The sequence below is a fragment of the Xanthobacter sp. YC-JY1 genome (genome assembly GCF_021730305.1).
Lineage (GTDB): Bacteria > Pseudomonadota > Alphaproteobacteria > Rhizobiales > Xanthobacteraceae > Xanthobacter > Xanthobacter flavus.
In genome coordinates, this window is the sequence record NZ_CP032674.1 from 2,526,951 (window position 1) to 2,641,175 (window position 114,225).

Annotated in this window: 97 protein-coding genes, 5 tRNA genes and 1 riboswitch (2 of these 103 running past the window's edge); of the genes, 46 read left to right on the plus strand and 56 right to left on the minus strand. The window is 68.0% G+C overall.

Annotated features, from left to right (window positions below):
- The 5 genes in view from D7006_RS11790 to D7006_RS11810 are tightly spaced (at most 1 nt apart) and all read right to left on the minus strand, a layout consistent with a single transcriptional unit that may run on beyond the window.
- Window positions 1-268, minus strand: the 5' portion of a protein-coding gene (locus tag D7006_RS11790; RefSeq protein ID WP_237356737.1) for a DUF6867 family protein. 191 nt of this gene lie to the left of the window's left edge; only the first 268 of its 459 coding nucleotides appear in the window; its start codon is at window positions 266-268; its stop codon lies off the left edge, out of view.
- Window position 269: 1 nt separating this feature from the next.
- Complete coding sequence (locus D7006_RS11795; protein ID WP_169120512.1) at window positions 270-1,043, minus strand: ABC transporter ATP-binding protein; 774 nt, start codon at window positions 1,041-1,043, stop codon at window positions 270-272.
- The gene (locus D7006_RS11800; RefSeq protein ID WP_229644030.1) at window positions 1,040-1,984 is read right to left on the minus strand and encodes an ABC transporter ATP-binding protein; all 945 of its coding nucleotides are present in this window, start codon (window positions 1,982-1,984) and stop codon (window positions 1,040-1,042) included. Before D7006_RS11800 ends, D7006_RS11795 begins: the two co-directional genes overlap by 4 nt.
- Entirely contained in the window at window positions 1,984-3,471 is a 1,488-nt protein-coding gene (gene livM / locus D7006_RS11805) for a high-affinity branched-chain amino acid ABC transporter permease LivM (protein ID WP_237356738.1), read from the minus strand. Before livM ends, D7006_RS11800 begins: the two co-directional genes overlap by 1 nt.
- Complete coding sequence (locus tag D7006_RS11810) at window positions 3,471-4,388, minus strand: branched-chain amino acid ABC transporter permease (RefSeq protein ID WP_169120498.1); 918 nt, start codon at window positions 4,386-4,388, stop codon at window positions 3,471-3,473. The genes livM and D7006_RS11810 overlap by 1 nt, the downstream gene beginning before the upstream one ends.
- A gap of 364 nt (window positions 4,389-4,752) precedes the next feature.
- Between D7006_RS11810 and D7006_RS11815 the strand changes: the two genes are divergently transcribed.
- The 4 genes from D7006_RS11815 (at window position 4,753) to D7006_RS11830 (ending at window position 9,762) form a co-directional block, all read left to right on the plus strand.
- Complete coding sequence (locus D7006_RS11815; RefSeq protein ID WP_237356739.1) at window positions 4,753-5,817, plus strand: bile acid:sodium symporter family protein; 1,065 nt, start codon at window positions 4,753-4,755, stop codon at window positions 5,815-5,817.
- 161 nt (window positions 5,818-5,978) lie between these two features.
- Window positions 5,979-6,497, plus strand: coding sequence for a (2Fe-2S)-binding protein (locus tag D7006_RS11820; RefSeq protein ID WP_169120494.1), 519 nt, complete (start codon window positions 5,979-5,981; stop codon window positions 6,495-6,497).
- 76 nt (window positions 6,498-6,573) lie between these two features.
- Complete coding sequence (locus D7006_RS11825) at window positions 6,574-8,952, plus strand: xanthine dehydrogenase family protein molybdopterin-binding subunit (RefSeq protein ID WP_237356740.1); 2,379 nt, start codon at window positions 6,574-6,576, stop codon at window positions 8,950-8,952.
- A 9-nt stretch (window positions 8,953-8,961) separates the two neighbouring features.
- Window positions 8,962-9,762: a xanthine dehydrogenase family protein subunit M gene (locus D7006_RS11830; RefSeq protein WP_237356741.1), complete on the plus strand. Its 801-nt coding sequence runs from the start codon at window positions 8,962-8,964 to the stop codon at window positions 9,760-9,762.
- 12 nt (window positions 9,763-9,774) lie between these two features.
- Here D7006_RS11830 and D7006_RS11835 read toward each other — a convergent pair whose 3' ends face one another.
- Window positions 9,775-11,292: an EAL domain-containing protein gene (locus D7006_RS11835; protein ID WP_237356742.1), complete on the minus strand. Its 1,518-nt coding sequence runs from the start codon at window positions 11,290-11,292 to the stop codon at window positions 9,775-9,777.
- Window positions 11,293-11,573: 281 nt separating this feature from the next.
- On the opposite strand from D7006_RS11835, the gene D7006_RS11840 reads away from it, so the two are divergent.
- Window positions 11,574-12,275 (plus strand): TMEM175 family protein, encoded by a 702-nt coding sequence (locus D7006_RS11840; RefSeq protein WP_237356743.1) that lies wholly within the window; start codon window positions 11,574-11,576, stop codon window positions 12,273-12,275.
- Here the strand turns inward: D7006_RS11840 and D7006_RS11845 are convergent.
- The 5 genes from D7006_RS11845 to D7006_RS11865 all read right to left on the minus strand — a co-directional run bounded on the left by D7006_RS11845 (window position 12,259) and on the right by D7006_RS11865 (window position 16,985).
- Window positions 12,259-12,600, minus strand: coding sequence for a hypothetical protein (locus D7006_RS11845; RefSeq protein WP_197023024.1), 342 nt, complete (start codon window positions 12,598-12,600; stop codon window positions 12,259-12,261). The two genes, D7006_RS11840 and D7006_RS11845, sit on opposite strands and share 17 nt — an antisense overlap.
- Window positions 12,601-12,767: 167 nt before the next feature.
- Window positions 12,768-13,940: an isovaleryl-CoA dehydrogenase gene (locus tag D7006_RS11850; protein WP_237356744.1), complete on the minus strand. Its 1,173-nt coding sequence runs from the start codon at window positions 13,938-13,940 to the stop codon at window positions 12,768-12,770.
- A gap of 129 nt (window positions 13,941-14,069) precedes the next feature.
- Complete coding sequence (locus D7006_RS11855) at window positions 14,070-15,173, minus strand: serine/threonine protein kinase (protein WP_237356745.1); 1,104 nt, start codon at window positions 15,171-15,173, stop codon at window positions 14,070-14,072.
- A 9-nt stretch (window positions 15,174-15,182) separates the two neighbouring features.
- Window positions 15,183-16,628, minus strand: a complete 1,446-nt coding sequence (gene trmFO / locus D7006_RS11860) for a methylenetetrahydrofolate--tRNA-(uracil(54)-C(5))-methyltransferase (FADH(2)-oxidizing) TrmFO (protein ID WP_237356746.1) — start codon at window positions 16,626-16,628, stop codon at window positions 15,183-15,185.
- Window positions 16,629-16,823: 195 nt separating this feature from the next.
- On the minus strand, window positions 16,824-16,985 hold the full coding sequence (locus D7006_RS11865) for a DUF1127 domain-containing protein (RefSeq protein ID WP_169120482.1): 162 nt from the start codon (window positions 16,983-16,985) through the stop codon (window positions 16,824-16,826).
- Between the two features lie 316 nt (window positions 16,986-17,301).
- Here D7006_RS11865 and D7006_RS11870 point away from each other — a divergent pair, with 316 nt between their 5' ends.
- On the plus strand, window positions 17,302-18,018 hold the full coding sequence (locus D7006_RS11870; protein ID WP_237356747.1) for an FkbM family methyltransferase: 717 nt from the start codon (window positions 17,302-17,304) through the stop codon (window positions 18,016-18,018).
- Between the two features lie 30 nt (window positions 18,019-18,048).
- On the opposite strand, the gene uvrA is transcribed toward D7006_RS11870, so the two are convergent.
- On the minus strand, window positions 18,049-21,186 hold the full coding sequence (uvrA, locus tag D7006_RS11875; protein WP_237356748.1) for an excinuclease ABC subunit UvrA: 3,138 nt from the start codon (window positions 21,184-21,186) through the stop codon (window positions 18,049-18,051).
- A 451-nt stretch (window positions 21,187-21,637) separates the two neighbouring features.
- Between uvrA and ssb the strand changes: the two genes are divergently transcribed.
- The 4 genes from ssb to recQ all read left to right on the plus strand — a co-directional run bounded on the left by ssb (window position 21,638) and on the right by recQ (window position 27,818).
- On the plus strand, window positions 21,638-22,198 hold the full coding sequence (gene ssb, locus D7006_RS11880; protein WP_237356749.1) for a single-stranded DNA-binding protein: 561 nt from the start codon (window positions 21,638-21,640) through the stop codon (window positions 22,196-22,198).
- Between the two features lie 336 nt (window positions 22,199-22,534).
- Window positions 22,535-25,294, plus strand: a complete 2,760-nt coding sequence (gene gyrA / locus D7006_RS11885) for a DNA gyrase subunit A (RefSeq protein ID WP_237356750.1) — start codon at window positions 22,535-22,537, stop codon at window positions 25,292-25,294.
- 38 nt (window positions 25,295-25,332) lie between these two features.
- Window positions 25,333-25,944, plus strand: a complete 612-nt coding sequence (locus D7006_RS11890; RefSeq protein ID WP_237356751.1) for a LysE family translocator — start codon at window positions 25,333-25,335, stop codon at window positions 25,942-25,944.
- Between the two features lie 56 nt (window positions 25,945-26,000).
- Complete coding sequence (recQ, locus tag D7006_RS11895; protein ID WP_237356752.1) at window positions 26,001-27,818, plus strand: DNA helicase RecQ; 1,818 nt, start codon at window positions 26,001-26,003, stop codon at window positions 27,816-27,818.
- 71 nt (window positions 27,819-27,889) lie between these two features.
- On the opposite strand, the gene D7006_RS11900 is transcribed toward recQ, so the two are convergent.
- Window positions 27,890-28,774: an ATP-binding protein gene (locus D7006_RS11900; RefSeq protein WP_229644544.1), complete on the minus strand. Its 885-nt coding sequence runs from the start codon at window positions 28,772-28,774 to the stop codon at window positions 27,890-27,892.
- Between the two features lie 233 nt (window positions 28,775-29,007).
- On the opposite strand from D7006_RS11900, the gene D7006_RS11905 reads away from it, so the two are divergent.
- On the plus strand, window positions 29,008-29,661 hold the full coding sequence (locus D7006_RS11905; RefSeq protein ID WP_237356753.1) for a hypothetical protein: 654 nt from the start codon (window positions 29,008-29,010) through the stop codon (window positions 29,659-29,661).
- A gap of 9 nt (window positions 29,662-29,670) precedes the next feature.
- On the opposite strand, the gene D7006_RS11910 is transcribed toward D7006_RS11905, so the two are convergent.
- Window positions 29,671-30,507 (minus strand): sulfite exporter TauE/SafE family protein, encoded by an 837-nt coding sequence (locus D7006_RS11910; RefSeq protein ID WP_169120467.1) that lies wholly within the window; start codon window positions 30,505-30,507, stop codon window positions 29,671-29,673.
- A gap of 134 nt (window positions 30,508-30,641) precedes the next feature.
- Window positions 30,642-31,595 (minus strand): tRNA dihydrouridine(20/20a) synthase DusA, encoded by a 954-nt coding sequence (gene dusA, locus D7006_RS11915; RefSeq protein ID WP_237356754.1) that lies wholly within the window; start codon window positions 31,593-31,595, stop codon window positions 30,642-30,644.
- A 420-nt stretch (window positions 31,596-32,015) separates the two neighbouring features.
- Here dusA and D7006_RS11920 point away from each other — a divergent pair, with 420 nt between their 5' ends.
- The 4 genes from D7006_RS11920 (at window position 32,016) to D7006_RS11935 (ending at window position 44,243) form a co-directional block, all read left to right on the plus strand.
- Window positions 32,016-42,080, plus strand: a complete 10,065-nt coding sequence (locus tag D7006_RS11920) for an autotransporter outer membrane beta-barrel domain-containing protein (RefSeq protein ID WP_237356755.1) — start codon at window positions 32,016-32,018, stop codon at window positions 42,078-42,080.
- Window positions 42,081-42,095: 15 nt separating this feature from the next.
- Entirely contained in the window at window positions 42,096-42,545 is a 450-nt protein-coding gene (locus D7006_RS11925; protein ID WP_237356756.1) for a hypothetical protein, read from the plus strand.
- A gap of 152 nt (window positions 42,546-42,697) precedes the next feature.
- Window positions 42,698-43,189, plus strand: a complete 492-nt coding sequence (locus tag D7006_RS11930; protein ID WP_229644564.1) for a copper chaperone PCu(A)C — start codon at window positions 42,698-42,700, stop codon at window positions 43,187-43,189.
- Between the two features lie 91 nt (window positions 43,190-43,280).
- A riboswitch (cobalamin riboswitch) is annotated at window positions 43,281-43,523 on the plus strand.
- A gap of 36 nt (window positions 43,524-43,559) precedes the next feature.
- Window positions 43,560-44,243, plus strand: coding sequence for an energy-coupling factor ABC transporter permease (locus D7006_RS11935; protein WP_237356757.1), 684 nt, complete (start codon window positions 43,560-43,562; stop codon window positions 44,241-44,243).
- A gap of 60 nt (window positions 44,244-44,303) precedes the next feature.
- Here the strand turns inward: D7006_RS11935 and D7006_RS11940 are convergent, their stop codons facing one another.
- Window positions 44,304-44,873 (minus strand): DUF983 domain-containing protein, encoded by a 570-nt coding sequence (locus D7006_RS11940; RefSeq protein WP_237356758.1) that lies wholly within the window; start codon window positions 44,871-44,873, stop codon window positions 44,304-44,306.
- Window positions 44,874-44,950: 77 nt separating this feature from the next.
- Window positions 44,951-45,328: a hypothetical protein gene (locus D7006_RS11945; RefSeq protein ID WP_237356759.1), complete on the minus strand. Its 378-nt coding sequence runs from the start codon at window positions 45,326-45,328 to the stop codon at window positions 44,951-44,953.
- A gap of 147 nt (window positions 45,329-45,475) precedes the next feature.
- Here D7006_RS11945 and D7006_RS11950 point away from each other — a divergent pair, with 147 nt between their 5' ends.
- Window positions 45,476-46,312: an aldo/keto reductase gene (locus D7006_RS11950; RefSeq protein WP_237356760.1), complete on the plus strand. Its 837-nt coding sequence runs from the start codon at window positions 45,476-45,478 to the stop codon at window positions 46,310-46,312.
- On the opposite strand, the gene D7006_RS11955 is transcribed toward D7006_RS11950, so the two are convergent.
- The 5 genes from D7006_RS11955 to D7006_RS11975 all read right to left on the minus strand — a co-directional run bounded on the left by D7006_RS11955 (window position 46,309) and on the right by D7006_RS11975 (window position 49,653).
- Window positions 46,309-47,220: a cation diffusion facilitator family transporter gene (locus D7006_RS11955; protein ID WP_237356761.1), complete on the minus strand. Its 912-nt coding sequence runs from the start codon at window positions 47,218-47,220 to the stop codon at window positions 46,309-46,311. The genes D7006_RS11950 and D7006_RS11955 overlap by 4 nt on opposite strands.
- A gap of 70 nt (window positions 47,221-47,290) precedes the next feature.
- Window positions 47,291-48,007, minus strand: a complete 717-nt coding sequence (locus tag D7006_RS11960) for a TIGR02281 family clan AA aspartic protease (protein ID WP_237356762.1) — start codon at window positions 48,005-48,007, stop codon at window positions 47,291-47,293.
- A 6-nt stretch (window positions 48,008-48,013) separates the two neighbouring features.
- On the minus strand, window positions 48,014-48,250 hold the full coding sequence (locus D7006_RS11965; protein WP_210257526.1) for a DUF1289 domain-containing protein: 237 nt from the start codon (window positions 48,248-48,250) through the stop codon (window positions 48,014-48,016).
- Window positions 48,251-48,308: 58 nt separating this feature from the next.
- Window positions 48,309-49,097: an adenosylcobinamide-GDP ribazoletransferase gene (gene cobS, locus D7006_RS11970; RefSeq protein WP_237356763.1), complete on the minus strand. Its 789-nt coding sequence runs from the start codon at window positions 49,095-49,097 to the stop codon at window positions 48,309-48,311.
- A gap of 136 nt (window positions 49,098-49,233) precedes the next feature.
- Window positions 49,234-49,653: an outer membrane protein assembly factor BamE gene (locus tag D7006_RS11975; RefSeq protein ID WP_210257525.1), complete on the minus strand. Its 420-nt coding sequence runs from the start codon at window positions 49,651-49,653 to the stop codon at window positions 49,234-49,236.
- Window positions 49,654-49,889: 236 nt separating this feature from the next.
- Between D7006_RS11975 and D7006_RS11980 the strand changes: the two genes are divergently transcribed.
- The 6 genes from D7006_RS11980 (at window position 49,890) to D7006_RS25395 (ending at window position 56,423) form a co-directional block, all read left to right on the plus strand.
- Window positions 49,890-50,453: a ubiquinol-cytochrome C chaperone family protein gene (locus tag D7006_RS11980; RefSeq protein WP_229644572.1), complete on the plus strand. Its 564-nt coding sequence runs from the start codon at window positions 49,890-49,892 to the stop codon at window positions 50,451-50,453.
- On the plus strand, window positions 50,450-50,956 hold the full coding sequence (locus D7006_RS11985; protein WP_229644573.1) for a DUF177 domain-containing protein: 507 nt from the start codon (window positions 50,450-50,452) through the stop codon (window positions 50,954-50,956). The genes D7006_RS11980 and D7006_RS11985 overlap by 4 nt, the downstream gene beginning before the upstream one ends.
- Window positions 50,957-51,130: 174 nt before the next feature.
- A complete protein-coding gene (gene plsX, locus D7006_RS11990; RefSeq protein WP_237356764.1) occupies window positions 51,131-52,201 on the plus strand; it encodes a phosphate acyltransferase PlsX in 1,071 nt (356 codons plus the stop codon).
- Entirely contained in the window at window positions 52,198-53,172 is a 975-nt protein-coding gene (locus D7006_RS11995; protein WP_169120417.1) for a beta-ketoacyl-ACP synthase III, read from the plus strand. The genes plsX and D7006_RS11995 overlap by 4 nt, the downstream gene beginning before the upstream one ends.
- A gap of 208 nt (window positions 53,173-53,380) precedes the next feature.
- The gene (locus tag D7006_RS12000; RefSeq protein WP_168457829.1) at window positions 53,381-53,698 is read left to right on the plus strand and encodes an integration host factor subunit alpha; all 318 of its coding nucleotides are present in this window, start codon (window positions 53,381-53,383) and stop codon (window positions 53,696-53,698) included.
- Between the two features lie 160 nt (window positions 53,699-53,858).
- Window positions 53,859-56,423, plus strand: coding sequence for a MerR family transcriptional regulator (locus tag D7006_RS25395; protein ID WP_371745093.1), 2,565 nt, complete (start codon window positions 53,859-53,861; stop codon window positions 56,421-56,423).
- An 86-nt stretch (window positions 56,424-56,509) separates the two neighbouring features.
- On the opposite strand, the gene D7006_RS12010 is transcribed toward D7006_RS25395, so the two are convergent.
- The gene (locus D7006_RS12010) at window positions 56,510-56,869 is read right to left on the minus strand and encodes a septal ring lytic transglycosylase RlpA family protein (RefSeq protein WP_237356765.1); all 360 of its coding nucleotides are present in this window, start codon (window positions 56,867-56,869) and stop codon (window positions 56,510-56,512) included.
- A gap of 262 nt (window positions 56,870-57,131) precedes the next feature.
- Between D7006_RS12010 and D7006_RS12015 the strand changes: the two genes are divergently transcribed.
- Window positions 57,132-57,209 (plus strand) — tRNA-Pro (locus D7006_RS12015).
- Between the two features lie 422 nt (window positions 57,210-57,631).
- Entirely contained in the window at window positions 57,632-58,495 is an 864-nt protein-coding gene (locus D7006_RS12020; protein ID WP_237356766.1) for an MBL fold metallo-hydrolase, read from the plus strand.
- Window positions 58,496-58,681: 186 nt separating this feature from the next.
- Here D7006_RS12020 and D7006_RS12025 read toward each other — a convergent pair whose 3' ends face one another.
- A complete protein-coding gene (locus D7006_RS12025) occupies window positions 58,682-59,146 on the minus strand; it encodes an SAM-dependent methyltransferase (protein WP_237356767.1) in 465 nt (154 codons plus the stop codon).
- 126 nt (window positions 59,147-59,272) lie between these two features.
- Between D7006_RS12025 and mazG the strand changes: the two genes are divergently transcribed.
- Complete coding sequence (mazG, locus tag D7006_RS12030; protein ID WP_237356768.1) at window positions 59,273-60,121, plus strand: nucleoside triphosphate pyrophosphohydrolase; 849 nt, start codon at window positions 59,273-59,275, stop codon at window positions 60,119-60,121.
- A gap of 15 nt (window positions 60,122-60,136) precedes the next feature.
- Here the strand turns inward: mazG and hflX are convergent, their stop codons facing one another.
- The 11 genes from hflX to dusB form a co-directional block, all read right to left on the minus strand.
- Entirely contained in the window at window positions 60,137-61,489 is a 1,353-nt protein-coding gene (gene hflX, locus D7006_RS12035; protein ID WP_237356899.1) for a GTPase HflX, read from the minus strand.
- Window positions 61,490-61,671: 182 nt separating this feature from the next.
- On the minus strand, window positions 61,672-61,926 hold the full coding sequence (gene hfq, locus D7006_RS12040) for an RNA chaperone Hfq (protein WP_024279016.1): 255 nt from the start codon (window positions 61,924-61,926) through the stop codon (window positions 61,672-61,674).
- A gap of 149 nt (window positions 61,927-62,075) precedes the next feature.
- Window positions 62,076-62,933 (minus strand): D-amino-acid transaminase, encoded by an 858-nt coding sequence (locus D7006_RS12045; RefSeq protein WP_237356769.1) that lies wholly within the window; start codon window positions 62,931-62,933, stop codon window positions 62,076-62,078.
- Between the two features lie 14 nt (window positions 62,934-62,947).
- On the minus strand, window positions 62,948-64,360 hold the full coding sequence (locus D7006_RS12050; protein ID WP_237356770.1) for a hypothetical protein: 1,413 nt from the start codon (window positions 64,358-64,360) through the stop codon (window positions 62,948-62,950).
- Between the two features lie 23 nt (window positions 64,361-64,383).
- The gene (gene trkA / locus D7006_RS12055; RefSeq protein ID WP_237356771.1) at window positions 64,384-65,760 is read right to left on the minus strand and encodes a Trk system potassium transporter TrkA; all 1,377 of its coding nucleotides are present in this window, start codon (window positions 65,758-65,760) and stop codon (window positions 64,384-64,386) included.
- 108 nt (window positions 65,761-65,868) lie between these two features.
- A complete protein-coding gene (locus tag D7006_RS12060) occupies window positions 65,869-67,236 on the minus strand; it encodes a sigma-54 dependent transcriptional regulator (RefSeq protein ID WP_169120401.1) in 1,368 nt (455 codons plus the stop codon).
- Between the two features lie 3 nt (window positions 67,237-67,239).
- Window positions 67,240-69,471, minus strand: a complete 2,232-nt coding sequence (locus tag D7006_RS12065) for a PAS domain-containing sensor histidine kinase (RefSeq protein ID WP_237356772.1) — start codon at window positions 69,469-69,471, stop codon at window positions 67,240-67,242.
- Between the two features lie 241 nt (window positions 69,472-69,712).
- Window positions 69,713-70,528, minus strand: coding sequence for a substrate-binding domain-containing protein (locus tag D7006_RS12070; RefSeq protein ID WP_237356773.1), 816 nt, complete (start codon window positions 70,526-70,528; stop codon window positions 69,713-69,715).
- 119 nt (window positions 70,529-70,647) lie between these two features.
- Window positions 70,648-72,090, minus strand: coding sequence for a nitrogen regulation protein NR(I) (ntrC, locus tag D7006_RS12075; protein WP_169120395.1), 1,443 nt, complete (start codon window positions 72,088-72,090; stop codon window positions 70,648-70,650).
- A 7-nt stretch (window positions 72,091-72,097) separates the two neighbouring features.
- Window positions 72,098-73,183, minus strand: coding sequence for a nitrogen regulation protein NR(II) (locus D7006_RS12080; protein WP_169121451.1), 1,086 nt, complete (start codon window positions 73,181-73,183; stop codon window positions 72,098-72,100).
- Between the two features lie 167 nt (window positions 73,184-73,350).
- Complete coding sequence (gene dusB / locus D7006_RS12085; protein ID WP_237356774.1) at window positions 73,351-74,370, minus strand: tRNA dihydrouridine synthase DusB; 1,020 nt, start codon at window positions 74,368-74,370, stop codon at window positions 73,351-73,353.
- A 169-nt stretch (window positions 74,371-74,539) separates the two neighbouring features.
- On the opposite strand from dusB, the gene D7006_RS12090 reads away from it, so the two are divergent.
- Window positions 74,540-75,739, plus strand: a complete 1,200-nt coding sequence (locus D7006_RS12090) for a bifunctional 2-C-methyl-D-erythritol 4-phosphate cytidylyltransferase/2-C-methyl-D-erythritol 2,4-cyclodiphosphate synthase (RefSeq protein ID WP_237356775.1) — start codon at window positions 74,540-74,542, stop codon at window positions 75,737-75,739.
- A 2-nt stretch (window positions 75,740-75,741) separates the two neighbouring features.
- Entirely contained in the window at window positions 75,742-76,230 is a 489-nt protein-coding gene (locus D7006_RS12095; protein WP_237356776.1) for a CinA family protein, read from the plus strand.
- Window positions 76,231-76,285: 55 nt separating this feature from the next.
- Here the strand turns inward: D7006_RS12095 and D7006_RS12100 are convergent, their stop codons facing one another.
- The 3 genes from D7006_RS12100 to D7006_RS12110 all read right to left on the minus strand — a co-directional run bounded on the left by D7006_RS12100 (window position 76,286) and on the right by D7006_RS12110 (window position 81,307).
- On the minus strand, window positions 76,286-78,046 hold the full coding sequence (locus tag D7006_RS12100) for an SPOR domain-containing protein (protein WP_237356777.1): 1,761 nt from the start codon (window positions 78,044-78,046) through the stop codon (window positions 76,286-76,288).
- Between the two features lie 258 nt (window positions 78,047-78,304).
- The gene (argS, locus tag D7006_RS12105) at window positions 78,305-80,065 is read right to left on the minus strand and encodes an arginine--tRNA ligase (protein ID WP_237356778.1); all 1,761 of its coding nucleotides are present in this window, start codon (window positions 80,063-80,065) and stop codon (window positions 78,305-78,307) included.
- Window positions 80,066-80,101: 36 nt separating this feature from the next.
- Window positions 80,102-81,307, minus strand: a complete 1,206-nt coding sequence (locus D7006_RS12110; protein WP_237356779.1) for a deoxyguanosinetriphosphate triphosphohydrolase — start codon at window positions 81,305-81,307, stop codon at window positions 80,102-80,104.
- Window positions 81,308-81,452: 145 nt separating this feature from the next.
- On the opposite strand from D7006_RS12110, the gene erpA reads away from it, so the two are divergent.
- The gene (erpA, locus tag D7006_RS12115) at window positions 81,453-81,830 is read left to right on the plus strand and encodes an iron-sulfur cluster insertion protein ErpA (RefSeq protein WP_081837719.1); all 378 of its coding nucleotides are present in this window, start codon (window positions 81,453-81,455) and stop codon (window positions 81,828-81,830) included.
- A gap of 75 nt (window positions 81,831-81,905) precedes the next feature.
- Here the strand turns inward: erpA and D7006_RS12120 are convergent, their stop codons facing one another.
- Both D7006_RS12120 and D7006_RS12125 read right to left on the minus strand, forming a co-directional pair.
- On the minus strand, window positions 81,906-83,072 hold the full coding sequence (locus tag D7006_RS12120; protein ID WP_237356780.1) for a hypothetical protein: 1,167 nt from the start codon (window positions 83,070-83,072) through the stop codon (window positions 81,906-81,908).
- 10 nt (window positions 83,073-83,082) lie between these two features.
- Window positions 83,083-84,489 carry an MBOAT family protein gene (locus D7006_RS12125; protein WP_237356781.1) on the minus strand — a complete coding sequence of 469 codons (1,407 nt, stop codon included), beginning with the start codon at window positions 84,487-84,489 and terminating at the stop codon, window positions 83,083-83,085.
- A gap of 164 nt (window positions 84,490-84,653) precedes the next feature.
- Here D7006_RS12125 and xth point away from each other — a divergent pair, with 164 nt between their 5' ends.
- Both xth and D7006_RS12135 read left to right on the plus strand, forming a co-directional pair.
- A complete protein-coding gene (gene xth / locus D7006_RS12130) occupies window positions 84,654-85,442 on the plus strand; it encodes an exodeoxyribonuclease III (protein ID WP_237356782.1) in 789 nt (262 codons plus the stop codon).
- Between the two features lie 5 nt (window positions 85,443-85,447).
- Window positions 85,448-85,864, plus strand: coding sequence for a GFA family protein (locus tag D7006_RS12135; RefSeq protein ID WP_237356783.1), 417 nt, complete (start codon window positions 85,448-85,450; stop codon window positions 85,862-85,864).
- A gap of 3 nt (window positions 85,865-85,867) precedes the next feature.
- Here D7006_RS12135 and D7006_RS12140 read toward each other — a convergent pair whose 3' ends face one another.
- The 5 genes from D7006_RS12140 to D7006_RS12165 form a co-directional block, all read right to left on the minus strand.
- Complete coding sequence (locus D7006_RS12140) at window positions 85,868-86,749, minus strand: tetratricopeptide repeat protein (RefSeq protein ID WP_169120364.1); 882 nt, start codon at window positions 86,747-86,749, stop codon at window positions 85,868-85,870.
- 515 nt (window positions 86,750-87,264) lie between these two features.
- Window positions 87,265-90,054, minus strand: a complete 2,790-nt coding sequence (locus tag D7006_RS12145; RefSeq protein ID WP_237356784.1) for a valine--tRNA ligase — start codon at window positions 90,052-90,054, stop codon at window positions 87,265-87,267.
- A gap of 172 nt (window positions 90,055-90,226) precedes the next feature.
- Window positions 90,227-91,078 (minus strand): PopZ family protein, encoded by an 852-nt coding sequence (locus D7006_RS25340; RefSeq protein ID WP_305852720.1) that lies wholly within the window; start codon window positions 91,076-91,078, stop codon window positions 90,227-90,229.
- Window positions 91,079-91,227: 149 nt separating this feature from the next.
- Window positions 91,228-92,502, minus strand: a complete 1,275-nt coding sequence (locus tag D7006_RS12160) for a TolC family outer membrane protein (RefSeq protein ID WP_371745094.1) — start codon at window positions 92,500-92,502, stop codon at window positions 91,228-91,230.
- Window positions 92,503-92,782: 280 nt separating this feature from the next.
- The gene (locus D7006_RS12165) at window positions 92,783-93,445 is read right to left on the minus strand and encodes a protein-L-isoaspartate O-methyltransferase (RefSeq protein ID WP_237356785.1); all 663 of its coding nucleotides are present in this window, start codon (window positions 93,443-93,445) and stop codon (window positions 92,783-92,785) included.
- Window positions 93,446-93,688: 243 nt separating this feature from the next.
- Here D7006_RS12165 and D7006_RS12170 point away from each other — a divergent pair, with 243 nt between their 5' ends.
- Window positions 93,689-94,138 carry a group III truncated hemoglobin gene (locus D7006_RS12170; protein WP_237356786.1) on the plus strand — a complete coding sequence of 150 codons (450 nt, stop codon included), beginning with the start codon at window positions 93,689-93,691 and terminating at the stop codon, window positions 94,136-94,138.
- A 55-nt stretch (window positions 94,139-94,193) separates the two neighbouring features.
- Here D7006_RS12170 and D7006_RS12175 read toward each other — a convergent pair whose 3' ends face one another.
- On the minus strand, window positions 94,194-95,879 hold the full coding sequence (locus D7006_RS12175; RefSeq protein ID WP_229644444.1) for a fibronectin type III domain-containing protein: 1,686 nt from the start codon (window positions 95,877-95,879) through the stop codon (window positions 94,194-94,196).
- Between the two features lie 416 nt (window positions 95,880-96,295).
- On the opposite strand from D7006_RS12175, the gene D7006_RS12180 reads away from it, so the two are divergent.
- The 5 genes from D7006_RS12180 (at window position 96,296) to D7006_RS12200 (ending at window position 99,938) form a co-directional block, all read left to right on the plus strand.
- Entirely contained in the window at window positions 96,296-97,276 is a 981-nt protein-coding gene (locus D7006_RS12180) for a glycosyltransferase family A protein (RefSeq protein WP_169120343.1), read from the plus strand.
- An 84-nt stretch (window positions 97,277-97,360) separates the two neighbouring features.
- Window positions 97,361-97,434: transfer RNA gene (locus D7006_RS12185), tRNA-Cys, on the plus strand.
- A gap of 155 nt (window positions 97,435-97,589) precedes the next feature.
- Window positions 97,590-99,440 (plus strand): ABC transporter ATP-binding protein, encoded by a 1,851-nt coding sequence (locus D7006_RS12190; RefSeq protein ID WP_237356787.1) that lies wholly within the window; start codon window positions 97,590-97,592, stop codon window positions 99,438-99,440.
- A gap of 123 nt (window positions 99,441-99,563) precedes the next feature.
- A tRNA-Asn gene (locus tag D7006_RS12195) sits at window positions 99,564-99,639 on the plus strand.
- 222 nt (window positions 99,640-99,861) lie between these two features.
- Window positions 99,862-99,938 (plus strand) — tRNA-Pro (locus D7006_RS12200).
- 29 nt (window positions 99,939-99,967) lie between these two features.
- On the opposite strand, the gene D7006_RS12205 is transcribed toward D7006_RS12200, so the two are convergent.
- Complete coding sequence (locus D7006_RS12205; protein WP_169120339.1) at window positions 99,968-100,114, minus strand: hypothetical protein; 147 nt, start codon at window positions 100,112-100,114, stop codon at window positions 99,968-99,970.
- A 212-nt stretch (window positions 100,115-100,326) separates the two neighbouring features.
- Here D7006_RS12205 and D7006_RS12210 point away from each other — a divergent pair, with 212 nt between their 5' ends.
- The gene (locus D7006_RS12210) at window positions 100,327-100,611 is read left to right on the plus strand and encodes a hypothetical protein (RefSeq protein WP_169120337.1); all 285 of its coding nucleotides are present in this window, start codon (window positions 100,327-100,329) and stop codon (window positions 100,609-100,611) included.
- A 190-nt stretch (window positions 100,612-100,801) separates the two neighbouring features.
- Here D7006_RS12210 and D7006_RS12215 read toward each other — a convergent pair whose 3' ends face one another.
- Complete coding sequence (locus tag D7006_RS12215; RefSeq protein WP_169120335.1) at window positions 100,802-101,656, minus strand: transporter; 855 nt, start codon at window positions 101,654-101,656, stop codon at window positions 100,802-100,804.
- Window positions 101,657-102,212: 556 nt separating this feature from the next.
- Here D7006_RS12215 and D7006_RS12220 point away from each other — a divergent pair.
- From D7006_RS12220 to D7006_RS12230, 3 genes are read left to right on the plus strand one after another with little or no spacing between them, the layout of a single operon-like run.
- A complete protein-coding gene (locus D7006_RS12220) occupies window positions 102,213-103,049 on the plus strand; it encodes a hypothetical protein (protein ID WP_237356788.1) in 837 nt (278 codons plus the stop codon).
- A 54-nt stretch (window positions 103,050-103,103) separates the two neighbouring features.
- Window positions 103,104-103,721: a chromate transporter gene (locus tag D7006_RS12225; protein WP_237356789.1), complete on the plus strand. Its 618-nt coding sequence runs from the start codon at window positions 103,104-103,106 to the stop codon at window positions 103,719-103,721.
- A complete protein-coding gene (locus D7006_RS12230; RefSeq protein ID WP_169120329.1) occupies window positions 103,718-104,266 on the plus strand; it encodes a chromate transporter in 549 nt (182 codons plus the stop codon). Before D7006_RS12225 ends, D7006_RS12230 begins: the two co-directional genes overlap by 4 nt.
- A gap of 10 nt (window positions 104,267-104,276) precedes the next feature.
- Here the strand turns inward: D7006_RS12230 and D7006_RS12235 are convergent, their stop codons facing one another.
- The 3 genes from D7006_RS12235 to D7006_RS12245 form a co-directional block, all read right to left on the minus strand.
- Window positions 104,277-104,792: a DUF192 domain-containing protein gene (locus tag D7006_RS12235; protein ID WP_169120327.1), complete on the minus strand. Its 516-nt coding sequence runs from the start codon at window positions 104,790-104,792 to the stop codon at window positions 104,277-104,279.
- Window positions 104,792-105,364: a cold-shock protein gene (locus tag D7006_RS12240; RefSeq protein ID WP_229644439.1), complete on the minus strand. Its 573-nt coding sequence runs from the start codon at window positions 105,362-105,364 to the stop codon at window positions 104,792-104,794. The genes D7006_RS12235 and D7006_RS12240 overlap by 1 nt, the downstream gene beginning before the upstream one ends.
- A 99-nt stretch (window positions 105,365-105,463) precedes the next feature.
- Window positions 105,464-106,234 (minus strand): Sir2 family NAD-dependent protein deacetylase, encoded by a 771-nt coding sequence (locus tag D7006_RS12245; protein WP_237356790.1) that lies wholly within the window; start codon window positions 106,232-106,234, stop codon window positions 105,464-105,466.
- A gap of 65 nt (window positions 106,235-106,299) precedes the next feature.
- Here D7006_RS12245 and D7006_RS12250 point away from each other — a divergent pair, with 65 nt between their 5' ends.
- The 4 genes from D7006_RS12250 to D7006_RS12265 all read left to right on the plus strand — a co-directional run bounded on the left by D7006_RS12250 (window position 106,300) and on the right by D7006_RS12265 (window position 108,741).
- Entirely contained in the window at window positions 106,300-106,722 is a 423-nt protein-coding gene (locus D7006_RS12250) for a VOC family protein (RefSeq protein WP_024278979.1), read from the plus strand.
- Window positions 106,723-106,907: 185 nt separating this feature from the next.
- A tRNA-Glu gene (locus tag D7006_RS12255) sits at window positions 106,908-106,982 on the plus strand.
- 290 nt (window positions 106,983-107,272) lie between these two features.
- Window positions 107,273-108,391: a trypsin-like serine protease gene (locus D7006_RS12260; protein ID WP_237356791.1), complete on the plus strand. Its 1,119-nt coding sequence runs from the start codon at window positions 107,273-107,275 to the stop codon at window positions 108,389-108,391.
- A 23-nt stretch (window positions 108,392-108,414) separates the two neighbouring features.
- Window positions 108,415-108,741, plus strand: a complete 327-nt coding sequence (locus D7006_RS12265) for a hypothetical protein (RefSeq protein ID WP_169120321.1) — start codon at window positions 108,415-108,417, stop codon at window positions 108,739-108,741.
- 48 nt (window positions 108,742-108,789) lie between these two features.
- Here D7006_RS12265 and D7006_RS12270 read toward each other — a convergent pair whose 3' ends face one another.
- From D7006_RS12270 to D7006_RS12280, 3 genes are all read right to left on the minus strand, one after another.
- Window positions 108,790-109,563 (minus strand): queuosine precursor transporter, encoded by a 774-nt coding sequence (locus D7006_RS12270; RefSeq protein ID WP_237356792.1) that lies wholly within the window; start codon window positions 109,561-109,563, stop codon window positions 108,790-108,792.
- Window positions 109,564-109,649: 86 nt separating this feature from the next.
- Complete coding sequence (locus D7006_RS12275; protein WP_371745114.1) at window positions 109,650-110,846, minus strand: class I SAM-dependent RNA methyltransferase; 1,197 nt, start codon at window positions 110,844-110,846, stop codon at window positions 109,650-109,652.
- A 20-nt stretch (window positions 110,847-110,866) separates the two neighbouring features.
- Window positions 110,867-111,586: a TlyA family RNA methyltransferase gene (locus tag D7006_RS12280; protein WP_237356794.1), complete on the minus strand. Its 720-nt coding sequence runs from the start codon at window positions 111,584-111,586 to the stop codon at window positions 110,867-110,869.
- 301 nt (window positions 111,587-111,887) lie between these two features.
- Between D7006_RS12280 and D7006_RS12285 the strand changes: the two genes are divergently transcribed.
- Together D7006_RS12285 and D7006_RS12290 are read left to right on the plus strand one after the other, a co-directional pair.
- Window positions 111,888-112,382, plus strand: coding sequence for a hypothetical protein (locus D7006_RS12285; RefSeq protein ID WP_237356795.1), 495 nt, complete (start codon window positions 111,888-111,890; stop codon window positions 112,380-112,382).
- Between the two features lie 73 nt (window positions 112,383-112,455).
- Window positions 112,456-112,947 carry a hypothetical protein gene (locus D7006_RS12290; RefSeq protein WP_169120313.1) on the plus strand — a complete coding sequence of 164 codons (492 nt, stop codon included), beginning with the start codon at window positions 112,456-112,458 and terminating at the stop codon, window positions 112,945-112,947.
- 37 nt (window positions 112,948-112,984) lie between these two features.
- Here D7006_RS12290 and ureG read toward each other — a convergent pair whose 3' ends face one another.
- Together ureG and D7006_RS12300 are read right to left on the minus strand one after the other, a co-directional pair.
- Window positions 112,985-113,608: an urease accessory protein UreG gene (ureG, locus tag D7006_RS12295; RefSeq protein WP_237356796.1), complete on the minus strand. Its 624-nt coding sequence runs from the start codon at window positions 113,606-113,608 to the stop codon at window positions 112,985-112,987.
- Window positions 113,605-114,225, minus strand: the 3' portion of a protein-coding gene (locus D7006_RS12300; RefSeq protein WP_237356797.1) for an urease accessory protein UreF. 102 nt of this gene lie beyond the right edge of the window; 621 of the gene's 723 nt are visible here — the last part of the coding sequence; its start codon lies beyond the right edge, outside the window; the stop codon is at window positions 113,605-113,607. Before D7006_RS12300 ends, ureG begins: the two co-directional genes overlap by 4 nt.

Sequence of the window (114,225 nt, forward strand, 5' to 3'; positions counted from 1 at the left end):
AGAAGCGCACCGCGCAGGCGAGCAACCCACAATAAACCAGAAGATGGAGGTAGGGGTCCCACGATCGGGCCACCGCCTTGCCGGTGAGCCAAGCCGCGCCGCCGCCGAGGAACAGCGTCACCAGCAGGAAGTCGGCAAGCGAAGCGCCGATCAGCTCCTCCGGCCACACGAAGAGCGTCGCAACCAGCACCACCAGCGCAATGGCGGGGCCGAGGAGCATGGGGGAGGTGATGCGGCCGGGATCGCGCGCGGGATGGATTGCGGTCACGTCAGCGCCCTCCTTCCAGATAGGCGGCGCGCACTTCTGGCCGGGCGAGCAGTTCCGCGCCGGTGCCGGACATGGTGACGAGGCCGTTCACCATCACATAGCCGCGGTGGGCGAGCTTCAGCGCATGGAAGGCGTTCTGCTCCACCAGGAACACGGTGAGCCCCTCGGTGCGGTTGAGCATGCGGATGGCGTCGAAGATCTGCCGAACGACCAAGGGCGCGAGGCCGAGGGAGGGTTCGTCCAGCAGCAGCAGGCGCGGGCGGCTCATGAGGGCGCGCGCGATGGCCAGCATCTGCTGCTCGCCGCCGGAGAGCGTGCCGCCGCGCTGGGCGATGCGCTCCTTCAGCCGCGGGAACAAGGTGAACATGCGCTCCAGATCCTCGGCGAAATGGGCGTTGCCGTCGATGGCGGCGCCCATCTGCAGATTCTCGTAGACCGTCATGCGCGGGAAGATGCGCCGGCCTTCCGGAGACTGCGCGATCCTGAGGCGCATGATCTCGTGGGTGGGCAGGGCCGTGATGTCCCGTCCGGCATAGATGATGCGGCCGTCGCGGGCGCGGGGGCTGCCGCAGATGGTCATCATCAAGGTGGACTTGCCGGCGCCGTTGGCGCCGATGAGGGTGACGATCTCGCCCTCATTCACCTCGATGTCCACGCCCTTGAGCGCGATGATGTTGCCGTAATAGGCGGTGACGCCCGAGACGGAGAGCAGCGGCGCCTTGCGCGCGGCGGGAGCGGGAGAGGTCACGGCCTTGGTGTCCGGCTGGATGCTCATGCCCCCGCCTCCACCACCGCGACGGCCTCTTCCTCGTCCTCGACGCCGAGATAGGAGGCGATGACGCGCGGGTCGTTGCGCACCTCGTCGGGTGTGCCGTCGGCGATCTTGGAGCCGTATTCCAGCACGACCACGTGGTCCGAGATTTCCATCACCACCGACATGTCGTGCTCGATGAGCAGGATGGAGGCCTGATGCTCGCGCCGGATGGACAGCAGCAGCTCGTTCAGCGCCGCGGATTCGCGCGGGTTGAGGCCGGCGGCGGGCTCGTCCAGGCAGAGCAGAACCGGGTCCGTGCACATGGCACGGGCGATCTCGAGCCGGCGCTGGTCGCCATAGGGCAGGTCGCCCGCCGGATCGTCGGCGCGGTCCACGAGGCCGATCTTGTTGAGCCAGTAGAGCGCGCGGTCCACGGCGCCCTTCTGCTTCCGCTGCCAGGACGGCAAATTGAGGATCGCGGCGGGGTTGAGCAGGCCCGAAGTGGTCAGCGACATGTGCTGCGCCACAAGCAGGTTTTCCAGGATGGTCATTCCCGAGAACAGGCGGATGTTCTGGAAGGTCCGTGCCACCCGCGCCCAGGAGGCGACCTTGTGGTCGGGCAGGCGCTCCAGCAGATAGAGCGCGCCGGCCTCCGACTTGCCCCAAGCGAGGCCCGAGGCGGTGACGCCGTCCACTTCCGCGTCCGTCGCCGGGCCGCCGTGGAACAGGGCGAGGCGGCCGGTGCTGGGCTTGTAGAATCCGGTGATGCAGTTGAAGACCGTGGTCTTGCCCGCGCCGTTCGGCCCGATCACCGCCGTCACCTCGCCTCGCCCCGCGACGAAGGACACGTCATTGACGGCAACGAGGCCGCCGAAGCGCATGGAGAGGTGATCGACCTTCAGGATCGGATTGCGGTCCCAGGCCCGGCTCTCGCGGGCGGGGCTTGCGCTCTCGCCCGCCATCAGCCGTGCCCTTCCTTCACCAACGACCCGGACACCGCCTTGCGCTCCTTCAGGAAGATGGTGGGCATGCGGCTGGAGACGAGGCCGCGCGGGCGCCACACCATCACCGCCACCATGGCGAAGCCGAAGATGAGCATGCGGTAGAGGGAGGGGTCGAAGTCCGAGCCGAACAGGAAATCGGCCTTCAGGAAGGAGAGGTTGCGCAGCAGCTCCATGCCGCCAATGAGCAGAATCGCCGCGCCCGCGACGCCCATCTGCGAGCCCATGCCGCCGAGCACGACGATGGCGAGGATCACCGCCGATTCCATGAAGGTGAAGCTCTCGGGCGAGACGAAGCGGATGCGCACGGCGAAGAAGGCGCCGGCAAAGCCGCCGAACATGGCGCCCGTGGCGAAGGCCGTGAGCTTGGTCAGCGTGGTGTTGATGCCCAGCGACCGGCAGGCGATCTCATCCTCGCGCAGCGCTTCCCACGCCCGGCCCACCGGCATCTTCCTCAGGCGGATGGTGACGACAGCGGTGAGCGCCGCGAGGCCCAGGATGACGAAATAGAGAAAGAACATGCGGTGCATGGAGTTGAACTCCAGCCCGAAGATGCTGGCGAAGCCGGTTTCGGAGGAATCGAACGGCACGCCGAAGAAGGTGATGGGCGGGATGGAGGAGATGCCCGCGCCGCCATTGGTCAGCGACACCCAGTTGATGAGCACGAGGCGGATGATCTCGCCGAAGGCCAGGGTGACGATGGCGAGATAGTCGCCGCGCAGCCGCAGCACCGGGAAGCCGAGAATGACGCCCCACATGGCGGCGAGGATGCCGGAGAGCGGCAGGCAGATCCAGAACGCCCAGGCCGTCCAGAAGTCGTCGCCCAGCGTGCCGGCGAAGAAGTCGTTGATGGGCACGCTGGTGGAGAGCAAAGCGAAAGTGTAGGCGCCCACCGCGTAGAAGGCGACGTAGCCCAGATCCAGCAGGCCCGCGAGGCCCACCACGATGTTGAGGCCCCATCCCAGCATCACATAGGTGAGCACGTAGATGCCGAGGTCCACCCAGTAGCGGCTCGGGCTCAGCCCGCCGGCGAGCAGGATGGACAGGAACGGGTAGAGGATGGCGAAGCTGAAGAACACCGGCTTCACCGCCGGCGAGGCCAGCGCGCCGAGACGGGCCATGACGCCGGGCGTGGTCGAGACGCGGCGGGGCGGCCGGTTCGGGTTCCACACCGTGACCATGAGCAGGAAACGGCCCACCATCACGATGCCGGCGAAGATGGCGACCAGCCCGAAGCGATAGGTGAGCACCAGCGAGCCGGTGCTCGATTCGCTGGCGCGGAAGCCGACGAGGGGCAGGAAGAGCAGGGCGGTCAGCAGGCCGCTGACAAGGGCGTCCTTGAAGGCCCCCGCCACGGCGGAGGTCCGCTCCGGCCCACGGGGCTTTTCCGCCGGAACCGGGGAGGGGTCGGGCACATCGGCGAGATCGGAACCGGAGACCGGAGCCATCACACCTTCTCCACTTCCGGCCGGCCGAGCAGGCCCTGCGGCAGGAAGATGAGCGTGACCACAAGGATGGAGAACGCCGCCACATCCTTGTATTCAATGGAGAAATAGGCCGACCAGAAGGTCTCGATGAGACCGATGAGGATGCCCCCCAGCACCGCGCCCGGCAGCGAGCCGATGCCGCCCAGCACGGCCGCGGTGAAGGCCTTCACGCCGGGCACGAAGCCGTCGGCGAAGTTCACGACGCCGTAATACATCAGGTACATGACGCCCGCGACGGCAGCGAGGGCGGCGCCGATGACGAAGGTGAGGGCGATGGTCTGGTCCACGTTCACGCCCAAGAGCGCCGCCATCTTGCGGTCCTGCTCGCACGCCCGCTGGGCGCGGCCGAGGGGCGTCTTCTTGACGAGATACCAGAAGCCCGCGAGCAGCACCGCCGTCACCACCATGATGATGATCTGCTTGTAGGCGAGCGTCACCTCGTAGCCGTTGGTCTCGCGGATGACGATCACCTCCGTCACCATGGGCGGCAGCGGCTTGTTGCGCGGGCCCTGCGCCACCTGCACGAAGTTCGAAAGCAGGATGGACATGCCGATGGCGGAAATCATCGGCGCCAGGCGGAAGGAGCCGCGCAGGGGCCGGTAGGCCACGCGCTCGATGGTCCAGCTCACGAGGCCCGTGAACAGCATCGCCACCACCAGCGTGATGGCGAGGATGAGGAAGATGGAGCTGAGGCCGACCACCGTCGTCAGCAGCAGCACGCATATGAGCGCGATGAAGGCGCTGACCATGAACACGTCGCCGTGGGCGAAGTTCACCATTCCGATGATGCCGAAGACCATCGTGTAGCCGATGGCGATCAGTCCGTAGATCGACCCGAGGGTCAATCCGTTGATGAGCTGCTGGAGGAAGACATCCATCCGCCGCTTGAACCCCTCTGTTCGGGCGCCTCTTATCTCATCGTGCCCGATGATTGTGCGCTGCCGTATTTGAGAGTCATAACCCGGCCCTTCGGCCGACACAATTGCGTCGCGAACCCCGTCAACGGGAGCTTTCGGCCAAGCTTCGACTGCCTTTATTTCGGCCTTGCAGGGGGCGGGCGCAGGTGGATACCTTCCTGGTATATTGTCGACACCAAGATCGGCGCAGCCGTGGCCGGGCATCTCAGATGCCGGGTGGCGGAAGAAGCGGAGCCTTTCCGCGCCTCAGGCGCAGCGGGCTTCGATGGGGACGGGAAGCGGCCGCGGGGAGGGGACATCATCCCCACGCCTCGTCACACGGCTCATGTTGTCACGACTGAAGCTCGATCCCTTTCTCGTCGCCCTCGCCACCACCGTCGTCCTTGCCCTCGCCTGGCCAAAGCCCGGCGTCACCGGCGGCATCCTCCACGCCGACAAGGCGGCGACGTGGGGCGTGGCGGTCATCTTCCTGCTCTACGGCGTCTCGCTGTCTCCACGGCGGCTGATCGAGAGCGCCGCGCGCTGGGATCTGCACCTCGTGGTGCAGGCTACAACCTTCCTCGTCTTCCCGGCGGTGGTCGTGGGTGCGCTGGCGCTCGCCGGCGGACTGTTCCCGGAGCCGCTCGCCATCGGCTTCTTCTTCCTCGCGGCGCTGCCCTCCACCGTGTCTTCCTCGGTGGCGATGACCTCGCTGGCGCGGGGCAACGTGCCCGTCGCCATCTTCAACGCCTCCATCTCCAGCCTCATCGGCGTGTTCGCCACCCCGGCTTTGATGGCGTGGTATCTCCACGCGGTGGGCGGCGGGATGGATCTCGGCGCGGTCATCCTGAAGCTGGTGACGCTGGTGGTGCTGCCGCTGGCCCTCGGCCAGGCGCTGCGGCCGCTGCTGCTCAAGACCGTGGAGCGGCACCGCGCATTCGTGAAGGCGGCGGACCGCGTGGTGATCCTCGCCATCGTCTACAATTCGTTCTGCGACAGCGTGGTTTCCGGCGTGTGGAAGGGCCTGAGCCCGCTGCTGCTCGCCGAAGTGATCGTCGCCGTCGTCGGCCTGTTCGCGGTGGTCTACGCGCTGACGCGCGGCGTGTGCCGGCTGATGGGTTTTTCCGCGCCGGACACGGTGGCGGTGGCCTTCTGCGGCTCCAAGAAGTCGCTGGCGACGGGTCTGCCCATGGCCCACGTGATGTTCGGCGCGGCACCGGCCCTGTCGCTCATCATCACGCCCATCATGCTCTACCACTTCCTCCAACTGGTCATCGTGGGCGTCATCGCCAACCGCTTCGCCTCCCGGGCCGATGCACTGGCGATGATCGATGCGGAGGAGACCGAGCCCTCGCTGATCGCCGAGGACGACGCCTTGCCCTTGCCGGAGCCCGCGCGCACGAGAGCGTGACGGGTTCCCCATCGGGGCACCCCCGTCTTGACCGCGTCACCGGCGCCGTCCCACATTGGAGGAATGAAAAACGGCCGGCCGCCGTGAGTGCCGGACGCGGGGACGAACCCCGCGCCGGAAGACTGCCCGGGCAACCGGGGGCCGGCTCAGGGAGGTGAGGCATGTCCGAGGCGACGACCATCGTTCGCGTCCCCGTCCGTCTGACCGTGAACGGCAAGTCCGTCTCAGCCGAGATCGATCCGCGCACTCTCCTGGTGCAGTTCCTGCGCGAGACGCTGGACCTGACCGGAACGCATGTGGGCTGCGACACCAGCCAATGCGGGGCCTGCGTCGTCCATCTCGACGGGGTGGCCGTGAAGTCCTGCACGGTTCTCGCCGCGCAGGCGGACGGCGCGTCCGTCACCACCATCGAGGGGCTGGCGACCGGCGGCAAGCTGCACCCGATGCAGGAAGCCTTCCGCGAGAACCACGGCCTGCAGTGCGGCTTCTGCACGCCGGGCATGATCATGAGCGCGGTGGATCTCGTGGCCCGCTTCGGCCCCGACCTCGACGAGGCGACCATCCGCGAGAACCTCGACGGCAATATCTGCCGCTGCACGGGCTATCACAACATCGTCAAGTCGGTGGCTGCGGGCGCCGCCGCCATGGGCTCCGCCGAGGCGCCGCGCGCCGCCGAATAGGCGGCTGCCGCACCCCGTCCGTCACGCATCTCGCAGACATAGCCCGCCCGCAAAGGGCGGCGCCGGGAGGATCCCGATGAACGCCAGCGTTTCCAGCTCCGTCACGCCCATCGGCGCCGCGGTCCGGCGCAAGGAAGACCACCGCTTCATCACCGGCAAGGGCCGCTACACGGACGATCTCGACCGTCCCGGGCAGACCTACGCCTATTTCGTCCGCTCGCCCTATGCCCACGCCCGCATCCGCCACATCGACCCCACCGCGGCCAAGGCCATGCCGGGCGTGGTGGACGTGCTCACCGGCGCGGACATCGCCGCCGACGGCTTGGGCGACCTCATCTGCGGCTGGATGATCCATTCCAAGGACGGCAGCCCCATGAAGATGGGCTCCCATCCGGCGCTGGCGAAGGAGAAGGTGCGCTATGTGGGCGACCACGTGGCCGTCGTCATCGCCGAGACGCTGAACGAGGCGAAGGACGCCGCGCTGGCGGTGGAGGTGGAATACGAGCTGCTCCCCGCCGTCGCGGACCTCGCCACGGCGACGGACGGCGAGCAGATCCACGACTGCGCCCCTCGCAACACCGCCTTCGAGTGGGAGCTGGGCGACAAGGCCGCCACCGAGGCCGCGTTCGCCCGCGCGGCGAAGGTGACGAGCATCGACATCGTCAACAACCGCCTCGCCCCCAACGCCATCGAGCCCCGTGCGGCCATCGGCGAATATGATTCCGGCGACGAGGCCTTCACCCTCTGGACCACCAGCCAGAACCCGCACGTCGCCCGCCTCGTGCTCTCCGCCTTCGTCGGCATCGCGCCGGAGAACAAGCTGCGCGTCATCGCCCCGGACGTGGGCGGCGGCTTCGGCTCCAAGATCTTCATCTATGCGGAGGAGACGGTCTGCGCCTGGGCCTCCAAGAAGGTGGGGCGGCCGGTGAAGTGGACGGCGGACCGCTCGGAGGCCTTCCTGTCCGACGCCCACGGCCGCGACCACATCACCCATGCCGAGCTGGCCATGGACGAGGCCGGCCACATCATCGGCTTCCGGATCAAGACGCGCGCCAACATGGGCGCCTATCTCTCCACCTTCGCCTCCTCCATCCCGACCTATCTCTACGCGACGCTGCTGTCGGGCCAGTACGCCATCCCCGCCATCTATTGCGAGGTGGATGCCATCTACACCACCACCGCCCCGGTGGACGCCTATCGCGGCGCCGGCCGGCCGGAGGCGACGTTCCTGCTGGAGCGCATCGTGGAGAAGGCGGCGCGCGAGCGCGGCGAGGACCCGGCGGAGTTCCGCCGGCGCAACTTCATCAAGTCCTTCCCGCACCAGACGCCCGTCATCATGTGCTACGACGCGGGCGATTACGTCGCCTCCCTCGACAAGGCGCTGGAGGTGGCGGACTACAAGGGCTTCCCGGCCCGCCGCGCGGAATCCGAGCGCAACGGCAAGCTCAGGGGCATCGGCCTCTCCGCCTATATCGAGGCCTGCGGCATCGCCCCCTCGGCGGCGGTGGGCTCGCTTGGCGCCGGCGTGGGCCTGTGGGAAAGCGCGGAGGTGCGCGTCAATCCCACCGGCAATGTGGAGGTGCTCACCGGCTCCCACAGCCACGGGCAGGGACACGAGACCACCTTCGCCCAGCTCGTCTCCGCCCGCCTCGGCATCCCCATCGATCAGGTGAGCGTGGTTCACGGCGACACCGACAAGGTGCAGTTCGGCATGGGCACCTACGGCTCGCGCTCCGGCGCCGTCGGCATGTCGGCCATCGTGAAGGCGCTCGACAAGGTGGAGGCCAAGGCGAAGAAGATCGCCGCCCACATGCTGGAAGCCTCGGAAGGGGACATCGAGTTCAAGGACGGCAGGTTCACGGTCGCCGGCACCGACCGCTCGCTCGCCTTTGCCGAGGTGGCGCTCAACGCCTATGTGGCGCACAAATTCCCCACCTCCGAGATCGAGCCGGGGCTGAAGGAGGGGGCGTTCTACGACCCCACCAACTTCACCTTCCCCGCCGGCTGCCACATCTGCGAGCTGGAGGTGGACCCGGAGACCGGCGTCGTCGAGATCAAGTCCTTCGTCGCCATCGACGATTTCGGCGAGATCATCAATCCGATGATCGTGGAAGGGCAGGTGCACGGCGGCATCGGGCAGGGCATCGGCCAGGCGCTGATGGAAGGCGTCACCTATGACGAGGACGGCCAGCTCGTGACCGGCTCCTACATGGACTACACCATGCCCCGCGCCGGCGACCTGCCCTCCTTCACCGTGGGCATGACGCAGACCCGCTGCCCCTCGAACCCGCTCGGCATCAAGGGCTGCGGCGAGGCCGGGGCCATCGGCGCGCCGCCCGCCGTCATCAACGCGCTCACCAACGCCCTCGGCACCGAGGACGTGCCCATGCCCGCCACGCCCTCCAGGGTGTGGGCCATCGCGCAGGCGCGCGCTTCCCGTCTTGCTGCGGAATAGGAGGACGCCATGTACGCCTTCGACTATCAGCGTCCCGACGCCATCGCCGCCGCTGCCGCGATCCTCTCCGCCGATCCGGAGGCCAAGGCGCTGGCCGGCGGGCAGACCCTGCTGCCGACCCTGAAGCAGCGCCTCGCCCAGCCGACCGCGCTGGTGGACCTCTCCCGCATCCCGGAACTCTCCGGCATCTGCGCCACGACGGAAGGCGTCTCCATCGGCGCCATGACGCGCCATGCGGAGGTGGCCGCCTCGGATGTGGTTCGCGCCGCCATCCCGGCCCTCTCCGATCTCGCCGGCATGATCGGCGACGTGGCGGTGCGCAACCGGGGCACCATCGGCGGGTCGCTGGCCAATGACGACCCGACCGCCGACTATCCCGCCGCGGTGCTCGCCTTGAACGCGAGCGTGGTCACCGACCGCCGCTCCATCGGCGCGTCCGACTACTTCCGCGGCCTGTTCGAGACGGCGCTGGAGGAGGGGGAGATCATCACCCGCGTGGACTTCCCCAAGGTGGAGAAGGCCGGCTACGCCAAGTTCCGCAATCCGGCCTCGCGCTATGCCATGGCTGGCGTGTTCGTGGCGAAGACGGCAGCCGAGGTGCGGGTGGCGGTGACGGGGGCAGGGCAGTCCGGCGTGTTCCTGTGGACCGAGGCGGGGGACATCCTCTCCTCCGATTTCACGGTCCAGGCCATCTCCGGCCTCGCGCTCGATCCCTCCAACCTCATGAGCGACCTGCACGGCAGTGCCGAATACCGGGCGCAGCTGGCGAAGGTGATGCTGAAGCGGGCGCTCGCCTCGATCACGGGGTGAGAGCGGCCGGCCCTATCGGCGTCTGGCTGTCCAGAAGACGAGGAATGCCGAGGCCGGAAGGGCCTTCGAGTAAAGCCAGCCCTGGGCGAAGCTCACGCCCTGGGTGCGCAGATATTCGGCCTGGTTCTCGGTTTCCACACCCTCGGCGATGATCTGCAGTTTCAGCTCGTGTCCCATGGCGATGATGTAGGGGGTCACGTCGCGCGTGGGCGCCTCCGTATTGACGGCGGCGATGAAAGACCGGTCGATCTTCAGAAGATCGATGGGCAGGTTCTGGATGTAGTTGAGGCCCGAATATCCCGTACCGAAATCGTCGATGGCGGTCCTGTGGCCGCGGCGGCGCAGTTCGAGGAGCGTGGCGCGCGCCCCGTCCACATCGATGAAGCTGCGCTCCGTCGCTTCGAGCCATATCTGCCGTGGCTGGATGCCGGAGCCGTCCAGCACACGCTCCAGCACCGGCAGGATGCGCCCGGTGGTGATGTCGACGGCGCTGAGGTTGATGCTGACATGCGCGTGCGGGTCATCGCGCAGCAGGTCTCCGAGATCGTCGATGACGGCGGACAGCATCTGGTCGGTCAGGCGCCCGATCAGGCCGGTTTCCTCGGCGAGGGGGATGAACATATCAGGCGGAGTCTGGCTGCCGTCCGCACGCGGCCAGCGCACGAGCGCCTCGGCGCCGATGCAGCGCCCCGTGGCCAGCTCGATGATCGGCTGGTAGTGCGCGACCAGTTCGCCCTTCTTCAGCGCCTTCGCCAGTTCGGTGCGGGGCGAGCTTTGCCGGCGCAGCACCAGCAGCCCCGACGCGGCCGACAGCAGCGCGATCGCGGCCGAAAGGGGCAGGAGGACCGCCCGATTGGCCTGCAGATGCTCCTTGAATGTGATGCGCGGCTGACGGACGGTCACGGCCCAGTTGCGCGAGACCTTCTCGACGCGCGCATCCTCTGCGTCCGGCGTCGCGTGTCGGTCCCGGTCAAGATAGCTCGCATAGATGGGCAGGCCGCCGCGGGTGCGGACTTCCGAGATCGTGAATGGGTTGGAGGTCTCCCACTCATTGAAGAACTGTCTCTGGTCGACGAGGACGCTGTACTCGCGCAGGCGCAGGATGAGGATCGCCCGGTCAGTGCCGAAATTGGTCGGCCGCCAGTTCAGGATGAGGCCGATGCCATCCGGCTGCTCGATCTGGACCGGGGCTCGCACCAGCCTGTAGTTCAGCATGCCCCACGAATTGCACTCGACCACGTCCCCCGCGCCATAGCCGATGTTGACAACAGACAACGCCTCTTCGGTGATCTGCAACATCGCGCGAATATGCTGTGGCGAGCAGGGCGGAAAGGGCATCGCTGCAATGGTGCGCAGCGCCGACACCGCATCGGCGTAGACCGCGTCGGTATGATCAAGAACTCGCAATGCATAGGCATTGAGTTGTTCTTGCTGCGTGGAAAGAGCAAACCGCCATGACACATAAAGGGTCGGCGCCAGCGGCACCATCGTGCCGATAACGGTTGCAAGAACGACCAATGCCCAGGTCAATCCCCGGCTCATGTCGGATGCCCAAAAGGTGCAGCAATCATGTCCGACAGAGAATGTCGGCCGGTATTGTGCTACACGCTCGCATGATCTATACGCTAATTATCTTGCTTCAGTGGGTCATGATTATTTCATTAATGGCAAAAAGCCATTGGCGCAAATGAAGGTGACGTGCGCAGTTCGAGACCGTCGAGGGGCGTTGCGACGGGCGAGACGCCCGATTGCGACTGTCCAGCCCGGCCGGGCTGCCGCATGCGTCGTGCCGGCGGCACGGAGCGCGTAGGATGCAATCCAGCGGCAGGAGCCTCTTTCCCAAGGCGCGTGTGGACGCCCTGAGCGACGGTATTTTCGCCTTCGCGATGACGCTGCTGGTGCTGGACATCCGCTTGCCCGACGACCTTCCGCTCACCTCGGCAGCGGAACTGACGGCGCATCTGGTCTCGCTGTCGCACCAGATGCTGACCTATGTAATTTCCTTCTTCGTGCTGGGTGCCTTCTGGCGCAGCGGCATCGAGATCCGGCCCACCAGCGAGAGGGTGGACCGGCACACGGTGCGCCTTGCGTTGCTATTCCTGTTCTTCGTCACCACCGTGCCGTTCTCGTCGGGGCTGGTGGGGCGTTATGGCGGGCTGGCGCCGGCGGTGGTGGTCTATGCCGGCAACATGACCATGCTGGCCGTGCTGACCATCGCCATCAGATATCTGGATGTGGAGCCTAAGCATCGGTCGCTGCGCGGCGCGGCCGGCGGCGTGCTGCCCCTGTTCATCGCGACCGCGATCCCTCTCGGTGCTCATCAGCGCCGTCGCGCCGCGACAGGCCATGTACGCCTACCTGCTGACCGGGCTGGCGCGCCTGCCCTTCTGGCCGCGCGGCGGCTACGGCGCAGCGGACTGACCAAAAGGAAAGGCCGGCGCAGGGGTGCCCCGCGCCGGCCTTTCACTCAATCACGTGGCGATCACTTCCGCCCGATCACTTCACGCCGATGACGCCGCCCACGGCACCACCGACCGCGCCGACCGCGCCACCGACCACCGCGCCCACGGGGCCAGCGGCCTTCTCGCCTTCCTTGGCGCCCTTCTCGGCGCCGGTGCCGGTGCCCTTGACGCCGCCGGCGACACCGCCCGCGACCGCACCGCCCACACCGCCGACCGTGCCGCCGACGCCAGCGCCGACCGGGCCGGCCGCCTTGTCACCGGCCGAAGCGCCGGCATTGGCGCCCTGCTCGGCACCCTTCACCACGCCCTGCGCGAACGCGGCGGCGGGGGCCAGAGCCAAAGAGAGAGCGGTAGCGGCCAGAATGATCTTCTTCATGGCATTCCATCCTTCGGTTCGTCACTTCGACAGGCGACGGGAGCCGTTGCTTCCGCCGCCGAGCGCGCGACCGTGGGGCGTCGTGGTGCGCAGACCCGCCCCTACGATAATCCGCCGGTCGACCTCCCGCCAGACACGCTGACGGGAGCTTCGCCGCAGCGGTGGTATCAGGCGGTCTTGTCGAAAAGCTGGCGGCCGATGAGCATCCGCCGGATTTCGCTGGTGCCGGCGCCGATCTCATAGAGCTTGGCGTCGCGCAGCAGGCGGCCGGTAGGATAATCGTTGATGTAGCCGTTACCGCCGAGGGTCTGGATGGCTTCGAGCGCCATCCAGGTGGCCTTTTCCGCCGCATAGAGAATGGCGCCGGCCGCGTCCTCGCGGGTGGTGGCACCGCGATCGCAGGCCTTGGCCACGGCATAGACGTAGGCCTTGGTGGCGTTCATGGTCACGTACATGTCGGCGATCTTGCCCTGCATCAGCTGGAAGGTGCCGATGGGCTGGCCGAACTGCTTGCGCTCGTGGACATAGGGCATCACCACATCCATGCACGCCTGCATGATGCCGGTGGGGCCGCCTGCCAGCACCGCACGCTCATAGTCGAGCCCGCTCATGAGCACGTTGACGCCCTTGCCCACGGCGCCCAGCACGTTCTCCTCCGGCACCTCGCAATCCTCGAACACCAGTTCGCCGGTGTCGGAGCCGCGCATGCCGAGCTTGTCGAGCTTTTGGGCGGTGGAGAAGCCCTTGAAGCCCTTCTCCACGAGGAAGGCCGTCATGCCCTTGGGGCCGGCGGTGGGGTCGGTCTTGGCATAGACCACCAGCGTCTCGGCGATGGGGCCGTTGGTGATCCACATCTTGGAGCCGTTGAGGACGTAGCGGTCGCCCTTCTTCTCCGCGCGCGTGCGCATGGAGACCACATCCGAGCCCGCGCCCGGCTCCGACATGGCGAGCGCGCCCACATGCTCGCCCGAAATGAGCTTGGGCAGGTACTTCGCCTTCTGCTCCGGCGTGCCGTTGCGGCTGATCTGGTTGACGCAGAGGTTCGAATGCGCGCCATAGGAGAGGCCCACCGAGGCGGAGGCGCGGGAAATCTCCTCCATGGCGATGACGTGCTCGAGATAGCCGAGGCCGGAGCCGCCATATTCCTCCTCCGCCGTCACGCCGAGCAGGCCCAGCGCGCCGAGCTTGGGCCACAGGTCGCGGGGGAACTGGTTGGTCTTGTCGATCTCGGCGGCGCGCGGGGCGATCTCGGCCTGGGAGAAATCGCGCACGGTGTCGCGCAGCATGTCGGCGGTTTCGCCGAGGTCGAAATCGAAACCCCCGGGGGCGTTCGGCAGCATGGTCACATCCTCCCTCGCTCCCCGGATTCTCATGCGCGGTCGTGGCCGCCGCCAGGAAGCGGGGCCTAGAATAAAACGGTTGTCCGTTTAATCAATGGGCCGTGCACGGCCCGCGCCGCACAACTTTCGTCAGGCGGCGGGGCGGGTGATGCGATCGGTGAGGTTGAGCCGGCCACGGGCGATCTCCGCCACCTGAAGCCGCACGGCCTCCGAGCCGGCGAGCTGGTCCAGCATCTCGATCTGGTTGCGGGCAATGAGCAGCAGCAGATCATCGCGCACCGCGCCGTCAGGCCCCTTGGGCAGGGCGGCGACGATCTGGAGGTGATCGAGGTGCGGCCGGTCGGGCAGGGCGGCCGCGAGATGGGCGCGCAGGGCATCCGCCGTCACCGGCGCGGACGGCGCGACGAAGGCATAGAGGCCCACCTTGCCGCCCAGCGTCTGGAAATCCGACATATGCACTTCCGCCACGGCGGGATGGCTGGCAAGGGCGGCGGCGATGCGCGGCCCCACCTGTGTCACCCGCGGGCCGCGGCCCTCGGTGTCGGAATAGGACATCAGCCGCCGCGTGACGAAGCGGTAGACCTTCTTGCCCGTGGCCATCCACACGCGGGTGGGCAGGCTCTTGGTGGCCAGCACCTTCTTCTCGCGCGGCGTCAGCCGGTCCGGGCAATAGGTGCGCTTGTGCTTTAGGAGGTGGCGCAGATCCTCATAGGCCAGCACGCGGCCGAGCTTGGACCGCCGGCTGAAGGGCAGAGCGAGCTGGAAGTCCATCAGCCACGCCTCGCCATCCGCCCCGCGCAGCCAGTTCTGCTGCTTGGCGAGGTCGTTATGGACGTAGCCGGCGCGGTGCAGCGTCAGCAGCGCGGCGCGGGCGGAGTGGAAGAAGTGCATGTCCCCGGCCGGCCGGGCGATCTGCAGCGGCGCGCCGTCGATCCAGCCGCGAACGAGGAAGCGCTTGCCGACGGCGAGGAGCGGCGTGGTCACGCCGGTGCGCGTCACCTTCTCCAGCGCATGGATCTCGTGGGCCGCGAGCTGGTAGGCGATGGGCGCGAACCAGAGCGAGACGTCGTTCCAGCGCCGACGCACGGCGGGCCATTCCCGGCCGTGGCGGTCGGTCCAGGTGCCGCGCTCCACGGTGGAGAAGACATCGCGCTTCAGCACCGTATCCACGGCGAAGCGGGCCGGGTCGGCATCATATTCCAAAGGCGGCGGCGTGACGGACTGGCGCGGCATCCGGGCCTCTTAAGCCGCCTGTTGCGGGCTGTCGAGCCAGGTGAGGATGTCCGCCAGGGCCCGCGCGGCGAGCGCCTTCTTCTTGGCGAGCGTCTTCTCGGCGCCGCGCAGGCGCTTGCCGCCCTCGCCCTTGGGAGCCTCGGCGAGCGGGGGAAACAGACCGAAATTCACGTTCATGGGCTGGAAGGAGCGGGGGCCGCCTTCCGCTTCCGCTTCGATATGCCCGCCGGTGATGTGGGCGAGCAGCGCGCCGTGCGCCGTGGTGAGCGGTGGCAGCGGCACGTCCAGCCCAAGCCGCTCGGCTGCGGCGAAGCGCCCGGCCATGAGGCCGACCGCCGCGCTCTCCACATAGCCCTCGCAGCCGGTGATCTGGCCGGCGAAGCGCAGGCGGGGATCGGCCTTCAGGCGCAGGGTGCCGTCGAGAAGGCGCGGGGAATTGAGATAGGTGTTGCGGTGGAGGCCGCCGAGCCGGGCGAACTCGGCATTTTCCAGCCCCGGTATGGTGCGGAACACGCGGGCCTGCTCGCCATGGCGCAGCTTCGTCTGGAAGCCGACCATGTTGTAGAGCGTGCCCAGCTTGTTGTCCTGCCGCAGCTGGACGATGGCATAGGCCTTCACGTCCGGCGCGTGGGGATTGGTGAGGCCCACCGGCTTCATGGGGCCGAAGCGCAGCGTCTCGCGGCCCCGCTCGGCCATCACCTCGATGGGCAGGCAGCCGTCGAAATAGGGGGTCTTGGCCTCGAAGTCGCGGACCGGCGCCTTGTCGCCGGAGATCAGCGCATCGACGAAGGCGTTGTACTGCGCCTCGTCCATGGGGCAGTTGATGTAGTCCGCGCCCGTGCCGCCCGGCCCCGCTTTGTCATAGCGCGACTGAAACCAGGCCTTGCCCATGTCGATGCTGTCGAAATGCACGATGGGCGCGATGGCATCGAAGAAGGCGAGGGCACTTTCGCCGGTGAGGCCCAGGATCGCCTCGGCCAGCGCCGGGGAGGTGAGGGGGCCGGTAGCGAGGATCACGTTATCCCACTCGGCCGGGGGCAGGCCGGTGATCTCCTCGCGACGGATCTCGATGAGCGGGTGCGCCTCCAGCGCTGCGGTGACGGCGCGGGAGAAGCCCTCCCGGTCCACCGCCAGCGCGCCGCCGGCCGGCACCTGATTGGCATCCGCCGCCTTGAGGATCAGCGAGCCGGCGCGGCGCATCTCCGCATGGAGCACGCCCACGGCATTGCCCTGCGGATCGTCGGAGCGGAAGGAATTGGAGCAGACGAGTTCGGCGAGACCGTCGGTGAGGTGGGCTTCGGTGCCGCGCACGGGCCGCATCTCGTGAAGCACCACGGGAATGCCCCGCGTGGCCAGCTGCCAACTTGCCTCCGAGCCCGCGAGCCCTCCGCCGACCACATGGACGGGTGCGACATTATCGCCATTCGGACGGTCGGGCCAAAAAGTGTCAGGCATCGCGGCTCCAGTGTGCCGCCGGCAATCGGGGGCACCCGGCGGGACAAGCGGTGTGCCACACGCGCCGCTGGGACTTCAACCCTCAGAGCCTTTGGGAGCCATGGAGGGGGCCCAAAAACGAAAATGGTCCCCTCAGGGGACCATTCTCCGGTGCCGGCCCGAAGGCCGGCTCAGCCATGGCGGCGTCGCGTGAAATCAGGCGACGGCCGAAGCGTGGCGGGCCACGGCCCGGATTTCGCTGCGCGACACGTTGATGTCGGCGAGGGAGCGATCATCAAGGCTGGACAGCTCCGCAACCGTGCGATTGTAGACCTGCCACCGGCGGAACTGGCGAGCCAGGAAACCCCAGAGCAACATGTTACTTCTCCTCTTGTGGACCGCCTCGCGGCGATTCCACTTGCTGAGGGCAAACATATGCCCACATGCTGCATCGCCATAGGACCGCTGACGCATTGCAGCAATGCAACGCGTGCATGATGGGGCGCCATAGGTCGTTAACCTGTCGGAATATTGCAATGTTGCATTGCATCCCGCTGATGGAGGACATCTCTAGGGCGGTATTTTTATGCCTCCCTGGTGATATACAGAATTTGAGTGGGCGGGGGCCCTCTCGACACGCCATCGCCATGGTGGATGGCGTGACGCAAATGCGTAAGCCGCATGGGGGCATGTGATGAATGTGGCGAGCGCCACCGGTCTTGCCGGGGCCGCGGTCTATACGGCTCAGGAAGAACGTGGACTGACGTCCCGCTTCCTTGGTCCGTCAGGGATTTTCGTGGAGGTGGGGGCCTACGATCCGGTTTTCCAGAGCCAGACGCTGCATCTCGAGCTGACCGGCTGGAGAGGGCTTTTGATCGAGCCGGTGCCGGAATTCGCAGATAATCTGCGGCGCGCGCGGCAGGCTCAGGTGGTCCAGTGCGCCTGTGTCGCGCCCGAAGCTGCGACGGCGGGTCGCGTCGCCCTGCTGGAGCGTCGCGGCAGCAGCACCATCATCTTCAATCCGCGCAAGGTGCGGCCGGAGGACATGGTGATCGAGGTGCCGGCTGCGACCCTGGACTCCGTTCTTGAGGGCGCCGGCGTCTCGACCATCGACTTCCTCTCGGTGGATGTGGAAGGCGCCGAGCCCGACGTCCTGAAGGGGGTGACGCTCAGCCGTTTCCAGCCGAAGCTGGTGGTGGTGGACGACCGCGAGCGGTTCAGCGAGACCTGTGCCGTGCTCCGCAGCGGCAACTACCATCTCGTCCGGCGCACGGGCCACAATGCGTGGTTCGTGCCGCAGGACACCGCCCGGCACCTGAGCCTGCGGGCGCGCGCCCAGCTCATGTGGACCTACGGGCCCGGCCGCCTGCTCCGCCGCCGCATGCGCATCGGCAACGCCCGCATGGCCTGAGCCTGCGGGCGCAAGACACGGGAGGCCGCCTTACTCGGCGGCCTGTCGACGCCGGCGGCCGCGCGCCACACGCGGCGCTTCGGGGGCCTCCGTCGAGGCGGCCTCTTCCGACACGACGGCAGCAGCCTCCACCCCAGGGGCGGGCGCGCCAGCCTCGACATCTTCCGCGACCGGACGCCGCGCGGCCTTGCCGCGACCGGCTGCCGCCGGCTTGGCGTCCGTCCCAGCGCCCGCCTTCCGGTCGTCCGCGAACGGCCGGCGGGCCAGCACGTCGGCGAGGAAGCGGCCGGTGTGGGAGCGCTTGCTGGCCGCCACCGTCTCCGGCGTGCCGGCCACCACGATCTCGCCGCCGCCGTCGCCGCCCTCCGGGCCGAGATCGAGGATCCAGTCGGCGGTCTTGATGACCTCCAGATTGTGCTCGATCACCACCACCGAATTGCCCTGCTCCACGAGTTCGTGCAGCACCTCCAGCAGCTTCTTCACATCATGGAAGTGCAGGCCGGTGGTTGGCTCGTCGAGGATGTAGAGGGTGCGTCCGGTGGCGCGGCGCGACAGCTCCTTGGAGAGCTTCACCCGCTGCGCCTCGCCGCCCGAGAGCGTTGTCGCCTGCTGGCCGACCTTGACGTAATCGAGGCCGACGCGGTGCAGCGTCTCCAGCTTCTCGCGCACCGAGGGCACGGCCTTGAAGAACTGGGCGCCCTCTTCCACCGTCATGTCCAGCACGTCGGCGATGGACTTGTTCTTGAAGGTGACTTCCAGCGTCTCGCGATTGTAGCGCTTGCCCTTGCAGACGTCGCAGGTCACGTACACGTCCGGCAGGAAGTGCATCTCGATCTTGATGACGCCGTCGCCCTGGCAAGCCTCGCAGCGCCCACCCTTCACGTTGAACGAGAAGCGCCCGGCCCCGTAGCCCCGCGCCTTGGCTTCCGGCAGGCCGGCAAACCATTCGCGGATGGGCGTGAAGGCGCCGGTATAGGTCGCCGGATTGGACCGCGGGGTGCGACCGATAGGCGACTGGTCGATGTCGATCACCTTGTCGAGGTGCTCCAGCCCCTCGAGCTTGTCGAACGGGGCTGGGGCCTCGGAGGCGCCGTTCAGCCGGCGGGCCACCGCCTTGTAGAGCGTGTCGATGAGCAGCGTGGACTTGCCGCCGCCTGACACGCCGGTGATGCAGGTGAACAGGCCGAGCGGGATTTCCGCCGTGACATTCTTCAGGTTGTTGCCGCGCGCGCCTGAGAGCTTGAGCATGCGCTTGGGGTTCGGCTTGCGCCGCGCCGGCACGCCGACGCTCAATTCGCCGGTGAGATAACGGCCGGTGAGGGAGGCCGGATTGGCGAGGATTTCCGCCGGCGTGCCCTGCGCCACGATCTCCCCGCCGTGAATGCCCGCGCCCGGGCCCACGTCCACCACATGGTCGGCGGCGAGGATGGCGTCCTCGTCGTGCTCCACCACGATCACTGTGTTGCCGAGGTCGCGCAGGTGCTTCAGCGTGCCGAGCAGCCGCTCGTTGTCGCGCTGGTGCAGGCCGATGGACGGCTCGTCCAGCACGTAGAGCACGCCGGTGAGGCCGGAGCCGATCTGCGATGCCAAGCGGATGCGCTGGCTCTCGCCGCCCGAGAGCGTGCCCGAGGAGCGGGCCAGCGTGAGGTATTCCAGCCCCACGTCCAGCAGGAAGCGCAGCCGCTCGCGGATCTCCTTCAGGATGCGCCCGGCGATCTCGTTCTGCTTGTCGGTGAGCTGGGCGGGCAGGCTCTCAAACCATCCGGCCGCAGCGCGCACCGAGAGCTCGCCGATCTCGCCGATGTGCCGCCCGGCGATCTTCACCGCCAGCGCCTCGGGCTTCAGCCGGTAGCCGTTGCAGACCTTGCAGGGGACGGTGGAGAAGTATTTGGAAATCTCCTCCCGCGCCCAGTCGCTGTCGGTCTCCTTCCAGCGCCGGTCGAGGTTGCGCACCACGCCCTCGAAGGTCTTCGAGGTCTCGTAGGCGCGCATGCCGTCGTCATAGTGGAAGGTGATCTTCTCGCTGCCCGAGCCGAAGAGCAGCACCTCGCGCGCCTGCTCCGGCAGATCGGCGAAGGGCACGTTCAGCTTGAAGTGGTAGTGCTTCGCCAGCGCATCCAGCGTCTGCCCGTAATAAGGCGAGGTGGACTTGGCCCAGGGGGCGATGGCGCCCTGCTTCAGCGAGCGCGCCTTGTCCGGCACCACCAGGTCCGGGTCGATGGTCTGCTCCACGCCGAGGCCGTCGCAGGCCGGGCAGGCGCCGAAGGGATTGTTGAAGGAGAACAGCCGCGGCTCGATCTCCGGAATGGTGAAGCCGGAGACGGGGCAGGCGAACTTCTCCGAGAAGATGATGCGGCGGGGCGCGCCGGCCTCATCCTTCTCGTCGGCGAACTCGGCCACTGCGATGCCGTCCGCGAGGCCGAGGGCGGTCTCGAAGCTGTCGGCAAGCCGCTGGGCAAGGTCCGCGCGGACCACGATGCGGTCCACCACCACGTCGATGTCGTGCTTGAACTTCTTGTCGAGGGTCGGCGCTTCGGCGATCTCGTGGAAGGCGCCGTTGACCTTGACCCGCTGGAAGCCCTTCTTCATCCAGTCGGCCAGCTCCTTGCGGTACTCGCCCTTGCGCCCGCGCACCACCGGCGCGAGCAGATAGAGCCGCGTGCCCTCGGGCAAGGCGAGGGTGCGGTCCACCATCTGCGAGACGGTCTGGCTCTCGATGGGCAGGCCCGTGGCGGGCGAATAGGGCACGCCGGTGCGCGCCCACAGAAGGCGCATGTAGTCGTAGATCTCGGTGACGGTGCCGACCGTGGAGCGCGGATTCTTCGAGGTGGTCTTCTGCTCGATGGAGATGGCCGGCGAGAGACCGTCGATCTGGTCCACGTCCGGCTTCTGCATCATCTCCAGAAACTGGCGGGCATAGGCCGAGAGGCTTTCCACATAGCGCCGCTGGCCTTCCGCATAGATGGTGTCAAAGGCGAGCGAGCTTTTGCCCGAGCCGGACAGGCCGGTGAACACCACCAGGCTGTCGCGGGGGATTTCGAGGTCCACGTTCTTGAGGTTGTGCTCGCGCGCGCCGCGCACCGAAAGCGTGCGGGCATCGCGGCGGGGCACCTCGCGAACGGGGGCTTCGGCCGGGTTGGAACGCGGGGAGGCTGCGCGATCAGACATGGACATCCGCTGGCGCCTGCGGCGCAAAAAGGGGTCGGGGCCTGAGGAACGATCGTGCCGCCCTTGCAGCGGCGGGCTCGCCAGCGGCCGGAAAGCCGCGCAGCGCGCCGGGGAACGTGCTCATGAACTCTCGGAAATGTAGTGAACCTTGTGCAATGCGGAAGAGAACATAATCAGAACTCCGGAGGGCACCACCCAAAAAGAGCCGACGACTCGCATCGGGCGCGCTCGATGCCCTTGCCAGTCTGGGGGAAGTCGGTTAGGAACACAACGTGAACATTGAGATCCTGAGCTGTTACGTGCGGCAGCGCGCGTCGGTTCATCGGTTCATCATGGGGATAAAACCGCGCCGGGGGTCGCATGGCCCGGCGGGGACGGTAGGGTGCGGGATTCGCGGCGCGTCACAACGGCGGCCTGCGGTACGGTGGAACACGGCACGAGGGAGAGCGGGATGGCCGGCAGCGTCAACAAGGTGATCCTGGTCGGCAATCTGGGCCGCGACCCGGAGGTCAAGTCGTTCCAGAACGGCGGCCGCGTCTGCAACCTGTCCATCGCCACGTCCGAAAACTGGCGGGACAAGGCCTCGGGCGAACGCCGCGAGCGCACCGAGTGGCACCGCGTGGTGATCTTCAACGAGAACCTGGTGGGCGTTGCCGAGCGCTTCCTGAAGAAGGGCTCCAAGGTCTACATCGAGGGCCAGCTCGAGACCCGCAAGTATGAGAAGGACGGCCGCGAGACCTACACCACCGAGGTGGTGCTGCGTCCCTATCGCGGCGAGCTGACCCTGCTCGACGGCCGCGAGGGTGGCGGCGCTGGCGCCGACGAGTTCGGCGGCGGCTCCGACTTCGGCTCTGCCAGCCCCATGGGCGGCGGAGGCGGCAGCTTCGGCGGCTATAGCGGCGGCGGCGCCTCGGGCGGCGGGCGCCGTCCGGCCCCGGCTGGCGGCGGAATGGGCGGCGGTTCGAGTGGTGGTCGCCCCGCAGCCGATCTCGACGACGAAATCCCGTTCTGAGGCGCGCCTTCGACTTTGAGGGCGGGGCAAGGCGGGCAGCTTCGGTACTGACCGGCCCCGCTTTGTGCTGATCGGCTCACTGAAAGTCGGCGCCCGCGCCTGCCGGGGGCGGGCTTTTGCCGTGCCGTCGCAGCCCCCTTTTCCGGCCGCTTCGGACGGCGTTCGCGGGCCCATCTGACGCAAAACGGACAAATTGTCCGGCGACCGGTGAGGTGGCCCGTATAACCCATTGATTTATATGGTGTAAATTTACGTCCGCCAGAGGGGTTTTGCTGGCGTCGGAGGGGTGAATCGGCTAGAAGGAAGCACCTCACCAATCCATGCGAGTATTGACTTTTGGCCGATTCCGAAACGCCGAAGACAGGTGGCGAGCCGCCGTCCGACATCCGGCCCGTTTCCATCACGGAGGAGCTGTCCCGCTCCTATCTCGACTATGCCATGAGCGTCATCGTCGCCCGGGCCCTGCCCGACGTGCGCGACGGCCTCAAGCCCGTGCATCGGCGCATCCTGTTCTCCATGCACGAGAACGGGTACGAGTGGAACAAGCAGTACCGCAAGTCGGCCCGCGTGGTCGGCGACGTGATCGGTAAATACCATCCCCACGGTGATCAGTCGGTCTATGACGCGCTGGTGCGCATGGCCCAGACCTTCGCCATGCGGGTACCGCTGGTGGACGGCCAGGGCAATTTCGGCTCGGTGGACGGTGATGCCCCGGCGGCCATGCGCTACACCGAGGTCCGTCTGGAGAAGGTGACGAACACCCTCCTCGACGACCTGGACAAGGAAACCGTCGACTTCCAGGACAATTACGACAATTCGGAACATGAGCCGACCGTCCTGCCGGCCAAGTTCCCGAACCTGCTCGTCAATGGCGCCGGCGGCATCGCGGTGGGCATGGCCACCAACATCCCGCCGCACAATCTCGGCGAGATCATCGACGTCACCGTCGCGCTGCTGGACGACCCGCTGCTGGAGCCCGAGGCGCTACTCGACCTGCTGCCCGGCCCGGATTTCCCCACCGGCGCGCTGATCCTTGGCCGCACCGGCATCCGCCAGGCCTATCTCACCGGTCGCGGCTCCATCCTGATGCGCGCGAAGGTCGCCATCGAGCATATCCGCAAGGACCGCGAGGCCCTCATCGTCACCGAGATTCCCTATCAGGTGAACAAGGCGACTATGATCGAGAAGATCGCCGAGCTGGTGCGCGACAAGCGGGTGGAGGGCATCTCCGAGATCCGCGATGAGAGCGATCGCGACGGCATGCGCGTGGTCATCGAGATCAAGCGCGACGCCCAGGCCGACGTGGTGCTGAACAACCTCTACCGGCTCACGCTGCTTCAGACCTCGTTCGGCGTGAACATGGTGGCGCTCTCCGGCGGCAAGCCGGGCATCCTTACGCTGCACGACGTGCTGACCGCCTTCATCGCCTTCCGCGAGGAGGTCATCAGCCGGCGCACCAAATTCCTGCTGCGCAAGGCGCGCGACCGCGCCCACGTGTTGGTGGGCCTCGCCATCGCCGTCGCCAACATCGACGAGGTGATCCGCCTCATCCGCACCGCGCCGGACCCGGCGACTGCGCGTGAGTCGCTGATGGGCCGCGACTGGCCGGCCAAGGACATGGCGCCGCTGATCGCCCTCATCGCCGATCCGCGCCACAAGCTGAAGGAAGACGGCACCTATCGCCTCTCCGAGGTGCAGGCCCGGGCCATCCTCGACCTGCGGCTCCAGCGGCTCACCGCCCTTGGCCGCGACGAGATCGCCGAGGAGTTGGACAAGCTCGCCGCCGAGATCGCCGATTATCTCGAAATCCTCGCCAGCCGGCCGCGCATGCGGGCGATCATCCGGGACGAGCTTCTCGCCATCAAGGCGGAGTTCGGCACGCCGCGGCGGACCGAGATCGTCGAAGGCTTCGGTGATCTGGAAGACGAGGATCTCATCCAGCGCGAGGAGATGGTCGTCACCGTCTCCCACGCCGGCTACATCAAGCGCGTGCCGCTCTCCACCTATCGGGCGCAGCGGCGCGGCGGCAAGGGCCGCTCGGCCATGCAGACGCGGGACGAGGATTTCGTCACCCGCCTGTTCGTCGCCTCGACCCACGCGCCAGTTCTGTTCTTCTCCTCCAAGGGGCAGGTCTACAAGATGAAGGTGTGGCGCCTGCCGCTGGCGGCGCCGCAGGCCCGTGGCAAGGCCCTCATCAACATCCTGCCGCTGGAGCAGGACGAGCGCATCACCTCCGTCGTGCTGCTGCCTGAGGACGAGGGCGAGAACCAGCGCCTGCAGATCATGTTCGCCACCACCGGCGGCACCGTGCGGCGCAATGCGCTCACCGATTTCCAGCAGGTGAACCGCAACGGCAAGATTGCCATGAAGCTCGCCGAGGGCGAGGCCATTGCGGATGTCGGCCTGTGCACGGAGGACGACGACGTGCTCCTCACCACGGCGGCCGGCGCCTGCATCCGCTTCCCGGTCACCGAGGTGCGCCTGTTCAAGGGCCGCGACAGCGTGGGCGTGCGCGGCATCCGGCTGGAGGAGAGCGACAGCGTCATCTCCATGGCCATCATCCGCCATGTGGATGCCGACGCCGAGCAGCGGCTCGCTTACATCAAGATGCGCCGTGCTTTGCGCGGCGAGGCGGGCGAGAGCGCCGAGGTGGAGCAGGAGGAGGGCGCGAGCGGCTCCGGCCAGCTCAGCCAGGAGCGCTACGCCGAGATGGGCGCAAAGGAGCAGTTCATCCTCACCGTGTCCGAAAACGGCTACGGCAAGCGCACCTCGTCCTACGAATATCGCGTCACCGGCCGTGGCGGTAAGGGCATCGTCGCCATGGCGGTGAACGAGCGCAACGGGCGCCTCGTCGCCTCCTTCCCGGTGGAGGATGCGGACCAGATCATGCTCGTCACCGACGGCGGCCAGCTCATCCGCTGCCCCGTGGATGGCATCCGCATCGTCGGTCGCGCCAGCCAGGGCGTCATCGTGTTCGACACGGCGGAAGGTGAGCGCGTGGTCTCGGTGGAGCACATCAGCGAGGACACCGGTGCCGAGGGTGAGGCGGGCGAAGGCGGCGTGGACGCCGCCGGAGACGACACGCCGGAGGCCTGATCCGCGAGCGGGGGCCTTCGGTCGGAGGAGCGCAAGTGATGATGTCGGCTGAAAGCCTCGCCTTGTTCGTGCTCGCCTGCATCGCGTTGGGAGCAACGCCGGGGCCGAACGTGGCGCTCATCGTGGGCACCAGCCTCAAGCACGGGCGGCAGGCGGGCATTCTCACCGCCATGGGCGTCAATGTGGGCCTCATCGCCCAGTTGGCGCTGGTGGCGGGAGGCCTTGCCTATGTGGTGGAGGCCTTCTCCCGCCACTTCGATCTCGTGCGTTATGCCGGCGCGGCCTACCTCGTGTGGCTCGCCGTGATGCAGTGGCGCAGCGCCGGCAAGGCGATCGAGGCGCCCGCGCCCTCCGCCCATGCCGCCTTCGGGCGGGGGCTCGCTGTGGCGTTCGCCAATCCGAAGACCCTGCTGTTCCACGCGGCCTTCCTGCCGCAATTCGTCACCAACACCGCCGATCCGGTGCCGCAGATCGCGCTTCTGGCCGCGATCTTCGCGGTCATCGCGCTGGTGGGCGACATGCTGTGGGCGGTGGTAGCGGACAAGGCGCGCGCCGCGCTGAAGGGCCGCTTCACGCTCGTGGCGGACCGCGTCTCCGCGGGCATCCTCGTCGGCGGCGCGGCCCTGCTGCTGGCGGCAGGACGGCGATAGGCCGTCCGCGGCGCCACCCCGCATTGCCCCGCGGGGGGAGGGGGCTATAAGGCCCCATGTCTGCCCTTCTGGATGATTCCGCCCCGCTCGAGGTCCTGCGCCACGTCTTCGGCTACGAGGCGTTCCGCGGGCGGCAGCGGGAGATCGTGGAGCATGTGGTCGCCGGGGGCGATGCCCTCGTGCTCATGCCCACCGGCGGGGGAAAATCCCTGTGCTATCAGGTGCCTGCGCTGGTGCGGCCGGGCACGGGCATCGTGGTCTCGCCGCTGATCGCACTGATGCACGATCAGGTTCAGGCGCTGCGCCAGCTCGGCGTGAAGGCGGCCATGCTCAATTCCTCCCTCGCCCCCGGCGAGGGGCGGCAGGTGGAGCGAGCGCTCGCCATGGGCGACCTCGATCTCCTTTATGTGGCGCCCGAGCGGCTGCTGACCGACGGCTTCCTGAACCTGCTGGACGGCGCGCGCATCTCGCTGTTCGCCATCGACGAAGCCCATTGCGTCTCCCAATGGGGGCATGATTTCCGGCCCGAATATCGCCAGCTCACCATCCTGCATGAACGCTATCCCGGCGTGCCGCGCATGGCACTCACCGCCACCGCGGACGGACCGACGCGCCGGGAGATCGTGGAGCGGCTCAATCTGGAGGAGGGGCAGGTCTTCCTGTCCTCCTTCGACCGGCCGAACATCCGCTACCGCATCGCGCCGAAGGCCAATCCCCGCGTGCAGCTGAAGGCCTTCCTCGACGCCCATGACGGCGAGGCAGGCATCATCTATTGCATGAGCCGGGCGAAGGTGGAGGCGACCGCCGAGATGCTCTCCACCGAGGGGCGCACGGCGCTGCCCTACCACGCCGGCCTCGACGCCGACACCCGCGCCCGCCATCAGGACCGCTTCCTGAAGGAGGAGGGCGTGGTGATGGTGGCGACCATCGCCTTCGGCATGGGCATCGACAAGCCGGACGTGCGCTTCGTTGTCCATCTCGATCTGCCCAAGAGCATCGAGGCCTATTATCAGGAAACCGGCCGCGCCGGGCGTGACGGCCTGCCCTCCGAGACGCTGCTGCTCTACGGCGTGGAGGATGTGGCCAAGCTCATCCAGTTCGTGGACGGCTCGGATGCCCCGGAGGCGCGCAAGCGCGTGGAGCGCAGCAAGCTCGATGCGCTGCTGGGGCTTGCCGAGACCGCCTCCTGCCGGCGGCAGGTGCTGCTGAAATATTTCGAGGAAGACCTGCCGCAGCCATGCGGTAACTGCGATACGTGCCTCGCCCCCCCGCGCACCTTCGACGGCACCGAGGCGGCGCAAAAGCTGCTCTCCTGCGTCTATCGCACCGGAGAGCGGTTCGGCGCCGGCCATGTCATCGACGTGTTGCGCGGCGACGCCAACGACAAGGTGACCAAGTTCGGCCACGACAAGCTCTCCACCTTCGGCATTGGCGGCAACTTCTCGCGCGATGAATGGCGGGCCGTGGTACGCCAGCTGGTGGCCATGGGCTATCTGTGGGTGGACGTGGAGGGCCACGGCAGCCTTGGCCTCACCGAAAAATGCCGGCCGGTGCTGCGCGGCGAGGAGCGGGTGGAGCTGAAGGCCGAGGCACGCCCCCGCGCCGCCCGTGTCACCGGCGGCGGGCGCGGCCCCTCCGCGGCCCTGGCCGATCCGGCCGACGAGGCGCTGTTCCAGAAACTGAAGAAGCTCAGGCTCGAGCTGGCGCGGGCGCAGGGCGTGCCGCCCTACGTCATCTTCCACGACACCACCTTGATGGCCATCGCCGAGCTGAAGCCCACCTCCATGAAGGCGCTGGGCATGATCTCCGGCATCGGCGAGGCCAAGCTGATGCGCTACGGTCAGCAATTCCTGGCGGTGATCGCCGAGGGGTGAGCCGAGAGCCGGGGCACGCTCTTGCGCCCCGGACCCATGGATCGACAGCAAATGCGTCCGGGGTGCGCCCGTCACGCCGCCTTCAGCGCCACCCCCAGCCGGCCGGCGAGATCCTGCACGAACTGGTAGGCGGTGCGGCCGGAGCGGGCGCCGCGGGTGGTCGCCCATTCGAGCGCCTTCGGCCGCCACTCCTCTTCCGTCGCCGGAATGCCGTGGTGGTCCACATAGGCGGCGACCATGGCAAGGTATTCGTCCTGGCTGCACTTGTGGAAACCGAGCCACAGGCCGAAGCGGTCGGAGAGGGAAACCTTCTCCTCCACGGCCTCGCCGGGGTTAATGGCGGTGGAGCGCTCATTGTCCATCATGTCGCGCGGCAGCAGGTGGCGACGGTTGGACGTGGCGTAGAAGATCACGTTGTCCGGCCGCCCCTCGATGCCGCCTTCCAGCACCGCCTTCAGCGACTTGTAGGACGTATCGTCGGAATCGAACGAGAGATCGTCGCAGAAGACGATGAAGCGGTGATGGGAGCCGCGCACCAGGCCCATCAGCGCCGGCAGGGTCTCGATGTCCTCGCGGTGAATCTCCACCAGTTTCAGGCGCGCGCCATCATCGGCCAGAGACCGGTTGATGGCGGCGTGGGAGGCCTTCACCAGCGAGCTTTTCCCCATGCCGCGCGCGCCCCAGAGCAGCGCATTGTTGGCCGGCAGTCCGCGGGCGAAGCGCTCGGTGTTCTCGACGAGCTGGTCGCGCACCCGGTCGATGCCCTGCAGCAGGTCCATCTCCACCCGATTGACCCGCGGCACCGGCTCGAAACGGATCGGGTCCGTGTGCCAGACGAAGGCGTCGGCCGCCTCGAAATCCGGGGTGGGCACCGCAGGCGGGGCCAGGCGCTCCAACGCCCCGGCGATGCGGGTGAGCAGATCGAGGGTCGCGCTCGAAAGTTCGGGCTGTGTCATTATCATCCTCCCGCGCGGGGATTAGGACGCGGCCGGCCCGGCGGCAAGGCGGCCCGGCGCGCGTGTGGCGCAAAAGCCATGCGGCGCGCGCATGATGGGGACGACGCTGCAGCGCAACAATTCCGCCTTAACTTCTCCCCATCCATCCTCGACCAAGCAAGCCGAGAGGAATGGTAGCCGCGTGCTCGGCCACCGTTCCGGTGCCCACCCTCTGCCCCGGGAGGTCGAGACCCATGGCGATCCGCCGCCCCCTCACGCGCTCCGCGCTTCTGCCCGCGCTGCTGTCTCCGCTCTTCGCCGCCGCGCCGGCCCTTGCCGACGGGACGGAGGCGAAGACGGCCCTGAAGGCCGATGGCTCGACCTCGCTCACCTATTCGACGCCCGTGCAGGATTATGGCGCCGTGGTCGGCCTCGACCTCTCGGCCACCGGATCGAGCGTGGCACCCACGGTCGGTCAGAGCGCGGACGGCCTCGGCGGCACCGCCTATGCGAAGGTCACCGTCTCGCGCCTGCCGGACTGGATGGTCTGGGAGAAGGGCACGGTGAACGTCTCCGTCGATCCCAACGATGCGGCGAGCAAGCTCGCCACCACGTTCGAGCGCACCATTCCCCTGACCAGCGGCCTCGCGGCGACGCTGGCGGATACCTATCAGGTGAAGGCCGGGTCGCAGGCGTGGGAGACCGACAAGTCGCTCAGTCTCAAGCTGACGGACGTCGGCACCACCTTCGCCGTCTCCACCAAGGCGACGAGCAATTCGCCCCAGCTTCTGCCCACCGTGAGCGCCCAGCAGCAGCTCGCGCCGGACTTCACGGTGACCACCTCCGTGGCCGATACCGGCTCGACGCTGAACAAGAGCATCACCGCCGGCTTCACCCACCGCTGGTGAGGCGCCGCCTCAGCCGTGGATGATGGCGACGAGGAACCGCGCACCGATCAGCAGCAGGAACAGGCCGAAGCCGATCTCCAGATGGCGGCGGCTCAGCCGGTGTGCGAGCCGCGCCCCATAAGGCGCCACCAGCGTCGCCACGGGGGCGATGCACAGGAAGCCGATCACCGACACATAGCCGATGGACAGGGGCGGCAGTTCCGACAAATGCGGCCAGCCGGCGATGGCATAGCCGATCACCCCCGGGATGGGGATGATGACGCCGATGCCCGCCGAGGTGGCGACGGCGGCGTGGATCGGCACGCCGTAGAGCAGCAGGATATTGGTGGAGATGCCACCGCCCGAAATGCCGACCAGCGACGACGCGAGGCCGATGAAGAAGCCGTAGAACCGCATCATGGCGGACGACGGCAGGTGATCGGCGATGCGGATGTCGTTGCGGCCGATGAGGCTCTTCAGCCCCAGCAGCGACACCACCGCCACGAACACCGCTTGCAGCACCCAACCCGCCGCCACCGCCGCGATGGCGCTGCCGGTGATGATGCCGATGATGGCCGGGATGCGCCACTTCGCCAGCACGCCGGGCAGCGATGCGCCCTTGGCCATGTGGGTGCGATGGGAGGCCATCGCCGTGGGGATGATGATGGCGAGCGAGGTGCCGACGCACAATTGCATCCGCACGCTGTCGTCCACCCCGAGGAAGCCGAACACCTCGTACAGCACCGGCACGATGACGCCGCCGCCGCCGATGCCGAAGAGGCCGGCGAGCAGGCCGGTCAGCACCCCGCCGGCCAGCATGGCGGCGACGAGCAGGACAAGCTCCTGCACGGGAACGTTGGAAAACATGAGCGGAACCGAAGGCTTGCAGGCGGATGGGGGAGGAGGAGTGGCCCGGAATCCGGCATATGTCCACTGCGCCGGCCGCATGACGCCGGCGAAAGCTGCGCTATTCACGCAACTCCGCGGGAATTCCCGCTTGGTCAGGCCGCCTGCAGATCGCGGCGGCGCACCTCGTCCACCGCGCCGCGCAGCACCTCGAGCCCGGCGCCGGGGATGATGGCCTCGGTGGAGAGGCGGCGGCGGAAGATGCGCGCGCCCTTCTTGCCGCCGAACAGGCCGAGCATGTGGCGGGTGATGTCGGAGAGCCGGCCGCCGGCTTCGAGGTGGCGGGCGATATAGGGCTCGAACGCCTCGATGACGGCGAACGTATCCTCGTGCGGGGCCGGGACGCCGTGGAGAGTGGGGTCCACCTCCGCCAGCAGCTCCGGCGTGTGATAGGCGGCGCGGCCGAACATGATGCCGTCGAGCCCGTCCGCCTCGGCGAGCCCCTGCGCGAGGCTTTCGAGGCCGCCGTTGAGCGCTACCGGCACGTGGGGCAGGCGGGCCTTCAGGCGCCGCACGCGATCATAGTCGAGGGGCGGGATGTCCCGGTTCTCGCGGGGGGAAAGGCCGTTCAGCCACGCCTTGCGGGCATGGACGATGAGCCCGTCGCAACCGGCCGCCAGCACCGCGTCGGCGAGGGTGTCGAGGGCTTCCTCGGGGTCCTGGTCGTCCACGCCGATGCGGCATTTCACGGTGACGGGGAGGGCGACGGCGCCCTTCATGGCAGCGACGCACTCGGCCACCAAAAGCGGCTCGCGCATGAGACAGGCACCGAAATTGCCGCCCTGCACCCGGTCGGAGGGGCAGCCGACATTCAGGTTGATCTCGTCATAGCCGAAATCGGCGCAGATGCCCGCCGCCTGCGCCAGAAGCGCCGGATCACTGCCGCCCAATTGCACCGCGACCGGATGCTCCGCGTCCGAAAAGCCGAGCAGCCGCGCCCGGTCGCCATGGATCACCGCCGGCGCGGTGACCATCTCCGTGTAGAGCAGCGCATGGCGCGAGAAGGTGCGATGGAAGGCCCGGCAATGGCGGTCCGTCCAATCCATCATGGGCGCCACGGAAAAACGAAACTCTTGATTTTGCGACATTATTTCTGAGGCGCTATCCAATTGGGTCGCATCGCGTGCGTTCTATTCTACGTCACGATGCGGCCCAATTATGCTTTTTCGACGGATCAGTCACTGCCCGGTTGCGGGTGGAAGGCCACCACGGGGCCCGGCGAGGTGCTGGTTACTGACCATCCCGCTCCAGCCATCTCTCAGCTGCGCAGCTTGCTTGCCGACGCGCCCGCGGCGCGATTGCACATGCCCTAACGTCCTGCAATCGGGGCGGTTGCGCTTTTACCGGCCGGGCAGCAATGTCGCGGCGGGAGCTTTGCTGGGGGGCGGGGGATGGCTTCGAGTCGGCTTGCGCACGGCTGTGATGCGCGCATTGCGCCATGCTCTGTCTATGGGGCGTCCACCGCGCGGATGCTGCTCTCCACCGCCCTCACGACGACCCTGTGCAGTCTCGTTCTGGTCGCCGCGCCCGTCGCGGTTACACCGGCGGCGGCGCAGACCGTGGTGACGATGCCTTATGCGCTGAATTCGCAGGGCGCCACCGGCAGCAAGGGCAGCAGCGATACTGACGATTGGGAAACCACCCGTGGCGGGGTTGGAGGGGCTGGCGGCTCCATCGGTGCAACGTCGATAATCATCAGCGGGGGCTCCTCAAGCACCTACGCCATCCAGAGCATCACGACCGGCGGGACGGGTGGCCAGGGCGGCTACGCTGCCGTGTACAGCGGCTTAAGCACAGGTTACGCCTATGGCGGAGCTGGAGGTTCTGGTGGCACTGGCGGTGCGTTCACGGCGGCGGTCTCCAGCATCACCACCAGCCCGGCGAGCACCACGCCGATCACCATCCAGGCGACTGGTGGAACGGGCGGGCTGGGCGGATATGGGTCCGCCCAGGGTTTCGGCCACGGATATGGCGGTGCGGGCGGAACAGGTGGCAGTGGCGGCGCCCTGACCATCTCGGTCACGGGATCCACACTGGGATCCGCGGCCGGCGGCATTGTCATCACGAGCGTCGGTGGTGAGGGCGGCGGCGGTCGCAGCGGCTTCACCGACGACCAGTCCTTCGCTGGGGCTGGCGGCACCGGGGGGAGCGGCGGCAACGCATCCATAAAGATCAGCTCGACGAGCATCACGAGCGGCAACGGGCCTGGACTGAGCATCACGTCCGCAGGCGGTGCCGGGGGCGCCGGGGGCTATTCGCGGAGCGGACTGGCCGCCCATGCGGGTGCCGGCGGACAAGGCGGCAACGGCGGAAACGTCTATGTCGGCCTAAGCAGTGTCACGATCCAGAGCCCGAACGGGGCCGGCGTCTATGCCGCGTCGCTCGGCGGCAATGCCGGCGCGGGCGGAAATGCGAAGGGCATCAGCGGCAACGGCACTGCCTACGGCGGCGGAAACGGCGGCAACGCCGGCAATGTGACCATCGTGGTCTCGGGCACCGCCATCACCTCTACAGGCGCGGGCATTGTCGCAAGTGCCAATGGCGGGGCCGGCGGCTATGGCGGCTATGCAGGTGCCGACCTGCCCAATGCATCCGGTGGAAACGGCGGCAACGGCGGAAATGGCGGAAATGTCCAGGTGACGGTTTCCGGTAACAGCCAGATCAGCACCTCCGGCACATCGGCAGCGGGCATCGCCATCTATGCCAACGGCGGCGCGGGCGGCCTCGGGGGCAAAGCGAGCGGCACCTTCTCCGGTTCTGGCGGCGACGGTGGCCAGGGCGGCACCGGCGGCACGGCCTCCCTCACGGTCCAGAGTGGCGTCACCATCATCACCAGCGGCGACACGGCCCATGGCATCATTGTGGCCGCCAATGGCGGCGCGGGCGGCAATGGCGCGCCAGCGGACGATTCTCTCAACGAGACCGGCGGCAATGGCGGCACCGGCGGCAGCGCCGCCAGCGGCACCGTTGTCACCGTCAACGTGGCGAGCGGCGCGAAGGTCCAGACGTCCGGTTACGCCTCGAACGCCATCGTCGCGCAGAGCCTAGGCGGCACCGGTGCGAATGGGGCATCCGTGGGCGGCTTCATCAGCAGCTCCGGCGGCGTGGCCGGCCCTGGCGGCGCCGCGGGCAACGTCTATCTGAAATCGGGTGCCGCCGTGTCCACCACCGGCAACGGCTCGGTGGGCATCGTGGTGCAGTCGGTGGCCGGCGGCGGCGGCAATGGCGGCTCGGCCGATGCGGTGTTCGTCTCCATGGGTGGCAACGGTGCCGTCAGCGGCGACGGCGCCAGCGCCACCGGCATCAACTCGGGCACGGTCACGACCACCGGAAACTACGCCCACGGCATGCTCGTGCAGTCGGTGGGCGGCGGTGGCGGCAACCTCATCATCGGCGGCACCTGCTCGAACGGCGGCGTGGGCTGCGTCGCCGTCGGCGGCTATGCCGGCAGTTCAGGCACGTCAGGCACCGGCGGCGCGGCGGAAACGACCGCCAGGAACTTCGGGTCCATCACCACCGGGGGCAACTTCTCCGACGGCGTGCTGGCCCAGTCCATCGGCGGCGGCGGCGGCAATGGCGGCGGCGCGGGCGGGCTGGCCTCCCTCGGCGGACAGGGGGCGTCGGGCGGCAACGGCGGCAAGACGACGCTGTACAATTCGGGCACGATCATCACCAGCGGCGACAATTCGCTCGGACTGGTGGCCCAGTCGGTGGGCGGCGGCGGCGGGCGCGGCGGCGGCACCATGAGCGTTGGCGTCGGAGTGTCCGCAGCCATCGGCGGCGGCGGCGGCTCTGGCGGCAATGGCGGCAACGTCTATGTGACGAACACCAGCGCGACGCCCAGCACCGTCATCATCTCCACCTCGGGCAGATACGCCACGGGGCTCCTGGCCCAGTCCATCGGCGGCGGCGGCGGCGCGGGCGGCAAGGCGGTGGCCGACACCCTCGAAGGCGCGGCCCTCACCATCGGCGGCTCGGGTGGCTCCGGCGGCAACGCCGGCTCCGTCACGGTGACCAACGCTGCCGGCATCGTCACCACCGGTGACCGTGCATCGGCCATCCTTGCCCAGTCGGTGGGCGGCGGCGGCGGTTCGGGCGGCAGCGGACTGTCGCAGAGTGGCGGCCTCTATGTCGCCGTCGCGTCCGCGATCGGCGGCTCGGGCGGCGGCGGCGGGAACGGCGGTGTCGTCACCGTCACCAATTCCGCTGAGATCACCACCAGCGGCCTCGATTCCATGGGCATCGTGGCGCAGTCCATCGGTGGCGGTGGCGGCAATGGCGGTTCTGCCGCCGCCAACGCCATCTCCGCAGGCGTCGACGGCTCGGTCACCGTCAACACCAGCGTCGGCGGCAGCGGCGCCAACGGCGGGATCGGGCAGAATGCCTCTGCCACCAATACCGGCTCCATCAAGACTTCCGGCGCCGGCTCCACCGGCATCCTGGCGCAATCCATCGGCGGCGGCGGCGGGACCGGCGGCGACGCGAGCGCGCTCGGCGTCAGCGTGTCCAGCGGCGTCGCACTCACAGTGTCGGCGACGCTGGGCGGGCAAGGCGGAGCGGGGCAGAATTCCGGCGCGGTGACGGTCAGCAATTCCGGCACCATCACCACCTCCGGCGATTTCGCGGATGGCATCATCGCCCAGGCGGTCGGCGGCGGCGGCGGCAATGGCGGCGTGGGCTCCACTTCGGCCAATGCGGCGTCCCTTTCCGGCAAGACCTCCGTGACGCTCGGGCTCGGTGCCGGGGGAAGCGGCAATGTCGCCGGCAATGCCTATGCGGTGACGGTGGTGCAGTCCGGCACCATCACCACGTCCGGCGTCAGCGCGCGGGGCATCCTTGCGCAATCGGTGGGTGGCGGTGGCGGCACCGCGGGTGGCGGAACGGCCGATGCCGCGGGCGGCTCCGTCGACCTGACGGTGGGGCTGGGCGGCAAGGGCGGGGGCGGCGGCAAGGGCGGCGACGTCACGGTGACCAATACCGGGCAGATCGTCACGACCGGCGCCGATGCGGACGCCATCCTCGCCCAGTCGGTGGGCGGCGGCGGGGGCACCGGCGGCTCGGCCTCCGGCAAGAGCAGCACGAAAGCCTCCGATCTTCCGAAGGGCTCCAACAGCACCTTCACCCTTTCCGCAGACCTCGGCGGCACCGGTGGCTACGGCGGAAACGGCGGAAACGTCACGGTCACATCCGTCTCGCCCGCCTCGGCCAATCCGACCCACATCCAGACCTCCGGCGATCACGCCTCGGCCATCGTGGCGCAATCCATCGGTGGTGGCGGCGGCAAGGGCGGCGCGGCGGCAGGCTCGGCGAGCGGCGGGCAGGCCAGCCTCTCCCTGACGCTCGGCGCGAAGGGCGGAGTTGGCGGCGCGGGCGGCGACGTCACGGTGAATACCGACGCCGTCATCGAGACCAAAGGCGAGGATTCGGTCGCCATCCTCGCCCAGTCTGTGGGTGGCGGTGGTGGCATCGGCGGCAATTCCAATGCGGCCTCCACGTCGAAGATCGCGCTCGGCGCAGCCCTCGCGGGAACGGGCGGCCTTGGCTATGCCGGCGGCACGGTCACCGTGACCACCTCGGGCAAGATCACCACATCCGGCAAGCTCTCGGACGCCATCCTCGCCCAGTCGGTGGGCGGCGGCGGCGGTGTGGGCGGATCGGTGGGGTCGGACAGCCACGCGTCGGGCAGCCAGTCGGTGTCCGCAACCCTCACGCTCGGCGGCGCGGGCGGTGCCGGCTCGAACGGCGGGACTGTCTCTGTAACCAATTCCGCTATCATCGCCACCTCCGGCGACACGGCGAACGGCATCCTCGCCCAGTCCGTGGGCGGCGGCGGCGGCAAGGGTGGCTCGTCGACGGCCAAGGGCTCCGGTGGCAGCTATTCGATCACCGCCACGCTGGGCGGCGCAGGCGGCACCGGCTCCCAGGGTGGCCAGGTGACCGTGACGAATTCGGGAACCATCCTCGTCACCGGCGATCATTCCAATGCCATCCTCGCCCAGTCGGTGGGCGGCGGCGGCGGCACCGTGGGCGCGAGCGCCGACGCGAGTGCGGCCAAGACCGCGAGCCTCTCCTTCTCCCTCGCCGGCACGGGTGGATCGGGGGGCTACGGCGGAGACGTTTCGGTCACCAGTACCGGTGACATCCGCACCGAGGGGCAGAACGGCATCGGCATCCTCGCGCAGTCCATCGGCGGCGGTGGCGGCAATGCGGGCAGCGCCACCAACGCGGCCACCGGCAAGTTCGCCATCGGCGCCGCGATCGGCGGAACCGGCGGCGCCGGGGGCAACGGGGGCAACGTCACCGTCGACCTCTACAATGCCAAGCTGGGCAGCCTCGTCACCACCGGCAATGCCGCGGACGGCGTGCTCGCCCAGTCCATCGGCGGCAGCGGCGGCAATGGCGGCGCCGGCTCGGGCAAAGCCGACGGCGCCGGCGGAAACAGCGCCAGCCTCGATGTCGCGGTGGGCGGCGGGGGCGGCTCCAGCGGCTACGGCGAAACCGTCAAAGTCAACAATGGCAGCGCGACCACCCAGGGCGTCGCCATCACCACGCTGGGCACCGGCTCCAACGGTATCGTCGCGCAGTCCATCGGCGGCGGCGGTGGCAAGGGCGGCGCCACGACCTCGTCGAGCGCCGCGAAGGGCTCGTCGTCTACCGCCAGCCTGACGGTAGGGATCGGCGGCAATGGCGGTTCCGGCAATACGGGCGGCGGAGCCTACGTGAACACCGTCGGCGGCACCATCGTGACCGGCGGCGACCATGCCTCCGGCATCGTGGCGCAGTCCATCGGCGGCGGCGGCGGCATCGCGCTCGCCTCCCATACTGCGGCCGACGGCACCAAGGCCGACGCGGCCGTGACCGCGACGCTGGGCGGAAGCGGCGGCTCCGGCAACACGGGCGGCACCGCCTCCGTTGAGAACGGCGCCACGATCCTCACCCTCGGCAATTTCAGCTACGGCATTCTGGCGCAATCCATCGGCGGCGGCGGCGGCAAGTCGGGCACCTCGGGCGGAGCCGCCAATGGCGGCACGGCAGGCGTCACTCTGACCCTTGCCGGCGCGGGCGGCAGCGGCGGCGATGGCGAGCTGGCCTCGGTCTCCACCTCCGGCAGCGTCTACACCGCCGGGAAGGGCGCCACCGGCATCCTCGTGCAATCCATCGGCGGCGGCGGCGGGGCGGCCGGCAGCGCCGACAATGCCGCCAGCGGCAAGATCAGCATCGGCGCCGCTGTGGGCGGTTCCGGCGGCGGGGGCGGCAATGGCGGACAAGCCACCGCAACCCTGTCCGCCGCCGGTGGCGGCGGCAGGATCATCACCACCGGCGACGCGGCGGACGCCGTGCTCGTGCAATCCATCGGCGGTGGCGGCGGTTCGGCCGGCTCGGGCACGGGCAAGGCCGACGGCAAGGGTGGCAACGGCCTCGGCCTGTCGGTGGATATCGGCGGCGGCAGCGGAAGCGGCGGAAACGGCGAGTCCGCAATCGTCGTCAACGGCACCGGAGCCGACCCGAGCGCCACCGCGTTCGCCATCGTGACCGTCGGCACCGGCTCCAACGGCCTCGTCGCGCAGTCCATCGGCGGCGGCGGTGGCAAGGGCGGCGCGGCCTCCTCTACCACCTCGGGCACGGACGCGGCGAATGTTTCCGCGACGCTCGGCGGGAGCGGCGCGACCGGCGGAAACGGCGGCGCGGCCACGGTCGTCAATGCCGGACAGGTGCAGACCTCCGGTGACCACGCCAGCGCCATCGTCGCGCAATCCATCGGCGGCGGCGGCGGCAATGCGGTGTCCACCGTCTCGACCGCATCCGGCCAGAGCGCGAAGCTCAATCTCGGTGCCAGCCTCGGCGGCAGCGGCGGGGGCGGTGGCAATGGCGGCATCGCCACCGTGAACAATTCAGGCACTCTGGTCACCGGCGGCGATTTCGGCCAAGGCATCCTGGCCCAGTCCATCGGCGGCGGCGGCGGCTCGGCCGCGGTGACGGGAAACAGCGGCACCGGCGGCACGGCGGCCGTCACCCTGTCCCTGAGCGGCAGTGGCGGCACGGGCGGCTACGGCTCCACGGTGTCGGTCTCCAATACGGGCAACATCTTCACCGTCGGAACCGGGGCGAGCGCCATCCTGGCGCAGTCCATCGGCGGCGGTGGCGGTGCGGCCGGCAGCGCCCAGAATGCCACCAGCGGCAAGATCGCGGTGGGGACCATCGTCGGCGGCACGGGCGGGGCGGGCGGTCATGGCGGCGAGGTCTCCGTGACCGCCACGGGCGCCGTGACCATCGTCACGTCGGGCGATGCGGCGGATGCCATCGTCGCCCAGTCCATCGGCGGCTCGGGCGGCGTGGGCGGTGCCGGAAAATCCACCGCGGACGGCAAGGGCGGCAACAGCTTCGACCTGTCCGCGACCGTGGGCGGCGGCGGCGGCAGCGGCGGATATGGCGGCCGCGTCGAGGTCCTGTTCGGCAGCGGGGACACGTCCCACCTCGTCACGAAGGGGCACGATTCCGCGGGCATCCTCGCCCAGTCCATCGGCGGTGGCGGCGGCAAGGCTTCCGTCGCCTCGTCCTCCGGCGGCGACACCGGCGGCACAGCGACCGTGGCCGCCAGCCTCGGCGGCTCGGGCGGCGGCGGTGGCAATGGCGGCAACGTCATCATCGGCATCAACGGCGCGACCCAGACGCTGGGTGACGGCTCCGACGGCGTTCTGGCCCAATCCATCGGCGGCGGCGGCGGCAATGCATCCGTCGCCAACAGCGTCGCCAACGGCGGGCAGAACGCCATCACCGCCACGTTTTTCCTGGGCGGTGCCGGTGGCGTGGCGGGCAATGGCGAAACCGTCAACGTCACGCAGCAGGGCAGCATCGTCACCAGCGGCGACCTCGCCAACGGCATGGTGCTTCAGTCCATCGGCGGCGGTGGCGGGCGGGCCTCGACCGTGGCCACCGATTCCGGCAACGGCAGTTTCTCCGCAACCGTGGGCCTCGGCGCCTCGGGCGGGGCGGGCGGCGCCGGCGGCAACGTCTATGGCAACGTGTTCGGCACCATCCAGACGTCGGGCGATGCCTCCATCGGCGTCCTGGCGCAATCCGTCGGCGGCGGCGGCGGCATCGCCGCGACCAGCTCCACCAAGACATCGGGCAGCCACTCGGTCGCCCTCACCCTGGGCGGCGACGGCGGCAGCGGCAGCGGGGGCGGCACCGTCACCGTTGATCTCGCCGCCGGCTCGGTGATCCGCACCTCGGGCGACAATGCGTTCGGCGTGCTCGCCCAGTCCATCGGCGGCGGCGGCGGCATCGGCGGTACGTCTTCGGCCGACGCCACCGGCGCCGTCGCGTTCGGCGGATCGGCCGGGCAGGGCGGCAACGGCGGCAACATCTACGCCCTCGCCGGGGGAACCATCGTCACCTCCGGCACCGGCGCATCCGCCATCTTCGCCCAGTCGGTGGGTGGCGGCGGCGGCATCGGCGGCTCGGCGGCCAGCGCTGTGTTCTCGAACCAGGACGGCATCCAGGGCAGCGGCGGCGGCTCCGGCAATGGCGGCGCCGTCTACGTCTCCCTCACCGGCACGGCCACGACTCGGGGCGACAACGCGCCGGTGATCGTGGCCCAGTCCATCGGCGGCGGCGGCGGCCTTGCGGCGACTGCCGGAGGCGTCGGCCTCGGTACGGCCGGCGGCGCGGGCACCGGCGGGCCGGTCACCGTGCTGGTCTCCGGCAGCGCCATCGCCACCGGCGACAATTCGCCAGCCATCTTCGCGCAGAGCCTCGGGGCGAGCGGAAACGGCCAGATCCAGATCCTCGTCGCGGATGGCGGCGTGGTGCGGGGCGGCACGGGCACGGCCGCTATCGTCCTTTCGGGCGGCACCCAGAACACCGTCTCCATCGCGCAGGGCGCAACGGTCTCCGGCCTCAGCGGCATGGCCATCGAGGCTGGCGTCGGTGATGACAGCGTCAACAACAAGGGCACGCTGAACGGCAGCGTCGATCTCGGCGGCGGCACGAACGGGCTCGTCAACGAGGCGGGCGCGACGTTCAATTCCGGCACGGTCGTCAAGACCGCCGGGGACACCTCCACCTTCGCCGCAACCTTCGGGGCAGAGCAGGGTGCCCCGGGCTTCATCAACCATGGCACGGTCAATCCCGGCGGGCTGGGCGTGATCGCCACCACCAGCGTCGCGGGCGGTCTCGGCTCCGACGGCGTGCTGCAGGTGGATGTGGATTCGGCATCCGCCCGCAACGACCAAATCCGCGTCGTCGGCGGGGCCACCCTCACCGGGACCATCGAACCGCGGGCGACCAGCATCGCGCCTAAGGATTCCTATACCATCTTCGTCGCGGATCAGCTGACCAGCACGGCGTTGGCGAAGGACAGCGGCCTTGCCTACAGCTGGGCGGTGCATGCCGACGATACCTCCCTAACCATCAGCCCCATCGCCCACTTCCTGCCCAAGGGCGTCTGGCTGTCGGGCAATGAGGCATCCGTCGGCGGAAGCCTCCAGCGCGTGTGGGACACCGGCGATGTCGGCGGCATGTCCAAGGTGTTCAACGGCCTCATCGACATAAATTCGGCGCTGGCCTACCAGAGCGCGCTGGGCCAGCTGTCCCCGCAACTGCTGCAGGCGCCAGCTGGACTGCGCATCGGCGAGAGCCAGGCCTTCCTCGACCGCACCCTGAGCTGCCCCGTGTTCGTGGCATCGAGCACCCAGCTGCGGGAGGACAACTGCGCCTGGGCGCGGATCATCTACGACCACACCGGCCAGACGACCACCTCCCAGATGCAGGGCTATACCTCGGACAGCCTGATCTTCCAGGCCGGAGTCCAGCGTGAGCTGGCCACGGACTGGTTCCTCGCCTTGTCGGGCGCCTATCAGCAGTCGTCGGTGTCCAGCCCCAGCGGCTGGTTCTCGTCGAGCGGCAATGGCGGCGATATCGGCGTCGCCCTGAAGCGGCAGTGGGGCCCCTGGCAGTTCTCTGCCGCGGTCGATGCCGGCTGGGTTTCCAACGACAACACCCGGACCATCGGGATCGCCGGAGGTCAGGCCACCAGCAATTCCGATGTCTACAACGTCACCGGCCGGCTGCGGGCGTCCTACGAATTCTCCTTCTCCAACTACTATCTGCGGCCGAGGCTGGACCTCGACCTCATTCATGTGGAGATGCCTGGCTTCAGCGAACTCGGCCGCACGGGAGCGGAGCTGGCGCTGCAGGGATCGAGCCTCACCACCTTCGTCGCGACCCCGGCTGTGGAGTTCGGCGGCCGGATGGACCTGCCGGACGGCGTGGTGCTGCGGCCCTACATGACCCTCGGCGCGTCCTTCGCCTCCAACGATGCCTGGCAGACGACGGCCCGCTTCCTGTGGGCGCCGCTGTCGGCCGGCAGCTTCGTCACCTCCACGCCGCTGCCCGACGTGCTGGGCAATCTTGACCTCGGATTGCAGGCGGCTACCCGCGACAATCTGGAGATCAAGGTGGAGTACGGCCTCAATGTCGGTCAGGATTTCCTGTCCCAGCGCGGCATGGCACGCTTCGCCGTCCACTTCTGAGGAGGCCGGCGCCGGATGACTTTCTCCGCCGGGCGGTTAACATGCCGGCCAGTTATCGAGGTCCGGGAGCAGCGGGTGGCGAGGTGGCGTGAGGCAGGATGGGGGCGCGGCGCGTTTTGCGTCTGGCTTGCCTATGCCTTCGTGCTGCAATTGTTCGTCGCGGGCATGGCATTCGAGCGCTCCGGCGGCGCGGCGATGGCCAATGCAGCCGACGGCCGAGTCCTGTGCGCCCGCAATACCGGCACTCCGGACGACAGGCCAATGTCGCCGCAAGCGGATCACTCCGTCTGCTGCGCCCTCTGCGCCTTCCATTCTCTGGCGCCGATCCTCCCTGTTGCCGCCGATGCCGGGCGTCCCGTCGCAACGCCCGCGATTTCCGAGCGGGCGGCCGTTGCCGCCGCAGAGGGAACCGGCCGCGTGCGCCGCGAGCCGCGATCCTCACAGGGGCCTCCCCTCCGCGCCTGACCCCTGACGCCTTTTGAAGGCCGAATCCGCCCCGCCCGCGCGGCCGCGCCATCGCGTGTCCGGCTCGGGTGGCGAGCATGTCATCCAATCCAACCAAGCAGGTTCATTCCGCCGGGGGGCAGGAGCCCCGCCGGCGCAACCAAGGAGCACCCATGTCCATTTTCCATCTCACCCGCCGTGCGGTGATGGCCGCAGCCGTCGCCACCGTCGCCCTGACGGGCGCTGCCGTGGCGCACGACTACAAGGCCGGTACGCTGCAGATCGACCATCCCTGGTCGCGGGCCACGCCGGGCGGCGCCAGCGTCGCCGCCGGCTATCTGGTGGTGAAGAACACCGGCGCCGCCCCCGACCGTCTCATCTCCGCCACCGTGCCGTTCGCCGGCCGGGTCGAGATCCACGAGATGGCCATGAAGGACGGCGTCATGGTGATGCGGCCCATCCCGGACGGGCTCACCATCCCGGCGGGCGGGAGCGTCGAGCTGAAGCCCGGCGGCTACCACATCATGTTCATGGACCTGAAGTCTCCGCTCAAGGAGGGCACCTCTGTGGACGGCACGCTGACCTTCGAGAAGGCCGGCAGCGTGCCTGTGAAGTTCACGGTTGAGGGCCTCGGCGCCTCCGGTAGCGCCCATCCCGGCCACTGAGGCGGGAATCGCACGCGCACGACGCGCCGGTCCGGAAGGGGCCGGCGCGTTTCGCCTCCGGGATTGCTTGACAGCACGGAGGTGTTCGGTGCCTGCTGCGCATGCGAACGGTGCTCCGGTTGCCACGGCATCCGGAGTGAAACGGGAATGGGGTAGGGCCTGAACCTGCGCGGAAATCCGCCGGGGTGGCCCGAAGCCCCAACCGCCCCCGCGACTGTGAGCGGCGAGCGATCTTCCAGCATGCCACTGGCCAAAGCCCCTCGGGCCGGCCGGGAAGGCGGGGGTGAGCGTAGACCCGCGAGTCAGGAGACCGGCCGGTCGCATGATGACAACCCTCGGGCCGTCGGGTGAGACGGCAACGGAGACCAGCATGCATATCGAACCCGGACTTGTGGACTGGGCCAAGATCGGCCTCAGCTATGTCACGGCGGCCGCCGCCGGCGGCTATGCCCTGAAGCTTGCCTATGAGGCGGCGCGCGAGCGCGGCGTCCTCTCGCTGGCGGGCCGCACCCTCGCCACCACCGCTCTCGTATTCAGCTTCTTCGAGGTGCTGCCGCACTATCCGGTGGGCGTCTCGGAAGTGCACCTCATTCTCGGCTCGACCCTGTTCCTGATGTTCGGCGCGGCCCCGGCCGCCCTCGGCCTCGCCTTCGGCCTGCTCATCCAGGGCCTGTTCTTCGCGCCGTTCGACCTGCCCCAGTACGGGATGAACGTGACCACGCTGCTGGTGCCGCTGTTCGGCGTCGCCGCCGTCGCGCGCCGCATCGTGGCGCCGGGCACGCCCTATGTGGAGCTGAAGTACGGCCAGGCGCTCGCCCTCTCCACCACCTATCAGGCCGGCATCGTCGGCTGGGTGGCGTTCTGGGCGGTCTACGGCCAGGGCTTCGCCTCCGAGAACATCGCCTCGGTGGCGACCTTCGGCGGCGCCTACATGCTCGTCATCATCGTCGAGCCGCTGGTGGACCTTGCGGTGCTCGCTGCCGCGAAGGCGCTGCACGGCGCCTTCAAGGGCGGCAACCCGCTGCTGGAGCGCCGGCTCTACGACGCGGCCTGATCGCGCGCCCAACTCTCGGATAGGCGAACGCCGGCGGTGCTCCCGCCGGCGTTCTGCGTTTCAGGGGGCTTCGACCGGTGGGGGCAGGGCGGCCGGGGCTTCCGGGTCCGGCACCAGATGGCGGAGCGGATCGAAGCCGCCCACATGGTTCGCCCAGGCGAGGCCGATGGCGAGGCCCTTGGCGCGGGGCAGCACATGGAAGGCGGCCGCCACGGCAACGAGTTCGCTGGCCGCGAGCTCGACCGCCAGGGGGAGGTCGCTGAGCAATTCCAGGATGCCGCCCACCAGCGATCCGGCCAGCAGCGCGAGAGGGATCGCAAGGACCGGTACCGCATTGGTCACCCGGGCATGGCCCAGCGCCTCGCCGCAATGGGCGCAGGCTTCCGAAACCTGCATCCAGCACCCGAACAGGGCACCTTCGCCGCAGGCCGGGCAACGTCCGGACCAGCCGCGCCGCGCCGCATCCTCGATGGGGCGGGGCGGGTTGAAGCCGTTGGTGTGATAGAGCCGCCGCGGCGCGCGGCGCACCGGATCGAACGCGGTGCGGGTGACGGTGCCGAATTCCGCCGACATGGCGGCGCGGGCGCGCGCGAGCGCCTCCGAAGGCGCGTGAGATTGCGTGTCTGACATGGACGAAAACCCGAAAGGCCGCAGGGGCGGCAGGGACCGGAGGCGTCGGGAGGCTCCCGCGCCGGTTCAGCTTTGGGTCACGTCACAGGAGGGCCACGGGCCTGGGCGCCGCGGGCTTCCTCCGCCGGCCGGCGTCCGCTGCGCGCGGCAAGGTGGGCGATGCGCCGGCCATCGGGTGCCGCCAACGCGGGTTGCGGCGCGGCGGCAAGGCCGGGCGCCGAGGTCAGGACGCAGGCGTCGCAGGGATGGGTTTTGAGAACCGCTCCCGCATCTCCGCCATTGAGGCAGAGGTCCGGAAGCGACCCGTCCGGCAGCGCATAGGCCGCAAGATCGATCGGCGCTTCGGAGGAGGGCAGGGCGACAGGCTGGTGGGCGAACCCCAGCGTCAGCTGCGCCAGCACGAAAAGTGCTGCAGCGGCCGCCCGCAAGCCCTTGAATCCCAACCCGATGCCCATGCTCCGCTTGTGTGCAACGCGGCAGAAGGGGTCAAGCGCGTGAATCTACGCAGCGTCCCCCTGCCGCAGGCCGACTCTGGACCTCCCCGAAGCAGGCGTTATGGTCGCCCGCAACCAGCCAGCGGAACGAAGCCCGAGGAAGCGCCCATGACCAAGACCGTGACCCTTCCCAATGGCGAGACGGTGCCCGCCCTCGGCCAGGGCACCTGGTACATGGGTGAGCGCTCCACAGCCCGCGCCACCGAGGCGAAGGCCTTGCAGCGCGGCATCGACCTCGGCCTCACCCTGATCGATACGGCGGAGATGTATGCCGACGGCGGCGCCGAGGAGGTGGTGGGCGAGGCCATTGCCGGGCGCCGGGACGAGGTGTTCCTCGTCAGCAAGGTCTATCCCCACAATGCCAGCCGGGCCGGCGTCGCCGCCGCCTGCGAGCGCAGCCTGAAGCGGATGAAGACCGACGTGATCGACCTCTATCTCCTCCACTGGCGCGGCAACCATCCCCTCTCGGAGACCGTCGCCGGCTTCGAGTCGCTGCAGAAGGCGGGCAAGATCCGCCTCTGGGGCGTGAGCAACCTCGACACGGACGACATGGAGGAGCTGCTCGCGACCAAGGGCGGCACCGCCTGCGCGGCCAATCAGGTGCTCTACAATCCGAGCCGTCGCGGACCGGAGTTCGACCTGTTCCCGGAGCTGCGCTCTGCCCGCATTCCGGTCATGGCCTACAGCCCCATCGAGCAGGCCCGCCTGCCGCGCGGCGGGGCGCTGGGCGCCGTGGCGAAGAAGCACGGCGTGGACCCGTTCCAGGTGGCGCTGGCGTGGGTGATGCGCAGCGGCGACGTCATCGCCATCCCCAAGGCGAGCCGCATCGAGCATGTGGAGATGAACGCCGCCGCGCGCGATCTGGCGCTGAATGCCGAAGACCTCGCCGCCATCGACAAGGCCTTCCCCCCGCCGCGCCGCAAGGTCGGGCTGGAGATGCTCTAGGCGGACCGCGTCTCGGGATCGTACGGCGCGGCGATCACCACGACGTCGGCATCGGGGATGGCGGCGGTCAGCGTCTGGCGCAGGGCGTCCGTAACCAAGCTGACGTCGGAAATGGTGCGGCCGGGGGCGAACCCCACCGTGATCTCCACATGGGCGATGGTGCCGGACTTGCGGGTCCGCACGCTGATGAGCTGCTCGTAGCGATCGAAATAGGCGGCGAGCGCAGCGTTCACCTTCAGCTGCAACGGCTCCGCCAGAGCGCGATCCAGCAGGTCCGGCAGGGCTTCCGAGATCATGGCACCGCCGATCACCAGCATGAAGGCGGCGCCGATAAGCCCGCCGATATCGTCGGCCGCCAACCCCACCTCGGTGTGCGGAAACAGCACGTCGAGGGCGACGCACACCACCACCGTCACCGAGGCCACCGCCTTGGCGATGCGGGCGCGGAACTGGCTGAGCACGATGATGGACGTGCCCGCGCGCGTCGCCCGCCACAGCGGAAGCAGCGGCGCCAGATTCGTGAACAGGTTGTAGATGACGAGCCCAAGGGCCGCCGCCACCCAGAACGGCGGCAGGGGCTCGGATTCCGACGAATCCATCACCTTGATGAGGATGAACACCGCCGCGAGCAGCAGCAGCACGCCGATGGCGGCCGCGAACATGCGCTCGAGCTTGCCGATGCCGAAATCGTAGAAATACATGCGGCCACGATGCGCGGCGCGCAGCGTCACAAGGGCGAGGCCTTCCACCAGAAGCAGCAGGCCGCCGCGCAGCAGCTCCGCCAGCATGGCCAGCGAGCCGATGCGCCACACCGTTACGAGGTAGGGCACGAAGACGCTGAAATCGAGAAGGATGGCGAACAGGATCGCCCGTTCCTTCTGGAGATCGGTCGGTGTGGGGACGCGCATCGCGCTTCGCTGCTCAGGCTTGAGGATTGCCAGCGACCCTAACCGGGACGGGCAGGGGGCGGAAATACAATCATTTCCCGCCGCGCATGACGAGCTTGTCGCCGCGGAATTCGAAGGCGTCGAGCCGCGACAGGAAGCTCATGCCGAGCAGGCTGGTGCGCAGCGCGCCGGCGGGCGAGACGAGGGCGGGCACGTGCCGTTCGACGATGCTGCCGATGGTTATGGTGTCCAGCACCACGGCTGCCGCCCGGGTGCGGCCGGCGGCGGTGTCGACGGGCACATCGTATTTCAGGAAATCGACCGGCAGGCCCACCGCCTTCGCCGCCTCGTGGGTCAGCACCACGGACGAGGCGCCGGTGTCCACCAGCATGCTCACGCCCGAGCCGTTGATCCCGGCGCGCACCGCGAAATCGCCGCCGGACCCGCGCGTGACCTCCACCATGCTGGTGCCCATCTGCGTGAGGTTCACCGCATAGCCTGGCGCCACCTCGGCCAGCACCTTGCGGCCGACCTGGGTGAGGGGATCGCGATAGGTGTAGCCGAGGGCCAGCAGCGCCGCGAGCACCAGCCAGAAGGCAGCGGCCATGAGCGATTCGGCGATTCGTCCGCGGAAGATGGACCAGGCGGCCGCACCGACGAAGACGGCAATGGAGAGCTGCCCCACCAGCGCGCCGAACTTGTTGATGTCGATGCCCGCCACTTCGCCCTGCTCGTGGTTCACCGCGAGGATGACGCCGCCGGCGAACAGGCCGATCAGGAGAAGCCAGAGGAGACGGTCGCTGCGCATGGCGGCCTATTCCATGAAGGCGTCCGGCGCCGTCTGCTTGAGACGCGCCAGCCGGTCGGGAAGGACGGCCATGATCCGGTCGCGGGCATCCGGGGAGAAGGAGGCCCATCCGCCGATCTCGCGCAGCGTCCGCCCGCAGCCGATGCACAGCCCGCTCAAAGGCTCCACCACGCACACCTTGATGCAGGGCGTGACGATGGCGTTCGCCGCTGGAATGGTCCGGGGTGCTGACGGGTCGGTCATGGCTGCGCAGGCGCGCGCTCGGCTCCTTGGGGCTGGCGGGGCGGGAATCGCCGCTCGCCTACCGTCCCCCGAAGATAAGCACGCCGAGGAGGAACACAATCACCGCCACTTGCTGGGTGGCCCCTGCCACGTCGCCGGTCTGCCCGCCGATGAGCCGGCTCGACAGGCGCATCATCACCAGCAGCACCAGCACCGGGCCGATCAGGCCGGCAAAGGCCGCGCCGATGCCGAACGCCGCCACCATGAGTACGCAGACGATCAGGGCGGCGACCAGGGCACAGGACAGCGCCGCCGTTTCCGAGGGACGGCCGACGGACGCGCCGGCGCCGTCGGTGCGGGCCGGGGGCAGGGCGGCGATGAGCAGCACCCCGGCGGCGCGCGAGGCCGCTTCGCCGGCAATGAGGGCAAGGCCGGCGCGCAGCGGGCCGACCGATAGAGCGAGCGCCTCCAGCGCGCCGATCCGCAGCAGCAACCCCAGCAGGAGCGCGGTCCCGCCATAGGTGCCGATGCGGCTGTCGCGCATGATGGTGAGCTTGTGCGCACGGTCGCGGCCGCCGCCCAGCCCATCGGCGGTGTCGGCCAGCCCGTCCTCATGGAAGCATCCTGTGGCCAGGGCCAGCACCGCCACCGTCATCACCGCCGCAAGGAAGGCCGGCAGCTTCACGGCCATGGCGAGGATGAGGACCAGCGCCCCGATCAGACCGAGCACAGCGCCAGCGACGGGGATCGCATAGGCGATGCGGTCGATATCGGGTGGCGCGAAGGCGGTGTCATCCCGCGCCGGCAGCGGCAGGCGGGAATAGAAGCGCAGCGCGGCAGCGAGGTCCTGTCCGAGTGTTCTGGCCATCGGTTCGGGCTCGTCGCTCCGGGCGTTGCGCAGGGGTGGGGCCGTTCGGGCGCCACACCGCCCTTGGGAGCGCCATTCACGGCGCAGGTCAAGGCCCGGCGCGCGGTCCACGCGGCCGGCCTGCCCTGGTCCATGGTCAGAAGGTGATGAGGCCGATCATCTGGCGGATGAGGCTCAGCTCCTCGCCGCTGGTCGGCGTGGTCTGCGACACGAAGTCGAACACCTTGCCGTCCTTGAGGCCGTACTGGGCCACGCGGGTCACCCGCTTGTTCTTGTCGAAATAGATCGCGAGCACCTTCTGCTCGGTGATTTCCGGCTTGAGGAAGGCGACGCGCTGCTGGGTCTGAGAGATGTAGAAGAAGGCGTCGCCGTTCAGGGTCGCGACGGTGGACGGCGTGCCCAGCACGAGCAGCACCTGTTCCTGGCTCGAGCCGACGGGCACCTGATCCAGCGCGCCTTCCGCCAGCACGTAACCGCGCTGATAGGTGCGAACCACGCCGGTCAGCTGGCCGCCCGTGCCGTTCACGACCACCTGGTCGCAGCCCGTAAGCGCCATCCCGGCGAGCAGGAGGGCAGCGGTCCCCGCAAGGCCAAGCCTCCGGTTGGTGGTGTTCCGCCCGTTCCCCGTGCGCTCCTGCCTCTTGTCTAGTGACGCCACACGCATCCCCATCATTGTGCTGTGAACGGCGCCCCGGCGCGCCGCCTCGGCTACCGCCCCTTGCCATGCGGGCGAGGGCGCGTTACGCCGCTTGCCCGTTCAACTCCTCGCCGGACCTTGGCCCGGAATACGAAATGCTCAACCTGTTCCGCTCGTCAAAGCGTGCCAAGTCCCGCGAGACCATCGAGCGCCTGTATGGCGTGATCGTGGCACAGTCGCGGCGGGCGGAGTTCTACACCGACTTCGGCGTTCCCGATACGCTGGAGGGACGCTTCGAGATGGTGGTGCTCCACACCGTGCTCGTCTGCCACCGCCTGAAGGGCGGCGACGATACGGCGCGCGCCATGTCGCAGGAGATTTTCGACGCCTTCGCCGCCGACATGGACGCCACCATGCGTGAGCTTGGCGTCGGCGACCTCACCGTGCCGAAGAAGATGAAGAAGATCGGCGAAGCCTTCTACGGCCGCGCTGCGGCATATGATACCGCGTTGGCTGACGGGGGCAATGCGCTGCTGGCGCAGGCCATCGCCCGCAATATTCTCGGCACGGAGGAGCCGGTGCCCACCGCCGCCCCGTTCGCGGCCTATGTCCGCGCCGCCGCGGACAGCCTTGCGGCAACGCCCTTTGAAACCTTCGCCCGCGGCGCGCTGGTGCTGCCGGCGCCCCAACTCAGGCCTGCTCCGGAGGCGGGACAATGAGCGACCTTCCTTATTCCCACATGATCTCGATCGCGGACCTCCCGCCGCTCGGCCTCCACCTGAAGCTCGCGCCCGATGAAGCCGCCACGGCGGCGCTTGCGCGATATGCGGGCGTTCTCCACGCCGAGGGGATCCTGGCGACGCTTCACCTTGTTCCGGAAGGCAGGGAAGGCGTGCACGTCTCGGGCCGACTCACGGCCACCGTGCGCCAGACGTGCGGGGTGACGCTGGAGGCGTTCGACGCGCCGCTCGAGGAGGAAATCGACGTCCACTTCGCCCCCGCCGGCACCTATAAGCCCTCCGAAGAGGACGAGGAGAACGGGATCGACCCGCCGGACGAGATCGTGGATGGCCGTATCGACGTGGGCGCGCTGGTGTGTGAGTTCCTGGCCCTCGGTGTCGATCCCTACCCGCGCAAGCCCGACGCGGTGTTCGAGCCGCCGGCGGAGGATCCCGCCATTTCGCCTTTCTCCGCGCTCGCCCGCCTGAAGGACAAGGAGTAAGCGCGCCTCGCAGCCCCGGAGCAGTTGCGATGGCGCCGCGACACGCTATTGTCCGCCCGCCGCAACGGCGACGGTAACGACGGGACATGATTGCCGGGATTTTCTGATCCCTCACTTTTTTCCGCCAGGGCAGAGCCCGCCGCCATTCGATCGAAGCAGGGATTTACGCCGGAGATGACCGTACCCGTCCGCATCGCCGTCGACGCCATGGGCGGCGACCATGGACCCGAGACGGTCCTTGCTGGAGCGGAAATCTCCCTCGGTCGCCACCCGGACACCGCCTTCGTGCTCTATGGCGACGAGGCGCGCGTCCGCGAGGTCCTGAAGAGCCATCCCAAGCTCGCCGCGGCCTCCCGCATCGTTCACACCGACGTGGTGGTGGGCATGGACGACAAGCCGAGCCAGGCGCTGCGCCGCGGCCGCTACAAATCGTCCATGTGGAAGGCCATCGACGCGGTGAAGGTCCATGAGGCCGACGTCGCCATCTCCGCCGGCAATACCGGCGCCCTGATGGCCATGGCCAATTTCAACCTGCGCACCATGCCCGGCATCAGCCGCCCCGCCATCGCCGCCATCTGGCCGACGCTGCGCGGCGAGACCGTGGTGCTGGACGTGGGCGCCTCCATCGGCGCCACCGCCAAGAGCCTCGTCGAGATGGCGCTCATGGGCTCGGCCATGGCGCGGGTGCTGTTCGACATCGAGAAGCCCACCGTCGGCCTGCTCAATGTGGGCGTCGAGGAGATCAAGGGCGTCGAGGAAGTGAAGGAAGCCGCGCGCATCCTCCGGGAGGAGGCGGTGGCGGTGAACTATCACGGCTTTGTCGAGGGCAACGACATCGGCGCCGGCACGGTGGACGTGGTCGTCACCGAGGGCTTTTCCGGCAATATCGCCCTCAAGACCGCCGAGGGCACGGCCAAGCAGCTCGCCTCCTACCTGCGCTCAGCCATGAGCCGCACCCTGAGGGCGAGGATCGGCTATCTCTTCGCGCGTGATGCGTTCCGCGTGCTGAAGGAGAAGATGGATCCGCGCCGGGCCAATGGCGGCGTGTTCCTCGGCCTCAACGGCATCGTCATCAAGAGCCACGGCGGCACCGACGCGGAGGGCTTCGCCGCCGCCGTCGACCTCGCCTATGACATGGTGCGCCACGAGTTGCTGGCGCGCATCGAACAAAGCCTAACCAGCCGCAGGCCTCAGGAGATTTCCGAGCGCCGGCCGGAGGCAGCAGGGGCGGAAGGACAATCGTGAGCGGTATCAGGTCCGTCGCCCGGGGCACCGGGTCCTATCTCCCCGAGCGGGTGCTCAGCAACGCCGACCTCGCGGCACGCATGGACACGTCCGACGAATGGATCGTCCAGCGCACCGGCATCCGCCAGCGGCACATCGCTGCGGAAGGTGAATTCACCTCCCACCTTGCCATCAAAGCGGCCCAGCGCGCGCTCGATGCGTCCGGCCTCACCGCCGCCGACATCGACCTGATCGTCCTGGGCACGGCAACCCCGGACCAGACCTTCCCCGCCACTTCCGTGACGGTGCAGGCCGAGCTGGGCATCACCCGCGGCGCCGCCTTCGACGTGCAGGCGGTGTGCTCGGGCTTCGTGTTCGCGCTCGCCACGGCCGACGCCTATCTGAAGACCGGCGCCTTCAAGCGGGCGCTGGTGATCGGCGCCGAGACCTTCTCGCGCATCCTCGATTGGGAGGACCGCGGCACCTGCGTGCTGTTCGGCGACGGCGCCGGGGCGCTCGTGCTCGAAGGCGTGGACGCCGCGACGGCCGGCAATTCCGGTCTCCTGACCTCCCACCTGCGCTCGGACGGCCGCCATCGCGCCAAGCTCTATGTGGACGGCGGGCCGTCCACCACGGGCACCGCCGGCCATCTGCGCATGGAAGGCAAGGAAGTGTTCAAGCACGCGGTGGGCATGATCACCGACGTGATCGAGGACGCCTTCGCCGCCACCGGCGAGAGCGCGGACAGCATCGACTGGTTCGTGCCCCATCAGGCGAACCGCCGCATCATCGACGCCAGCGCGCTGAAGCTGGGCATCGCGCCGGAAAAGGTGGTGACGACCGTGGATCTCCACGGCAACACGTCCGCCGCGTCCATCCCCCTGGCACTCGATGTCGCAGTGCGGGACGGCCGGATTACCAAAGGTGATCTGGTGTTGCTTGAGGCAATGGGGGGCGGATTCACCTGGGGGTCGGCACTGATCCGCTGGTAGACCACATAATGCGTTGACCTTGCTCGGCTGGCGCGGCTAGTTTGCCGGACGCCGTTGCCCACAGGCGCTGGGGCTCGTGGGCGGTGCGTCGTCGTATCCGTCACATTCGTGCAGCCTCAACTGTTAAGAATTGCTGCGTTTGCATGGCTGGGCGGTCGCAGGGCGTTGGCGGCCGGTTCGAGCGCGCTTTCAGGGGTCGGGGAGACATATGGCTGGTCGGACCGTAACGCGGGCGGATCTGTGTGAGGCCGTCTATCAGCAGGTGGGACTTTCTCGCACCGAGTCTGCCCAACTCGTCGAGATGGTTCTGAAGGAGATTGCGGACTGCCTCGCCCGTGGCGAGACGGTCAAGCTGTCGTCGTTCGGCTCCTTCGTCGTGCGCGACAAGGGCGAGCGCATCGGGCGCAACCCCAAGACCGGCCAGGAAGTGCCCATCGAGCCCCGCCGGGTCATGGTTTTCAAGCCGTCCAGCATCCTGAAGCACCGCATCAACGGCACCGAGCCGGACGGGACGGACGAGGACTGAACCTCGGCGCCCGCCCCGCGGACAGGATTTCGTAACCGATCGCGCGAACACCCGGGGACAAGCCCTTGCCGTGGCTTGCCCGCCTTTCCGCATGCGCCAATCGCACCTATGATTCCGGCACGGGCTCTGGGCGATTCGGTCGAACGAGGCGGGAGAGAAGGTGGGCGACGCGCGCGAGACGGAGAAAGCTCCGGACGCCTTCCGGACCATCAGCGAGGTCGCGGACGAGCTTGAGCTCCCGCAGCACGTCCTGCGCTTCTGGGAAAGCCGCTTCACCCAGATCAAGCCGGTGAAGCGCGCCGGTGGCCGGCGATTCTACCGTCCGGAGGACGTGGACCTCCTGCGTGGCATCCGCCACCTGCTCTACACCGACGGCTTCACCATCAAGGGTGCCCAGCGCGTGCTGAAGGACCAGGGCGTGCGCTACGTCCAGGATCTCGGCATCGAGCGCGAGGTGGCGTCCATGCGCTCCGCCCGCCCGGCCCGTGCCGCCGGCGGGGAGGGCGTCACATTCGGCGGCCTGCTCGGCCTGCTTCCGCGACGGCGTGGCAAGGGGCGGGGAGGGGAGGAGGATGTCCTTCCCGAGCTGCCCGAAAGCGCCGAACTGCCGCTCCCCTTCCCCGATGCCGAGGCCGACCGGGATCTGGCCTCCGAACCGGCCGCGCCCCCAAGGCCCCTGCGTGAAGGCAGTGCCCGTGGCGGCCGGGCGGAGCGACTCGATCCCGCCTTCGATGCCCCGCAGCGGGAAATGCCTCCTCGCCATCAACCGCTTCGCGACGAACCCGGCATCGCCGCCTCAAGCCGCCCCGTTGATCGCGGCGAGGCGGAGACGGAGCGCCGTCGCCCCGACGAGACCGACCGTCGCGGCCCGGCCGCCGGCCGTCGCGAGCCGTCCTTCGGGAACGTCCGGGACGACATGGACGACTTTCCACCCCGGCGCCCAGCACAGCGGCCCGAGGTGGATCTCGATCACGACACCGCGCCGCCTCGCCGCCGCGATCCGGGACTGGACCCGAGGCTGGACCCGCGCGCTGCCGATCTGACGGCGCGCGCCGACGCTTCCCATGCGGACCTGGATGTGGATGAGGGCAGGGGCCGCCGCGCGGAGCCGGCTCCGCCGCGCAGGCCCGCGCCGGAGGGGCGCCCTGGCGAGCGGCTGGAACCTCAGCTGCGCCCCCTGCAGCGACCAAGCCGTGGGCCGGCGTCGCGCCTTGCCATGCCAGCCGACGATCAGGCGCCCCACTCGCCCGAGCTCGACGACCCGCTGCTGCCCTTCCTGGACGATTTTCCCCCGGCGCCGCAGGTGTCCGAGCCCATTGAGGACCGCATCCGCCGCCTGAAGGCGCAGGACCGGCGCCCGCCCCGGCCGCACGAGCTGCCCGAGCACGAGGCCCGGCATGCAGTCCCGCACGCGCCGGAGCCCGGCCAGGCCGAACGCGCCGCCCCCGCGCGCCACGAGCCGGAGGATGAGGCGGGCCCGCCCGAGGACTTCATTCCGCGCCGCGCCCGCCGTGCCCCTGCCGAAAGCCGGGACTGGCTGGAAGCCGAGCCGCAACACCCGCGCGCGCGGGACGCGCGCGACGGCCGGCTGCTGCGTGATGGCGACTGGCGCCAGACCGATTGGGTGGAAAGCACCACCGGCGAGCCGGAAGCCGAGGAAGCAGGCTGGGACGAGCGCGAGCGCGGCGGGCGCGTCGACGCCCGGCGGGATGCCGGCTGGCAGGACGACTGGCGGGACGATGGACGCTGGGCTGACGACGCCCCGCCCCAGCCGCCGCATGAACCCTATGCCCCCTCGGGCCGCCCGGCCGATGACCCATGGCCTCAGGCCGCGCCGCTGCCGGCGGACGTGCCTGCCCCTTACCGACCCGCCCCGAGGGCCGCCGAGCCGGAGTATTCCATGAACGATCAGGATCGGCCCCAAGATCGGTCCGAAGATCGGCCCTACGATCGTTTCGGCGATCGGCCATCGGAGCGGCGCGCCTTCGAGCGCCCCGCAGATCGTCCGCGCCGGCCGGACCCCCGCGCAGGCGAGGCGCGGCGCGAGCCGCCCATGGGGGGCGCCCCGTCCCATGCGCTGCGCGGAGAGGCGGAACGCCCCGCGCAGCGTGAGCCCTACCCCGCGGAAACCTATGGTCCCGGCGAGGTCTCGGCCCGTCTGCCCCGGTCACCGGGAAGCTGGCAGGGCGAGGCCATGCGCCGCGCGATCGACGAGGAATGGGGCGAGGGCGCCCCTCAGGCCCTTCCGCGCGCCACACGCGTCGGGCCGCTCATTGGCCCGATCAGCGAGGAAGGCGAGAGCGGCTTTCCGATGCCGGAGGCTGAGCAGCGGCTTCTGGCCGAGCGCATGGCCAGCCGTGGCCTCGCGCCCCAGCCGGCCGCAGTTGCGCCGGCCCATGCGGCCCCCGTTCAGCCGGCGCGACCGGCAGCTGAGCGGACCTGGGCAGGGCCGAGCGTGCCGGCGGAGGAAGCTGCCGCCCGCCCGCAGGCGGAGCCGAGCCAGCGGCTGCCGCGCGAGCCTTTGCGTCCCGGCCCGCCGGAGCAGTATCTGCCGCCGCATCTGAGGTCGGAGCCGCGTGTGGTGGGCCAGCCGCCCATGGCGGCCCCGGTGCTCTCACGCGACGACGTGCACCGCATGCAGTCCGCCCTCTATGAGCTGGGCGAATGCCGTCGGCTGATGGAAGGGCTGACCGGCCGGCGTGGCGAGGCCCGGACCGCCGACTGAGCAGCTTATCGCTGCCCGAGATTATGGAGCGCCGGGCGCGGGCCAATCCCGGCGCACGCCCGGCCTCTTTTATGGCGTCCGTCCGATCACTCGACGACGGCGAGGGAGACGCGGGTGACGCCCGAGCCGGTAAAGCCGAGCTCAGACGCTGCGGCCTTGGACACGTCGATCACCCGGCCACGGACGAACGGTCCGCGATCATTGATGCGGACGACGACGGTCTTTCCATTACGGAGATTGGTGACACGCACCTTGGTGCCGAAGGGCAGGGAACGATGGGCGGCAGTGTAGGCCGTCGGGTTGAAACGTTCACCACTCGCGGTGCTGCGGCCTTGCCAATAGTAGGAGGCGATGCCGGTGGAGGTGTCCGCGTTCGCCAGGCTCGGAGCGGCCATGGAGGCCGACAGGGACAGGGCGGCGCAGGACAGGACCACGCGTATCTTCATCCGTTCAATCTTCCGTGTTGTTGAGGAAGATCGCCGAATGACTGCGCAATCCGGCCACATTGACACCATTCGCCGGCGAAAGAGTGACGATTCGTTCTCCTTTGCCACAATCCTGCCGCGATGCGACGCCGAAAAGCGCAGCCTAAGGTGGTATCTTTGTCCCGCTCGAATGATCCCTGGGGAGAGCGGCGTGCGCTTTGCACATTCGGTTCCGGAGGGGCTTGTCGGGGCCCCGGTGATGGTCTAAGCCTCCCCTCCACGTCGGAGCGTAGCGCAGCCCGGTTAGCGCACTAGTCTGGGGGACTAGGGGTCGGAGGTTCAAATCCTCTCGCTCCGACCATTCCATCCCGGCATCCGCAACAGCCCTTCCTTTGCTTGATCGGCGCGATGCCTGGCCTATGCTGCCTTCAGGCGCGGCTTCATTCTTCCCATCTTCAATCCCACGCTTTGCCGGAGGCGGACCGTCGCTGTGTGCGGCGGATGCTTGCGGCTGCCCTCTGGCCGTACGCCCCCGACGCTCATCTGATGCATCACGCGAATCGCGATTCGCATCCTCCTGCGCTTGCAGAATTTTTAGCCGCGTCTCACCTGATGCATGAGGGCCACTGAGGGGCCCGACCGGAAGGCGTGGCGCTTCAAGCCCCTTTCAGTCGCGATGAATGGGCTGTCGATGACGGGCCCGCCGGTGTGACTCCAGACGCGAATTGGAGCACCCTGCGGCGGATTCTGCGGCGGGGCGTCCCGGCCGCACGGAGAGCGACGATGCCCCCCTCCACCGAGGCCGCCACACTCACATTCACCATTCTCGGCTGCGGCTCGTCGGGCGGCGTTCCGCGGGTGGGGCAGGGGTGGGGCGCCTGCGATCCCGCCAATCCGCGCAATCGCCGCCGCCGGTGCTCCATGCTGGTGGAGCGAGTCGGGCCGAACGGGAAAACCAGCGTCCTCGTCGATGCTTCGCCGGACCTGCGGGAGCAGTTGCTCGGCGTGAACGTCACCCATCTGGACGCTGTCCTGTTCACCCACGAGCACGCCGACCACACCCACGGCATCGATGATCTGCGGCCGCTCGCCATCCACAACCGCAAGCGCGTCGAGATCTATGCGGACGAGGATACCGCCCGCATCCTGCATCAACGCTTCGGCTATTGCTTCGCCACGCCGCCGGGCAGCGCTTATCCACCCATCCTGAACGACCACCGGTTCAGGGAGGGCCGTGAGATCGTCATCGATGGCGCCGGCGGCCCGATCACGGCGCTGCCGTTCCGCCAGCGGCATGGCGATATCGACGCCTTCGGCTTCCGGTTCGACGGCGTCGCCTATTCAAGCGACGTGAACGGGTTTCCCGAGAACAGCCTTGGGCATCTGCACAATCTCGACGTCTGGATCATCGATGCCCTGCGCGAGGCGCCCCATCCCTCGCATTTCACGCTTCAGGAAGCGCTGGACCATGTGGCGCTGCTCAAGCCCAATCTCGCGATCCTGACCAACCTGCACACGGACCTCGATTATTCCGCCTTGGCCGCGCGCCTGCCGGAGGGGGTGATTCCAGCCTATGACGGCATGCAGTTCACGTCAGACATCCGGAGCGGCGCAGCCATCCATGAGCGGACCGGGGCGACGGGTTAGCTCTCGATGCGATTCGGGTTTCGCTTTTGAAGCCTCACTTAAGTCGCTGTCATAGGTGGATAAATTTGTGAATTTTGGCGCTACCGAATCCTGGTGCCCAGTGGAGCGAGTCTTGCCCGTCCTTTTTCTAATTCCATAATATCTCTTCTGCGATTTACTCGTGCAGGGCTCCATCAGCACCCCGCCTCACGCGTGCTGCACCTTCAGATCGACCAGCGGCGTGCCGTCGAGGCAGTCGAGGCCGCGCACCATCACCTTGAGCCCCTCCACGCCCACGAGCGTGACCACCGAGGATGCGATCGGGTTTGGCCGCACGGGAGAGCGCAGCGCGAAGGTGCCGCGGGTGGCTCCGTCGCGTGGGCTCTGGAGCACAAGGTCGCGGCGGGCCCTGTCCATCCAGTAGAGCACCTGGAGGCGCGGACACTCGGCGAGGCCCGTCAGGGCATCCGCCCAGCGCGCATCGATCTCCAGGGTGCAGACCGGCCCCTCCTCCGGGTCACCCCGGCGCGGACAGGTGCCGCGCACCGTCCAGGGCGTGCGGATGCGGCCGATGAAATAGAGCCCCGCGTCGAAACGCTCCGGCAGCGCGACGCTGGTCTCGCCGGGCCGGATGTCGTCGTCGATGGGGCCGGCGGGCGCGATTTCGATCATGGGCGGGAATCCGTTGGACGCCGATAGCATAGGCGTCGCGGTCCCGTGCTCAAAGGCGGCATCGGGCGCAGTCGCGCGCGGCGTGCCCGCGCATTAGGATGGCCGCCTATCCCTCCGGAGCTCCCCATGCAGCCCTCCCGCGACATTGCGCGCCTCATCGAGATCATGGCCGCCCTGCGCACGCCGGGCACTGGTTGCCCGTGGGATCTGGAGCAGACCTTCGCGACCATTGCGCCCTACACGCTGGAAGAGGCCTATGAGGTGGCCGATGCTATCGCCCGCGCCGACTTGCCGGACCTGAAGGAGGAACTGGGCGACCTGCTGCTGCAGGTGGTGTTCCATGCGCGTCTGGCGGAGGAGGAAGGCGCCTTCGCCTTCCCCGACGTGGTGGAGGCCATCACCACCAAGCTGGTGCGGCGGCACCCCCATGTGTTCGGCGATACCCGCGATATGTCGCCGGAAGCGGTGAAGGGGATGTGGGCCGAGATCAAGGCGCAGGAAAAGGCCGAGCGCGCCGCCGCCCGCGCTGCTGCCGGGTTGGCGCCGGAGGAGGGCGGAAAGGGGACCCTCTCGGGCGTCGCACTGCCCCTCCCTGCCCTCACCCGCGCGCTGAAGCTTCAGGAGAAAGCAAGCCGCGTGGGCTTCGACTGGAATGATGCGCGGCAGGTGCTGGCCAAGATCCGCGAGGAGACGGAGGAAGTCTCGCAGGCCCTCGACGCCGGCGGCACCGAGGCCATTCGCGACGAGATCGGCGACCTGCTGTTTGCCGTGGTGAACCTTGCCCGCCATGCGGACGTCGATCCCGAGACGGCGCTGCGTGGCACCAACGAGAAGTTCACCCGACGCTTCGGCCATGTGGAGATGCAACTCGCGGCGGACGGCCGCCGGCCCAACGATGCCAGCCTCGACGAGATGGAAGCCCTCTGGCAGGACGCCAAGCGCCTCGAAAAGCGGAGCGAGCGCGCGGCCGAATAGGCGCCGCGCGCCGCCCTACATCGTGTTAACCCGCCGGACGCCGAAGCGGCGGGTGACAAGGCCGGCGCGCTCCGGCGGGATGCGCAGGGCCACCTGCAACACGCCGTCCTCGCCTGTGGTGCGCTCCAGCACTTCGCCGTGGCGGTAGAGCCAACCGAGCCCTTCGCCATCCTCCGCCGCGAGCGTGACGGAGAGAGTCACGCGCCCGGAGGTGATGCGGCGCTCGATGACGCCCAGCAGGTCGTCCGTCCCCTCCCCGGTCAGGGCCGAAACGGCGACGGGCGCCCCGGCACCGGCGCGGAGCGTCTGGTTCTGCACCTGCTCGCGGGCCTCGGGCAAAAGCCGGTCGATCTTGTTCCACACCTCGATGACACGGCCGCCGTTCTTGACCTCGACGCCGAGGTCTTCCAGCACGTCGGCCACATCCGCTGCCTGCGCCTCGGTGTCGGGGTGGGAGATGTCGCGCACGTGCAGGATCAGGTCCGCCTCCAGCACCTCTTCCAGCGTGGCGCGGAAGGCGGCGACGAGCTGGGTCGGCAGCTCGGAGATGAAGCCCACCGTGTCGGAGAGGATGATGCGGGTACCATGCGGCAGGTCCACCGCCCGAAGGGTTGGATCGAGCGTGGCGAACAGCAGGTCCTTGGCCATCACCTCGGCGCGGGTGAGCCGGTTGAACAGCGTGGACTTGCCGGCGTTGGTGTAGCCCACCAGCGCAACGATGGGATAGGGCACCCTCTTGCGGCTCGCCCGGTGCAGGCCGCGGGTGCGCTTCACCTGCTCCAGCTCCTTCTCGATACGCACGATGCGCTCGCCGATGAGCCGGCGGTCCGCCTCGATCTGCGTCTCGCCCGGGCCGCCGAGGAAGCCGAAGCCGCCGCGCTGGCGTTCGAGATGGGTCCAGGAGCGCACCAGCCGGGAGCGCTGGTAATTGAGGTGAGCAAGCTCCACCTGCAGCGCGCCTTCCTTGGTGCGGGCGCGCATGCCGAAGATTTCGAGGATCAGCGCAGTGCGGTCCACCACCTTGGTGGACCATGCCTTCTCCAGATTGCGCTGCTGCACGGGGGACAAAGCGGCATCGAAGAAGACCAGATCCACATGCTCGGCCTTCACCACGTCCGCCAGCTCTTCCACCTTGCCGGTGCCGAGATAGGTCGCGGGGCGAATTTCCGAGAGGGACACGAGGCCGGAGAAGACGACGTCCAGCTCGATGGCGGCGGCAAGGCCCACGGCCTCGTCCAATCGCGACTCGGGACTGCGCCGCTCCGGCGCGCCTCCCCTGCCCCGCCGGCTGACCACCGGAGTGACGACAGCACAACGCACGGCCGGCGCGCGGCGGTCGATGCCGCCGCGCGTAGCCTGTTGCGTCATGTCGGATGTGGAGCTGTCGGGATCCATGCCCGATTCGGGCAGCAGCGCCTCGTGCTCACCGGGGATCACAATGTCCTCCCCGGAGTCGATGGCACCTTCAACCTTGCGGCCTGCGAGCTTCGACGCCGCAGTCTTCGACTTTGCGCGTCCGCCCGCTCTCTTCCCGCTTTGATGCTCCACGCTTACGCCTTTTCTCCCCCATCGTCCGTGGGATCGAACAACTGGACCGGGTGACCCGGCATGATGGTGGAAATGGCGTGCTTGTAAACCAGCTGGGAATGCCCGTCCCGGCGCAGGAGCACGCAGAAATTATCGAACCAGGTAACGACGCCCTGCAATTTCACCCCGTTCACCAGGAAAATCGTGAGGGGAGTCTTGTTCTTGCGGACGTGATTGAGAAAAGTGTCTTGGAGATTTTGTGTCCGTTCCGCCGCCATTTTCGTATCCATTGTTTCGGCGTTGAGGCCCACGGGCAAGCGCACGTATGGAGTGTACACCCCCGTGAGAGTTGGGCTGCTAGAATGGCACAGCCCCATGGCGGCGCAATATTATTTTGCTCCGCAACATGATCCCCTCCGGGACAAACTCAGGCGACTTCCGAAAAGTCGTGGAATTTCAACCGCAAAGCCGTAGCAACGGGGCCGGGGACACCGGTTCCCACAGGTGTGCCGTCGATCATCACGACCGGCATGATGACCGTGGTCGCGGCCGAGATGAAGGCCTCGTCGGCCGCGTGGGCCTCCGCCACCGTGAACGGTCGCTCCTCGATCTTATAGCCAAGGTCCGCCGCCACCTCGAACGCCACGGTGCGGGTGATTCCCCTGAGGATGCCGCTGTCTGCCGGACGCGTGACGATGGTGCGGTCGGCGGTCACGATCCAGGCGTTGGTGGAGGCGCCCTCGGTTACATAACCGTCGGCATCGACGAACCATGCCTCGCGCGCGCCGGCCTCCTTCGCCATCTGCTTGGCGAGCACGTTCGGCAGCAGGGAAACGCTCTTGATGTCGACGCGCGGCCAGCGATTCTCCGGCACGGTGATGACGGCGACGCCCTTGCGCGCCAGCGCCTCCTGCGCCTCCCGGTCGGTGCGGCGGGCGGTGACGACCACGGAGGGGGCGGTGTCCGGCGCCGGAAAGGCGTGGTCCCGCCGCGCGACGCCGCGCGTCACCTGCAGATAGACCATGCCATTGCGCACGCCGTTGCGCCGCACCACCTCGCGGAGCACGGCGGACAGCGCCGCCCGTGACATGGGCGCTGCAATGAACAGCTCCCGCAGGGAGCGGTCGAGCCGGTCGAGATGGCGGCGTTCGTCCACCAGCCGGCCGCCGAGCACTTCGCAGACCTCATAGACGCCATCGGCGAATTGATAGCCGCGATCCTCCACATGCACGCTGGCGTCGCGGTGGGGGAGATAGCGTCCGTTGACGTAGGCGATGCGCGACATGGCTGCGTCGGCCCTCAGGTGCGCCAGATGGCGAGATGGATGAAGACGAAAAGCCCGATGATCTCCAGCCGCCCCGCGACCATGCCGATGCCGGCGACCAGCACCGAGCCCCACGGCAGGGAGGAGATCGCAGGCCAGCCGCCGCCCGCGGCGTCGTAGACCGGGCCGGTATTGGTGACGACCGCCGCCGCCGCCGCCAGCGCGGCATCCAGCGAGGGCAAACCCGGGCTCAGCGCGATCACGCACAGGCCATACAGGAAAGCGAGGCTCGCAGCCCCCGCCCAGACGCCCCGCATGGCCGAGCCGACACCGCCCTCCAACGACGAAGGCAGGACGATGTGCGGATAGACGAGGCGCAGGAGATCGCCCCGCGTGCGCAGCAGGATGGCGCGTAGGCGCAGCATCTTCAGCCCGCCCGCCACCGACAGTGCCCCGCCGCCCAGCAGCACCACGAGGATGACGAGGCCGAGCGGCAGGTTGGCATAGGTGCCTTCGTGCGGGCCGATGCCGCTGGTGGAGATCAACGAGGCGGCGGTGAACAGGCCGTCGCGCACCGCGTCCACCGACGACATCTCGTCGGTCCGGAACAGCAGGGCTCCGAGGATGATGCCGAGCACCATCCACCAGCCAATGATGACGAGACTTTCCACCTGCTCCGGCGCGGCATTGATGCGGCGGGTGATCAGCGCCCGGTGCCAGCGCACGCTGGTGGCGCTGAAGATGAGGAAGGGCAGCAGCAGCCACTTGGGCGTCTCGTCCAGCGCCAGCGCCAACTGGGCCTCCGGCGGCAGGTGCGCGCCGGCCGAGACCACGGCGGTCGCAAGCGTGAAGGCCACATAGATGGTTTCACCCGAGGCCAGCAGCACGAGCATGGCCAGCACGGTCGCCCCGAAATAGGCGGGGGCGATCTCGCGCAGCACTCGCACCAGGTCCACCACATCGAGCGCGGAGCCGCCCCGCGGGGTCCGGTCGGGCAGGCCGCCAAGGCCCGCCGGCGCCAGCACGGCTACCGCGGTGACTACGGTCAAGAGACCGCCGGCCCATTGCAGCAGGCCGAGGAAGACGTAGAGGCTCGCCGGCCCCTGATGGAGTGCGGTGAGGCCGGTCGCGGTGAAAGCGGAGAGCGCCTCGAACCAGGCCTGAAGCGGCGACAGGCCGGAGACGACGGCCACCGCCGGCGTCGCCATCAGCGGCAGCACCAGCCACATGCAGGCCACCAGCGCCACGGCCCCTGACCGCGTCAGGCGCATCTCCAGCCCGTGGGTGGTGAAGCGCAGCAGGCCGGCGAGGAACAGGCAGAAGCCGGACGTGGCGAGCCACACGGCCACCGGCCCCGTGCCGGTGCGCGCGGCAACCGCCATCGGCAGGAGCGCGAACGCCCCGATGGCGGCGATGCCGGCGGCAAGCGGGCGGGCGGCGTTGGCCATGGGTCGGGAACCTTGAGGTCGGTTCAGAAGAATTCGAGGGCCACGCGGAACAGCTGCTCCACGCGCTTGATGCGATCGGCGAGGGCGAACAGCACCACCCGGTCGTGGGCGCGGACGACGAAATCGCCGCGTGGCAGCAGCACCTGCCCGTTGCGCACCACGGCACCGATGCGCAGCCCGTCCAGCAGGCCGAGATCGCGCAGAGGCTTGCCCACCAGCGGCGAGGTTTCCAGCGCCTCCGCCTCGATCATCTCGCCCGAACCGTCGAGCAGCGCATGGACGCCGCGGATGCGCCCGCGCCGCACGTGCTGGAGCACCTTGGAGACGGTGATCTGGCGCGGATTCACATGGGCGTCGATGCCGAGGCCGCGGGCGAAGGTGGCGTAGCCCTGCTCGTTGAGCAGAGCCAGAATGCGCTTCGCCCCCACCTGCTTGGAGAGCAGGCACGAGAGGATGTTGATCCGGTCGTCGTTGGTGAGGGCGATCATGGTGTCCGCCTCCCCCACCCCCGCCTCGTCGAGGATGGCCCGTTCCAGCGCGTCGCCATTCAGCACGACGGTGCGGCGCAGTTCCTCGGCGATGGCCTGCGAGCGCTCGCGCGAGGACTCGATCAGTTTCACGCGGGCGGCCGCGTTGCGCTTCTCCAGCTCGTTCGCGACGTAGTAGCCGATGTTGCCGCCGCCGGCGATGACGATGCGCTGGGCCGGCACCTCGTCATGGCCGAACAGGGAGAGCGTGCGCTGCACGTGGTCGGCCTGGGCGACGAAATAGACGAGGTCACCGGTGAGAAGCTGGTCGTTGGAGCGCGGCACGAAGCTGCGCCCGGCCCGGCTCACCGCGACGATGGTCGCCTGGATGTCCGGGAAAAGCTCGGTCAGCTGCTTGAGCGGCGTGTCCACCACCGGGCAGTCCTCGGTGCAGGACACGCCGACGATCACCACCGCCCCGTCCGAGAAGCTCACCGTATCGGAAGCACCGGGCAAGGAGAGGCGGCGCAGCACCATCTCGCCCACCTCCACCTCGGGGGAGATGATGACGTCGATGGGCAGCTGGTCACGGGAGAACAGGTCGCGCCATTCGGGGGCAAGATAGGTCTGGGCGCGGATGCGGGCGAGCTTGGTCGGCACGTTGAACAAAGCATGGCCCACCTGGCAGGCCACCATGTTCACCTCGTCGTGGAGGGTCACGGCGATGAGCATGTCCGCCTGCTCGATGCCCGCGCGGGCGAGCACGTCCGGATGGGACCCCTGCCCCACCACGCCGCGCACGTCGAGCTGTTCCGTCACCATCTGGATGCGGCGCGGGGACGTGTCGATGATGGACACGTCGTTCTGCTCACCGGCGAGGCGCTCGGCAATGCCGAACCCCACCTGGCCCGCGCCGCAGATCACGACCTTCATGAACCCTCCCCCCGGCGCCCGGCCACCTCGGATCAGCGGACCGAACGCACCGATGCAGCCCCCTTTTCGGGCACCCCGTCAACCCGCCCCGGCCACGTCCGGGGACCTTCAACCTACGCCGAGAGCCTTAAGCTTTCGATGAAGGGCCGAGCGCTCCATGCCGACGAATTCGGCAGTCCGCGAGATGTTGCCGCCAAAACGGTTGATCTGGGCGGCGAGATATTCGCGCTCGAACACCTCGCGCGCCTCGCGAAGCGGCAGGCCCATGAGGTGCTCGCCGCCATTGCCGTTGGGAAGCGTGGGCACCAGCGCGCCCACGTCCGGCGGCAGCATGGCGGCGGTGATGGTCGCCTCCGGGTCGCCACCGGCGAGAATGAGCAGCCGCTCCACGTTGTTGCGCAGCTGGCGCACGTTGCCCGGCCAGTCGTGGGATTGCAGCACCGCCATGGCGTCCTCGCCAATGGGCCGGCGCGGCAGGCCGGTGGTCTGGGAGATGCTGTCGAGGAAGAAGTCCACGAGGTCGGGAATGTCCTCGCGCCGCTCGGCCAGCGGGGGCACGCGGATCGGCACCACCGACAGGCGGTGGTAGAGATCCTCGCGGAAGCGCCCCTTGGCGATTTCCTCCTCCAGGTTGCGCCCGGTGGAGGAGATGATGCGCACGTCCACCGTCACCTTGTCGTTGGAGCCAACGCGGGTGAAGGTCTGCTCCACCAGCACGCGCAACACGCGGTTCTGCGTCTCGCGCGGCATGTCGGCGATCTCGTCGAGGAACAGCGTGCCGCCGTGCGCCTCTTCGAGCGCTCCGCGCTTCTGCTCCCGCCCCTCCCCTTCCGCGACGCCGAACAGCTCGAACTCCAGCCGCTCCGGCGTCATGGCGGCGGAATTGAGCACCACGAATGGCCCCTGCGCGCGACCGGAGACGCTGTGTATGAGGCGGGCGGTCAGCTCCTTGCCCGAGCCGGAGGGGCCGACGATGAGGATGCGGCTGTTGGTGGGGCCGACCCGCTCGATGGTGCCCTTCAGCTGCTGAATCGCGCTGGAGCGGCCGATGAGGATGCGTCCATGCGGCGTGAGCTGCTTCAGCTCCTTCAGCTCGCGCTTGAGGCGCAGGGTCTCCAGCGCGCGCTCGGTGACCATCACCAGCCGGTCGGCATTGAACGGCTTCTCGATGAAGTCGTAGGCGCCCCGCTTGATGGCGGCGACCGCGGTCTCGATGTTGCCGTGGCCGGAGATCATCACCACCGGCAGGTCCGGATGCTGCGACTTGATCTCGTTGAGCAGTTCCAGGCCATCGAGGCGGCTGCCCTGCAGCCAGATGTCGAGGAACACGAGATTCGGCCTGCGCGTGGCGATGGCGCCGAGCGCGCCGTCGGCATCCCGGGCGGTTCGGGCGGAATAGCCCTCGTCTTCCAGAATGCCGGCGACCAGCTCGCCGATATCGGCTTCGTCATCGACGATGAGGATGTCCATGGCCATGGATCAGGCCCTCCCTGCTTGAGGGACCGGTTGCGCCCCGCCCGCGCCGGCCGGTGGTAGACCATCCGCCCGCATGCGGAGCCTGATCCAGGCGCCGCGACCCTCGGGCGAATCGTTGAGTTCAATGCCGCCGCCGTGCTCTTCCATGATCTTGCCGACGATGGCGAGGCCGAGCCCCGTCCCCTTCTCGCGCGTGGTCACATAGGGCTCCAGCAGGCGGCTGCGTTTCTCGCGCGGCAGGCCCGCGCCGTTGTCGATGACGTCGATCAGGAGATCCTCCCCCGCCGCGGTGACGCGGACGCGGATGCGGCCCTTACCGCGCTCGGCGTCCGGGACAGCCTCGATGGCTTCCGCGGCGTTCTTGAGAATGTTGGTCAGTGCCTGGCTGATGAGCCGGCGGTCGAAGCGGGCCGGCTGCGCGGCGGGCAGCTCGGCCTCAAAGGTGACGTCGGGATGTCCGACGCGCATGAGGAACACCGCCTGCCGGACGGTCTCTGCAAGATCCTGCGCATCCACCACGGGCTTGGGCATCCGGGCGAAGGAGGAGAATTCGTCCACCATGCGGCCGATGTCGCCCACCTGCCGGATGATGGTGTCCGTGCACTGGTCGAACACGTCGCGATCCTGGGTGATGTGGCGGCCATACTTGCGCTTCAGCCGCTCGGCCGAGAGCTGGATGGGGGTGAGCGGATTCTTGATCTCGTGGGCGATGCGCCGCGCCACGTCCGCCCACGCCGAGGTGCGCTGCGCGGTGATGAGGGCGGTGATGTCGTCGAGGGTCACCACCCAGCCATGGGCCTCGGCCCCCGACTGCTCGGTGGTGACGCGCATGGCGAAGACACGTTCGCGACCGTCGCGCTGTACGGTGATGTTGCCCTGCACCGCCCGCTGTCCGGCGCCGCGGGCCTCCTCCAGCAGGGCCGAGGTCTCGGGCACCACCTCGGCGAGCGGCCGCCCGAGCCCCTCGGCCTCGGTCACGCCGAGAAGGCGCTCGGCCGAGAGGTTCAGGATGGTGACCCGCGCATCGGCATCGATGCCGATCACGCCCGCGCCGACGCCGGAGAGCACCGCCTCGGTGAAGCGGCGGCGGCTGTCCATCTGGTCGCGGGCGCTGACGAGAGCGTTACGCTGGGTCTTCAGCTCGCCGGTCATCTTGTTGAAGGTCTCGCCGAGGGTGGCGAGATCGCCTTCGGCGCGGTTCACCGGCACCTGGATGTCGAGATTGCCCTTGGCCACGCGATCCGCCGCCCACATCAGCCGGCGGATGGGCGCCACCAGCCATTTGGAGAAGGTGACGCCGAGCCACACCGCCGACAGCAGAACGATGAGCGTGACGATGGAATACATGGCAGCGAAGGCGAGCTGGACGCTGAAGCGCCGCTGCTCCAGCGCGCGATAGTCGGCCAGCGTGTCGCTCGTCACCTTCAGGTAGCCCAGCACGCGCGGGTCGATGGGGCGGGCAACATAGAGGAAGAGATCGTCGAAGCCGGTGAGCGGGACCACGGCGCCCACATAGTCGGCATCCACATAGATGATGGGCTGCTCGGCGGTGGCCTCGTTGATGGCGATGTTGGCGGGGACGAGGAATTCCCGTCCCGTGCGCAGGTTTGCCCGCTCCACCACGGAGAGGTCGCGGTGGATGATCTGGGCGCCCGGCACGTTGCGCAGGGCCGCCTGGGCGGTCAGCACCTGGCGGAACTTGTCGATGTCCGTGTCATAGAGATTTTTCTGCTGCGACAAATCGTTGGCCATGGCCAGCGCGTCGCCGCGGATCGACAGCGCGTGCTCCCGCACATAGGTCTGCGCCACCGAGGAGGCCGAGCCGACGATCTCCTGCGTGCGCTCGGAGAAATAGCGGTCGAGGGTCCGGTCGAGGGTGAAGCTGGCCACCAGCGCCACCACCACGGCAGGCACCACGGCGACGATGGCAAACAGGCCTATGATGCGCACATGGAGGCGCGAGGCTGCACGTCCGCGCGCCCGCGCCTGCCAGATGCGCCAGACCTCACGCCCGATAATGCCGAGCAGCGCGACCGCGGCAACCGCCGATGACGCGAGGGCCGCAATCGTCACCGTCGGCGTCGGAACGATGGAGGTGAGCCCCATGATGACGGCGAAGGTGGCAATCGCCAAAACCAGCGAGAGCACCACCACGACGGGCGCGAACAGGCGGGCGAACAGACTGCGCCGCGGCCTCACGTCTCTTGCGGCGTACCCGACCGGCTCATCGTTCATGTGTGCCTGACCGTCCCAACGCTACCGGCCGCGCGACGACTCGCGCAGTCCAGAGTGATGCAGTGGAACGACACTGGTGCAAAAATGTGACAGACGCATCCCCCATCCACGGTATTTGTGGCGAGGGCGCAAAAGGCCGGTAGCCGGGTCAGCGAATTCGCCGACCCGTCCGCTCTGTTTGTGGGCCAAGGCGCCGAAGGCGCCCTTCCCTTAAGTGGGCCGGCGAAACGTCACGATCGAATCAGCGCGCGGCGGGCAGCGTGACCGGAATGAAGCCAAAATCCGACAGGGTCTTCTGGCCGGCCGGCGAGAGTATGTACATGGCGAAGTCGGCGGCCGGCAGGGATGCCGTATTGGCGAGCGTCAGCCCGTATTCCGGCCCGACCGCGAGATCACGCGGCAGCGCCACCACCTTGTACCGGCCGGGCTCTGCCTTGCTCATCTCCTGGGTGCCCGAGCAGTAGTAGATCGCCACGTCCGCGCTCTTGTCACCGAGAGCCACGGCCAGCCGGTGGCGGCCGTTGAGCGGCCCGGTGGTCGCCGCGCCGCCGAATACCTGCTGGGCCTTTCCGCTCAAGGTGGCGAAGGCGCCGGGGTGCTGCTTGTCGATCAGCGCAAACAGCTCCCACGTATAGTCGCCGCCCGGATCCGCCTTGGGCGTCGACGTGGCCAAGCGGATGTCCGGCTTCAGAAGGGTCTCGACCAGCGCGTCGGATGCCAGCGCCGGCCCATCGGCCAGGGCAATGGCGCACAAAGCGTTGCGGGCGAACAGGACACTGTCGCTGGCAAGGCCCTTGTCCGTCAGCGCCTGCGCGTGGGGCAGAGCGGCGGAAGCGAAGATGTCGAAGGCGCCGCCGTTTTCCAGCTCGGTCCTGAGCACCCCGGACGGTCCCCATTTGGTGGAGACGTGATCCTTGGGGTGGCTCCGCCCATAGTCCGCGATCATCGCGTTGAAGGCGCCGGTGAGGCTGCCCGCTGCGACGAGGCGGATATCCTCCGCGCGGGACGCGGCGGCGGAAAGGCAAAGAAAAACAACGGCGCAAATGCGGGCGCGCATGGCAAGGCTCCGAAATGAACAGGCGAACAAGCTATATTCATTCGGATATATCGTTGCCGTCAATAAACCCCGCGGATGGGACACCCGCGGGGCGTGTGCGTCGCCTCAAGACGTGGGGATCACCGCGAGGTGCGGATCACCTGGATATCGAGGTCGCGAATCTTCTTGCGCAACGTGTTTCGGTTGAGCCCGAGCAGTTCCGCCGCCTTGATCTGGTTGCCGCGGGTCGCGGCGAGCGCAGCCGAGAGGAGCGGATATTCAACGTCCTTCAAGATGCGGTGATAGAGGCCGGGCGGGGGCAGATTTTCGCCGAAGCCGGAGAAGTAGGTGTTGAGGTGGCGCTCCACCGAGGCGGCGAGCGTCGCGTCCACCGGCCCCTCTTCCGACAGCATGTTCGGCATGGGCTCGGAGAGCTCGGCCTCGATGATGGCGGGGGTGATGACTTCCTGCGGATAGAGCGCGGCAAGGCGGCGGACGAGATTTTCCAGCTCGCGCACGTTGCCCGGCCAGCGATAGCGCTTGAGCCGGTCGAGGGCGGCGGAATCGATCTGCTTGGCGGGCAGGCCCTCCCGCTCGGCCTGCAGAAAGAAGTGCCGCACCAGATCGGGCACGTCCTCGGAGCGCTCGCGCAGGGGCGGCAGGCGCAGGGGCACCACGTTCAGGCGGAAGAACAGGTCTTCGCGGAACAGGCCCTGCTGGATGAGCGTGCGCAGATCCTTGTTGGTGGCGGCGATGATGCGCACGTCGGTCTTGATGGGCGTGCGCCCGCCGACCGTCGTGTACTCGCCCTGCTGGAGCACGCGCAGCAGGCGGGTCTGCGCCTCCATCGGCATGTCGCCGATCTCGTCGAGGAAGAGCGTGCCGCCCTCGGCCTGCTCGAAGCGGCCGGGGTTGCGGGTGGTGGCGCCGGTGAACGAGCCCTTCTCGTGGCCGAACAGCTCGCTCTCGATGAGGTCGCGCGGGATGGCGGCCATATTGATGGCGACGAACGGCCCGGTGCGGCGCTTGCCGTAGTCGTGCAGCGCTCGGGCCACCAGTTCCTTGCCGGTGCCGCTCTCGCCCGCGATCATCACGGTGAGGTCGGTCTGCATCAGGCGGGCGAGGAGGCGATAAATCTCCTGCATGGCGGGCGAGCGGCCCACCAGCGGAATGTTGTCCTGCTCCTCGGGGGCGTGGTGGTGGCCGTCGCCCTTCTTCGGCTCGGCGAGGGCGCGGCCGACGATGGAGATCAGCTCCTTCAGGTCGAAGGGCTTCGGCAGATATTCATAGGCCCCGCGCTCGGAGGCGCGGATGGCGGTCATGAAGGTGTTCTGCGCGCTCATGACGATGACCGGCAGATCCGGCCGCGCCTTCTTGATGCGCGGCAGGAGGTCGAAGGCGTTCTCGTCGGGCATCACCACGTCGGTGATGACGAGATCGCCATCGCCCTGGCTCACCCAGCGCCACAGCGTGGCGGCGTTGCCGCAGGAACGCACCTCATATCCCGCGCGCGAGAGCGCCTGGTTGAGCACGGTGCGGATCGCGGCATCGTCGTCGGCGACCAGGATGCTTCCGGATGGCATCGACACCTCAATTGTCCTCTCGAACAGGGCTCTTGCCGCGATACATGGGCAGGAGCACGCGGAACGTGGTGCGGCGGGGCTGGCTATCGCATTCGACGATGCCGCCATGGTCACCGATGATCTTCGCCACCAAAGCAAGACCGAGGCCAGAGCCGGTGGGCTTGGTGGTCACGAACGGGTCGAACAGGTGGGGCACGAGGTCTTCCGGCACGCCCTTGCCGTTGTCCCTCACGCAGAACTCAAGCGGCAGGCTGACGCGCGTGGAGGCGCCCGGCACCATCAGCCGCACGCCGGGGCGGAAGGCGGTGGTGAGCTGGATCTCGCCGTCCTGATCGCTGTCGATGGCTTCCGCCGCATTCTTCACCAGGTTCAGGAACACCTGAATGAGCTGGTCGCGGTTGGCGAGCACCGGCGGCAGGGAGGGGTCGTATTCCTCCACGAAGCGGATGTGGCGGGCAAAGCCCGAGGAGGCGAGCGTGCGCACATGCTCCAGCACCGCGTGGATGTTGACCGGCTCGCGCTCCACCGGGCGCTCGTCGGAGAACACCTCCATCCGGTCCACCAGCTTCACGATGCGGTCGGCCTCGTCGCAGATCAGGCGGGTGAGCGCCCGGTCCTCGTCGTCGGCAGATTGTTCCAGAAGCTGCGCCGCGCCGCGGATGCCGGAGAGCGGATTCTTGATCTCGTGGGCCAGCATGGAGGCCAGCGCGCTCACCGAACGGGCGGCGCCGCGGTGGGTGAGCTGGCGGTCCATCTTGTCGGCGATGGTGCGCTCCTGGAGCATCACCACCACATTGTCCGGCTGCTCGTTCACCGGCGCCACGTGAATGTCCACGATGCGCTCGCCGCCGTTGCGCGGCGTGCCGAGGTCCACGCGATATTCGTTCACCGGCGCGCCGCGCTGGCGCACCTGATCGATGAGGCCGAGGAGCGGCGTGCCGAAGGGCACGAACTCGGTCAGGGGACGTCGGCGCAGCAGCGGCGCGCTGACCTCGAAGAAGGCTTCGGCCGCGACATTGGCCTCCACCACATGGCCGTTGCCAGCGATGGTGAACAGCGGGTGCGGCACGGCATCGAGAATGGCGCGCGTCATGCCCGGCTCGGCGCCGCCGGCCTTGGCGACGTCGGCCTTGGCGACGTCCGGCGTCACCTCCTTGCCCGCAGCCTTGGGCGCATCCTTCGGCGCGTCCTTCCGCGGGTTCGAACTGCCCTTGCGCTTTTGATCCATCTTCCGTGTGTCTTGCTTTCTGGCTTCGGCCGTCATGCCGCCGCCCTCCACATGAGTTCGTCGTAGGCCGCCATGATCCCGGTCTTCACGCGGCCCGGCCCGTCGAGCACCAGCACCCCCTTGCGCCAGCGCTCCACGAAGGCGGCGCGTGCGTTCCCCTGCCCTTTTGCCGCCGCATCCAGCGCCCAGCCGATATGCTTGCGCGCCTGGCGGACACCGAGGGCCGTGCCATAGAGCGACAGCCAGCCCTCATAGAGCTCCAGCAGGATGTCCCGCTGCAGATCGAGCGGCGGATCCTCCTCGACCACGCGGCCGGCGAGCGCCTGCGCCACCCGGCCGGGAAACCACGGCCGGCCCTGCGCGCCCCGACCGATCATCACGCCATCGGCACCGGAGGCCGCGAGAATGGCGGGGCCATCCGCGAGACTCACCACGTCGCCATTGGCGATCACTGGGATCGATACGGCATCCTTGACCGCCCGGATGGCGCTCCAGTCGGCGCGGCCGGTGTAAAACTGGCAGCGGGTGCGGCCGTGGATCGTCACCATGGACAGCCCGCACGCCTCCGCCATCTCGGCGAGGGCCACGGCGGTGGGCGAGCCATCGTCCCAGCCGAGGCGGGTCTTCACGGTCACCGGAACGCTGACCGCCCCGCGCACAGCCTCGAAGATCGCCCGCGCCAGAGGCAGATCCCGCAGCAGCGCCGCGCCGGCGGCACCGGTGGTCACGCGCTTGGCGGGGCAGCCCATATTGATATCGATGAGCCCGGCGCCGGCGGCTTCCGCCACGCGCGCCGCCTCGCCCATGAGTCGCGGGTCGTTGCCGGCGAGTTGCACGGCGTGGAACGACACCCCTTCCCCTTCAGCGCGCAGCAGCATCTCGGGATGGCCCTCGAGAAGCGCCTCGCTGGCGAGCATTTCTGATATGACGAGCCCCGCGCCGTGGCGGACAGCCATCCGCCGCACCGGCGCATCGGTGATTCCCGCCATGGGGGCGAGGATGACCGGATTGGGCAGGGTCGCGGCGCCGATGCGCAACGCCGGAATGGACAATGGGACAGTCTCTTGCACAGATTTTAGGCCAGCTTCGTTCTGCCTACATCTTAGACAAATGTGCGCGGCACGCAAGGGCAGTGTGCACGCCGCTGCACCGCAGCATATGCGACCCCACCTTCTGTTACCGGCCTGACCTGCCGCCTTCGGTGAAAAAGGAGGATCGGCCGTGACCGGAACGTCGGCCGCGAACTGCGTGGCGATCGTGGTGGCTGCCGGGCGCGGAAGCCGCGCGGGCGGACCTTTGCCGAAGCAGTACCAGCAACTGGGCGGCGAGCCGGTGCTGCGCCGCACGCTGCGCCTTTTTTGCGAGCATCCTGCCGTCACGGCCGTGCTAGCGGTCATCCATAGCGATGATTCAGGCCTCTTTGCGGACGCCGCAGAAGGCCTGCCCAAGATTCTGGCACCGGTTTCCGGTGGCGCGACGCGACAGGAGTCGGTGCGCGCCGGCCTTGAGGCACTGGCGGGTTCCGGCGCGCCGACGGTCGTGCTGGTGCACGATGCCGCCCGCCCCTACGCCACACCCGATCTCATCGCCCGCGCCATTGCCGCCGCCGGCGAAGCCGATGCCGCCATCCCGGTGCTGGCGGTGACCGACACGGTGAAGCGCGTGGATGCCGCCGGGCTGGTTGAGGAGACGGTGGATCGCGCGGCGCTGCGCGCCGTGCAGACGCCGCAGGCGTTCCGCTATGCCCCGCTCGTGGCCGCCCATCGAACGGCGGCCGAGAGCGGCGTCACGACACTGACCGACGATGCCTCGGTGATGGAATGGGCCGGCCACAGGGTCGCGACCTTTGCCGGCGAGACAGGGAACATCAAATTGACCACAGCCGAAGACATGACCCGCGCCGCCGCTTCCACCCTCGCCGACCTGCCGGATGTGCGCACCGGCACCGGCTTCGACGTCCATGCCTTCGGTCCCGGCGACCATGTGATGCTCGGCGGTGTGGCGGTGCCCCACGGCTTCGGGCTGGTCGGTCATTCGGATGCGGACGTGGGCCTGCACGCCCTCACCGACGCCCTGCTGGGTGCGCTCTGCGACGGCGACATCGGCGCCCATTTCCCGCCCTCGGACCCGCAGTGGAAAGGCGCGTCCTCCGATCGCTTCCTCGCCCATGCGGTGGAAAAGGTGAAGGCGCGCGGCGGGCGCATCGCCCATCTCGATCTCACCCTCATCTGCGAGGCGCCGAAGGTCGGGCCCCATCGCGACGCCATCCGCGCCGAGATCGCGCGCATCACCGGCGTTCCGGCCGCCCGCATCTCGGTGAAGGCCACCACCACGGAGAAGCTCGGCTTCACCGGTCGGCGCGAAGGCATCGCCGCCATGGCCAGCGCCACCATCCGCCTGCCGGCGGGCGAGGAGATCTGACGATGGACGAAGAAACCTACGCCCGCGCCGTCGCCGTCCTCGACGCCTTCCGCGCCCGCGGCTGGACGCTGGCAACGGCGGAATCCTGCACCGGCGGGCTGGTGGCCGGCGCCCTCACCGAGGTGCCGGGATCGTCTGATGTGGTGGACCGCGGCTTCGTCACCTATTCCAACGCCGCCAAGATGGCGATGATCGGCGTGCCCGAAGCGACCCTTGCCGCCCATGGCGCCGTGAGCGAGGCAACCGCGCGCGCCATGGCCGAGGGCGCACTGAAGACGGCCGGCGTGGATGTGGCGGTGGCCATCACGGGCGTCGCCGGCCCCGGCGGAGGTTCGGAGACGAAACCCGTTGGTCTCGTCCAATTCGCCTGTGCCCGCCGCGACGGCACGACCGTCCATCAGGAGAGGCGATTCGGCGAAATCGGCCGCGCCGAGGTGCGCCGGCTCTCGGTTCTCCAGGCACTCGATCTGCTGCGCAGCGCGGCATCCTGAAAACGAAAAAGCCGCCCGAGGGCGGCTTTTCAGCTTTGGGGCAGCGAACCGCCCGTCAGAGCTTGGTCACGACGCAGTCGCCGCCCTGGGCGCGCAGAGACTGGCAGAGGTCGTTGGCCTGGTCGCGGCTGGCGAACGGGCCGACCTGGGCGCGATAATAGATGCCCTTGTCGCCGAGATCCGCCTTCTTGACCGTCGCCTTGTAGCTGCCGAGCAGGTTCGGATACTTGGCCTGCAGCGCCTTCCACGAGCCCAGCGCATCGCTTTCCGACCGCTGGGACGCCACCTGCACCACATAGGTGCCGGCCGCCGTGGGCGCGGGAGACGTGCTAGCGGTGGCATCCGCCGGCGCGGAGGCGGGCACGGTGGTGACGGGATTGGGCTGCGGCAGCCCAACCGGGATCGGGTTCTGGCTCGGCGCATAGGCCGAGACGGCGCTGGACGGCACGCCGGGCGTCACGCTGCCGTCTGCGCGCACGGTCATGGTTCGCACGCGCTTGGGCTCGGTGAGGTTCTGCGTCGCCTGCATGGGCTGCTGGGTCGGTGCCGGGGCGCTGTCCGCGGGCGGACGGGCGGCGGAGGTCACATCCACCGGCTGCTCCTCGCGCGGCACCATCTTCTCGTTTCCGGCCGTCACGGGACCGCCCATGCGGTCATAGATGGATTTCTGCGCGTCGGCCGTTGTCGCCGGCGTCGTGGTCTTGGCCGGGGCGGAATCGGCTTTGATGACCGGAGGCCCGCCGGACGAGGACATCAGCCCCGAGCGGCCCACGGCCATGTTGTAGGCGAACACGCCGGCAACGCCCGCAACCACGAGACCCACCAGCGAAACGCCGAGCAGGAGTGCCGTGCGACCGCGACGGCGGCGCGGTTCCGGCTCGTACATCTCGTCGCCGTGGGGCGGCATGTAGCCGTCATCGGCATATTCCGGATCGTAGCGGTCGTCGTAGTCGTCGTAATCGTAGTCCTCGTCACGACGCGCGGCGGAATAGGCGTAGCCCGCTTCGTCCGTCTCATCGTCGTAACGCGCCGCCTGCTGGCCGGAGGCTGGGCGACGGTCGTCCTGATAGCGTGTGTCCTGATACCGGGCGTCTTGAGCGCGCGCGTCCTGACGATACCCCTGGGCATCCGCCCGGCCGTAAGCCTGCTGCGACTGCGGGGCCTGGCCCTGCCCATAGCCGGCGGCCCGCGCGCGTGGATCGGCGCTGCGGGGATCGGCGCTGCGGGGATCGGCGCTGCGGGGATCGGCGCTGCGGGGATCGGGCTGCCGCGGTTCGTCTACGCCGTCATCATAGTCGTCGTCGTAATCGTCATAGTCCTGCGCCGGCTGTTGCTGCGGTGGCACGGCGCGTGCAGCGGCGGCGTCGCGGGCGAGCGAGCCGTAACCCAGGCGAACATCGGCCGTGCGCGTATCCACCGGGCGGGGCGCGGGGGCGTAGGACGGGGCAGGCTGGGCATAGCCGGACTGGCCATACCCCTGAGGAGCGCGGGACTGAGGCTCCGGCGCGTAAGAGGGAGCGGTGCGCGCCGGGACGGCAGGCTGACGCGCGGGGGCGGTGTTCCACGCCTCGGCGTCGTCATCCTCGTCATAATCGGGTTCGACAACAGCGGCGCGGGAAGGTGGCTGGAGCGCGGCGCGAGGCGGCTGAGGGGCCGCCAGACGCTGAGCCGGCGCGGGAGCTGCCGGCGGCGCAAAGCGCTGCGCGGGCGCCCGGCGGGCATCCAATTGCTGGGCTGCGCTCTGCTGGGGCGCGGCCGAACGGGACTGCTGGTCGGGCGGGAGCCCGTCAAAATCGTCGAAAGGATCGTGATCCATGAGCCGAGCAAGCTCGGCGAGGGGATCACGACCACCCGCGCGATCGCCACTGGCGGCCTGCGCCGGCCGGGAGCCGGGGCCGCTTCCCGTGGCAGCATCGTCACGCCGGTAGCGGTACCTGCTTTCGTCGCCCATGTCGCCTCGATGTGTTGCGCCGCCCACCCGGCCGGATCCTCGCGAAACGGATCTTCGCGAACCGGCCAACAAGCCCCGCCCGCACCTCGGCCAGCATATGCCAGGCCGCAACCGGACGAGCGATTATTTCATCTCGTCAACGGCCTCCACCCCGAGCACCTTGAGACCGGAAGCGAGTACCGTGGCCACGCCATGCACCAAAGCCAAGCGAGCCGAGGTCAAATCTCGATCATTCTCGATAATGAAGCGTAAATGTGGCAAGTCTTTTCCCCGGTTCCACTGGGCGTGGAACTCGCTTGCCAGATCATGCAGGAAGAAGGAGACGCGGTGCGGCTCGCGCGCCGCCGCGGCCTGCTCCACGAGGCGCGGCCATGAGGCGATGCGGCGCAGCAGCGTCAGCTCGCCCTCGTCATCGAGTCGGGCGAGGGCCGCCCCGGCGAAGCCGGCGGGCTCGGCCGGCAGGTCCGCGAACTGCTCGTTGGCATTGCGCAGGATCGACTTGGCCCGGGCGTGGGCATACTGCACGTAGAACACCGGGTTCTCGCGCGACTGCTCGATCACCTTGCCGAGATCGAAGTCGAGCGGCGCGTCGTTCTTGCGGAAGAGCATCATGAAGCGCACCGCATCGCGGCCCACCTCGTCCACCACCTCGCGCAGCGTGACGAACGAGCCTGCGCGCTTCGACATACGTACCGGCTCGCCATTGCGGAACAGGCGCACGAGCTGGATCAGCTCCACGTCGAGGCTGGCCTTGCCGCCCGACACCGCCTTCACCGCCGCCTGCATGCGCTTGACGTAACCGCCATGATCGGCGCCCCAGACGTCGATCATCTTGAGGAAGCCGCGCTCCACCTTGTCCTTGTGGTAGGCGATGTCGCCGGCGAAATAGGTGTAGCTGCCGTCCGACTTCTTCAGCGGCCGGTCCACGTCGTCGCCGAAATCGGTGGAGCGGAACAGGGTCTGCTCGCGATCCTCCCAATCCTCGATGGGCGCGCCCTTGGGCGGCGGCAGGCGGCCTTCATAGACCTCGCCCGATGCGCGCAGCGCCTCGATGGTTGCACCCACCTTATCCACCGCGCCGAAGGCCAGAGAGCGCTCGGAGAAGAACACGTCGAACTCGATGCCGAGGGCGGTGAGGTCGTCGCGGATCATCTCCATCATGCAGCCGATGGCGAAGGAGCGGAAAACGGGCAGCCATTCGCTTTCCGGCGCGGCCATGTATTCGCCGCCGTGCATCTCGGCGAGCTGCTGGCCGACGGCGACGAGATAGTCGCCGGGATAGAGGCCGTCCGGAATGTCCGCCTTCTCGCCCGTCACCGCCTCGCGGTAACGCAGGAAGGCGGAGCGGCCGAGCACGTCCACCTGGGCGCCGGCGTCGTTGATGTAATATTCCTTGGTCACGGCAAAGCCGGCGAACGCCAGCAGGCGCGCCATGGCATCGCCGAACACCGCGCCCCGGCAATGGCCCACATGCATGGGGCCGGTGGGGTTGGCGGAGACGTACTCCACATTCACCTTCTCGCCCGCGCCGAACGTCGAGCGGCCGAAGTGGAGGCCCTGGGTGAGCGCGGCGGCGAGCACCTTGGGCCAGAAGGCGGCATCAAGGGCGATGTTGATGAAGCCGGGACCGGCCACGTCCACCCGCGCCACGCCCGGCACCGCCTGCAGCTTGCCCGCGATCTTCTCGGCGAGGTCGCGCGGCTTCAGGCCGGCGTCCTTGGACAGCACCATGGCCGCATTGGTGGCGAGGTCGCCGTGGCTCGCATCGCGCGGCGGCTCCACCACCACGCGGGCGAGGTCGAGGCCGGCTTTGATGAGGCCCTCGGCGGAAAGGGCGGCGACGGCTTCGCGGACGTGATCGGCGAAGATCGCGTAGACGTTCATGGAATGGGGTCCAATCGGGTTCGGTTGCCGGCGCGCCTAACGCAAGTCCGGTGTCGAGTCAAAGAAACGGGCGTGCTGGTCGAGGGCGTAGCGGTCGGTCATGCCCGCGATGTAGTCGCAGACGCGGCGGGCGAGGCGCTCGCCTTCCAGCGTCTCGATACCGTCCTGCCAGGAGGGCGGCAGGTCCTTCGGGCGGTTGATGAAATAGGCGAACAGGTCGCGGATCACCCCCTGCGCCTCGGCCATGATGCGGTTGACCCGCTCGTGCCGGTACATGCGCGGAAAGAGGAAGCCCTTCAGCGCCTTCTCCTTCTGCCGCATGGCATCCGAGAAGGCGACGATGGGCGCGCCGAGGGCCCGGACATCCTCCGCCGAGGCCACGCCGGCGGTCTGCGCGCGGCGGGTGCTTTCCGCCACCACGTCCTCGATGAGCAGGGTGATGACCAGCCTGAGCACCTCGTTCACTGTGCGCGGCACGTCGAGGCCGGGATACCGCCCGCGCACGCTGGCTAGCGCCTCGCCCACCAGCGGCAGGCCGGCAATGTCGTCCAGCGTGAACATGCGGGCGCGCAAGCCGTCGTCCAGATCGTGCACATCATAGGCGATGTCGTCGGAGATGGCGGCGACCTGCGCCTCCGCCGAGGCGTGGCTCCACAATTCGAGATCCTGCTGGGCCGAATGCACGCGGATGGCGTGGGGCAGGCCGTCGCGATAGCGGCCGATGCCGTTGCCTTCGCGGTCGGTCAGCGGGCCGTTGTGCTTGGCGATGCCCTCCAGCGTCTCCCATGTCAGGTTGAGGCCGTCGAAGGCGGCATAGCGGCCTTCGATGCGGGTGACGACGCGCAGCGACTGCGCGTTGTGGTCGAAGCCGCCCTGCCCCGCCATGCAGGCGTCCAGCGCCCGCTCGCCGGCATGGGCGAAGGGCGGGTGGCCGAGATCATGCGCCAGCGCCAGCGCCTCGGCGAGGTCCTCGTCCAGCCCCAGCGCGCGGGCGATGGAGCGGGCCACCTGCACCACCTCCAGCGTGTGGGTGAGGCGAGTGCGGTAATGGTCGCCCTCGTTGAAGACGAAGACCTGCGTCTTCTGCTTCAGCCGGCGGAAGGCGGTGGAATGGATGATGCGGTCGCAGTCGCGCCGGAACGGGCTGCGCGGCGGCATCTCGGGTTCCGGCACAAGGCGGCCGCGGGAGCGCTCGGCTTCGCAGGCCCAGGCCACGCGGGGCGTCGCGCCGCTCACCGCCATGACCGCCCCTCCCCCATTCCGGCCGGCGCGGCACAAGACCCTGCGGCGACGCACAAAACCCTTTTGCACCGCCCGCCCTTTAAATCGGGGGCGGATGGACTTACCTTAGAAGCCATTGCCAGCTTCAATTCGTAAAGTCGATACCATGGAAACCTCCCTCGCCCCGACGACCGCTCCCGCCGATGCTCCGGTGACGGAAGTGGACTTCACCGTGACCGATGCAGCCGCGCGCCGCATCTGCCAGATTCTTTCTCCCGAACCTGCCGGCACGTTCCTGCGCATCAGCGTGGAAGGCGGCGGCTGCTCCGGCTTTTCCTACAAGTATGATGTGACGCAGGAACAGTCGGACGACGACCTCGTCATCGAGAAGGAAGGCGCCAAGATCGTGGTCGATCGCATGTCGCTCGACTATTTCAAGGGCTCCCAGCTCGACTACAAGGCCGACCTGATGGGCTCCGCCTTCAAGATCTCGAACCCCATGGCCACCGCCAAATGCGGCTGCGGGTCCAGCTTCGCCGTCTGAGCCTTCCTCGGCCGTAGCCGCGCGCGACCTGACCAATCTGGCGGCTTCGGCGGCTGCACCGTGCGCGCAAGCCTGCTACGGCGCCACGTTGCGCGGCACGGCGCTGCGCCACAGGCGCGGCAGACCCTTGGGCCAGTCGTCGCCGTAGCAGGGAAAGAAGCGCTCCGTGCGGGCATAGATGATGAGGTCCGGGGCGTAGCGCTTCACGTCGTCGAAGCTGAAGTCGCAATTGCCGGTCACCCGCGCGGAGGCATGCATCCAGGCCACCTCCTTCACCGGTGCATTGGCGAACAGGCGCGGCCAGGACATGGCGGTGAAGGAATCGCCCATGATCAGGACCTTGAGCCCCTCCGGCGCATAGTCCCGCACCACCGACCTGAAGGCGATGTGCTCGTTGAGGCTGCGCAGCACGGGGTCGACGCGCGGCTTTGACGCCTTGGCCGGCAGGTTGAGGCGGAAATCCTCCTCCTTCACCTCCGGCGGCATGCGCATGGCGCGCAGCAGATCGCCGCGCGGCGCGGGCTCAAGCTGGCCGACCACTTGCGCCGGGTCCACCTGCCAGTCGGGATGGCCGGCGGCGACCATCACGGCATTGAAGGCGAGAATGCTCGAGCGAGCGTTCCAGTGCGTATCGGTGAGGAGATAGCGCGGCGCGGGGCTCGCCTTCAGCACCGGCCGCAGATCCACCGTGGTGACCCCCCGGGCCTTGAGGCCGGCGAGCGCGAGATCATATTCCGTTTTGGGGTAGGTGAGCGCATCGTTCCACAGCGGCAGCGCCTCCAGCTCCACAGACTGGGCGTTGGGCGGCAGGGCGACCACGATCTTGGTACCGAGCGGCGCGAGGATGCGCTGCATCTCGCCGAGCATGTCGACGAAGCGCTCCACGTTCGCCGCGCGCACCAGCGCACCGGCGGACTGCGCGGGCGTCTGCTCCCGTCCCCAGAACAGCTGGCCGTCGCGGCCGGCGTAGAAGGGCTTGCTGTCCGGCGAGTTCAGCTCTGCCCGAAGCTCGCGGCGCAGCACCGGCAGGGTGGCGCGGAAGCCGAAATTGTCCTGGATGAAGATGCCGATATTGCGGAACCATAGGTCCAGCTTGCGGCTGAACTCCCATTCAGGCGCCACCTTCACGCGCCACTGCATGCTCGCGAGCGGATCGGGAATGAGGTTCGACAGCAGCAGGAAGCCGAACAGGCCGGCGACCATGGCGCCGAGATAGCGGCGATGCCGGGAGAGCAGTGTCATCGGGCGCTCCTCAGAACCGGTAATAGAGGAAGGGCGTGCCATTGGTGCCGCCCACCCAGGCGACGCTCGCCAGCATCAGCACCGCGATCAGCGCGAAATCCGCCACCCGTGCCATGGCCCCCTCCCCCGACAGGAGCCGCCAGCGCGGCCAGCGGAAGAAGCCGATCAGCCCGCCCACGACGAGGGCCATGATGGCGAGCGGCGTCAGCCCGAAGCCCAGCGCCATGGAGGCACGGCTGAAGCCGTTGAGTCCCGCGAGCCCGTGGAACATGTCGATGGCGCCGGGCAGACTGTCAGCGCGGAACCACACCCAGCCGATCATCACCACCAGCACCGTGTAGAGGTGGCTCACCGGCCCGGGCATCCGCTTCAGCCAGCGGCCGAGGAAAGCCCGCTCGATGATGAGGAAGGCGCCATGGTGCGCCCCCCAGATCACGAAGGTCCAGCTCGCCCCGTGCCACAGGCCGCACAGCAGGAAGACGACGGAGAGATTGATGTAGGTGCGCATCTCCCCGCGCCGGTTTCCGCCCAGCGGGATGTAGAGGTAATCGCGCAGGAAGGCGGACAGGCTCATGTGCCAGCGCCGCCAGAAGTCGGTGATGGAGTGGGCGGTGTAGGGCAGCCGGAAGTTCCGCGGCAGCACGAAACCCACCATGACGCCAAGGCCCACGGCCATGGTGGAATAGCCGGCGAAGTCGAAATAGATCTGCACCGTATAGGCGTAGAGGCCGAGCCAGGCCTCCACGAAGGTCGGGTGGGTGGTGGTGTCGAACACCCCGTCCACGAGCCGCGCCACCTCATCCGCGATCAGCACCTTCCAGGCGAGGCCGATGACGAACAGCCGCGCGCCTGCCGAGAAGCGTCCCAGCGTGACCCGCCGCTGCGACAGCTGCCGCGCCACGGTGGCATAGCGCACGATGGGGCCCGCCACGAGCTGCGGGAACATGCACATGTAGAGGGCGAACTGCGCCGGATCGCGGTTGGCGTGAACCTTCTTCTTGTAGATGTCGGCGAGGTAGGAAATGGCGTGGAACGAATAGAAGGAGATGCCCAGCGGCAGCGAGATCTGCGGCACCGGTAGCGCCACGCCCATGGGCTCGATGACGGCGTTCAGGTTCTCCGCCAGGAAGCCCGTATACTTGAACACCCCAAGCAGCAGGAGGTTCAGCGTCACGCCCAGCGCCAGCACGCGCTTGCGCTCTGCGCCTTCGCGCACCTCGATGGCCTTGGCAAGAAAGAAGTTCGCCGCAACGGATGCGAGCAGGATGAGGATGTGCGGCGTATAGCCCGCCGAATAGAAGACGAGCGAGAAGGCGAGAAAGATGTAATTCCGCGTGGTGATGGTCTTCGCGGAGAAATAGGCGACCAGAAAGAGCGGGAAAAAATAGAACAAGAATTCGATGGACGCGAAGGTCATGCCGCCCGGCCGCCAGAGATTGTCATCCGGCGTTCCTGCCACTCTTTTCCCGATGCCGCAACCCTTTGGCGGATGCCGACAGGCGTGGCGATAGGTAAGGCGCTCCGCCCCATTGCCTCCCCGGCGGGCCGGCGTATCCTCCCCCGCGAAGGAGCCGCCACCCCATGCGCATCGCCACCTGGAACGTGAATTCCATCCGCCAGCGTCTCGACCACGCGGTCCGCTGGCTCGGCGAGAGCCGGCCGGACGTGGTCTGCATCCAGGAGATCAAGTGCCAGACCGAGGCCTTCCCGAAGGAGCCGTTCGAGGCGCTGGGCTATAATGTCAGCGTCCACGGCCAGAAGGGCTTCAATGGCGTCGCCCTCCTCTCCCGCCTGCCGCTGGAGGACGTGACCCACGGCCTCGCGGGCGACGACGGGGACGAGCAGGCGCGCTTCATCGAGGCGGTGGTGTCGGTGAAAGGCGGCGTGGTGCGCGTTGCCTGCATCTATTTGCCCAACGGCAACCCGCCGGATACCGAGAAATACCCCTACAAGCTCGGCTTCATGGAGCGCCTCTCCGCCTTTGCCGCCGACCGGCTGAAGCTGGAGGAGCCGCTGGTGCTCGCCGGCGACTTCAATGTGATTCCCGAGCCGCGCGACGCCGCCGACCCCGCCGCCTGGACGAGCGACGCCCTGTTCCTGCCGCGCACCCGGCAGGCGTTCCGCTCCCTCCTCAATCTCGGCTTCACGGACGCCCTGCGCGCCACCTCCGACGCCGGCCGGCTGTTCACCTTCTGGGATTACCAGGCCGGCGCGTGGCAGCGGGACAACGGCATCCGCATCGACCACCTCCTGCTGTCGCCGCAGGCGGCCGACCGGCTGATTGCCACGGGTGTCGACAAGCATGTCCGCGCCTGGGAGAAGCCTTCAGACCATGTGCCGGTCTGGGCCGACTTCTCCATCGCGGCGTGACGCAGATGGCGGGGGATGCGACGCACTTTGAAGGCGGCTGCCTGTGCGGCCGCCTGCGCTACCGGATCGAGCGGGTGAAAAGCGCCTATTGGTGCCACTGCACCATGTGCCGCCGGGCCTCCGGCTCCGCCGCCCTGCCCTGGGTCTCCGTGGCGCGGGAGGATGTCACCTTCGTCTCCGGCACGCCGGCCGTGTTCGAATCGAGCCCCGGCGTCGCCAGGCGCTTCTGCGGCAATTGCGGCAGCCCGATCGTGTTCGACATGGCGCGGGAGAGCGATGTGGATGTGACCATCGGCACGCTGGACGACCCCGACAGCGTGCCGCCCACCCATCACATCTGGGTCAGCTCGGCGCTTCACATGGCCCGCGATCTCGCAGAAGGATTGCCGCACTACGACGGCGAACGCCCCTCGGACGGATAGACCTCAGCGCTTCGCCGTCTTCAGCCACACTTCCAGATAGCCGAGCGCCTTCTCGCGCTCGTCCGGTGTCGCCTCGGCGAAAGCCTGCTCGTGGGCGTTCACCACCCACTTGTCCTCGGGACGGACGGCGGAATCGCGGGCCAAAGTCAGCCACATGAGGCCGCGGGCCCGCTGGCGGGGCACACCCTCGTCACCGCGGAAGAGCAGCACGCCAAGGGTGGCCTGCGCCTCATACTGGCCCTTCTGCGAGGCGAGCGTCAGCCAGCGGCCGGCATTGCGCGCGTCACGGGGGCCGCCGACGCCTTCGAGATAGAGCTTGCCGAGCTGGTACTGCCCGTCCGCGTCGCCGAAATAGGAGGCGGCGTAGGAGAACATGTCCCGCGCCCGGGAGGGATCGCGCTTCACGCCCGCGGAGGGGATACCGATGAGGTAATAGGAGCCGAGCGCCACGAAGGCATTGGCCACGAAGCGCGACTGCGCCGTGCCGGGATAGTCCTCGGCGTGGCTGCTGGCGATCTTCTGGAAGTACTCGAACGCCTTGGCGTCGTCGCGCTTCACGCCGTCGCCGTCCATATAGATGCGGCCGAGCTTCCACTGGGCCATGGCGTGGCCCTGTGCGGCAGCATAGCCGAGGGCGTCGATGCCCTTGGCGGTCTGGCCGGCGCGGAGCGCCTGCGCCCCGGTGCGGAAGGCCTCGTCCACGGGGCGGACCTGCGGCGCCAGCGGCACGTTGGCCGGCGGCGTCAGCGGCTGCATCTCGTAGGGTTGAAGGGTCTGCGCGGTGCCGTCGAAGGCATGGGCGCGTCCGGCCGCAAGACCAGCCACGGCGAGGAAGAAAATGCTCGCGACGGCGGCCTGGGTGCGCACGCGGCGGGGACGGCGCATCGCGCTCCCGGCCGGCCCGCTCACCTTGCCCCCCAATGTCCCGTGTGTCGCAACCGCAATCATGATGGAGGGAAGATGACCGGACGCAACGGCAATATCGGGGCCGAGGAAAGGCCGAGCAGCGGCACCTCTGGGGCGACCTTTCGAGCGAAGCCCGGCGCCGCCCGCCGGGGCATCCTCTCGCCATGTGCAACGACCGTCCATCAGGACCCATCCCAGGCGCGGCGTCCGGAAACACTTTCCGGGCTACGCTCACCGCCGCGCGTTGAGGTTCGATTTCATGTCGTTTTGTGGCGAGTTCGCGGCGTAAGGCCCTTACGGGAACCCAGCACGTTCAAAGGATCGGGAGTGTGTCTTCTCTGTCACAATAAAAGGCGCCAAGACCCTGCAAGAAGGCGGCCGGAAAGTTCAAGTCTTAACCATGATCAAGACGGTCGGCAAAAACTGAGGCGCGGTGGCAACACTTGCCCCCGCGCCTCCGCCACTAGCCGGTGACGTTTCGGAAAGCGGCGCCCTCAGGCACCAGCGGAGAGCTGGCCGATGGCGGCGCGCACCTTCTCCTTGCGCAGGATGTACTCCTCACGCTTCTCGCGCTCGGCTTCCACCACTTCCTCGGGCGCGCGGGCGACGAAGCTCTCATTGCCGAGCTTGGCGTCGATGCGGGCGACCTCCTGGTCGAGCTTGCCCTCTTCCTTGCGCAGGCGGGCAAGCTCGGCGCCGAGGTCCACCACGCCGGCGAGCGGCAGGGCCACCACTTCGCCTCGGACCACCATCTGGACCGAGCTGGCGGGCACCTGATCGGACACCGAGACGTCGGACAGGCGGGCGAGGCGACGGACGGCGTCGTCCCAGGCGGCGACGCGCGCGGTCGTCTCCGCGCCGGGCTGCACGAGCACGAGGGGCACCTGCGCGCCGGCCGGCACGTTCATCTCCGCGCGCACGGAGCGGATCTCGGTCACGAGGTCCACCACCCAGCCCACCTCGGCCTCGGCGTCGGGCGCCTCGAGGCCGGTCAGGTCCGGCCACGGCGCCAGCGCCAGCAGGCTGGTGCGCGCCGGCCCTTCCTTGCCCGTCTCCGCCCACAATTCCTCGGTGAGGAAGGGCATGAACGGGTGCAGGAGGCCCATGGCCACGTCGAGCACATAGGCGGTGGCGGCGCGGGTCTCGTCCTTGGCCGCACCATCAGGGCCGGAGAGCACGGGCTTCGCCAGCTCCAGGTGCCAGTCACACACCACGTTCCAGATGAAGCGGTAGACCGCGCCCGCCGCCTCATTGAAGCGATAGGCGAGGATCGCCTCGCTGACCTCGGAGGACGCACGCGCCGCCTCGCCGATGATCCAGCGGTTGAGGGTGCCCTCCACCTTCGCGGGATCAAAGCCCTCGGTGCGCACGCAGCCGTTCATTTGGGCGAAGCGCACGGCGTTCCAGAGTTTGGTCGCGAAGTTGCGGTAGCCCTCGACGCGAGAGGTGGCGAGCTTGATGTCGCGCCCCTGCGCCGCCATGGCGGCGAGGGTGAAGCGCAGGGCATCCGCCCCGTACTTCTCCACGAGGTCGAGCGGATCGATGACATTGCCCTTGGACTTCGACATCTTCGCCCCCTTCTCGTCGCGGACGAGGGCGTGGATGTAGACGTCCTTGAACGGCACTTCGCCGTCCATGAAGTGCAGGCCCATCATCATCATCCGGGCGACCCAGAAGAAGATGATGTCAAAGCCCGTCACCAGCACGCTGGTGGGATAGAACTTTTTCAGCTCGGCCGTCTCGTCCGGCCAGCCCATGGTGGAGAAGGGCCACAAAGCGGACGAGAACCAGGTGTCCAGCACGTCCTCGTCGCGGGTGAGGAACTGGGCGCGCTTGTCCGCATCGTCGATCAGCGCCTGCGCCTCCTCGGGCGACAGGCTCTCATTGCCGACATTATGGGCCAGCGCCTCCTCGAAAGCCTGATCCTCGTCCTCGGCGACGAAGACATTGCCGAAGGGGTCGTACCAGGCCGGGATCTGGTGGCCCCACCACAGTTGGCGGGAGATGCACCAGGGCTGGATGTTCTCCAGCCACTCGAAATAGGTCTTCTCCCAGTTCTTCGGCACGAAGGTGGTGCGCCCCTCGCGCACGGCCGCCAGTGCCGGCTGGGCGAGGGTCTTGGCGTCCACATACCACTGGTCTGTCAGCCACGGCTCGATGACCACGTTGGAGCGGTCGCCATGGGGCACCATGTGGGTGTGCGGCTCGATCTTCTCCAGCAGCTCTCGATTTGTAAGCAATAGCACGATCATCTTGCGTGCTTCGAAGCGGTCGAGACCTTGAAGCTGCGTGAGTAGGCCGGCGAAATCGGGATCGTCGCGGTACGCCGTTGGGCGGGCTGCGTAGTCATCTCGGATGCCCTGCGGATCGATCCGGGCTTCGGCGTCGAGCACGTTGATCATCGGCAGGTCATGCCGGCGACCCACGTCGAAGTCGTTGAAATCGTGCGCCGGGGTGATCTTCACCGCGCCGGAGCCCTTCTCCGGGTCGGAATATTCATCGGCGACGATGGGAATGCGCCGGCCCACCAGCGGCAGGATGACGTGCTTGCCGATGAGGTCGCGGTAGCGCTCGTCATCCGGATGCACCGCAACCGCGGTGTCGCCGAGCATGGTCTCGGGCCGGGTGGTGGCGACGACGATGAAGCGGTCCTTCTCGCCCTCGATGGGATAGCGCAGGTGCCAGAGATTGCCCTTCACCTCCACCTGCAGCACCTCGAGATCCGAGATGGCGGTGATGAGCTTGGGGTCCCAGTTGACGAGGCGCTTGTCCTTGTAGATCAGCCCCTCGCGATAGAGTTGGACGAACACCTTGAGGACGGCGCGGGACAGTCCCTCGTCCATGGTGAAGCGCTCGCGCGACCAGTCGCAGGAAGCGCCGAGCTTCTTCAGCTGATTGACGATGGTGCCGCCCGATTCGGCCTTCCACGCCCACACCTTCTCGATGAAGGCCTCGCGGCCGAGATCCCGGCGGCCCGGCAGCTTCTGGGCGGCGAGTTGGCGCTCCACCACCATCTGGGTGGCGATGCCGGCATGGTCGGTGCCCGGCTGCCAGAGCACGTCCTTGCCGCGCATGCGCTCGAAGCGCGCCAGCACGTCCTGCAGCGTGTTGTTGAGCGCGTGGCCCATGTGCAGGGAGCCGGTGACGTTCGGCGGCGGGATGACGATGGAGAAGCCTTCCGCGTCCTTGCGCTCGGGACGGCCGCAGCGGAATGCGCCGGCATTTTCCCAGCGATCGGCAATGCGCTCTTCAACGGCGGCGGGATCGAAGACTTTTTCCAGCATGAACGGGACTCCGCGGCGCCGCTCGGCCGTCACCGGCGCACCGCGCCGGGCCGGCTCCGCGTCCGCTGTGGTCGGAACGGGTCAGCCGGCGTTTAAGCCGGACGCACGGTCCGGCGTCAACACGCCGGCCGCACGGGAATGGAAAGAGAGGTGTGTGGCGAGGCCCGCAGGCCTAGCGCTGGCGCCGGGCGACGCGCTCGATCTCGGCCCGCACCAGATCCTCGACGATGGTCGGCAGGTTGGCGTCCAGCCAGTCCTTGAGCATGGGGCGGAGAATCTCCTTCACGAGATCTTCCACCGTGCGCTCCTTCTGCGGCAGCAGCACGTCGCCGAGATTGCGGAAGGCAGCCATCACGGCAGCATCCGCATTGGCGGAGAGCAGGTCGCGGCGGCGCACCGTCTCCGCAGGATGGCCATCGCCGGCGGGCTGCGCCGGATGGTCCTCGAACGCGGACGACGCCGGCTGCGGACGCATGGGGCGCGGCTGGGGGGCGGCGGCCTCGTGGCGGTCTTCCATCTCCTCGCCCCCGTGGTCGGGATAGGTCGGCTGCGGAACCGGGCGCAGCGGACGCGGCTCTGCGCGCTGCGGCTCGGGATGGGGCTCATGGCGGGCTTGACGAAGCGCAGCGGCGGCCTCGGCGAAGGCCGCTTCATCCTGCTCTTCGAGCCAGGGGCGCTGGGGCCTTGCAGCTGGTTCTGCCGCGGGCCGCTCGCCGGCGGGACGCGGCGGCGGGGCCGGCCGGACGGAGGGTCGCTGCGGCGGCGCATAGGCGGCAGAGGGAGCCGCCTCGCGCTGGGGGGCCGGACGGCGCGGAACGGGCGGCGCCTCAGTGGGCGCCTGCCGCTGCGCGACCACGCGGGCCTCCGGCGGACGGCGCGGGCGACCATCGCCGGACGGCGGAGCTTCGGGGCGACGCGCAGCCTCCGCATGCGGTGCCGGCTGCTCGTCATCCGCCATGATGCGGCGAATGGAAGCCAGAATTTCCTCCATCGACGGTTCCTGCACCTTGGGGCTCGCAGCCATGTCCCGACCTCGGCCGAAGACGAGCCGTCGGACATCCGTAAGCGGCAACTATCCGCGCCTACAGGCCGACGGCGAGAATCGCCAGTTGTAGAGGGAGTATGGCACCGCCTCAGTTGGCAGCAACAACTGTCGCAGGGGCGGTCTGGGGATTATTTTCCGTCAGGTGTGCGAACACCGGCCCAGCTGTCGCGCACCTGATTGTAGTGCACGCGCGGGTCGTAATAATTCACCTTCAGGCCCAGCGAGAGCGCATCCAGACGACCGATGGTGGAGACCAGCGCGTAGGCCGCGACCACCCGGTCGCGCTGGGCGACGACGAGGGACGACTGCGAGTTGGTGAGGTCACGCTGCGCGTTCAGCACGTCGGTGGTGGTGCGCTGGCCGACCCGCCATTCCTCGCGGACGCCCTCAAGGGCCAGCGTGTTGGCGGCGACGGAGGCCTGCGCGGCCTGGATCTGCGCCTTCGCGGCCTCTAGCGCGCCCCAATACTGCACGGCCTGGGCGCGGATGGTGTCGCGGTTGACGTCCACCTCGATGCGCGCCTGCGTCAGCAATTCCTTGGCCTGACGGATGTTCGCGTACTCGACGCCGCCCTGGTAGATCGGCACCGAGAGATTGAGCGTCATCGCCGCGCCGGATTGGGAGTCGACCGAGAAGTTCTGGTCGTAGGACTGGGAGAGCTGGCCCTGCAGCGAGAGGTTCGGCATCAGGCCACCCTCGGCGACCTTCACCTGGAACATCGCCGCGTCCACGGCGAATTCGGACGCCTTGACGGCCGGGTGGCTGCTGAGGCCGGTGGAAATCACCTTGTCCACCGACACCGGCAGTGTGCCCTCGATGGAGCGCGGGGTGGTGAGCTTGCCCGGCTCGACGCCGATCACCTGCCGATAGTTCGCCTTCGCCGTGGAGAGGTTCGCGACGGCCTGGCTCACCTGATACTGTGCGTCTGCGACCCGGGCTTCGGCCTGGGCCACGTCCGTACGGGTCACCTCACCCACGTTGAAGCGGTCGCGCGTGGCGCGCAATTCCTGCTGGAACGCTGCGAGGCTCTTGTTCTGCAATTCCAGGAGGGCGATCGCCTGGATGACGTTCATATACGCCGTGACACCGTTCAGAAGCACCGACTGCTCGGTGTTGCGCAGCGTCTCGCGCGATCCCCGCACCTGCGATTCGGCATTGCGGGTCTGGTTGGCGGTGACGAAGCCGTTGAACAGCGTGTAGGCGGCATTGAGCGCGAACGCGCGCGGCCAGAGCCACCCGTTGGTCTTGACGCCGGAAGCCTGCTGCTTGGCGAATTCCGGCCCGGCCTGCGCGGTGGCGTTCAGGGTCGGGCGATAGCCGGACAGCGCCTGCGGCACGGTTTCATCCGTGGCGCGGGTCCCAGCGCGCTGGGCGTTCAGCGTGGGGTTGTTCGTGTAGGCCATTGCCAGCGCCTGATCCAGCGACTGGGCAGACGCGACACCCGATGCACCCAGGACCAAAGCAAAGACACTGACGCCCGCCAAACATGCAACACCGCTTCGGCGAATGCGCTTTGCAACCGACATCCCAATCTCCCGATCCGACACGGCCATGCAGACTCGCCGCACCGACTCTGCCGCGCGGTAACTTTTCGGTAAGATATCGGTCCCGCTCCCGATCCGAAACCGATCGGTTCGATGGAAGCGGCGTTTTCGGCCTACCGCGGCAAACGCGCCACAGTGGTCAGAAAGTGAAGCGGGGAGCGGCTTTGAAGCCGGGGAGCGCGGGAACGGCCGCGTTGAAGGCGACCCGTTCGCTCACGGAACCTGCCACCTTGGTAAACACGCAGGCCTTGCCCGCCCCGCCGTGACCGACGACGGCGACGAGGCGCCCGCCTTCCTTGACCTGATCGAACAGGGCGGCCGGCACCTCGTCCACCGAGCCGTTGAGGAGGACGAGGTCGTAGGGCGCTTCCGCCTTCCAACCCGCGTTCAGCGGCCCCTGCATCACCGCGACGTTGGCGACGCCGATCTCGGCGAGCGTGGCGGTGGCGGTGGCCGCGAGGCCGGCGTCTTCTTCCACGGCCACGACCTGCTGGGCGAGGCGGGAGAGAACGGCGGCCGAATAGCCGGTGCCGCCGCCGATATCGAGCACGTGGTCATGCTCCTGCACGTCCGCCTCCTGGATGAGGCGCGCGAGGATCATGGGCTCGATGAGGTAGCGGGTCGGGCTGCCGGAGGTCAGAGCGAGGTCGTCGTCGATATAGGCGAGCGACTTGAGCTGGGCCGGAACGAAAAGCTCGCGGGGGATTTCGAGCATTGCACCGACGATGCCCGGGTCGGTGACGTTGTTGGTGCGCACCTGGCTATCCACCATGCCGCGGCGCAGCTCGACGTAATCGATCATTTTCCCGTCTCCGGCCATCCCCTTGGCCCGGGGCGCTCAGCGGAGGCGTGTCCCGTGCCGTCGGGCTCAAGAGCCATATTGCCGCCCCTTTTGCAAGGCGCCCCTCGGGAACGGCGACAGCGCGGACGGGCTCATGTGGCCGCAAGTCGCATGGTTCCGGGCCGGCAGCGGCGAGAGTGTCCTGCACCCTGACAAAGGCGCGGGTCGATCCCCGCGCCGGCCGCTGCCGAGGAGGCGCGACGCATGACGGCAACCGACATCCCCTCCCCTCCTGCATCGCAGGACCCGCGACCCGAGGGCCTCGACGAAGCCGCGGTCCATCGTCTGGTCCATACCTTCTACGCGCGCGTGCAGAAGGACGCCCTGCTCGGCCCCATCTTCGGCGGTCGCATCGCCGACGAGGCCTGGCCGGTCCATCTCGCCAAGATGTGCGACTTCTGGTCCTCGGTGCTGCTGAAATCCGGCCGCTACGAGGGCCGCCCCCTACCGCCGCATCTGGCGCTCGGCAGCGATGCGGGCGAACCCCAGTTCGCGCGCTGGCTCGCTTTGTTCCGCCCGACCGCCCTTGAGGTGCTGCCGCCCGACGCGGCCCAGCAGGCCATCGCCCATGCCGAGCGGATGGCCTATTCCTTCCGGCTCGCCATCGGCTTCCACAAGGGCGAGGACACCACGCGGATTCTCCCTTACGGCTGAGCGGAAGGCGGAGCCCGCGGGCGAACCCGCGCCTCCCCCGGCTTCCGGGCGCGCATCAGAGTTGCTTGTCGGTGGTGCTGATGAACTTCATGCCGCTCGTGGCTTCGAGGTTGGAAAGCGCCGCGTCGATGACCGAGAAGATGGTCGCCCGAGCCGACGCCTTGCTCAGGTCAAGCTTGGCCGAGCTTGCAACCTTGAGCTTGGTCAGCGCCGACGAGAACGCCGCGCTCGCCTGCGCCGCGGTGTAGAACTGCGCGGGGTTGGTGCCGTTGGAATAGGACAGGGTCTGGGCAACTCGCGAGAAAACGTTGGCCAGCGCGCTCATGTTGAAGACGACGCTGTTGGTCGGCGTCATCTTCAGGGACGGGCTCGTGGTGGGGATCGGGTTGTTGTAGAGCTGGTCCAGGTAATAATGGACCTGATACGGATACTGAACGTAGGTATCCGAGCTTCCCCAGGCCGAACTATAGCTGTTCACCGATGTCACGGTGGCAGCCGTCGCCGTGGCGCCGAGAGTGCTGTAGCGGGACACGAGCGGCCCGTAGAAGCCCTGATTGTAGGCGACGTTCAGGATTACATCGAGGAAGCTGTTCGGCAGCGTCGTGAAGTTCTTCAGCGCCGTATCGAAGGCCGGCTCCCACGGGGTGGTCCAGCCCCCCTCGCCCTTCCCGGTGACGTTCAGCGCAACCAGATCGTTGTAGTGGAAGTACGCGACCAGGGCCGGGCCGTAGTATTTGTTATTGAAGGAGGCCGGCGTCGCCTTGGTGTATTGTGTGGCCGCATTGGCCATGGTGAAGCCGATGTTCTTCTGGATCGCCACATAATTTATGAGCGAATGGCCTTTGGGCTGGTAGCTGCCAGAAACCATGTCGGCGGCATAGTTGTTGATCTGGTAGGGACCGCCCTGGCCGACGCCCATGACCGCCTGCTGGTTTGCATTCGGATCAATGAGGTCGCTGCTCGACTTATAGTATTGGGTCGCGATATTTTCCTGCAGCAGCTGCGCGAAGATCGATCCGTAGAGATAATCCTTGTTGTACTGGATGCCGGGAAAGCCTTCATCGATGAGATGACCGAGCAACACGCCGGCGACCATATTCGACATGATCAGGTCGTCGTAATTCCCACCCGTGAGGGTGAGCGAGTCCTGGGCGGTACCGACGCCGAGCAGCAGATGGAAATTGATCGTCCCCGTGCTGGCCGTGCTGGGCGGCGGGCCACTGAGGGTGGTGACGGTGACCGGCGCCGATTTGGCCGAAGCGCCGACAGAATCCACGGCCGCAACGGCAAAGCTATAGGAGGTGAGCGGCGTCAGGCCCGACACCGTCACGCTGGCGCCGGCCGAGGTCGTCGTCAGGGCGCCATTCATGTAAATCTGGTAGCCGGATATAGTGCAGTTCGCCACCGTCACCGGGGTCCATGTCAGCGTCGTCGCGTTGCCGGTGGTGCCGGATGCGGCGAGGCCCTTGGGGACCGGCGGCACGGCGGTGCAATTGGAGCAGGATCCGGACTGGGTCCACGGCTGCCCGGTGCCTGATCCGCCGTTGTTGGTGGCGGGGTCCTGATTCTGGGTCCACCAATTGGCGCGATAGATGATGCCGTTTTCGCTGGCCTGCGCGCCCGCCGTGTAGACCGATGACGAGTTCCAGGCTGCGGGGCAGGACTGGGCCGATGCCGATCCTGCAAGCCATGGGGTGAAGGCGGACACCAGTGCGATGGACGTGGCGTGAAGAATCCTCATGGCAGCCCCCAATTTGACAGCCCTTTGGGCGGTACCGGTATAGGGCACTCCACGCTTGTGTCGATAGCTGAAAATGATGCGGCTTAGTAACGCCCGGCGCGACGAAGAGATCTCGCCTTGGATTTATGGCCCATGGCCGCCATTTGCCATTTCGATACCTTCGGACGCTGCAATCTATATGTGCAGCGAGGATCTGGTTGCATTCATGGCCTCGCCGCAACCGTCTTGAGGGTGATTCCACTTTACAATGGCACGCACCTCTGCCGGGGCGCGCTGGAGTTCGTTTTAAACTAGATGAATCCGGCCGATGAGGTACTCAGAACCACCCGCCCCCTCGACGCACATTCTTCCCTTGGGTAAAAGGGGACTAGGGGCAAAAGGCTCACCGTTGTGAGCGCTGACGAGGAAGCCGCCGATTGTCGATTACGATTGCTGCGGTCATTCCACTCTATAATGGAGAACCGTTCATCGGAGCGGCGCTCCACAGCGTACTGGCCCAGACCCGACCGGCTGATGAAGTGATCGTCGTCAACGACGGCTCCACCGATGAGGGCCCCGCCATCGTCGAGGAGATCGCGCGTCATCATCCCGTGCGCCTGATGCACAAGCCGAACGGCGGGCAGTCATCCGCGCGCAATCTGGCAATCCGCTCGACCACGTGTTCCCACATCGCGCTGCTGGATCAGGACGACGTCTGGTACGAGGATCATCTGGCGGCGCTTCACCAGCCGTTCGTCGACGCCGAGATTCGTCGGCTCGGGCTGGTCTACGGCAACCTCGACCAGATCGACCGCAACGGCCGGCTCATTACCGAGCATTGTCTGGATCAGGTCCCCACGCCGCATCCCAAGCGGTCCCTGATGCAGTGCCTGCAACACGACATGTTCATCCTGCCCGGCGCGTCGCTGGTGGACCGGCAGGCCATGCTCGACGCCGGCCTGTTCGACGAGCGCCTGTCCGGCTACGAGGACGACGACCTGTTCGTCCGCCTCTACTCCATGGGTGTGAAGAGCTGCTATCTCGACAAGTCCGTCACCATGTGGCGCATCTATCCGGAATCCACCTCCTTCAGCGCCCGCATGGCCCGCTCGCGGATGATCTATTTCCATAAGCTGATCGAGGCGCATCCGGATGAACCCCGACTCGGGCTGTTCTGGCGCCGGGACGTGATTGCCCCCCGCTTCACCAGCATCCTGCGCAGCGAGTTCCTGCAGGCCTCCAAGGCCGCCGACTTCGACCGCGCCCTCCGCGCCTGGGACGACCTGAAAACGGTAGCGCCCTACATGAAGAAGAGGGTGCAGATGCGGATCAGGCTTGTGGGCCCCCTGATCGAGGCCACGCTGGCCGGGCCGTTGACCAGCGTCGCCCGCCGGCTGCTGCGGCACGCCCTGCGCTGATCCACTGCGTTCGCGAAGACGGGGGACAATCCGAAGCGACGCTTGCGTGGTTCAGGCGAACGCCTTAAGAACACGCGCTCGTGAGGCCACGTGGCGGAGTGGTTACGCAGCGGACTGCAAATCCGTGCACCCCGGTTCGATTCCGGGCGTGGCCTCCAGTTTCCCTGAAAGCCAAGTCAGATAGCCAGCTTCCGCCCGGTTCGTGGCGGTGCGCTGCAGCATGCTTTCGGGCCGGAAAGTTGACTTAGCCTCTTGCTGGCAGTTCATGGGGACACCGAAGCGGTCCCGCATCCGGACGCCGCCGGAGATGTACATGAACGCGAAAGCCGCCCAGCGCCACGGGCCTCCTCCCACTTCGGACGAGACCAATGCCGTCCTGCGGCGCCTCCTCCTGTCCGACGGCCGCAAGCACTGGAAGGGCTATGTGCTGGCCTTCGTCTTCATGGGCACCATGGCCGCCTGCACGGCGGGCCTCGCCTATCTGATGAACGATGCCGTCAACGCCATCTTCGTGCACCCCACCCCCGCGGCGGTGTGGGCAGTGTCGGGCATCGTGATGGTGCTTTCCATCATCAAGGGCGCCTCGGCCTACGGGCAGAGCATCACCATGGCCCGCATCGGCAACCGGGTGGTGGCCGACAACCAGAAGCGCGCCTTCGACCGTCTGATGCTTCAGGACGCCGCCTATTTCGGCCATCGCCATACGGCAGAGATCACCACGCGCTTCACCGCCGGCGCCGCGGGCGCGCGTGGCGCGCTGGACCTGATCGTCACCAGCATCGGTCGCGATGCCCTGTCGCTGGTGATGCTGGCCGGCGTCGCCTTCGTGCAGGATCCCTTCCTGGCCGTCATCGCCCTGGTGGTGATGCCGGCTGCGGTGCTTGGCACGCGCAAGCTCATCAAGAAGGCCAAGACCATCTTCACCACCGGCTTCACCTCGGGCGTGAAGCTGTCCTCCATCGTCATGGAGGTGTTCCAGGGCATCCGCACGGTGAAGGCCTACACGCTTGAGCCGGTGATGCGGGAGCGCACCCACAAATTCATCGACGACGTGGAGATCAACGCCAACCGCCTCGTGCGCACCCAGGCCAAGTCCAGCCCCCTGATGGAGACGCTGGGCGGCCTCGCCATCGGCGGCGTGATTCTCTACGCGGGATATAATGTGATCGAGCTCGGCCGCTCGCCGGGCCAGTTCTTCTCGGTGCTCACCGCCCTGCTGCTGGCCTATGAGCCGGCCAAGCGGCTGTCGCGCCTGCATGTGGAGCTGGTCAGCCACGTCATGGGCGCGCGCATGCTGTTCGACCTACTCGATGCGCCCGCCCCCGACGCCGACGCCCCCGGCGTCGGCGCCCTGCCCCGCCCCCGCGGCCGGGTGGAATTCAAGGACGTGGTGTTCGCCTATCGCCCCGGCGAGAATGTGCTGCGCAGTCTCGATCTGGTGGCGGAGCCCGGCCGGACGACGGCGCTGGTCGGCCAGTCCGGCGGCGGCAAGACCACCATCATCAACCTGATCGAGCGCTTCTACGATCCCCAGTCCGGCGCCGTGCTGATCGACGACGTGGACACCCGCACCGTCTCGCGCACCTCCGTGCGGGCCTCGGTGGCGCTGGTGAGCCAGGACGTCTACCTGTTCTCGGGCACCATCCGCGAGAATATCGGCTTCGGCCGGCCGGGCGCGTCGGAAGAGGAGATCGTCGCGGCGGCCAAGGCGGCCCACGCCCATCCCTTCATCATGGGCTTCGAGACCGGCTACGACACGTTCGTAGGCGAGCACGGGGCGCAGCTCTCAGGCGGGCAGCGCCAGCGCATCGCCATCGCCCGCGCCTTCCTGAAGAACGCCCCCATCCTGCTCCTCGACGAGGCCACCGCTGCGCTCGACTCCGAGTCGGAAGCCGAGGTGCAGAAGGCGCTGGCGGAACTCGCCCACGAGCGCACCACCATCGTCATCGCCCACCGGCTCCAGACCGTGGTGCGCGCCGATCGGATCTGCGTGATCGAGGGCGGCCGCGTGGTGGAGAGCGGCACCCACGACGAGCTGATCGCCCGTCGCGGCCGCTATTACGGATTCTATTTCGCCCAGTTCGCGCACGAGAGCGGGAATGCCGACTCAAGAGTGGGCAGCGCGGTGGAGTCCGGCCCGGACGGCGATTTGTTGAGGGCCTGAGAATCCAGCACCGGCGGCACTTTGCGCGCCGGTGCGGCAACTTCCCCCGGAAAAGCGCGTCTTACGGCTTCACAAGCGGCGATGTGGTTGCTATATCGCCGGCCTCGGTCGCGAGACCCACGGTCCCTGATAGCTCAGTTGGTAGAGCGTTCGACTGTTAATCGAATGGTCGCAGGTTCGAGTCCTGCTCAGGGAGCCACTTCTACCTCCACCTTGCCGCCCCTTTCCTGCCAGCCCTCGGCGACTCACGCGCCAGAAGCGCACGAACCGTCGTGCTCTGGCGACCGCGCCGCCTACCGCGCTCGAAGGTTGTCTTGTGTGGATCGACGGCAGAGGCGTTTCATTCACCCTCTCGGGTGGCCGGCGGGCCCTTGCGCCCCCCGTCCCGAAAATGTAGCAACGAAGCCGTTCGGCGGAATGTCGGAGCATAGCGCAGCCTGGTAGCGCATCTGCTTTGGGAGCAGAGGGTCGCAGGTTCAAATCCTGCTGCTCCGACCACCCTCCACCGCGGGCTCACCATCGGCTCTTCAGCGGCCGGGCGGATCCACCTTCACGCCGTTGGGGCCGATCTCGATCTGCATGGTGTTCCTGTCGCGCTCATAGGCCTGATAGGCGAACACCCCGCCGACCACGACGAGAATCACGATCACGCCGTAGAGGACATTGCGCGGCATCTTTCTGCTCCTGTTGCTTCTTCGCTGACTGGAGCGGCAACGCCCCCGCTTTCCCGATTGTTCCGCTCGAGCCGGGTCGAGGCTAATCTTCCCGGCCGGTGAGACGACGCCGGTTGAAGGCGACTCACCCGGTTTCCGGGATCGTCTCGGGTATCAGGCTCTGGCGGCAGGGATTGCGCCGCCGGGCAGGATTTTGGGAAAGGATGATTGCGATGGCTTCGGATACGGAGCTGGCCGAGTGGCTCGGCTCGATGCTCAAGGCGGTGGGCACCACGCAGGCCCACACCATGGTGCAGCATTACATCCTGCGGGACATCGTCACCCAGCTCGCCGGGCATCAGGATCGCCCGGACGGCTTCATCGCCGACATGTTCGAGCGCGTGAGCGGGCTTGTCGACCAGTGCGAACTGGCGGGCAAGCCGGACATCGAAGCCGAGATGCGCTGGTACGCGGAGACGTTCTTCACCTCCATCGGCAAGACGCTCGAGCCCAAGTAGGTCGCCCGGACCCAGCGGAGCACAAGCGCGGCCCCGCCTCCGCGCGCGAGGGCTCGCCGACCATTCTGCGACGAAGGGGGTCGGCGTTTCGCGTCACGGAGGCGGATCGCCCGCGCCGGCCATGGATGGAGGCCCGGCCTTGCGCATGGCCAGACCTCCCTTGTGAGGAAGTCTGGCCGCTTCACGCGCTTTACTTGTGCAGCAGCGCGGTCTGCTGGGTCGCTGCAGGCGGGTTCCAGAGGGGAACGATGATGCGGCCCCACAGGCGGGTGTCGTTGCCGCCATAGTTCTGCTCATAGACGTCGGTGGTCAGATAAGCCTGCAAAATCACAGGGCCAAAGTCATAACCGACGAGGCCGCCGATCGCGAACTGGCTCTGCTTCTGGTAGAAAGGGGTCGGGTTGTTCAGGTCGGTGGAGTAATAAGCCACCGGGCCGATTTCGAACTTTCCGAACTTCTTGGTGGCGGTCAGATCGACGTTCAGGAAGTTCGGGTTGATCGTATTGCTCACGCCATTCGCCTGGATGCCCCAGATGGCGTTCGCCGTCAGATTCCAGCCGTCCGCCGTATAGCTCAGGGCAAAACGCTGGTTGAACGAGGTTGAATCGAAGGCCACCCCCGTATTCACGCCGAGATAGAAGCCGGCCATGTAGCTGAAACCGAAGCCGTTTCCGAGATCCCAGGCGACCTGAGCGGCGAAGAACGGATTGTAGAATCCGGAGGTATAGTCTCCGTTCTGCACGCCGACGCCGACGACTGGAACAGCAGTCAGAAGCTGAAGCCGTCCGCCGAACAGGAATACGGGCGTCGCCCAGGCCAGAACCGGAATATCCACGCCGACGCAGGTGCTGTCGGGCGAAGTATTGCGGCAGCCATAATCTGCCGTGTTCACGGCATAGACGCCTTCCGGCAGCGGTGCACCGGCCGCCAGACCCACCGTTTCACCTGGCTGGGTCACGGAACCGGCGTGCGCGGGCAGGGATTCGGGCAGCAGGGCCACCGCAGACAAAGCGGCTACGGCCGCCATTCTTGCGAATGTCGTCATTTTTTCCTCCGAAAGGCGGAGCCCATCACCGCCGTCCCAACGGCTGGGCTCTTCGCTGGCGCTTCCTCAGGCGCTAATGCGCCGCTCTCTTTTCGGTCCAAGGCGTCGAGGCCCTGGACGACATCACGGCCCGGCCCGCGAACGGGATCGAGCGTTGTGGACACTTCGGGCAAATGCTCGAAGTGCAGAGGCATCAACTGGGGAATGCTAACGGCAGCGTGTCACGACCTTAGCGGCGCGGGGATGACACCAGGCGCCGCTCGGGACCTTCGAGGATGACCGGTATCCCTTGTCCGGGTCCTTGAAGCCGAAGCGGTATCAACGTTAGCCCAATTTAAGGGCATGCAATACTGTTCCGGCGATCCATCCGCCCAAATCAAACGCAAACGCGAGCGATGTGACGTTCGCGCAACAGTTTTGAACGGTCGCCGGTGCCCGGTTGCGGGCAGGCCATGGCGAGGCAGTAGACATCCGGTCGCAGGCGACGGAAGGTGTGCGCCTCATCGGATTCTGGGGTCCGAACGAATCCGGCATTACGCAAGGTGAGCACGACGCCATGCTCGACATCCACTACCGTGAATACAAGATTCTGCTCCGCCCGCAGCAATTCTACTCGCCCAAGCGTTTTGAGGATTACTGGAACGAAGTGAAGGCGGTTGCCAAGAAGCACGGAGTGGGCGTCGTCACCAACAAGGACGCTTTTCACCGGCAAGTCCGCGAAGTGCTGTTCTATGATACCCCCGATTTCGACCTCTACCGCAACTCTTTCATTCTGAGGAAGCGGACGTTCTACGACGATGGCTGGCCGCGTCCGGAGCATGAACTCGCCCTGAAATACCGCAGCCCGGACCGCCAGAAGGCAACGGCGGTGGAGATGGCCCCGCGCATCACCGGCGCCGTCCAGGTGAAGTTCAAGGAAGAAATTCTTCCCCTCAAGGAAGAACTCGGCGGCATCCGTTCGCTCTATTCGCACAATTGCATCATTACCTCGCTCGGTGCCGTCCTGAGCCCGGCATTGAAAAACATCATGTCCATCTTCCCCTCCATGTCGGCGGTGGATGCGGACGGGGATTCCCAGATCGACCTCGTGAACAGCATGGCGGTGGAAGAAATCCAGGTGGACCCCGGCCACTTCGACTTCGGCCATGGCTATGAGGCAAAGGCGACCATCGCCATCTGGCGCAACCGCGCGTCCGAGCAGTCCCTGGTGGGCGAATTCGCCTTCCAGGCGAAGTTCGACCACTACAGCGAGGTCAACGACAAGGCGAAGCGCCTCTCCGAGGACTTCTTCCGCGACGTGCAGAACATAGCGCCGGAATGGGTGCAGCTCGGCACCACCAAGACCGCGATGGTCTACGGCATCGGCGCCAAGGAAGTCGCCCACTCCGAATAGGGATCACGGCGGGCCCCACCGGCCCGCTCATCTTCACCCTCCCGGCGAAAATCCATGAGCGTCACCAAGCCGCCGATCCCTGCACCACCTTCCGCGCCCGGCGCCCCGCAGGGCGCGCCCGCAACGCAGGTTTCCCTTCTGGAAATCTTCATCACTTTCCTCATCATCGGCGGCATCAGCTTCGGCGGCGGCGTGGTCGCCTATCTGCGCAACGCGCTGGTGGTGGAGAAGGGCTGGCTGGACGAGGAGGAATTCCTCACCGCGCTGGAAATCTCGCAGGCCCTCCCCGGCCTCAACGCCACCAATATGAGCGTCATCGTCGGTGACCGACTGCGTGGCCCGGTGGGCGCGATCGTCGGCTTCCTCGGCATGACGCTGCCGGGCGGCCTGCTCGTGTTCGCGCTCGGCATCTTCTACGTGTCGAACCACGGCAATCCGGCCATGCACGCGATCCTCGCCGGCATCGGCGCTGCCGCCGTGGGGCTGCTCGCGGCGGTGACCGTGCAGATCGGCCACAAGCAGCTGGAGCACCTGCGCGAGATCCTGCTCATCCTCATCACCGTGGTGCTGGTGAGCTTCCTCCACGTCTCGCTGGTGCTGGTGCTGCTGACCGTGCTGCCCCTAGCCCTCTTCATCTACCGTCCGGGCCGTGGAGAGGTGGACGAGCCATGAACAATCCGCACACCGACCTCAGCGTCCTCGGCGTCTTCTCGCTCCTGTCGCTCCTCGCCATCGGCGGCGGCACGGCGGTGCTGCCGGAGATGAAGGCGCTGACCATCGATGCCCACCACTGGCTCACCGATAGCCAGTTCCGCGACATTTACAGCCTCGGGCAGGTGGCGCCGGGGCCCAACATGCTGATGGTGATCGTCATCGGCTATCACGTCGCCGGCACGCCGGGGGCGCTCCTCGCCTTCACCGGCTTCTTCCTGCCGGCGTCGGTTCTGGCGCTCGGCTCGTCCCGTCTGTGGAATCATTTCGACGGGTCGCCCTGGCGGCTCGCCTTGCAGATGGCGCTGGCACCCATCGTCGTCGGACTGATGGCCGCCGGCACCGTCGCCGTGGCACGAACTGCCATCACCGGAACCGAGACGACGCTGATCGCCGTCGCCGTGTTCGTCCTCGTCTATTTCGGCCCGAAGATCATCGGGGCGAAGGTCAACCCGGCCTTCTACATCTTCGCCGGCGGGCTGCTGGGCTACCTGACTCTGACCTAGGGGCGCAGCCCTATTTCGCCGGGAACATGGGGTGGGCGATCCTGTCGCCCGCCTTGATGCCGAGCCGCCGGGCCTCGCCGCCGCCGATCTCCAGCACCGCCCGCACCGGCTCGCCGGAGGAAATGGTCTCGGTGGAGAGCGGGGTGGTCATGGCGGCGATGCGAGCGATGCTGCCATCGGCGCGGATGAACACCATGTCCAGCGGGATGAGGGTATTCTTCATCCACATATAGACCGGCTGGTCCACCTTGAAATCGAACAGCATCCCGCCCTGCTCGGGCAGCGATTTGCGGCACATGAGGCCCTGGGTGCGCTGATCGTTGGTGCGCGCGACCTCCACCTGGAAGGCCAGCACGCCCTTGGCGGTGACGATCTCCAGCGGGTCGAGCACCGGCTTGGGATCGATCTTGATCTGCGCGCACTCGGCCTCAGCCGCATGGGCGACACCCGGAAGCCCGACCAGAGGAAGCGCGAGCGCGAGCGCAAACTTGGCCGCCAGGGCGGCCCGCGACGGAATGTGACGCATCAGTTGTTCCCGCTGGGGCCGTCGGCCTTCACTTCCGCGGCCATCAGGCCCTTGGAGCCGTCGCCATACCGCACCAGTACGCTCTGGCCGGGGCGCAGTTCGGTGAGGCCGTGACGGCGGAGGGTTTCCATATGGACGAAGATGTCGGGCGTGCCGTCGCCCTGGGTGAGAAAGCCGAAGCCGCGCAGCCGATTGAACCATTTCACCGTCGCCCGCTCGAAACCGCTGGTGGGCTCTACCACGGTGCGGGTGCGGGGCTCGGGCGGCGCGGTGTGGACGGCGGTCGACAGGTCGAGGGAGAGCACGCGGAAGGCCTGCCGCCCCTTGGCGCGCTGGATGGCTTCGCACACCACGCGGGCGCCTTCCATGGCGGTCTGGAAGCCGTCGCGGCGCAGGCATGTCACATGAACGAGGACGTCGGGGCCTCCGTCGTCCGGCACGATGAATCCGTAGCCTTTCGACGCATCGAACCATTTGATGGAGCCGGTGACTTCGACGAGCCCGGCGGGCTCCTCGGTCCCCTCCTCCGAGCCGGCGGTCCGTGGCCCCAGCCCCAGTGCGTCAGACCCCATGACCACCCCGAAACTAACGCGCGGCGGCGCACCCGTTGCCGCGGAGATGGTAGGATAGCAACTGAATGGCGCAACGCCCACCCTCTTCGCGCGCCTTCGTCACCCGTCACCGGCAAAGGGCGCGAGCACGTCCCCGATCTCGGCGCGGACCACCAGGTCGGCCACCTCGTCGAATTCCGTGGGCTCCCGGTTAAGGATGATCAGCCTGGCCCCCTTCTGTCGCGCCTTGAGCGGAAATCCCGCCGCGGGAAACACCACCAGCGATGAGCCGATGACGATAAACAGGTCGCTCACCTTGGTCAGCGCATCCGCCCGCGCCATCTCCCGCTCGGGCATGGCCTGGCCGAAGGAGATGGTGGCCGCCTTCACCGGCCCGTCGCAGGCTGGGCAATCAGGCGCGATGCCCCCGGCGGCATCGAAGCGCTCCTTCACCCAGGCGAGCTCGTAGCGCGCGCCGCAATCGAGGCAGGTGGCATAGGTGCCGTTTCCGTGCAGCTCCACCAGCGCGTCATCCGGCACGCCGGAGGCCTGGTGCAGGCCGTCGATGTTCTGGGTGATGACGCCGGCGAGCCTTCCGTGCCCCAGAAGCCGGGCGAGCGCCCTGTGCCCCCGGCCGGGCTGCGCGCCGGCGAACGCCTCCTCCATGGCGAACTTGCGCCGCCACGCCTCGTTGCGCGCGGCCTTGTGGGCCACGAACACGTCGAAGGGGATGGGCTTGTTCTGCGTCCACAATCCGCCGGGGGAGCGGAAATCCGGGATGCCGCATTCGGTGGAGATGCCCGCTCCGGTAAAGGCGACCGCGCGCGCCGACCCGTCCAGAAGTTTGCGGAGGCGCTGCTGCGCCCCCTTGAGATCGCCTTCATAGATCATACGTCACCTGCTACTTCACTCCGGCCGGCCCGCCGGCTTGCGCCCCACATATGGACGAGATCCCGATGCGCTTCCTGCACACCATGGTCCGCGTGACCGACATCGACCAGTCGCTGGACTTCTACTGCAACAAGCTGGGGCTCAAGGAGGTGCGCCGCAAGGAGGTGCCGCAGGGGCGCTACACCCTCGTCTTCCTCGCCCCTCCCGGCCAGGAGAACGTGGCCGAGATCGAGCTGACCTACAATTGGGACAAGGAGCCCTATGGCGAGGGCCGCAATTTCGGCCACCTCGCTTTCGAGGTCGAGGACATCTACGGCCTGTGCGAGCGCCTGATGGCCTCCGGCGTCACCATCAATCGCCCGCCCCGCGACGGCTACATGGCCTTCGTGCGCTCGCCCGACAATGTCTCCGTGGAGCTGCTGCAGAAGGGCGGCCCCAAGCCCCCGGCCGAGCCGTGGGCCTCCATGCCCAACACCGGCAAATGGTGAGCGCCTGACGCGCCCCGGGTGAGCCGCCGCAACGTCCAGCCGGCGGCCACCTGCCCCCAGGCCGCGCCTTTCGTCCGTGGGGCGGGAGCGCGTGGCTTTGGATAATTCCGTCACAGGCTTGCAGCCACGCCGCCCGCCCCCTATAAGGGCGCCCACTCCGGTGGCCAAAACCCCGGAGCGGCCGCGCGCCCTTCGTCTATCGGTTAGGACGCCACCCTTTCACGGTGGAGAGAGGGGTTCGACTCCCCTAGGGCGCGCCAGCTTCGCACTCCCGGCGAACGCTTTCCCCCCAAGTCGCGATTCCACGACTCAGCTTTGATCTTCAGCATCCTTCCTACTCGCTGCGTCGCGCCTTGCGTTTCGGACATGACGCAAGGTGTCCCCCATTTGCGGTATGCGGATGATCCCGCGCGGGGTGACAATCAAGACAAATCAAAGAGCTGCCGATTGTTCAAAAAGGTATTTTGGGCAAAAGCGGTTTGCCTCTCTGTTTCATTTTTCAAGCAGCGCCCGGGATTCGCGCCCGAAATGGCAGCGAGGGATGTGATCCATGTTATCCAAATCGATCCAGATCACGGCGACAGCGGTCTCGATACTTCTGGTCCTCCTCATTGGGTGTCCCAGGGCGGATGCTCAGGTGGGCGAAAACTGTCGGAACACCTCCGAAGGTCGCGTCTGCGAGATCACCCAGCCCCTCGTGAACGGCGCCCCGCTCGATGAGGCGACCCGCAAGGCGCGGGGGCTCGTGATCGTCAACGGCGGATGCAGCGGCATTCTGCTGAACCGCTACTGGGTTCTCACCGCTCGCCACTGCATTACAAACGAGCCAGCCGGTGCGACCGCTGGCGTCGATATCGGCTCGCCGGCCTTTCCAGCCAATCAGGTCACGATTACGGCCGCCTGGGATCCAACGCTGAGCGCGCAGGCGTCCGACTATTACGAGTTCGCCGCCAACCGGAACCTGGCCACCGGCGCCCTGCCAGCCTGCGACATCGTGATGGTCTATCTCGGCCTCGGTGATCTCGGCCCGGTGGCAGGAATACTGCCCTATATCGCTGAGCCGGACGGCACGGCGCCGGATCGCTGGACAGGCGTCCGGCTTCAGACGACGGACCACGTCATCCAGAACGGCCAAGGCTTCGGCACATTTGCGAGCGGCGCCTTTCTCGTCAATGGGCAAGCGGATCCGCGCAATCCGCCGCAGCAGGCGACCGGCCTTGGAACATACCGCAGCGGCCAGTTCACCCCCTCCGACATCAGCGCGACCGGATACACGCTGACCCTGAACTCGGCCGCTCAGGTCGGACAGGGCGGCGACAGCGGCGGCCCCACCCTGGTCGGGCGGCGCGACGGTCGCGGGCTTGCCGTGGCTGGCGTGCAGTCCACCTGCAGCGCGACGGGCTACGTGCCGAACGCACCACTCCCGGCCGGCGCGTCCAATCCGGGCTGGGCCTGGGCGACGGGCATCTCCGGCTGCCAATACGTCTCGGTAGAGCCGCTGGTGCGCGAAATTGGCGATGCCATGATGCGCGCACCCGTCTGCAAGACTGACGCGGAATGCGCGTCCACGACCCTGCCGCTCATCCTCGACTACGTCCTCGCCGATGCCGCACCGGCGGCCACCGCGAGCCTGACCACCATCACCCGCTATCTCACCAGCGACGAGTAATCCTGAACCAGGGAGAAACCGAAATGACGACCCATGCAAACGTCTGGGGCTGCGCGATTGTGCTCGCCTGCAGCTTCGGCCTCGGCCAGTCCGCGGGCGCTCAACAACTGACCGTGACGGCAGGAACTGTTCTTAATGTCTTCGCGGACCCGTCCGATTTCGTCGTGGAAATGGACAAAGCCGGCCGTTGCGGCTCGAAGTATTTCCATATCCAACGCGCCAAGGCCAATTTCAAGGAAGTCACCGCGGTGATGCTGACGGCCTTCACCGCGGGCAAGACCTTCACGGGTTTCATCGAAGGCTGCGCCGGTGACCGGAACATCCTAAGCCACGGCGAGGTCTCGCGCTGACCACGGATCGCGAGACGCTTCAGGCCGGAGCGTGGCTCCGGCCTTCCCTCACACCTTCACCCGAAACGGCGTGAAGTCCGTGCCGACGTCATAGACGTCCACCCCCTCCCGCCGCTTCATGAAGCCGACGATCTTGTAGGTGACGGGGGTGAGCACGGCTTCCCAGCCCACCTTGAGCAGGTAGTTCGAGACCATCACCGTCAGCACGAGGTGGGTGTCCCACACGCCGAGGAAGGCGAGCGGGTAGAAGATGAGGCTGTCCACGGCTTGCCCGACGATGGTGGAGCCGATGGTGCGGGTCCACAGCATCCGGCCGCCGGTGAGCACCTTCATCCAGGCCAGCACGAAGGCGTTGGCGAACTCGCCGCACCAGAAGGCGAGGATGGAGGCGAAGAAGATGCGGGGAGTCTGGCCGAACACGCTGGTGATGGCGTCCTGCCCCGTCCAGCCCGGCGCGGGCGGGATGGCGACGACGATGGCCGTCATCAGCGCCGCATAGACGGACGCGGCAAAACCCACCCACACGATGCGCCGGGCACGGGCATAGCCGTACACCTCCGTCAGCACGTCGCCGAGCACGTAGGACAAGGGAAAAAACAGCACCGCCGAGCCGAACACGAACGGGCCGATGAGCGGCAGTTCCACCACCGACACCTTGGCGGCGCCGACGAGGTTCGAGCAGATCAGGATGACCGCGAAGGCCACCATGCAATAGTCGTAATAACGCAGGCGCTTGCCTTCGAGGGCGCGCGCCTCCACCGGCGTGATGCCGGCGCGGGTCTCGACGCCATCGACGCCGAAGGAAGTGTTGTCGGAAAGCATGTGGGGCAGCCTCGATGCTGCACCGCATTAAACCGCAAAGCGCCGCACAAGCCCAGCTCCAGCCTGGGAAGGCCCGCCGCGACGGCTCAGCGCGAGAAGGTCGCCACCAGCTCCACATGGGCGGAATAGCGGAACTGGTCCACCGGGACCACGCTTTCCAGCCTCATCCCGCCCGCGACGAGGAGCGCCGCATCCCGGGCGAAGGTGGCGGCGTTGCAGGAGACGTAGACAAGGCGCGGGAGCCGCGAGACCGCAAGCTCGCGCGCCTGTGCCTCCGCGCCCTGCCGCGGCGGATCGATCACCACGGCATCGAAGGCGGCCAGCTCAGCCGCCATCAGCGGGCGGCGGAAGAGGTCGCGCGCCTCGCCGTCCACGCCCTTCAGGCCCGGCGTGTGGCCGGCCTTGAGCAAGGCGGCGAGCGCACCCGCATGGTTTTCGGCGGCGAACACGCGGGCGGTCTCGGCCAAGCGCAGCGCGAAGGTACCGACCCCGGCGAACAGATCCGCCACCTTACGGGCACCGGCCATGCCCGCCGCGACATGATCCGCCAGCACGCGCTCGCCCTCGGCGGTCGCCTGGAGGAAGGCAGCCGGTGGCAGGTCAACCCGGGCCCGGCCCATGGCGAGACGCGGAGGCTCGCGCTGGATGACGAGTTCACCATGGCGCGTCAGCCGGGCGAGGCGGAAGCGGTCGGCGATCACGGCAAGGTCGGTGAGAAGCGCGGGCGGCAGCGGGCCGGAGCCGCGCACGTCCATGTCCAGCCCGGTGTCGGTGGCGATGAGCTGGAGATCGAGCGGCTTCTTCAGCGGCGCCAGCGCCTCGGCCACCGCACGGGCGGCCGGGAGCGCCTGGTCGAGGCCCGGCGCCAGCACGGGACAGGCGTCAATGGCGACCATGGCGTGGGACTTGCGCTCGGCAAAGCCGACGACGGTCCGCGCGCCATACTGACGGGCGTGGAAGATCACCCGCCGCCGCCCCGCTCCGTGGGCATCGATGGTCGGGGCCACGTCCGCCTCGATCCCCTCGCGGGCCAGCGCATCCACCACCATCTGTCGCTTCCAGGCGAGATAGGGCGCACTGTCCCAATGCTGGAGCAGGCAGCCGCCGCACCGGCCGAAATGCGGGCATTCGGGCTCCACCCGCTCAGGGCTCGGCTCGATGATGGCATCGAGGCGGATGCGCTCGCCCTCGACCTCCCCGCGCACCAGCTCCCCGGCGAGGGTGAGGGGGGCGAACAGGGGGCCGGAGGGGCCGCGGACGATGCCATCGCCCTGCGCGCCCATGCGCTCGATGCGGAACTCGGTCACGGTCGGATCGCCCCCACGAGATATTCCTGATTGCCGTCGCCGCCGGCGATGGGCGACGGGATGCGGCCGATGAGGCGCCAGCCCAGCGCCGCAATCTCCTGCTCCACCTTGGCGCAGACCTCTTCCCGCACCGCCGCGTCGCGCACCACGCCCTTGCGGACGAAGGCGCGCCCCGCCTCGAACTGCGGCTTCACCAGCGCGACGAGCCGCGCGCCGGGCGCTGCGAGCGCGAGCGCGGCCGGCAGCACCAGCGCGAGCGGGATGAAGCTGACGTCGATGACGATGAGATCGAAACCGCCCGGCACCACGGCGTGATCGAAGGTGCGGATGTCCGTTTCCTCGAACAGTCGGACGCGCGGATCGTCCCTGAGCCGGGCGTGGAACTGGTCGCGCCCCACATCCACCGCATGCACCCGGCGCGCGCCCCGGCGCAGCAGCACCTCGGTGAAGCCGCCGGTGGAGGAGCCCACGTCCAGCGCCTCGGCCCCTCCCGGATCGATGGCGAAGGCGTCGAGGCCCGCCGCGAGCTTGAGCGCGCCACGCGACACGTAGTCGTGGATGTCCTCCGCCTCGATACGCGCGGCGACGTCGATCTCCGCCGAGGCCTTGGCCACCACGACCCCATCCACCCTCACCAGCCCGGCGGCGAGCGCGGCCTGGGCGCGGGCGCGGCTGTCGAACAGGCCGCGCTCGACCAGCAGACGGTCGAGCCGCATGCGCCGGCCGGCGTCCTGTTGGCCGTCAGGGGCCGGATGGGAATGGGATTTCAACATTTTTTGCCGCAGGGCTCCCTGCCCGATGTCGCGGGCGGCCGGGGGCCGTGATATGCGATGGCTGCGGGGGACGCAAACACCAGTCGACAGTTGCGATTCGGAAACCGGAGGCGCTTTGCCGGGTTTCCGATCCTGTCGAGCATGCGGCGAGGGGCGAGGCCCGGTGGCGATGGGTGGATGGTTCTACGGCCGGTGCGCGATCCTGGCGATCGTTGCGGCATGTGTGCTCGCACCAACTGCGGGCGTGGCTGCGCCCAAATCGTCCGGCAAGTCCGGCGGGAAATCCGATTCCAAGACCGACGCCAAGTCGGACCCCCGGGTCTGGATGGTCGTCAAGGTCGACGAAACTTACGTGCTGCGCTTCGGCCTGCCCCGCACTGCAGATCCAGTGTTCGCCGTCTCCTGCCAGCCGGGCGCGCAGCTGATCCAGTTCACCGCGGAAGTGGCTTCAGGCAAGGTGAAGGCCGGCGACGGCGTCGCCCTTTCCCTAGCGGCGGGCAAGCGGCGGCTGGAGCTGGCGGCGTCGGCCTTCCGGGGCTCAGCCGAGGGCAAAGTGGTGGTGGAAGCGGCGGTTGCGCTGGACGGCCGCGTTCTCGACCTCTTCTCGGACGCGGACAATCTGGTCGTGCGCCTGCCCGGCGCCACCGAGACCTATCCGCTCGCCGGAGCCAAGGCCAAGCTGCCGGACTTCCGCCGCGTCTGCCTCACCGCCATGCCCGCGCCGGCCGACCGCAGGTAACTTTACGGCAGGCTGGTATCTTTCCCTTTTGGATCGAGCCGGTATGATCCGCCGCCGCAAAAGGGACCCTGACATGCTCCGTTCCGTTCTCGCCGCCACCGCCGCCCTGGTTGTCGTCTCGGCCCCGGCCATCGCCGCGCCCGCGCAGGAGAAGCCGGCGGAGAAGATGGTCTGGCACATCCAGGACAGCGAGGACACCGCAGCCCTGGTGTACGGCGTGCCCGACAGCGACAAGGCCGCGATCTTCTTCCTCTGCCAGAAGGACGGGTCCGCCATCACCGTCCAGTCCATGATCGGCTCGAAGGATCTGGCGCGCGGCGCCCAGACCGCCATCGTGCTGAGCGCCGGCAGCATGAAGAAGAGCTACCCCGGCAAGGCAGTGGCCATGGAGGAAGGCGACGCGGTGAATGTGGAGGCGCCGGCCCAGATGACGGACGTCAAGGCGCTCACCAAGGCCTCCGGCACCCTCACCATCGAAGTGAAGGGCGCCAAGCAGGCGATCTCGCTCTCCGGCATCGGCCCGGCCATCACCAAGTTCGAGACCGCCTGCAAGCCCAAGAGCTGAGCAGCCCTTAAGAAGCCGGCGGCCTGAAGCTGCCGGCTTAGGCAGCCCCGGCGAGGCCCCCGGCCTTCTCGATGAAGGCGGCCACCACCTCCACTCCCACGCCATTGCGGATGGAGGAAAAGACGTAGGGCCGGCCGGCCCGCATACGGATGGTGTCCGCTTCCATCACCGCCAGATCGGCGCCGACCATGGGCGCGAGATCGGTCTTGTTGACCACCAGCATATCCGACCGCGTGATGCCCGGCCCGCCCTTGCGCGGGATCTTCTCTCCCCCCGCCACGTCGATCACGTAGATGGTGATGTCGGCCAGCTCGGGCGAGAAGGTCGCGGCGAGGTTGTCGCCGCCGGATTCGATCAGCACCAGATCGAGGTTGGGGAAGCGGGCATTCATGTCCGCCACCGCGCGGAGATTGATGGAGGCGTCCTCACGGATCGCCGTGTGCGGGCAACCACCGGTCTCGACGCCGAGGATGCGCTCGGGCGGCAGCGCGCCGGCCACGGTCAGCAGGCGCGCATCTTCCTTGGTGTAGATGTCATTGGTGATGGCGCAGAGGTCGTAGCGCTCGCGGAAGGCCTTGCACAGCGCCTCCATCAGCGCCGTCTTGCCCGAGCCCACAGGGCCGCCGACACCGACGCGCAGGGGATTCTTGGCGGAACTCATGAGCGGAACAGCCTCGTATATTGGGTTTCGTGGCGAAAGCTGCCGAGATCGGCACGGAAGGTGGCTGTGCCGAGATCGCCCAGCGTGAGAGCGGGAATGTCCGCCGCGAGCGCCCGCACCGCCGGTGCAAGGCCGGCGACGACACGGGTGCCCGCCGTCTGGCCCACGGGGGCGAGCCGGATGCCCGACGACACCAGCGCCTGCACCAGCGCCAGCAGGAACCCTTCGAGCGTCGGGCCGAGCGGAATGCGGTGCGCCCCCGCGGCAAGCCCCACCGCGACGGGATAGGCGACCTCACCGGAAAGGGCGCTCGCCGCCGTCTCGAGCGCGGAGGAAGGCCAAGCCACGCGGACGGCATCAAGGAAGGACCGGCCCTGCTGGCAGGTTTCCAGCCTCAGCTCGGCAGACGGCGCGAGGCAGACGGCGAGCGCATTCACCTCGCCAAGCGCAGCTCCGTCTTCCGCCATCGTCGCCCGCCAGGCATGGGCCAAGAGGATGCCGTCCGAACGGCCGAAACCGAGCCGCATCAGGTCCGACACCTGCGCCGCGAGGCTCGCCTCGTCCTTCACATCGCCGGCCTCCACCGCCCATTCCAGGGCGTGGGAGTAGGCATAGGC

Coding starts and splice junctions, on each gene's coding strand:
- D7006_RS11795 (WP_169120512.1), bottom strand. CDS start 1,043: ATGAGCATCCAGCCGGACACCAAGGCCGTGACCTCTCCCGCTCCCGCC.
- D7006_RS11800 (WP_229644030.1), bottom strand. CDS start 1,984: ATGGCGGGCGAGAGCGCAAGCCCCGCCCGCGAGAGCCGGGCCTGGGAC.
- livM (WP_237356738.1), bottom strand. CDS start 3,471: ATGGCTCCGGTCTCCGGTTCCGATCTCGCCGATGTGCCCGACCCCTCC.
- D7006_RS11810 (WP_169120498.1), bottom strand. CDS start 4,388: ATGGATGTCTTCCTCCAGCAGCTCATCAACGGATTGACCCTCGGGTCG.
- D7006_RS11815 (WP_237356739.1), top strand. CDS start 4,753: ATGTTGTCACGACTGAAGCTCGATCCCTTTCTCGTCGCCCTCGCCACC.
- D7006_RS11820 (WP_169120494.1), top strand. CDS start 5,979: ATGTCCGAGGCGACGACCATCGTTCGCGTCCCCGTCCGTCTGACCGTG.
- D7006_RS11825 (WP_237356740.1), top strand. CDS start 6,574: ATGAACGCCAGCGTTTCCAGCTCCGTCACGCCCATCGGCGCCGCGGTC.
- D7006_RS11830 (WP_237356741.1), top strand. CDS start 8,962: ATGTACGCCTTCGACTATCAGCGTCCCGACGCCATCGCCGCCGCTGCC.
- D7006_RS11840 (WP_237356743.1), top strand. CDS start 11,574: ATGCAATCCAGCGGCAGGAGCCTCTTTCCCAAGGCGCGTGTGGACGCC.
- D7006_RS11845 (WP_197023024.1), bottom strand. CDS start 12,600: ATGAAGAAGATCATTCTGGCCGCTACCGCTCTCTCTTTGGCTCTGGCC.
- D7006_RS11850 (WP_237356744.1), bottom strand. CDS start 13,940: ATGCTGCCGAACGCCCCCGGGGGTTTCGATTTCGACCTCGGCGAAACC.
- D7006_RS11855 (WP_237356745.1), bottom strand. CDS start 15,173: ATGCCGCGCCAGTCCGTCACGCCGCCGCCTTTGGAATATGATGCCGAC.
- trmFO (WP_237356746.1), bottom strand. CDS start 16,628: ATGCCTGACACTTTTTGGCCCGACCGTCCGAATGGCGATAATGTCGCA.
- D7006_RS11865 (WP_169120482.1), bottom strand. CDS start 16,985: ATGTTGCTCTGGGGTTTCCTGGCTCGCCAGTTCCGCCGGTGGCAGGTC.
- D7006_RS11870 (WP_237356747.1), top strand. CDS start 17,302: ATGAATGTGGCGAGCGCCACCGGTCTTGCCGGGGCCGCGGTCTATACG.
- uvrA (WP_237356748.1), bottom strand. CDS start 21,186: ATGTCTGATCGCGCAGCCTCCCCGCGTTCCAACCCGGCCGAAGCCCCC.
- ssb (WP_237356749.1), top strand. CDS start 21,638: ATGGCCGGCAGCGTCAACAAGGTGATCCTGGTCGGCAATCTGGGCCGC.
- D7006_RS11890 (WP_237356751.1), top strand. CDS start 25,333: ATGATGTCGGCTGAAAGCCTCGCCTTGTTCGTGCTCGCCTGCATCGCG.
- recQ (WP_237356752.1), top strand. CDS start 26,001: ATGTCTGCCCTTCTGGATGATTCCGCCCCGCTCGAGGTCCTGCGCCAC.
- D7006_RS11900 (WP_229644544.1), bottom strand. CDS start 28,774: ATGACACAGCCCGAACTTTCGAGCGCGACCCTCGATCTGCTCACCCGC.
- D7006_RS11905 (WP_237356753.1), top strand. CDS start 29,008: ATGGCGATCCGCCGCCCCCTCACGCGCTCCGCGCTTCTGCCCGCGCTG.
- D7006_RS11910 (WP_169120467.1), bottom strand. CDS start 30,507: ATGTTTTCCAACGTTCCCGTGCAGGAGCTTGTCCTGCTCGTCGCCGCC.
- dusA (WP_237356754.1), bottom strand. CDS start 31,595: ATGATGGATTGGACGGACCGCCATTGCCGGGCCTTCCATCGCACCTTC.
- D7006_RS11920 (WP_237356755.1), top strand. CDS start 32,016: ATGCTGCTCTCCACCGCCCTCACGACGACCCTGTGCAGTCTCGTTCTG.
- D7006_RS11925 (WP_237356756.1), top strand. CDS start 42,096: ATGACTTTCTCCGCCGGGCGGTTAACATGCCGGCCAGTTATCGAGGTC.
- D7006_RS11930 (WP_229644564.1), top strand. CDS start 42,698: ATGTCCATTTTCCATCTCACCCGCCGTGCGGTGATGGCCGCAGCCGTC.
- D7006_RS11935 (WP_237356757.1), top strand. CDS start 43,560: ATGCATATCGAACCCGGACTTGTGGACTGGGCCAAGATCGGCCTCAGC.
- D7006_RS11940 (WP_237356758.1), bottom strand. CDS start 44,873: ATGTCAGACACGCAATCTCACGCGCCTTCGGAGGCGCTCGCGCGCGCC.
- D7006_RS11945 (WP_237356759.1), bottom strand. CDS start 45,328: ATGGGCATCGGGTTGGGATTCAAGGGCTTGCGGGCGGCCGCTGCAGCA.
- D7006_RS11950 (WP_237356760.1), top strand. CDS start 45,476: ATGACCAAGACCGTGACCCTTCCCAATGGCGAGACGGTGCCCGCCCTC.
- D7006_RS11955 (WP_237356761.1), bottom strand. CDS start 47,220: ATGCGCGTCCCCACACCGACCGATCTCCAGAAGGAACGGGCGATCCTG.
- D7006_RS11960 (WP_237356762.1), bottom strand. CDS start 48,007: ATGCGCAGCGACCGTCTCCTCTGGCTTCTCCTGATCGGCCTGTTCGCC.
- D7006_RS11965 (WP_210257526.1), bottom strand. CDS start 48,250: ATGACCGACCCGTCAGCACCCCGGACCATTCCAGCGGCGAACGCCATC.
- cobS (WP_237356763.1), bottom strand. CDS start 49,097: ATGGCCAGAACACTCGGACAGGACCTCGCTGCCGCGCTGCGCTTCTAT.
- D7006_RS11975 (WP_210257525.1), bottom strand. CDS start 49,653: ATGGCGCTTACGGGCTGCGACCAGGTGGTCGTGAACGGCACGGGCGGC.
- D7006_RS11980 (WP_229644572.1), top strand. CDS start 49,890: ATGCTCAACCTGTTCCGCTCGTCAAAGCGTGCCAAGTCCCGCGAGACC.
- D7006_RS11985 (WP_229644573.1), top strand. CDS start 50,450: ATGAGCGACCTTCCTTATTCCCACATGATCTCGATCGCGGACCTCCCG.
- plsX (WP_237356764.1), top strand. CDS start 51,131: ATGACCGTACCCGTCCGCATCGCCGTCGACGCCATGGGCGGCGACCAT.
- D7006_RS12000 (WP_168457829.1), top strand. CDS start 53,381: ATGGCTGGTCGGACCGTAACGCGGGCGGATCTGTGTGAGGCCGTCTAT.
- D7006_RS12010 (WP_237356765.1), bottom strand. CDS start 56,869: ATGAAGATACGCGTGGTCCTGTCCTGCGCCGCCCTGTCCCTGTCGGCC.
- D7006_RS12020 (WP_237356766.1), top strand. CDS start 57,632: ATGCCCCCCTCCACCGAGGCCGCCACACTCACATTCACCATTCTCGGC.
- D7006_RS12025 (WP_237356767.1), bottom strand. CDS start 59,146: ATGATCGAAATCGCGCCCGCCGGCCCCATCGACGACGACATCCGGCCC.
- mazG (WP_237356768.1), top strand. CDS start 59,273: ATGCAGCCCTCCCGCGACATTGCGCGCCTCATCGAGATCATGGCCGCC.
- hflX (WP_237356899.1), bottom strand. CDS start 61,489: ATGACGCAACAGGCTACGCGCGGCGGCATCGACCGCCGCGCGCCGGCC.
- hfq (WP_024279016.1), bottom strand. CDS start 61,926: ATGGCGGCGGAACGGACACAAAATCTCCAAGACACTTTTCTCAATCAC.
- D7006_RS12045 (WP_237356769.1), bottom strand. CDS start 62,933: ATGTCGCGCATCGCCTACGTCAACGGACGCTATCTCCCCCACCGCGAC.
- D7006_RS12050 (WP_237356770.1), bottom strand. CDS start 64,360: ATGGCCAACGCCGCCCGCCCGCTTGCCGCCGGCATCGCCGCCATCGGG.
- trkA (WP_237356771.1), bottom strand. CDS start 65,760: ATGAAGGTCGTGATCTGCGGCGCGGGCCAGGTGGGGTTCGGCATTGCC.
- D7006_RS12060 (WP_169120401.1), bottom strand. CDS start 67,236: ATGGCCATGGACATCCTCATCGTCGATGACGAAGCCGATATCGGCGAG.
- D7006_RS12065 (WP_237356772.1), bottom strand. CDS start 69,471: ATGAACGATGAGCCGGTCGGGTACGCCGCAAGAGACGTGAGGCCGCGG.
- D7006_RS12070 (WP_237356773.1), bottom strand. CDS start 70,528: ATGCGCGCCCGCATTTGCGCCGTTGTTTTTCTTTGCCTTTCCGCCGCC.
- ntrC (WP_169120395.1), bottom strand. CDS start 72,090: ATGCCATCCGGAAGCATCCTGGTCGCCGACGACGATGCCGCGATCCGC.
- D7006_RS12080 (WP_169121451.1), bottom strand. CDS start 73,183: ATGACGCGCGCCATTCTCGATGCCGTGCCGCACCCGCTGTTCACCATC.
- D7006_RS12095 (WP_237356776.1), top strand. CDS start 75,742: ATGGACGAAGAAACCTACGCCCGCGCCGTCGCCGTCCTCGACGCCTTC.
- D7006_RS12100 (WP_237356777.1), bottom strand. CDS start 78,046: ATGGATCACGATCCTTTCGACGATTTTGACGGGCTCCCGCCCGACCAG.
- argS (WP_237356778.1), bottom strand. CDS start 80,065: ATGAACGTCTACGCGATCTTCGCCGATCACGTCCGCGAAGCCGTCGCC.
- D7006_RS12110 (WP_237356779.1), bottom strand. CDS start 81,307: ATGGCGGTGAGCGGCGCGACGCCCCGCGTGGCCTGGGCCTGCGAAGCC.
- erpA (WP_081837719.1), top strand. CDS start 81,453: ATGGAAACCTCCCTCGCCCCGACGACCGCTCCCGCCGATGCTCCGGTG.
- D7006_RS12120 (WP_237356780.1), bottom strand. CDS start 83,072: ATGACACTGCTCTCCCGGCATCGCCGCTATCTCGGCGCCATGGTCGCC.
- D7006_RS12125 (WP_237356781.1), bottom strand. CDS start 84,489: ATGACCTTCGCGTCCATCGAATTCTTGTTCTATTTTTTCCCGCTCTTT.
- xth (WP_237356782.1), top strand. CDS start 84,654: ATGCGCATCGCCACCTGGAACGTGAATTCCATCCGCCAGCGTCTCGAC.
- D7006_RS12135 (WP_237356783.1), top strand. CDS start 85,448: ATGGCGGGGGATGCGACGCACTTTGAAGGCGGCTGCCTGTGCGGCCGC.
- D7006_RS12140 (WP_169120364.1), bottom strand. CDS start 86,749: ATGCGCCGTCCCCGCCGCGTGCGCACCCAGGCCGCCGTCGCGAGCATT.
- D7006_RS12145 (WP_237356784.1), bottom strand. CDS start 90,054: ATGCTGGAAAAAGTCTTCGATCCCGCCGCCGTTGAAGAGCGCATTGCC.
- D7006_RS25340 (WP_305852720.1), bottom strand. CDS start 91,078: ATGGCTGCGAGCCCCAAGGTGCAGGAACCGTCGATGGAGGAAATTCTG.
- D7006_RS12160 (WP_371745094.1), bottom strand. CDS start 92,502: ATGGCCTACACGAACAACCCCACGCTGAACGCCCAGCGCGCTGGGACC.
- D7006_RS12165 (WP_237356785.1), bottom strand. CDS start 93,445: ATGATCGATTACGTCGAGCTGCGCCGCGGCATGGTGGATAGCCAGGTG.
- D7006_RS12170 (WP_237356786.1), top strand. CDS start 93,689: ATGACGGCAACCGACATCCCCTCCCCTCCTGCATCGCAGGACCCGCGA.
- D7006_RS12175 (WP_229644444.1), bottom strand. CDS start 95,879: ATGAGGATTCTTCACGCCACGTCCATCGCACTGGTGTCCGCCTTCACC.
- D7006_RS12190 (WP_237356787.1), top strand. CDS start 97,590: ATGAACGCGAAAGCCGCCCAGCGCCACGGGCCTCCTCCCACTTCGGAC.
- D7006_RS12205 (WP_169120339.1), bottom strand. CDS start 100,114: ATGCCGCGCAATGTCCTCTACGGCGTGATCGTGATTCTCGTCGTGGTC.
- D7006_RS12210 (WP_169120337.1), top strand. CDS start 100,327: ATGGCTTCGGATACGGAGCTGGCCGAGTGGCTCGGCTCGATGCTCAAG.
- D7006_RS12215 (WP_169120335.1), bottom strand. CDS start 101,656: ATGACGACATTCGCAAGAATGGCGGCCGTAGCCGCTTTGTCTGCGGTG.
- D7006_RS12220 (WP_237356788.1), top strand. CDS start 102,213: ATGCTCGACATCCACTACCGTGAATACAAGATTCTGCTCCGCCCGCAG.
- D7006_RS12225 (WP_237356789.1), top strand. CDS start 103,104: ATGAGCGTCACCAAGCCGCCGATCCCTGCACCACCTTCCGCGCCCGGC.
- D7006_RS12230 (WP_169120329.1), top strand. CDS start 103,718: ATGAACAATCCGCACACCGACCTCAGCGTCCTCGGCGTCTTCTCGCTC.
- D7006_RS12235 (WP_169120327.1), bottom strand. CDS start 104,792: ATGCGTCACATTCCGTCGCGGGCCGCCCTGGCGGCCAAGTTTGCGCTC.
- D7006_RS12240 (WP_229644439.1), bottom strand. CDS start 105,364: ATGGGGTCTGACGCACTGGGGCTGGGGCCACGGACCGCCGGCTCGGAG.
- D7006_RS12245 (WP_237356790.1), bottom strand. CDS start 106,234: ATGATCTATGAAGGCGATCTCAAGGGGGCGCAGCAGCGCCTCCGCAAA.
- D7006_RS12250 (WP_024278979.1), top strand. CDS start 106,300: ATGCGCTTCCTGCACACCATGGTCCGCGTGACCGACATCGACCAGTCG.
- D7006_RS12260 (WP_237356791.1), top strand. CDS start 107,273: ATGTTATCCAAATCGATCCAGATCACGGCGACAGCGGTCTCGATACTT.
- D7006_RS12265 (WP_169120321.1), top strand. CDS start 108,415: ATGACGACCCATGCAAACGTCTGGGGCTGCGCGATTGTGCTCGCCTGC.
- D7006_RS12270 (WP_237356792.1), bottom strand. CDS start 109,563: ATGCTTTCCGACAACACTTCCTTCGGCGTCGATGGCGTCGAGACCCGC.
- D7006_RS12275 (WP_371745114.1), bottom strand. CDS start 110,846: ATGGGCGCGCAGGGCGATGGCATCGTCCGCGGCCCCTCCGGCCCCCTG.
- D7006_RS12280 (WP_237356794.1), bottom strand. CDS start 111,586: ATGCGGCTCGACCGTCTGCTGGTCGAGCGCGGCCTGTTCGACAGCCGC.
- D7006_RS12290 (WP_169120313.1), top strand. CDS start 112,456: ATGCTCCGTTCCGTTCTCGCCGCCACCGCCGCCCTGGTTGTCGTCTCG.
- ureG (WP_237356796.1), bottom strand. CDS start 113,608: ATGAGTTCCGCCAAGAATCCCCTGCGCGTCGGTGTCGGCGGCCCTGTG.